This is a genomic window from Nocardioides pyridinolyticus (assembly GCF_054653575.1).
In genome coordinates this window covers 1-115,343 of sequence record NZ_BAAIFY010000010.1, presented here as the reverse complement: position 1 = coordinate 115,343, position 115,343 = coordinate 1, and the positions used below count along the sequence as shown (strand labels likewise).

97 protein-coding genes and 2 tRNA genes (1 of these 99 running past the window's edge) are annotated in these 115,343 nt (G+C 72.6%); 41 read left to right on the top strand and 58 right to left on the bottom strand.

Annotated features, from left to right (window positions below; all coding sequences use genetic code 11):
* From ACYQ0U_RS11205 to ACYQ0U_RS11195, 3 genes are all read right to left on the bottom strand, one after another.
* Positions 1–415, bottom strand: the start of a protein-coding gene (locus tag ACYQ0U_RS11205; RefSeq protein ID WP_459972748.1) for an SDR family oxidoreductase. It extends 554 nt beyond the left edge of the window; 415 of the gene's 969 nt are visible here — the first part of the coding sequence; the start codon lies at positions 413–415; the stop codon falls past the left edge of the window.
* Positions 306–2,321 (bottom strand): vWA domain-containing protein, encoded by a 2,016-nt coding sequence (locus tag ACYQ0U_RS11200; RefSeq protein WP_459972746.1) that lies wholly within the window; start codon positions 2,319–2,321, stop codon positions 306–308. Before ACYQ0U_RS11200 ends, ACYQ0U_RS11205 begins: the two co-directional genes overlap by 110 nt.
* A 63-nt stretch (positions 2,322–2,384) precedes the next feature.
* Complete coding sequence (locus ACYQ0U_RS11195) at positions 2,385–3,782, bottom strand: MoxR family ATPase (RefSeq protein ID WP_459972743.1); 1,398 nt, start codon at positions 3,780–3,782, stop codon at positions 2,385–2,387.
* A 60-nt stretch (positions 3,783–3,842) separates the two neighbouring features.
* Between ACYQ0U_RS11195 and ACYQ0U_RS11190 the strand changes: the two genes are divergently transcribed.
* Positions 3,843–4,214: a YchJ family protein gene (locus ACYQ0U_RS11190; protein ID WP_459972739.1), complete on the top strand. Its 372-nt coding sequence runs from the start codon at positions 3,843–3,845 to the stop codon at positions 4,212–4,214.
* Between the two features lie 137 nt (positions 4,215–4,351).
* Here the strand turns inward: ACYQ0U_RS11190 and ACYQ0U_RS11185 are convergent, their stop codons facing one another.
* From ACYQ0U_RS11185 to ACYQ0U_RS11175, 3 genes are all read right to left on the bottom strand, one after another.
* Positions 4,352–5,500 (bottom strand): lipid-transfer protein, encoded by a 1,149-nt coding sequence (locus ACYQ0U_RS11185; protein ID WP_459972817.1) that lies wholly within the window; start codon positions 5,498–5,500, stop codon positions 4,352–4,354.
* Positions 5,501–5,549: 49 nt separating this feature from the next.
* The gene (locus tag ACYQ0U_RS11180; protein WP_459972736.1) at positions 5,550–5,933 is read right to left on the bottom strand and encodes a Zn-ribbon domain-containing OB-fold protein; all 384 of its coding nucleotides are present in this window, start codon (positions 5,931–5,933) and stop codon (positions 5,550–5,552) included.
* 136 nt (positions 5,934–6,069) lie between these two features.
* A complete protein-coding gene (locus tag ACYQ0U_RS11175; RefSeq protein ID WP_459972734.1) occupies positions 6,070–7,467 on the bottom strand; it encodes a cystathionine beta-synthase in 1,398 nt (465 codons plus the stop codon).
* A gap of 69 nt (positions 7,468–7,536) precedes the next feature.
* On the opposite strand from ACYQ0U_RS11175, the gene ACYQ0U_RS11170 reads away from it, so the two are divergent.
* Positions 7,537–8,604, top strand: coding sequence for an SGNH/GDSL hydrolase family protein (locus ACYQ0U_RS11170; RefSeq protein ID WP_459972731.1), 1,068 nt, complete (start codon positions 7,537–7,539; stop codon positions 8,602–8,604).
* A gap of 6 nt (positions 8,605–8,610) precedes the next feature.
* On the opposite strand, the gene ACYQ0U_RS11165 is transcribed toward ACYQ0U_RS11170, so the two are convergent.
* Positions 8,611–9,489: a Bax inhibitor-1/YccA family protein gene (locus ACYQ0U_RS11165; protein WP_459972728.1), complete on the bottom strand. Its 879-nt coding sequence runs from the start codon at positions 9,487–9,489 to the stop codon at positions 8,611–8,613.
* Positions 9,490–9,583: 94 nt separating this feature from the next.
* Here ACYQ0U_RS11165 and ACYQ0U_RS11160 point away from each other — a divergent pair, with 94 nt between their 5' ends.
* Positions 9,584–10,354: a laminin G domain-containing protein gene (locus tag ACYQ0U_RS11160; protein WP_459972726.1), complete on the top strand. Its 771-nt coding sequence runs from the start codon at positions 9,584–9,586 to the stop codon at positions 10,352–10,354.
* A gap of 25 nt (positions 10,355–10,379) precedes the next feature.
* Here ACYQ0U_RS11160 and ACYQ0U_RS11155 read toward each other — a convergent pair.
* The 20 genes from ACYQ0U_RS11155 to ACYQ0U_RS11060 form a co-directional block, all read right to left on the bottom strand.
* Positions 10,380–10,453: transfer RNA gene (locus tag ACYQ0U_RS11155), tRNA-Leu, on the bottom strand.
* Between the two features lie 64 nt (positions 10,454–10,517).
* On the bottom strand, positions 10,518–11,360 hold the full coding sequence (locus ACYQ0U_RS11150; RefSeq protein ID WP_459972724.1) for a uracil-DNA glycosylase: 843 nt from the start codon (positions 11,358–11,360) through the stop codon (positions 10,518–10,520).
* 43 nt (positions 11,361–11,403) lie between these two features.
* Positions 11,404–11,691, bottom strand: a complete 288-nt coding sequence (locus ACYQ0U_RS11145) for a hypothetical protein (RefSeq protein ID WP_459972721.1) — start codon at positions 11,689–11,691, stop codon at positions 11,404–11,406.
* 25 nt (positions 11,692–11,716) lie between these two features.
* The gene (locus ACYQ0U_RS11140; protein ID WP_459972719.1) at positions 11,717–11,914 is read right to left on the bottom strand and encodes a DUF3618 domain-containing protein; all 198 of its coding nucleotides are present in this window, start codon (positions 11,912–11,914) and stop codon (positions 11,717–11,719) included.
* A complete protein-coding gene (locus ACYQ0U_RS11135; protein WP_459972715.1) occupies positions 11,911–12,309 on the bottom strand; it encodes a phage holin family protein in 399 nt (132 codons plus the stop codon). The genes ACYQ0U_RS11140 and ACYQ0U_RS11135 overlap by 4 nt, the downstream gene beginning before the upstream one ends.
* A 36-nt stretch (positions 12,310–12,345) precedes the next feature.
* Complete coding sequence (locus tag ACYQ0U_RS11130; protein ID WP_459972813.1) at positions 12,346–13,254, bottom strand: Ppx/GppA phosphatase family protein; 909 nt, start codon at positions 13,252–13,254, stop codon at positions 12,346–12,348.
* Positions 13,251–13,730, bottom strand: a complete 480-nt coding sequence (locus ACYQ0U_RS11125) for a DUF501 domain-containing protein (protein WP_459972711.1) — start codon at positions 13,728–13,730, stop codon at positions 13,251–13,253. Before ACYQ0U_RS11125 ends, ACYQ0U_RS11130 begins: the two co-directional genes overlap by 4 nt.
* A gap of 56 nt (positions 13,731–13,786) precedes the next feature.
* Positions 13,787–14,284, bottom strand: coding sequence for an FtsB family cell division protein (locus ACYQ0U_RS11120; RefSeq protein ID WP_459972709.1), 498 nt, complete (start codon positions 14,282–14,284; stop codon positions 13,787–13,789).
* Positions 14,285–14,350: 66 nt separating this feature from the next.
* The gene (gene eno, locus ACYQ0U_RS11115; protein ID WP_459972705.1) at positions 14,351–15,628 is read right to left on the bottom strand and encodes a phosphopyruvate hydratase; all 1,278 of its coding nucleotides are present in this window, start codon (positions 15,626–15,628) and stop codon (positions 14,351–14,353) included.
* 1 nt (position 15,629) lies between these two features.
* Positions 15,630–17,687 (bottom strand): ATP-binding protein, encoded by a 2,058-nt coding sequence (locus ACYQ0U_RS11110; protein ID WP_459972703.1) that lies wholly within the window; start codon positions 17,685–17,687, stop codon positions 15,630–15,632.
* On the bottom strand, positions 17,684–18,064 hold the full coding sequence (locus ACYQ0U_RS11105) for a response regulator (protein WP_459972701.1): 381 nt from the start codon (positions 18,062–18,064) through the stop codon (positions 17,684–17,686). The genes ACYQ0U_RS11110 and ACYQ0U_RS11105 overlap by 4 nt, the downstream gene beginning before the upstream one ends.
* A gap of 10 nt (positions 18,065–18,074) precedes the next feature.
* The gene (locus tag ACYQ0U_RS11100; RefSeq protein WP_459972697.1) at positions 18,075–18,698 is read right to left on the bottom strand and encodes a nucleoside triphosphate pyrophosphohydrolase; all 624 of its coding nucleotides are present in this window, start codon (positions 18,696–18,698) and stop codon (positions 18,075–18,077) included.
* Positions 18,691–19,338 carry a hypothetical protein gene (locus tag ACYQ0U_RS11095; RefSeq protein WP_459972693.1) on the bottom strand — a complete coding sequence of 216 codons (648 nt, stop codon included), beginning with the start codon at positions 19,336–19,338 and terminating at the stop codon, positions 18,691–18,693. The genes ACYQ0U_RS11100 and ACYQ0U_RS11095 overlap by 8 nt, the downstream gene beginning before the upstream one ends.
* 16 nt (positions 19,339–19,354) lie before the next feature.
* A complete protein-coding gene (mfd, locus tag ACYQ0U_RS11090) occupies positions 19,355–22,912 on the bottom strand; it encodes a transcription-repair coupling factor (protein WP_459972811.1) in 3,558 nt (1,185 codons plus the stop codon).
* 145 nt (positions 22,913–23,057) lie between these two features.
* Positions 23,058–23,822: a lytic murein transglycosylase gene (locus tag ACYQ0U_RS11085; protein ID WP_459972689.1), complete on the bottom strand. Its 765-nt coding sequence runs from the start codon at positions 23,820–23,822 to the stop codon at positions 23,058–23,060.
* Positions 23,823–24,153: 331 nt separating this feature from the next.
* Positions 24,154–24,744: a glycosyltransferase gene (locus tag ACYQ0U_RS11080; RefSeq protein ID WP_459972686.1), complete on the bottom strand. Its 591-nt coding sequence runs from the start codon at positions 24,742–24,744 to the stop codon at positions 24,154–24,156.
* Positions 24,741–25,220, bottom strand: a complete 480-nt coding sequence (locus ACYQ0U_RS11075) for a UDP-N-acetylglucosamine--LPS N-acetylglucosamine transferase (RefSeq protein ID WP_459972684.1) — start codon at positions 25,218–25,220, stop codon at positions 24,741–24,743. The genes ACYQ0U_RS11080 and ACYQ0U_RS11075 overlap by 4 nt, the downstream gene beginning before the upstream one ends.
* Entirely contained in the window at positions 25,217–26,059 is an 843-nt protein-coding gene (locus ACYQ0U_RS11070; protein ID WP_459972681.1) for a sulfotransferase family protein, read from the bottom strand. The genes ACYQ0U_RS11075 and ACYQ0U_RS11070 overlap by 4 nt, the downstream gene beginning before the upstream one ends.
* Entirely contained in the window at positions 26,056–26,982 is a 927-nt protein-coding gene (locus tag ACYQ0U_RS11065; protein ID WP_459972679.1) for a glycosyltransferase family 2 protein, read from the bottom strand. The genes ACYQ0U_RS11070 and ACYQ0U_RS11065 overlap by 4 nt, the downstream gene beginning before the upstream one ends.
* Positions 26,979–27,962, bottom strand: a complete 984-nt coding sequence (locus tag ACYQ0U_RS11060) for a sulfotransferase (protein ID WP_459972677.1) — start codon at positions 27,960–27,962, stop codon at positions 26,979–26,981. Before ACYQ0U_RS11060 ends, ACYQ0U_RS11065 begins: the two co-directional genes overlap by 4 nt.
* A gap of 209 nt (positions 27,963–28,171) precedes the next feature.
* Here ACYQ0U_RS11060 and ACYQ0U_RS11055 point away from each other — a divergent pair, with 209 nt between their 5' ends.
* Positions 28,172–29,143: a hypothetical protein gene (locus tag ACYQ0U_RS11055; protein WP_459972675.1), complete on the top strand. Its 972-nt coding sequence runs from the start codon at positions 28,172–28,174 to the stop codon at positions 29,141–29,143.
* A gap of 5 nt (positions 29,144–29,148) precedes the next feature.
* Here the strand turns inward: ACYQ0U_RS11055 and ACYQ0U_RS11050 are convergent, their stop codons facing one another.
* Entirely contained in the window at positions 29,149–29,889 is a 741-nt protein-coding gene (locus ACYQ0U_RS11050; RefSeq protein ID WP_459972673.1) for a LamG-like jellyroll fold domain-containing protein, read from the bottom strand.
* A gap of 170 nt (positions 29,890–30,059) precedes the next feature.
* On the opposite strand from ACYQ0U_RS11050, the gene ACYQ0U_RS11045 reads away from it, so the two are divergent.
* The 9 genes from ACYQ0U_RS11045 (at position 30,060) to ACYQ0U_RS11005 (ending at position 44,661) form a co-directional block, all read left to right on the top strand.
* Entirely contained in the window at positions 30,060–31,007 is a 948-nt protein-coding gene (locus ACYQ0U_RS11045) for a sulfotransferase (protein WP_459972671.1), read from the top strand.
* On the top strand, positions 31,004–32,374 hold the full coding sequence (locus tag ACYQ0U_RS11040) for a hypothetical protein (RefSeq protein ID WP_459972669.1): 1,371 nt from the start codon (positions 31,004–31,006) through the stop codon (positions 32,372–32,374). Before ACYQ0U_RS11045 ends, ACYQ0U_RS11040 begins: the two co-directional genes overlap by 4 nt.
* Positions 32,371–33,606 (top strand): hypothetical protein, encoded by a 1,236-nt coding sequence (locus tag ACYQ0U_RS11035; protein ID WP_459972666.1) that lies wholly within the window; start codon positions 32,371–32,373, stop codon positions 33,604–33,606. Before ACYQ0U_RS11040 ends, ACYQ0U_RS11035 begins: the two co-directional genes overlap by 4 nt.
* Positions 33,603–34,472 carry a sulfotransferase family protein gene (locus tag ACYQ0U_RS11030; RefSeq protein ID WP_459972664.1) on the top strand — a complete coding sequence of 290 codons (870 nt, stop codon included), beginning with the start codon at positions 33,603–33,605 and terminating at the stop codon, positions 34,470–34,472. Before ACYQ0U_RS11035 ends, ACYQ0U_RS11030 begins: the two co-directional genes overlap by 4 nt.
* Positions 34,460–35,290 (top strand): YveK family protein, encoded by an 831-nt coding sequence (locus ACYQ0U_RS11025; RefSeq protein WP_459972662.1) that lies wholly within the window; start codon positions 34,460–34,462, stop codon positions 35,288–35,290. The genes ACYQ0U_RS11030 and ACYQ0U_RS11025 overlap by 13 nt, the downstream gene beginning before the upstream one ends.
* Entirely contained in the window at positions 35,283–36,857 is a 1,575-nt protein-coding gene (locus ACYQ0U_RS11020) for a Wzz/FepE/Etk N-terminal domain-containing protein (RefSeq protein ID WP_459972660.1), read from the top strand. The genes ACYQ0U_RS11025 and ACYQ0U_RS11020 overlap by 8 nt, the downstream gene beginning before the upstream one ends.
* Entirely contained in the window at positions 36,854–38,419 is a 1,566-nt protein-coding gene (locus tag ACYQ0U_RS11015) for an oligosaccharide flippase family protein (RefSeq protein ID WP_459972658.1), read from the top strand. Before ACYQ0U_RS11020 ends, ACYQ0U_RS11015 begins: the two co-directional genes overlap by 4 nt.
* Positions 38,420–38,553: 134 nt before the next feature.
* On the top strand, positions 38,554–41,583 hold the full coding sequence (locus tag ACYQ0U_RS11010) for a lamin tail domain-containing protein (RefSeq protein ID WP_459972656.1): 3,030 nt from the start codon (positions 38,554–38,556) through the stop codon (positions 41,581–41,583).
* 12 nt (positions 41,584–41,595) lie between these two features.
* Positions 41,596–44,661 carry a lamin tail domain-containing protein gene (locus ACYQ0U_RS11005; protein ID WP_459972654.1) on the top strand — a complete coding sequence of 1,022 codons (3,066 nt, stop codon included), beginning with the start codon at positions 41,596–41,598 and terminating at the stop codon, positions 44,659–44,661.
* Positions 44,662–44,686: 25 nt separating this feature from the next.
* On the opposite strand, the gene ACYQ0U_RS11000 is transcribed toward ACYQ0U_RS11005, so the two are convergent.
* Positions 44,687–45,628: a hypothetical protein gene (locus tag ACYQ0U_RS11000; protein WP_459972652.1), complete on the bottom strand. Its 942-nt coding sequence runs from the start codon at positions 45,626–45,628 to the stop codon at positions 44,687–44,689.
* Between the two features lie 293 nt (positions 45,629–45,921).
* Entirely contained in the window at positions 45,922–51,435 is a 5,514-nt protein-coding gene (locus ACYQ0U_RS10995; protein WP_459972650.1) for a PKD domain-containing protein, read from the bottom strand.
* 184 nt (positions 51,436–51,619) lie between these two features.
* Here ACYQ0U_RS10995 and ACYQ0U_RS10990 point away from each other — a divergent pair, with 184 nt between their 5' ends.
* The 9 genes from ACYQ0U_RS10990 to ACYQ0U_RS10950 all read left to right on the top strand — a co-directional run bounded on the left by ACYQ0U_RS10990 (position 51,620) and on the right by ACYQ0U_RS10950 (position 64,379).
* The gene (locus tag ACYQ0U_RS10990; protein WP_459972648.1) at positions 51,620–56,437 is read left to right on the top strand and encodes a PKD domain-containing protein; all 4,818 of its coding nucleotides are present in this window, start codon (positions 51,620–51,622) and stop codon (positions 56,435–56,437) included.
* 112 nt (positions 56,438–56,549) lie between these two features.
* On the top strand, positions 56,550–57,266 hold the full coding sequence (locus ACYQ0U_RS10985; protein WP_459972646.1) for a DUF4956 domain-containing protein: 717 nt from the start codon (positions 56,550–56,552) through the stop codon (positions 57,264–57,266).
* Positions 57,263–58,108 carry a polyphosphate polymerase domain-containing protein gene (locus tag ACYQ0U_RS10980; protein ID WP_459972643.1) on the top strand — a complete coding sequence of 282 codons (846 nt, stop codon included), beginning with the start codon at positions 57,263–57,265 and terminating at the stop codon, positions 58,106–58,108. Before ACYQ0U_RS10985 ends, ACYQ0U_RS10980 begins: the two co-directional genes overlap by 4 nt.
* Positions 58,109–58,251: 143 nt before the next feature.
* Positions 58,252–59,283 (top strand): LCP family protein, encoded by a 1,032-nt coding sequence (locus ACYQ0U_RS10975; protein WP_459972641.1) that lies wholly within the window; start codon positions 58,252–58,254, stop codon positions 59,281–59,283.
* Positions 59,284–59,349: 66 nt separating this feature from the next.
* Positions 59,350–60,108 (top strand): ANTAR domain-containing protein, encoded by a 759-nt coding sequence (locus ACYQ0U_RS10970; protein WP_459972639.1) that lies wholly within the window; start codon positions 59,350–59,352, stop codon positions 60,106–60,108.
* A gap of 132 nt (positions 60,109–60,240) precedes the next feature.
* A complete protein-coding gene (locus tag ACYQ0U_RS10965; RefSeq protein WP_459972637.1) occupies positions 60,241–61,209 on the top strand; it encodes a sensor histidine kinase in 969 nt (322 codons plus the stop codon).
* Positions 61,188–61,877 (top strand): response regulator transcription factor, encoded by a 690-nt coding sequence (locus ACYQ0U_RS10960; protein WP_459972635.1) that lies wholly within the window; start codon positions 61,188–61,190, stop codon positions 61,875–61,877. Before ACYQ0U_RS10965 ends, ACYQ0U_RS10960 begins: the two co-directional genes overlap by 22 nt.
* A gap of 119 nt (positions 61,878–61,996) precedes the next feature.
* Entirely contained in the window at positions 61,997–63,451 is a 1,455-nt protein-coding gene (locus ACYQ0U_RS10955; protein ID WP_459972633.1) for a sugar transferase, read from the top strand.
* A gap of 241 nt (positions 63,452–63,692) precedes the next feature.
* The gene (locus ACYQ0U_RS10950; protein ID WP_459972630.1) at positions 63,693–64,379 is read left to right on the top strand and encodes an AfsR/SARP family transcriptional regulator; all 687 of its coding nucleotides are present in this window, start codon (positions 63,693–63,695) and stop codon (positions 64,377–64,379) included.
* Positions 64,380–64,399: 20 nt separating this feature from the next.
* On the opposite strand, the gene ACYQ0U_RS10945 is transcribed toward ACYQ0U_RS10950, so the two are convergent.
* Positions 64,400–65,074 (bottom strand): helix-turn-helix transcriptional regulator, encoded by a 675-nt coding sequence (locus tag ACYQ0U_RS10945; RefSeq protein ID WP_459972628.1) that lies wholly within the window; start codon positions 65,072–65,074, stop codon positions 64,400–64,402.
* 504 nt (positions 65,075–65,578) lie between these two features.
* On the opposite strand from ACYQ0U_RS10945, the gene ACYQ0U_RS10940 reads away from it, so the two are divergent.
* Positions 65,579–67,054, top strand: coding sequence for a sensor histidine kinase (locus ACYQ0U_RS10940; protein WP_459972626.1), 1,476 nt, complete (start codon positions 65,579–65,581; stop codon positions 67,052–67,054).
* A complete protein-coding gene (locus tag ACYQ0U_RS10935; RefSeq protein WP_459972623.1) occupies positions 67,026–67,733 on the top strand; it encodes a LuxR C-terminal-related transcriptional regulator in 708 nt (235 codons plus the stop codon). Before ACYQ0U_RS10940 ends, ACYQ0U_RS10935 begins: the two co-directional genes overlap by 29 nt.
* A 195-nt stretch (positions 67,734–67,928) precedes the next feature.
* On the opposite strand, the gene ACYQ0U_RS10930 is transcribed toward ACYQ0U_RS10935, so the two are convergent.
* From ACYQ0U_RS10930 to ACYQ0U_RS10895, 8 genes are all read right to left on the bottom strand, one after another.
* Positions 67,929–68,708, bottom strand: coding sequence for a 3'(2'),5'-bisphosphate nucleotidase CysQ (locus tag ACYQ0U_RS10930; RefSeq protein ID WP_459972621.1), 780 nt, complete (start codon positions 68,706–68,708; stop codon positions 67,929–67,931).
* 22 nt (positions 68,709–68,730) lie between these two features.
* Positions 68,731–69,369 carry an aminoacyl-tRNA hydrolase gene (gene pth / locus ACYQ0U_RS10925; RefSeq protein ID WP_459972618.1) on the bottom strand — a complete coding sequence of 213 codons (639 nt, stop codon included), beginning with the start codon at positions 69,367–69,369 and terminating at the stop codon, positions 68,731–68,733.
* A complete protein-coding gene (locus ACYQ0U_RS10920) occupies positions 69,366–70,025 on the bottom strand; it encodes a 50S ribosomal protein L25/general stress protein Ctc (RefSeq protein ID WP_459972616.1) in 660 nt (219 codons plus the stop codon). The genes pth and ACYQ0U_RS10920 overlap by 4 nt, the downstream gene beginning before the upstream one ends.
* A 174-nt stretch (positions 70,026–70,199) precedes the next feature.
* Entirely contained in the window at positions 70,200–71,180 is a 981-nt protein-coding gene (locus ACYQ0U_RS10915; protein WP_459972614.1) for a ribose-phosphate diphosphokinase, read from the bottom strand.
* Positions 71,181–71,214: 34 nt separating this feature from the next.
* A complete protein-coding gene (glmU, locus tag ACYQ0U_RS10910; protein ID WP_459972612.1) occupies positions 71,215–72,690 on the bottom strand; it encodes a bifunctional UDP-N-acetylglucosamine diphosphorylase/glucosamine-1-phosphate N-acetyltransferase GlmU in 1,476 nt (491 codons plus the stop codon).
* A 1-nt stretch (position 72,691) separates the two neighbouring features.
* A tRNA-Gln gene (locus ACYQ0U_RS10905) sits at positions 72,692–72,770 on the bottom strand.
* A gap of 63 nt (positions 72,771–72,833) precedes the next feature.
* Positions 72,834–74,195, bottom strand: coding sequence for a sensor histidine kinase (locus ACYQ0U_RS10900; protein WP_459972610.1), 1,362 nt, complete (start codon positions 74,193–74,195; stop codon positions 72,834–72,836).
* 26 nt (positions 74,196–74,221) lie between these two features.
* Positions 74,222–74,836 (bottom strand): response regulator transcription factor, encoded by a 615-nt coding sequence (locus ACYQ0U_RS10895; protein ID WP_459972607.1) that lies wholly within the window; start codon positions 74,834–74,836, stop codon positions 74,222–74,224.
* Positions 74,837–74,936: 100 nt separating this feature from the next.
* Between ACYQ0U_RS10895 and ACYQ0U_RS10890 the strand changes: the two genes are divergently transcribed.
* The 7 genes from ACYQ0U_RS10890 (at position 74,937) to ACYQ0U_RS10860 (ending at position 83,460) form a co-directional block, all read left to right on the top strand.
* The gene (locus ACYQ0U_RS10890) at positions 74,937–75,959 is read left to right on the top strand and encodes an iron ABC transporter substrate-binding protein (protein ID WP_459972605.1); all 1,023 of its coding nucleotides are present in this window, start codon (positions 74,937–74,939) and stop codon (positions 75,957–75,959) included.
* Positions 75,960–76,039: 80 nt separating this feature from the next.
* A complete protein-coding gene (locus ACYQ0U_RS10885) occupies positions 76,040–77,488 on the top strand; it encodes an ABC transporter permease (RefSeq protein ID WP_459972603.1) in 1,449 nt (482 codons plus the stop codon).
* On the top strand, positions 77,485–78,507 hold the full coding sequence (locus tag ACYQ0U_RS10880; protein WP_459972600.1) for an ABC transporter ATP-binding protein: 1,023 nt from the start codon (positions 77,485–77,487) through the stop codon (positions 78,505–78,507). Before ACYQ0U_RS10885 ends, ACYQ0U_RS10880 begins: the two co-directional genes overlap by 4 nt.
* A 45-nt stretch (positions 78,508–78,552) precedes the next feature.
* On the top strand, positions 78,553–79,647 hold the full coding sequence (locus tag ACYQ0U_RS10875; protein ID WP_459972598.1) for an ATP-dependent DNA ligase: 1,095 nt from the start codon (positions 78,553–78,555) through the stop codon (positions 79,645–79,647).
* 10 nt (positions 79,648–79,657) lie between these two features.
* Positions 79,658–80,218, top strand: coding sequence for a hypothetical protein (locus tag ACYQ0U_RS10870; protein WP_459972595.1), 561 nt, complete (start codon positions 79,658–79,660; stop codon positions 80,216–80,218).
* A gap of 7 nt (positions 80,219–80,225) precedes the next feature.
* Entirely contained in the window at positions 80,226–80,828 is a 603-nt protein-coding gene (locus tag ACYQ0U_RS10865) for a hypothetical protein (RefSeq protein ID WP_459972593.1), read from the top strand.
* 13 nt (positions 80,829–80,841) lie between these two features.
* The gene (locus ACYQ0U_RS10860) at positions 80,842–83,460 is read left to right on the top strand and encodes a stealth conserved region 3 domain-containing protein (protein WP_459972591.1); all 2,619 of its coding nucleotides are present in this window, start codon (positions 80,842–80,844) and stop codon (positions 83,458–83,460) included.
* A gap of 39 nt (positions 83,461–83,499) precedes the next feature.
* Here ACYQ0U_RS10860 and ACYQ0U_RS10855 read toward each other — a convergent pair whose 3' ends face one another.
* From ACYQ0U_RS10855 to glmS, 9 genes are all read right to left on the bottom strand, one after another.
* Positions 83,500–83,913: a hypothetical protein gene (locus tag ACYQ0U_RS10855; RefSeq protein WP_459972809.1), complete on the bottom strand. Its 414-nt coding sequence runs from the start codon at positions 83,911–83,913 to the stop codon at positions 83,500–83,502.
* Between the two features lie 186 nt (positions 83,914–84,099).
* On the bottom strand, positions 84,100–84,522 hold the full coding sequence (locus ACYQ0U_RS10850) for a hypothetical protein (protein WP_459972589.1): 423 nt from the start codon (positions 84,520–84,522) through the stop codon (positions 84,100–84,102).
* A gap of 17 nt (positions 84,523–84,539) precedes the next feature.
* A complete protein-coding gene (locus ACYQ0U_RS10845; RefSeq protein ID WP_459972587.1) occupies positions 84,540–85,517 on the bottom strand; it encodes a sulfotransferase family protein in 978 nt (325 codons plus the stop codon).
* Complete coding sequence (tsaE, locus tag ACYQ0U_RS10840) at positions 85,514–86,428, bottom strand: tRNA (adenosine(37)-N6)-threonylcarbamoyltransferase complex ATPase subunit type 1 TsaE (protein WP_459972585.1); 915 nt, start codon at positions 86,426–86,428, stop codon at positions 85,514–85,516. The genes ACYQ0U_RS10845 and tsaE overlap by 4 nt, the downstream gene beginning before the upstream one ends.
* A complete protein-coding gene (locus ACYQ0U_RS10835; protein WP_459972581.1) occupies positions 86,425–87,453 on the bottom strand; it encodes an alpha/beta fold hydrolase in 1,029 nt (342 codons plus the stop codon). The genes tsaE and ACYQ0U_RS10835 overlap by 4 nt, the downstream gene beginning before the upstream one ends.
* A complete protein-coding gene (gene alr, locus ACYQ0U_RS10830) occupies positions 87,450–88,544 on the bottom strand; it encodes an alanine racemase (RefSeq protein WP_459972579.1) in 1,095 nt (364 codons plus the stop codon). The genes ACYQ0U_RS10835 and alr overlap by 4 nt, the downstream gene beginning before the upstream one ends.
* A 16-nt stretch (positions 88,545–88,560) precedes the next feature.
* Positions 88,561–89,928 carry an NAD(P)H-hydrate dehydratase gene (locus tag ACYQ0U_RS10825; protein WP_459972577.1) on the bottom strand — a complete coding sequence of 456 codons (1,368 nt, stop codon included), beginning with the start codon at positions 89,926–89,928 and terminating at the stop codon, positions 88,561–88,563.
* 106 nt (positions 89,929–90,034) lie between these two features.
* On the bottom strand, positions 90,035–90,385 hold the full coding sequence (locus ACYQ0U_RS10820) for a holo-ACP synthase (protein ID WP_459972575.1): 351 nt from the start codon (positions 90,383–90,385) through the stop codon (positions 90,035–90,037).
* 7 nt (positions 90,386–90,392) lie between these two features.
* A complete protein-coding gene (gene glmS, locus ACYQ0U_RS10815) occupies positions 90,393–92,237 on the bottom strand; it encodes a glutamine--fructose-6-phosphate transaminase (isomerizing) (protein ID WP_459972573.1) in 1,845 nt (614 codons plus the stop codon).
* 41 nt (positions 92,238–92,278) lie between these two features.
* Between glmS and coaA the strand changes: the two genes are divergently transcribed.
* Complete coding sequence (coaA, locus tag ACYQ0U_RS10810; protein ID WP_459972571.1) at positions 92,279–93,241, top strand: type I pantothenate kinase; 963 nt, start codon at positions 92,279–92,281, stop codon at positions 93,239–93,241.
* A gap of 3 nt (positions 93,242–93,244) precedes the next feature.
* On the opposite strand, the gene ACYQ0U_RS10805 is transcribed toward coaA, so the two are convergent.
* Genes ACYQ0U_RS10805 through rplM form a run of 5 tightly spaced genes read right to left on the bottom strand, consistent with a single transcriptional unit; the run spans position 93,245 to position 97,273 of the window.
* On the bottom strand, positions 93,245–94,042 hold the full coding sequence (locus tag ACYQ0U_RS10805) for an ABC transporter permease (protein WP_459972569.1): 798 nt from the start codon (positions 94,040–94,042) through the stop codon (positions 93,245–93,247).
* Positions 94,039–94,935, bottom strand: coding sequence for an ATP-binding cassette domain-containing protein (locus tag ACYQ0U_RS10800; protein ID WP_459972567.1), 897 nt, complete (start codon positions 94,933–94,935; stop codon positions 94,039–94,041). Before ACYQ0U_RS10800 ends, ACYQ0U_RS10805 begins: the two co-directional genes overlap by 4 nt.
* A 4-nt stretch (positions 94,936–94,939) precedes the next feature.
* Entirely contained in the window at positions 94,940–96,286 is a 1,347-nt protein-coding gene (gene glmM, locus ACYQ0U_RS10795) for a phosphoglucosamine mutase (protein ID WP_459972565.1), read from the bottom strand.
* 10 nt (positions 96,287–96,296) lie between these two features.
* Positions 96,297–96,794: a 30S ribosomal protein S9 gene (gene rpsI / locus ACYQ0U_RS10790; RefSeq protein WP_459972563.1), complete on the bottom strand. Its 498-nt coding sequence runs from the start codon at positions 96,792–96,794 to the stop codon at positions 96,297–96,299.
* A gap of 35 nt (positions 96,795–96,829) precedes the next feature.
* On the bottom strand, positions 96,830–97,273 hold the full coding sequence (gene rplM / locus ACYQ0U_RS10785) for a 50S ribosomal protein L13 (protein ID WP_459972561.1): 444 nt from the start codon (positions 97,271–97,273) through the stop codon (positions 96,830–96,832).
* A gap of 276 nt (positions 97,274–97,549) precedes the next feature.
* Here rplM and ACYQ0U_RS10780 point away from each other — a divergent pair, with 276 nt between their 5' ends.
* Together ACYQ0U_RS10780 and ACYQ0U_RS10775 are read left to right on the top strand one after the other, a co-directional pair.
* Positions 97,550–98,839, top strand: a complete 1,290-nt coding sequence (locus ACYQ0U_RS10780; protein WP_459972559.1) for a citrate synthase — start codon at positions 97,550–97,552, stop codon at positions 98,837–98,839.
* Positions 98,731–99,456 carry an HAD family hydrolase gene (locus tag ACYQ0U_RS10775; RefSeq protein WP_459972557.1) on the top strand — a complete coding sequence of 242 codons (726 nt, stop codon included), beginning with the start codon at positions 98,731–98,733 and terminating at the stop codon, positions 99,454–99,456. The genes ACYQ0U_RS10780 and ACYQ0U_RS10775 overlap by 109 nt, the downstream gene beginning before the upstream one ends.
* Before the next feature lie 6 nt (positions 99,457–99,462).
* Here the strand turns inward: ACYQ0U_RS10775 and ACYQ0U_RS10770 are convergent, their stop codons facing one another.
* The gene (locus ACYQ0U_RS10770; protein WP_459972554.1) at positions 99,463–102,003 is read right to left on the bottom strand and encodes a choice-of-anchor A family protein; all 2,541 of its coding nucleotides are present in this window, start codon (positions 102,001–102,003) and stop codon (positions 99,463–99,465) included.
* A gap of 183 nt (positions 102,004–102,186) precedes the next feature.
* Here ACYQ0U_RS10770 and ACYQ0U_RS10765 point away from each other — a divergent pair, with 183 nt between their 5' ends.
* Complete coding sequence (locus tag ACYQ0U_RS10765) at positions 102,187–103,446, top strand: S1C family serine protease (RefSeq protein ID WP_459972552.1); 1,260 nt, start codon at positions 102,187–102,189, stop codon at positions 103,444–103,446.
* Positions 103,447–103,534: 88 nt separating this feature from the next.
* Here ACYQ0U_RS10765 and ACYQ0U_RS10760 read toward each other — a convergent pair whose 3' ends face one another.
* The 4 genes from ACYQ0U_RS10760 to ACYQ0U_RS10745 are packed head-to-tail and all read right to left on the bottom strand — an operon-like array spanning position 103,535 to position 107,945.
* Positions 103,535–104,551, bottom strand: a complete 1,017-nt coding sequence (locus tag ACYQ0U_RS10760; protein ID WP_459972549.1) for a GNAT family N-acetyltransferase — start codon at positions 104,549–104,551, stop codon at positions 103,535–103,537.
* The gene (locus ACYQ0U_RS10755; RefSeq protein WP_459972547.1) at positions 104,548–106,242 is read right to left on the bottom strand and encodes an ABC-F family ATP-binding cassette domain-containing protein; all 1,695 of its coding nucleotides are present in this window, start codon (positions 106,240–106,242) and stop codon (positions 104,548–104,550) included. The genes ACYQ0U_RS10760 and ACYQ0U_RS10755 overlap by 4 nt, the downstream gene beginning before the upstream one ends.
* Before the next feature lie 54 nt (positions 106,243–106,296).
* Positions 106,297–107,340, bottom strand: a complete 1,044-nt coding sequence (mgrA, locus tag ACYQ0U_RS10750) for an L-glyceraldehyde 3-phosphate reductase (RefSeq protein ID WP_459972543.1) — start codon at positions 107,338–107,340, stop codon at positions 106,297–106,299.
* A gap of 20 nt (positions 107,341–107,360) precedes the next feature.
* Positions 107,361–107,945, bottom strand: a complete 585-nt coding sequence (locus ACYQ0U_RS10745) for a TetR/AcrR family transcriptional regulator (RefSeq protein ID WP_459972541.1) — start codon at positions 107,943–107,945, stop codon at positions 107,361–107,363.
* Between the two features lie 47 nt (positions 107,946–107,992).
* On the opposite strand from ACYQ0U_RS10745, the gene ACYQ0U_RS10740 reads away from it, so the two are divergent.
* The 6 genes from ACYQ0U_RS10740 (at position 107,993) to ACYQ0U_RS10715 (ending at position 114,451) form a co-directional block, all read left to right on the top strand.
* Entirely contained in the window at positions 107,993–108,745 is a 753-nt protein-coding gene (locus ACYQ0U_RS10740; RefSeq protein ID WP_459972539.1) for an SDR family oxidoreductase, read from the top strand.
* A complete protein-coding gene (locus tag ACYQ0U_RS10735; protein WP_459972537.1) occupies positions 108,745–109,533 on the top strand; it encodes an SDR family NAD(P)-dependent oxidoreductase in 789 nt (262 codons plus the stop codon). The genes ACYQ0U_RS10740 and ACYQ0U_RS10735 overlap by 1 nt, the downstream gene beginning before the upstream one ends.
* The gene (locus ACYQ0U_RS10730; RefSeq protein WP_459972535.1) at positions 109,533–110,582 is read left to right on the top strand and encodes a phosphotransferase family protein; all 1,050 of its coding nucleotides are present in this window, start codon (positions 109,533–109,535) and stop codon (positions 110,580–110,582) included. Before ACYQ0U_RS10735 ends, ACYQ0U_RS10730 begins: the two co-directional genes overlap by 1 nt.
* A gap of 14 nt (positions 110,583–110,596) precedes the next feature.
* On the top strand, positions 110,597–111,835 hold the full coding sequence (locus tag ACYQ0U_RS10725; RefSeq protein ID WP_459972534.1) for an acyl-CoA dehydrogenase family protein: 1,239 nt from the start codon (positions 110,597–110,599) through the stop codon (positions 111,833–111,835).
* Position 111,836: 1 nt separating this feature from the next.
* Positions 111,837–112,988, top strand: coding sequence for an acyl-CoA dehydrogenase family protein (locus tag ACYQ0U_RS10720; RefSeq protein WP_459972532.1), 1,152 nt, complete (start codon positions 111,837–111,839; stop codon positions 112,986–112,988).
* A 290-nt stretch (positions 112,989–113,278) separates the two neighbouring features.
* Positions 113,279–114,451, top strand: coding sequence for an HNH endonuclease signature motif containing protein (locus ACYQ0U_RS10715; protein ID WP_459972530.1), 1,173 nt, complete (start codon positions 113,279–113,281; stop codon positions 114,449–114,451).
* Positions 114,452–115,343 lie beyond the last annotated feature (892 nt).

Genomic DNA, 115,343 nt, shown 5'->3' with positions numbered 1-115,343 from the left:
GCTCGGCGAGCCGGTCGACGACCTGGTCGGCGTCCGGCCGGTCGGCGTCGAGCCGCTCGACGACGCAGCGCTGCCCGCGCTTGCCGATCTCCTCGGCGGTCGCCCGAGCGCCCTCCTCGTCGGTATGGAAGGTGATGCCGACGTCGTGCCCCTCGGTCGCCAGCAGCTTCGCGGTCGCCTGACCGATGCCGGAGTCGGCGCCGGTGACGATGGCCAGTCTCGGGTGGTGCCCACGGGTCAGGCCTGCCGGTGACCCGGTGCGCCCGGTTCCATGCCGACGACCAGCTGGCCGGCGACGAGCAGGGTCAGTCGCCGACCCAGAACCCCCGGCCGCCGAACCAGTCGCCGTAGCCGCCGCCCCCGCCGAGACCGGACGGGCCGCGGGAGCCGAGGTACGACCCGACGACGGCCGCACCGAGGTCGTCGAGCTCCGGCGCGACGACCCGCCCGTCGACGCGGCGGGCCATCTGGTCGATGAACCGGGCCAGGCCCGGGTCCTCGCCCAGGCGGAAGAACGTGGCCTGGGCGCCGAGCCGACCCGCGTTGTCGAGCTCGCGGACGGCGTACGCGACCGTGAGCGGGTGCGGCGGGTAGGAGAAGTAGACGTGGCCGTCGGGCTCGAGGTGCGACGTCGGCTCGCCGTCGGTGACGATCAGCAGCACCGGCTGGGCGTTGGGGTGCTTGCGGAAGTGGCGGTTCGCGAGCAGCAGCGCGTGGTGGAGGTTCGTGCCCTTGTCCCACATCGCGTCGAGGCCGGTGAGCTGCTCGATCTCCATCACCTCGGCGTGCCGGCCGAAGCCGATCAGCTGGAGGTGGTCGCCGCGGAAGCGGGACCGGATCAGCGTGTGCAGCGCCAGCGCGGTGCGCTTCATCGGCACCCAGCGCCCGTCCATGGCCATCGAGAACGACGTGTCGACGAGCAGCGCGACCACGGCCTGGGTCCGCGCCTCGGTCTCCTGGACCTCGACGTCGTCGATCGACAGGCGCGGCCCGGCCGGGGCGCCGGCCCGGCGGAGCACGCCGTTGAGGATCGTGCGCGGGACGTGCCACGGCTCGGTGTCGCCGAAGGCCCACGGCCGGGTCGCCCCCGACAGGTCGCCCGCCGCGCCGGCACGCTGGAGCTCGCGCTGCCCCTGCCGGCCCGACATCCGCTCGGCGACGTCGCGCAGCAGCGCCTTGCCGAGCTGGCGCATCGCCTTCGGGGACAGGCGGTACTGCCCGTCGGTGCCGCGCCTCATGTAGCCGGAGTCGTGCAGGGCCTGCTCCAGCCGTCGGAGCGTCCTCGCGTCCACGGCGGCCTGGTCGCCCAGCTGCCGCGCGAGCTTGTCGAGGTCGACGTCGTCCATCCGGGCGCCGCCGTAGGACTGCGAGAGCTGCTCGGCGAGCGTGTCGAGGTCGGCGAGGTCCGAGAAGACGCCGGTGCCGTCGCCGAGCCCGAGTCCCTCGTCGCCGGACATCTGCTCCGACCCGCCCCAGTCCTCACCGGGCCGCAGGGCCTGGAGGTTGGCGTCGAGCCGGTCGAGCGCGTCGGAGAGCTGCGGCGAGCCGAAGGCCTGCTGGGAGAGCTCCATCAGCTCCTGCCGCTGCTCGGGCGACATCGAGTTGAGCATCCGCTGGGCCGCGGCCGAGCGCTCGGCGAGGGAGTCGAGGAGCTCGTCGATGTTGCGCGGGTTCTCCGGGAAGAAGTCCCCGTGCTTGGCCATGAACTCGTCGAAGTCGTCCTGGGTGTCCTCGCCGAGCCGGTGCTTCTCGAGCAGGTCGTTGAGGTCGCCGAGCATCTCGTTGACCGCGGCGCGGTCCTCGTCGGTCGCGTTCTCCAGCGCCTGCTTCATGCCGGCGAACCGCTGGTCGAGCAGCTCGCGGCCGAGCAGGTCCTTGATCTTCTCGTAGTCCTCGCGGGCCTCGCGGCTCTGCCAGTCGTACGACGACAGCTCGCTGACCGCGGCCGCGGTGTTCGGCGGCAGGCTCCCCAGCTGCATCTCCCGGAACGCGCGGTCGGCGTCGTCCATCATCGCGTCACGCGCGAGCTGCTTGCGCTCCTCGAGCAGCGCGTGGTCGAGCAGCTCGCGGACCTCCTCGAGCGTGCCGTCGAGGTTGTGCCGCTGGGTGAGCTCGCGCCGGCGCTCGGCCACCCGCCGGGCCAGGTCGTCGAGGCCGGCCTGGTCGCGTCCGCCGCGGCGCAGGAACTCGCGCATCGCGCGCTCGGGCGAGTAGCCCGCCATCACGTCCTCGCCGATCGCGTCGAGGGCCTCGGCGAGGTCGACCGGTGGGGCGAGCGGGTCGCCGCCGTCGTACCGCTTGAAGCGGGTGCGGTCCTTCACGAGGGATCCCTGCGCATCCAGACCTGGTCGGGGTAGGGCGTGGGTGTCGGCATGGGCGGGGACTCAGCCATAGACGGTCTCCGCGCCGTCGGTGTCCTTCCCGATCTTGCGGGCGAGGTAGAGGCCCTCGAGCGCGAGCTCGATCGCGCACGCGCGCTGGCCGTCGTTGGTGGCGCCGAGCCGGTCGCAGACGTCGTCGTAGAGCTCGGACTCTCCCAGCACGGGCAGGCCGGTGAGGAACTCGCGGGCCGTGACCTGCTCGCCGGTGGTGACCATGGCGCCGGCCTCGATGGCGTCGACCAGCAGCGCGAAGTCGACCCCGTGGAAGTGCGCGCGGACGGTCTCGGCCGTCGCGGTGCGGAGGAGGTGGGTGAGGACCTCGGCCTCGCGGCCCTCCTCGCCGCTCTCGAACTCGACCTTGCCGCCGAGCACCTCGACCGCGGTCTCGAGGTCGACGACCCGCGCGACGGCCTCGCCCTCGCCCTGGACGGTGGCGCGGTGCAGCGCGGCGGCGGCGATGGTCTCGGCGCCGGCGATCGCGAAGCGCGCCGAGACGCCCGAGCGCTGGTCGACCGCGCTGGACTCGCGCAGCTGGCGGGTGAACCGCGCCAGCACCTCCATCAGCGCGTCCGGCACCTGCGCGACCAGCTCGGCCTCCTGGCGGATCACCGCGACCTCGTCCTCGAGCTCGGTGGGGTAGTGCGTGCGGATCTCCGCGCCGAAGCGGTCCTTGAGCGGCGTGATGATCCGGCCGCGGTTGGTGTAGTCCTCGGGGTTGGCGCTCGCGACGACGAGCACGTCCAGCGGGAGCCGCAGCACGTAGCCGCGGATCTGGATGTCGCGCTCCTCCATCACGTTGAGCATCGCGACCTGGATCCGCTCGGCCAGGTCGGGCAGCTCGTTGATCGCGACGATGCCGCGGTGGCTGCGCGGGATCAGGCCGAAGTGGATGGTCTCCGGGTCACCGAGCGAGCGGCCCTCCGCGACCTTCATCGGGTCCACGTCACCGATGAGGTCGGCGACGCTGGTGTCGGGGGTGGCCAGCTTCTCGGCGTACCGCTCGTCGCGGTGCCGCCACGAGACGCGCAGGTCGTCGCCGTACGACGCGGCGGCGGCCCGGGAGGCATGGGTGATCGGCTCATAGGGGTGCTCGCCGAGCTCCGAGCCGGAGATCACCGGGGTCCACTCGTCGAGCAGGCCCACCAAGGTGCGCAGCAGCCGGGTCTTGCCCTGGCCACGCTCGCCGAGCAGCACCACGTCGTGACCGGCGATCAGCGCCCGCTCGAGCTGCGGGATGACGGTGTCCTCGAAGCCGTGCAGCCCGGGCCACGGGTCCCGGCCCTCGCGCAGGGCGGCGAGGAGGTTGTCGCGGAGCTCCTCGCGCAGGGACCTCTGGATGTGGCCGGAGGCGCGCAGCTCTCCGACCGTGCTGATCTGCGGCGGGGTGGAGGGAGCACTCACGGCCGCCACGCTACGCCGGGCGGGCAAGAGGCGGGACCGGTCTCCGGATACATTGCGGACATGCCGCTCCAACAGCGATGCCCGTGCGGCTCCGCCGAGGTGTACGACGCCTGCTGCGGCCGCCTGCACCGCGGCCCCGCCGTCGCCGGGACGGCCGAGGAGCTGATGCGGTCGCGGTACGCCGCCTACGCGGTCGGCGACACCGGCTACGTCTTCCGCACGTGGCATCCGCGCACGCGGCCGGACGACCTCTCCCTCGACCCCCTTCTCACCTGGACCGGGCTCACGGTGGTGGGGTCGGGCGAGGACTGGGTCGAGTTCGTGGCGGCGTACGAGCGCGACGGCGTGCCGGGCGAGCTGCGCGAGCGGAGCTCGTTCGAGAGGCGCGGTGCGCGGTGGGTGTACGTCGACGGCGAGGTGGCGCAGCGGTGACCGCGCTCCACGCCACCCGCCGGCAGACCCGGACCGACGGCGGGTGAGCAGCCCGGACGGGACGGCGGTGGACTAGCCACCGTTCCGCGCCGGCAGACGGTGGCTGGGGCACCGCCGGCCCGCCGCGAGGCTCGAGATCAGCGGCTGAGGACCACCGCGGAGCCGTGGCCGAACAGGCCCTGGTTGGCGGTGATGCCGACGGTGGCGCCCTCGACCTGGCGGCCGGTGGCCTGGCCGCGCAGCTGCCAGGTGAGCTCGCAGACCTGCGCGAGGGCCTGGGCCGGGACGGCCTCGCCGAAGCAGGCGAGGCCGCCGGAGGGGTTGACCGGGATCCGGCCACCGATCGTGGTGTCGCCCGCGCGCAGCAGGGACTCGGCCTCGCCGCGCTCGCACAGCTGGAGGTCCTCGATCCAGTCCAGCTCGAGGGCGGTCGAGAGGTCGTAGACCTCGGCGACCGAGACGTCGGCGGGGTCGACGCCCGCCTCCTCGTACGCCGCCCGGCCGATCGACTCCTTGAAGGTCCGCTCGGGAGCGGCGACCGCCGTGCTGGCGTCCGTGGACAGGTTCGGCATGTCCAGGACGGTGTTCGGGAAGGTCGGCGTCACCGTCGATACCGCGGTGATCCGCACCGGCGCCCGTCCCTCGCCGGCGAGGCCGTGCCGCCTGGCGTACTCGGTGCTGGTGAGCACCACCGCCGCGGCGCCGTCGGAGGTGGCGCAGATGTCGAGCAGGTGCAGCGGGTCGCAGACCACGGCCGACGCCAACACGTCGGAGACCGAGACCTCCTGGCGGTAGCGGGCGTTGGGGTTCGCCAGCCCGTGCTTCGCGTTCTTGACCTTGACCTGCGCGAAGTCCTCCGGGGTGGCGCCGTACAGTTCCATCCGGCGGCGCGCGTACATCGCGAAGTACGCCGGGTTCGTCATGCCGAGCAGCCGGAACCGCAGCCAGTCCGGGTCGTCCCAGCGCTCGCCGGCGTTCGGGGCGAGGAAGCCCTTGGGGGTGGTGTCCGCGCCGACCACGAGCGCGACCTCGGAGAGACCGGCGAGGATCCGGGCGCGGGCGGTGTCGAGGGCCTGGGCGCCGGTGGCGCAGGCGGCGTACGACGTGGCGACCCGGGCGCCGTTCCGAGCGCCTGCGCGAAGGTGGCGCCGGCGACGTACCCGCCGTAGCCGTTGCGGACCGTCTCGCCCCCCACCACCAGGTCGACGTCGCGCCAGTCGACACCGGAGTCGGCGAGCGCGGCGCGGGCCGCGTGCACGCCGTACTCGACGAAGCCGCGGCCCCACTTGCCCCACGGGTGCATGCCGACACCCGCGACGGCCACGTCGTGCGCGCTCACTGGTCCGCCTCCTCGCCCATCTCGACGACGGGCTTCCAGCGCCAGATCGTGCGGTCGCCGGTGTCGTCGACGTAGATCGTCTCGACGACGAGCTCGACCTCACCGCCCACCCGCAGGTCGGCGACGCCGTACCCGTCGGCGACCTGGCCGACCACCACGAGCCCCTCCGGCAGCTCGACCGCGGCCAGCGCGAACGGCTCGTAGGGGTCGGTGCGGGCGACGTACGGCGGCGGCGGCTGGTACTGCGCGTCGGTGTAGGACCACACGGTCCCACGGCGCGACAGCTCGGTCTCCTCGAACTCCTCGCCCCCGCAGCCGGGGTTGCGGCAGAACCCGTGCCCCGAAGCCCCACCCAGCCGCGGGAAGACACCGTCCCGCACGCCGTGCAGCGGGTGCCGATCAGCGCCGGGTCCGACCCGGTGGTGAACCAGCCCTCGATCGCCGGACTGCTCGCAGGGGGCGCCGCCATGCCTTGCACCGTACCAAGCAACTGCTTGGTACGGGTGTCCACCGGTCTCAGCCGCGGGCGAGGTACCCCAGCAGGTCGTGACGGGTGACGACGCCGACGGGCTTGCCGTCCTCGTGGACCAGCAACGCGTCCGCGCCCTCGAGCGCGCCGACCGCATCGGAGGCCGGCTCGGTGGAGCCGATCGACGGGAGCGGGTCGGACATGTGCTGGCTGACGCTGTCGGTGAGCCGGGCGGTGCCGGTGAACAGGAGGTCGAGCAGCGCCCGCTCGGAGACCGAGCCGACCACCTCGGCCGCCACGACGGGCGGCTCGGCGCGGACGACCGGCATCTGCGAGACGTTGTACTCCTGGAGGATCGCCACGGCCTCGGCGATGGTCTCGTTGGGGTGCGTGTGCACCAGGTCCGGCATCCGGCCGTCCTTGCCGCGCAGCACCTCGCCCACGTTCGTCGCCGGGCCGTCCACCCCGTTGACGGGGAAGCCGTACTGGCCGAGCCAGTCGTCGTTGAAGACCTTGGTGAGGTAGCCGCGGCCGGAGTCCGGGAGCAGCACCACGATCACCGCGGACTCCCCCTCGGGCGTGCCCTCGAGCTCGTGCGCGAGCTGGATCGCGGCGTGCACCGCCATGCCGGACGAGCCGCCGACCAGCAGCGCCTCCTCACGAGCGAGGCGACGGGTCATCGCGAACGAGTCCGCGTCGGAGACCTCGATGATCCGGTCGGCGACGTCGCGGTCGTAGGCGTCGGGCCAGAAGTCCTCACCGACGCCCTCGACGAGGTACGGGCGGCCGGAGCCGCCGGAGTAGACCGAGCCGGCCGGGTCCGCGCCCACGACCTGGACCGAGGGGTTCTGCTCCTTGAGGTAGCGGCCGGTCCCGCTGATGGTGCCGCCGGTGCCGACACCCGCGACGAAGTGCGTGACCTTCCCGTCGGTCTGCGCCCAGATCTCCGGACCGGTCGACTCGTAGTGCGACCGCGGGTTGTGCGGGTTGGAGTACTGGTCGGGCTTCCAGGCGCCGGGCTGCGCGGCGAGCCGGTCGGAGACGTTGTAGTAGGAGTCGGGGTGCTCGGGCTCGACCGCGGTCGGGCAGACGACCACCTCGGCGCCGTACGCGCGCAGCACGTTGCGCTTGTCCTCGCTGACCTTGTCCGGGCAGACGAAGACGCACTTGTAGCCCTTCTGCTGGGCGACCATCGCCAGTCCCACGCCGGTGTTGCCCGACGTCGGCTCCACGATCGTGCCGCCCGGCTGGAGCTCGCCGGAGGCCTCGGCGGCCTCGATCATGCGCGTGGCGATGCGGTCCTTCACGGAGCCGCCGGGGTTCAGGTACTCCACCTTGGCCAGGACGATCGGTCCCTTCGCGCCCTCCAGGGAGCCCGTGGACTTCGAGAGCCTGAGCAGCGGGGTGTTGCCGATCAGCTCGAGGAGAGAGTTCACGTACTGCATTCCCCCAATCTAGGGGCGGGTGGGGGTATCCCGGGAAACGCCGTGGGCCTCCTCCGTAGAGTGATGCTCGTGGGGAAGGCAGGTGCTGCTCGGAAGCTGGCCTCCGCAGCGGCGTACGGCGGGGGTGGGCTGTCCGTGCTCGGCGCCGGGCTCTACGGCGTACTGCGCGCCGAGGCCGCCGTCGCGCGCAAGACCATCGGCAACGCCGAGGGCGAGCCGCCCGACCCGACCGGCTACTACGGCCGCGGCCGACCCGGGCCCGCGATCAAGGTCGCGCTGCTCGGTGACTCCAGCGCCGCCGGCTACGGCGTGGACCGGGTCGAGGAGACGCCGGGCGCCGTGCTCGCCAGCGGCCTGGCCGAGCGCGCCGACCGCCGCGTGTTCCTGCGCGACGTCGCCGTCGTCGGCGCCAAGTCCTCCGATCTCGACACCCAGCTCGACCTCGCCCTGCCGACCGAGCCCGACGTCGCGGTGATCCTCATCGGCGCCAACGACGTCACCCACCGCGTGCTGCCGTCGGCCTCGGTGCGCCACCTCTCCGAGGCTGTCCGGCGGCTGCACGAGGCCGGCGTCTCGGTGCTCGTCGGCACCTGTCCCGACCTCGGGACGATCAAGCCGATCGCGCCGCCGCTCAAGCAGGTGGCCCGGATGTGGTCGCGCCGGCTCGCGGCGGCCCAGACGATCGCGGTGCTCGAGCAGGGTGGCCGCACGGTGTCGCTCGGCTCGATCCTCGGGCCGGAGTTCGCGGCCGCGCCGGCGGTGCTCTTCGGGCCCGACCAGTTCCATCCGTCGGCCGACGGCTACCGCTCGCTGGCCCAGGTGCTGCTGCCCTCGACGCTCGCGGCCCTCGGCCTGGTCCCGGACGACGAGGTCGAGCCCGAGGCCTACCGCGGCGAGGGCGTCCTGCCGATCACCGCGGCCGCCCTCCAGGCCGTCAACGTGCCCGGCACCGAGCTCGGCGGCACCGAGGTCGGCGGCTCCCGCCGCGGGGTCCGCGGCCTGTGGGTCGAGCTGCGGCGCCGCCGCCGCCAGCCCGGCGCCGAGGGCGAGGCGCCCGAGGACGAGGAGAGCGCCGAGGGCCAGAACGACGTCGACCCGCCCGAGGAGCTCGGACGGGTCGACGCGGTCAGCGGCTGAGCGGCGTCAGTCCTGGTTGAAGATCGCCAGGATGCGCAGCAGGTTGGTGTAGATCCAGACCAGGCTCACCGTCATCGCGAAGGCGGCCCGCCACGACTCCCGCTCCGGGATGCCGTTGGCGACGCCCTGCTCGACGAAGTCGAAGTCGAGGATCAGCATGAACACACCGAGCACCAGGCCGACGATCGCGAACAGCAGACCGGCAGCGCCAAAGCCGAACAGGCCGAGCTCGCTGCTGAACAGGCCGAGGACGACCTCGAGGATGCTCAGCCCCACCATGCCGAACACGGCGGCGATCACGAAGGTGCGGAACTTGCTGCCGACCTGGATGTTGAAGAACTTGTACGCCGCGAGCGTGCCGCCGAAGGCCGCGAAGGTGCCGATCACCGCCTGCGTGACGATGCCGCCGCCGAACTGGGCGTCGAAGAACTTGCTCAGGGCGCCGAGGGCGATGCCCTCCGCCACGGCGAACGCCATCACGAGCGCGGGGCTGATCACGCGCTTGAACGAGTTGACCAGCGACAGGCCGAAGGCGGCCAACGAGCCGATCGTCATCGCGGCGACCAGCGGGCCGAGGTCGGCGTCGGAGCTGATCTCGGGCGTCAGGAACCAGGTCGCGGCGGCCGCCACGAAGACCAGGAACAGGGAGATCCCCGTCTTCTGGACGACCGAGTCGATCGTCATCGGGCCGCCGGTGGCGACCGGGGCCTGACCGGGGACACCCGGCTGGCCGGGCGCGCCCGTGCTCCAGGTGGACGGATCGGTGTAGCCGGTCTGGCCGTAGCCCTGGCGGGCGGACCCGTTGCCGGCGTACGTCTGGTTGCCGTAGGCGTTCGCGCTGTTGAACTCCTCCGAACGGCGGAACACCGGGTTGTTGCTCTGCATGGTCTCTCCTCGAGGCCTGTGGGGTTGACCCAGTCTAGGTGGGTCCACCGGGTTCAACGCCGGGAGGAGCCGGAGAGTTCCCCAGAGTGCGCTGGTGAGGACGTATCGTGGTGGGGACCTGGCCGGCGTACCCGATGCCGGCCGCTGCCGGGAGGCCATGATGCGACTCGGGACGCGGATCGGAGCACTGGGCACTGCCGTCGGGATGGTGCTGGCCGGACCGGCGGCGCACGGCACGGTCGTCCTCGACCTGCAGCTCAATGAGCCCGCCGGCGCCAGGACGGCGGCCGACGGCTCCGGCCTCGGACACCACGGGGCGATCGGGAGCCACATCATCATGAACGGGTCCGACGCGGACTGGGACCGGCACTCGCCGGACGCGACCACGTACTACGGCGCCGACCACCTCATCATGGTCGACGACGCGCCCGACGGCTCCCTCGATCCCGGGAGCAGCACGTTCGTGGTCGAGTTCCGCTACCGCTCCACCGACCGGTTCGGCAACGTCCTGCAGAAGGGACAGGCGCGGACGACCGGCGGGCAGGTCAAGTTCCAGCAGCCCCGGGGCTACCTGAGCTGCATGTTCAAGTCACCGACCGCGCAGGCCGCGATCCGGACCACGATGCCGCTCAACGACGGCCAGTGGCACGTCATCCGCTGCGAGCGCACCGCCACGCAGGTGACGCTCTACGTGGACGGGGCGTTCGACAAGCGCGCCGTCAAACCGACCGGCACCATCGACAACACCAAGCCCTGGACCGTCGGGGGCAAGTTCGACTGCGACACGAGCGACCCCACCGTGGGCGCCGACAGCTGCGACTACTTCCCCGGTGACATCGACTGGATCCGGATCACCAAGGGCTGACCGCCGCCGGCCGACCTCCCGGTCGTGCCCCCGCTGGGACTCGAACCCAGAACACGCCGCTTTTAAGGCGGCTTCCTCTGCCGGTTGGGATACGGGGGCGGCTCCGCCGGGACGTCATGCGAGGTGGTCGCGGGAGCGACCAGCGCGGATGACGTCCCGCCGGCTACGAGGACATTGTGCCGAGGACGGCCGCCCGGCCGAGGACGTCGTCGAGCATCGGCTCGGTGAGCCGTCCGGTGAAGGTGTTCTGCTGGCTGGGGTGGTAGCAGCCCAGGAGCGTCACCGAGCGGTCCGGGCCGACGAGGGTGGCCTCGGCGCCGTGGCCGAAGCGGGGCTTGGGGCGGGCGACGGTCCAGCCGAGGGCGGCGTACGACCGCAGGGCGGCGTCCCAGCCGAAGCCGCCGAGCGCGACGACCACGCGGACGTGCTCGGCGAGCAGGCCGAGCTCGGCCTCGATCCAGGGCGCGCAGGTGTCGCGCTCGACGGTCGTCGGCTTGTTGTCGGGCGGGGCGCAGCGGACCGTGGCGACCATGCGGGTGTCGACCAGCTCGAGGCCGTCGGCCGCGTGGACGCTCGTGCCCTGCGTCGCGAGGCCGACCCGGTGCAGCGAGGCGAAGAGCCAGTCGCCGCTGCGGTCGCCGGTGAAGATCCGGCCGGTGCGGTTGGCGCCGTTCGCGGCCGGCGCGAGCCCGACGACGAGGATGCGGGGCGTCGGGGAGCCCCAGCCGGGGATCGGGCGGCCCCAGTAGGGCTCGGCGGCGTACGACGCGCGCTTGGCGTGCGCGACGTCCTCGCGCCAGCGGACGAGTCGCGGGCACGCACGGCACACCGAGATCCGGGCGTCGAGCTCGTCGAGCGACGCCTGCCGGGCGAGGCGGCGTACCTGGGCCGGCGTCCGCGCGACCGCCGTCGCCGCCTCCGCCGGGTCACCCGGCCAGCCGGTCCCCGGCGGGACCGGCGAGGGGAACGGGTCCCCCGTCGCGGGGTGCGGGAGGACGGCGCTCATACCGCCATCCTCCCGCGCGTTCCCGCCTGGAACGTCTGGGACGTCAGGGGTTGGCGTTGGTGCCCGCGGGGGCCGAGTCGTTGTCCCGGCTCACCTTGTCCGCGACGGCGGACGCGGCCGAGGTCGCCTTGTCCTTGACCGCATCGGCGACGACCGGCGCCTGGGTGGCCACGGTCTCCTGCGCCTTGCTGGCGGCGGACTGCACGGTCGGGTTGCCCATGAACTTCCGGGCGCCGTTGCTGATCTGCTCGTAGCGCTCCCGACCGGCGCGCGCACCGAGGACGTAGCCGGCGGCGAAGCCGACGACGAGGCTGGGCTTGATGAACAACATGGGTTCCTCCCTGGAGTGGTGGGGGTCAGTGGCGGCGTCGCCAGAGGGCGAGCCCGACGAGGCCGACGAGCGCGACGCCGGCCACGATGGCCGCCACCTTCGCCGTGGATTTCGCCTTCGTCTCGATCTGGTCGTGCAACTGGTCGATGGTGGCGGCGAGCTGCTCGCGCTGGCGTGCGATGTCCGCCTCGATCTCCTGCGGGCTCGTCCCGTTCGTGCTCACGAACGCTCTCCCTTCACGGCGGCGATGTCCTGTTTGACGCCCTCGATCGCGTGCTCCGGCTTGGCGGGGGTCGCCTGCTCGAGCTCGTTCTTGCCGCCGAGGGCGGCGCCGAGGGCGCCGACGAGCAGCACTCCCGCGACGATCAGCGCGGACGCCCACAAGGGGAGCACCAGGTCCAGCGCGATGATCGCGGTCGCGATCAGCACGGCCACCGCGAAGACCGCCAGCAGCCCGGCCACGCTGAACATCCCGATGCCGAGGCCGGCTCGCTTGCCCTTCTGCGTCAGCTCCGCCTGCGCCAGCCGCATCTCGCTGCGCACCAGCTCGGGGATCTGCTCCGAGAGCCGGTGCACGACCGCGCCGATCGGCTCGTCCGTCGTCCTGTGCTCGCTCATGCTTCAGGCGGTGCCCAGCGGGCCGGTGAGCGAAACTCAGGTCGCCAGCGACCAGGCGATCCCGTCGAGGATGTCGGCCTCGGACACCACCAGCGCTGCGGCGCCGGAGCGGCGCAGCACCTGCCCGAGGATCAGGACGCCAGCGTCGATCACGTCCGCGCGTCCCGGGTGCATCGACGGCAGCGCGCGCCGCTCCGCGACGGTCATCGCGACCAGCCGGTCGGCGGTGGCGAGCACCTGCTCGGCCGGGAGCACCAGCTGGTCGACCGCCTCGCGGGAGTACGCCGGCAGGTCGAGTGCGACCGCCGCCAGTTGGGTCACGGTCCCGGCGACGCCGACCACGGTCGCCGCGGCCGCGGGGTCGACGGGGCAGGCGTCGAGGTGCGCCTCGATGTCCGCGACGCACGCCGCCACCTCCGCGGCGGTCGGCGGGTCGGAGTGCAGGTGTCGCTCGTGCAGCCGCACGGACCCGATGTCCATCGAGTCCGCGGCCTCGGGCGCGGAGGACCCGAGGATCAGCTCGGTGGAGCCGCCACCGACGTCGATCACGAGCACCGGCAGGGCGGGCGCCGCCCGGAGATTGCGCACCGCGCCGTCGAAGGACAGCGCCGCCTCGACCTCCCCGCTCACGACCTCCGGCTCGACGCCGAGCCGCTCCCGGACGCCGGCCACGAAGACGTCGGCGTTCGACGCGTCCCGGCTGGCCGAGGTCGCCACGAACCGCACCCGCTCGGGCGGTACGCCGTGCGCCCGGATCAGCGCGGCGTACTCCTCGATCGCGGCGAACGCCCGCACCAGCGCCTCGTCCGCGATCCGTCCGGTGCGGTCGAGGTCCTGGCCGAGCCGGACCATCCGCATCTCGCGGACGTCGACCTCCGGGAGGTCGCCGATGAGGAGCTTGATCGTGTTCGTGCCGCAGTCGATCGCCGCTACCCGCCCCGTCACACGCACGGCCCGGGCTCCCACCACGCCCCGAGCAGGTCGAGCACCTCGTCGCCCAGCGGGTTCACGCCGCGGCCCATGGCCAGCGACTGGCCGGCGAGCACGTGCAGGCACTTCACCCGGTCCGGCATGCCGCCGGCGGAGATGCCCTCGATCTCCTCGACCTGGCCGAGCGTCGCCCGCACCTCGAGGTAGCGCTCGTGCGCGGCCCGGTAGGCCGCCGCCAGCTCGGGGTCCTGCCCCAGGCGGTCCTGCATCTCCTTCATCAGGCCCGAGCCCTCGAGGGTGCCGATCCGGGACGCCGCGCGCGGGCAGGTCAGGTAGAACGTCGTCGGGAACGGCGTCCCGTTCGGCAGCCGCGGCTCGGTCGTGACGACATCGGGGTTGCCGCACGGGCAGCGGTGGCCGATGTCGTGGATCGCCCGTGGCTCACGGCCGAGCTGGGCCTCGATGGCGCTGACGTCGTTCGGGTCGATCACGCGCCCATCGTGCCAGCCGGGCCCACCGTCCCTCGCGCCGACTCGGCACTCTCAGGTCACCGCTCGCCGTTGATCCGGGCGGCCGGCGGAGCCTCCGGCTTCGGCGGGTTGCCGGCCAGCTCGACCGACTCCCAGGCGTTCGACCACCACGCGGTCGGCGGCTTCTGGGCCACGGTGGAGGGGTCGGTCAGCTCGCTGTCGCGCTCGAGCGGCTCGCCGTTCTCGTCGAGGACGACGTAGGACGTCTCGCCCGGCATGACGTAGTTGAGCTCGCGCGCCTGCTGCTTGAGGTACGCCGGGTCCTCCCAGCGGCGCTTCTCGCGTTCGAGCTCGCCGATGCTCGCCTGGCGCAGCGCGATCTGCTCCTTCAGGTCGGTGATGTGCGCCCGTTGGTCGAGGTAGGCGCGCAGCGACGAGGCGTAGCTGACGGTGAGCACCGCCAGCACGAGCACCAGGATCGCGGCCCGCCCGGTCAGCCGGGACCGCGGCGCCGGGGCGGCCGCCGCCCCGGACGCCGCCGAGGCGGCCGGGCGCGGCATCGGCCGCCTGGGCACGCTCCGCCCCCGGGGTCCGCGCGAGGGCGTACGACGAGACTCGGAGGGCATGCCTCCTAGGTTCGCTCAGGCACCGTACCGAGGGAACGCCGACGCGCCGGAGTAGCGCGCAGAGTCTCCGAGCTCGTCCTCGATCCGCAGCAGCTGGTTGTACTTCGCGACCCGATCGGACCGCGCCGGGGCACCGGTCTTGATCTGGCCGCAGTTGGTCGCGACGGCGAGGTCGGCGATCGTGGTGTCCTCGGTCTCGCCCGAGCGGTGGCTCATCATGCAGCGGAAGCCGTTGCGGTGCGCGAGCTCGACGGAGTCGAGGGTCTCGGTGAGCGAGCCGATCTGGTTGACCTTCACCAGCAGCGCGTTGGCCTGGCCGCCACTGATGCCGCGCTGGAGCCGCTCGACGTTGGTGACGAACAGGTCGTCGCCGACCAGCTGGGTCCGGGCGCCGAGACCGTCGGTGATGGCCTTCCAGCCGTCCCAGTCGTCCTCGTCGAGCGGGTCCTCGATCGAGACGATCGGGTACGACGCGACCAGGTCGGCGTAGTAGGCGGTCATCTCCTCGGCGGTCTTGGGCGAACCCTCGAAGACGTAGGCGCCATCCCGGTAGAACTCCGACGCGGCGACGTCCATGGCCAGCGCGATGTCCGACCCCAGCTTCAGGCCCGCGGCCTCGACGGCCTCCGCGATCAGGTCGAGCGCCGCCCGGTTGCTGTCCAGGTTCGGCGCGAAGCCGCCCTCGTCGCCGAGGCCGGTCGAGAGGCCCTTCTTCTTCAGGACCGACTTCAGCGCGTGGTAGACCTCGGCGCCGGAGCGCAGCGCCTCGCGGAACGTCGGGGCGCCGATCGGCGCGATCATGAACTCCTGCACGTCGACGTTGGAGTCGGCGTGGGCGCCGCCGTTGAGGATGTTCATCATCGGCACCGGGAGCAGGTGGGCGTTGGGGCCACCGATGTAGCGGTAGAGCGGGAGCTCGGCGCTGTCGGCCGCGGCCCGGGCGACGGCGAGCGAGACGCCGAGGATGGCGTTCGCGCCGAGCGTGGCCTTGTTGGGCGTGCCGTCGAGCTCGAGCATCGTCTGGTCGATCAGCCGCTGGTCGTCGGCGGCGAGGCCCTCGACGGCGGGGGCGATCGTCGAGATCACGGCGTCGACCGCCTGGCCGACGCCCTTGCCGCCGTACCGGCTGCCGCCGTCACGGAGCTCGACCGCCTCGAAGGCACCGGTCGAGGCCCCGCTGGGGACCATCGCCCGGGCGAACGCGCCGTCGTCGAGCAGGACCTCGACCTCGACGGTGGGGTTGCCGCGCGAGTCGAGGATCTCGCGGGCGCCGACAGCTTCGATGGATGCCACGTCAGTGCTCCTGGGTTCGGTCGGGAAGGCCGTCAGCCAGCCTAGCGGCGGGGAACGAGACGCTCATCGTCGTCCCACGCCCGCCGTCGTTGTCGCGCGCGGTGGCCGACCCGCCGTGCCGCTCCACGATCCGCTTCACGATCGACAGGCCCAGGCCGGTGCCGCGATAGCCGTCCTTGTGCGCGCGGTGGAAGCTGTCGAAGACCTGCTCGTGCTGGCCCGGCGGGATGCCGATGCCGTTGTCGGAGACCTCGATCTCGACCATGTCCTCGGCCCCGTCCGGGCCGGCGACCCGCCGGGCGCAGACCCGGATCTCAGGGCGCACCCCCGGCGCGACGTACTTGACCGCGTTGCCGATCAGGTTGTCGACGACCTGGCGCAGCAGCACCGGCTCGGCCAGCACCGGGGGCAGGTCGGGGTCGACCGTGATCAGGGGCTCGGGCAGGTCGCGCACGCGGTTGGCGTCGACGCGAGCACGGGCGACGTCGCTCGCGAGGGCCCCCAGGTCGACCCGGACCGGGTTGATGGCGAGGTCACGTGCGGTCGTGTAGGCGAGGAGGTCGCTGATCAGGTGCTGCATCCGCTGCGCGGCGCGCTGGATGCGGTCGAGCCGCTGCGCCTGCTCCGCCGGCTCGACCTGGCGACCGGCCAGCGCCTCCTCGAGCAGCGCCTCGGACCAGCCGTCGATGACGGTGAGGGGGTTGAGCAGGTCGTGGGCCACGACCCCGGCGAACGACGCCAGCTCGTCGCGCTCGCGGCGCTCGGCGGTGACGTCGTGGAACACCACGACCGCCAGCGGCGGATCGGTGTCGGGCAGCGGGCGGGCGGTGACCTCGAGCATCCGGCCACCGGGCGCCAGGGAGTTGCGGAGGACCAGGTCCTCCTTCTCGACCCTCGCGCCGGCGAGCGCCAGCGCGATCGGGCTCTCCTCGGGCGGGATCGGCCGGCCGTCGACCTGCCGGAGCCCGTAGGCACCGACGTCCCCCCTGCCGTCGGCGTCCCGCTGGTGGTCGCCGACGAGCGCCTCGGCGGCCGGGTTGCGCAGCACGACGTTGCCGCGCGCGTCGACCACGCTGACGCCGTCGGCCATGGTGTCGACGATGGTGCGCACGAGCGTGCCCTGCTGGGACACCGCGTGGCTCAGCAGGAGGATCTCGCTGCGTCCCACCGAGAGCGCGAGCGTGAGCGAGACGAGGACGGCGACATAGGCCTGGAGCACGAGCGCACGCGTGTCCGGGTTGTCGATCTGCAGGAAGGGGCCGTGCTCGAGGACCGTGGCCACGGTGACCGCGGAGGCGAGCAGGATCGCGTGCACGTCGGCCACGAAGGGCGAGAAGCGGGCTCCGGCCCACACGCTCATCGTCAGCACGAGGAACGGCACGGGCAGGTCGTGGTGGACCCAGAAGACCAGCCAGACCGCGACCGCGGAGGCGACCGCGAGCAGGGTGAGCTCGAACGGGCCGCGCCCGCGCATCGGTCCCACGGCGTCCGGCGCCCGCTCCGTCGCGCTGGACCGGGTGAGGTGTCGCGCGGTGAGCGAGAGCGGGAACACCACGATGATGCCGGTGGCGTTGCGGAGCATCCACGAGACCACCTGGGTCCAGTCGGTGTCGGAGACCGACAGCACCGCGGCCGGGCCGAGCACGGCCGACACGAACGCGGCGAGCGCCGCGGCCAGGACGAGGACGGCGAGGTCGCGGAGCCGGGCGACCCCGGCCGGCGGCTCGTCGCCGAAGCCCCACCAGGTCGGGCTCCACCGGGTGATCAGCGCGCCGAAGACGAGGGTCTGCACCACGGTCGCGAAGGCCAGGCCGACGGCGAGGCCGAGGCTCGCGCCGGTCAGGGCGTTGACCGCGGACGACAGCACGAACAGCATCGCCACGTCGACCACCACGAGGCGGCTCCAGCCGTTGACGGCCAGCCATGCCGCCCCGATGCCCGCGGCCGGCCAGACGAGCGCGAGCTGGGTGCCGTCCAGCAGCGCCGCTCGACCGAGGAGGGCGGCCACCACGAAGAGGAAGGCGTAGCCGGCCAGGTCGAGCAGACGTGCGCGGGTCACCCCTCGCTCGCTCCGGCCCCGAGCGCCCGCCGGACGGCGGCGCGGAGGTCCTCGGCGTCGAACGGCTTGGCCACCCGCTCGTGGCCCGTCCCCTCGATCTGCTTGATGATCTCGCCGGTCCACTGCACCGTCACGAAGACGGCGGGGACGCCGGGCCACGCGACCGTGAGCTCGCCGAGCAGCGAGACGCCGTCGGTGTCGGGGAGGGCGTAGTCCATGAGCACCAGGTCCGGGCGGTAGTCCGGCTCCTCGCCGCGGAGCGCTCGGGTCCGCGCGCCGTCGGGTACACCGCGCAGCTCGTGCCCCTCCCGCAGCAGGCAGTGCGCGATCCAGTCACGCACGTCGGAGTCGTCCTCGACGATCAGGATCCGGGCCACACGGGTGACCCTAGAGCAGCCGCCTGACCGCAGCGCGCAACTCCTGCTCCGGGTCGACCCCGTGTTCGCGGGCCTCCGCGACGAGCGCGAGCAGCCGGTCGCCCAGGTCGTCGCCCGGGCCGTCGCCCGGGCCGTCGCCCAGGCCGTCGCCCAGGTCGGGAACCGCGTCCCCGAGACGACCCAACACCTTGTCGGCGTACAGCAGCGCGGGCAGGCCGGGCGGCAGCCCGTCGGTGACGGACGTGCGCTGCTTCTCCTCGGCCTTGATGCGCTGCCAGGCGGCGTCGATGTCGGCGGCGTCGGTCGGCGAGTCGGCCTCGGGGGCGAAGACGTGGGGGTTGCGTCGGTACATCTTGGCGGTGATGTCGGCGGCGACGTCGTCCAGCGTGAACTCGCCGGACTCCTCCGCGATCACCGCGTGGAAGTACACCTGGAGCAGCAGATCACCGAGCTCCTCCCGCAGATGCTCGGCGTCGCCGGTGTCGATCGCCTCGAGGGTCTCGTGGGTCTCCTCGAGGAGGAAGCGGGCCAGCGACCGGTGCGTCTGACCGGCCTTCCACGCGCACTCCACGCGCAGCCGCCGCATCACCTCGAGGAGCTCGAGGAGGGACGCGCCCGACGCGGGATCAGCCACCGCAGCGCTGGTTCTCCGGCAGACCGGCGGCGTAGGCGGCGTCCGGCTCGGACGCGGCGGCCTGCTGGGCGACCTCGCTCACCCCGGCCGAGACGCCCGTGTCGGCCGGCACGGTCGTGCCGTCCTCGATGGCGATGCCGTAGCGGGGGTCCAGTTCGGGTGCGTGGTCGTCGAGCCACCGCACGAACTGCTCCTCGCCGTCCTCGCCCGCCGCCCGCTGCACGGCCTGGACGTAGTAGCCGGAGCCGTCGACCGCGATGACGGCTTCCCTCTCCTCCTCGGTCAGGTCGGCGAAGGCGCCGCCCTCCTCGGCCTGCCGGACCGTCTCGTCGTAGGACCTGTGGGGCGTGAGGCCCTTCTCCTCGGCGAACTGTTCGGCCGCCGAGCGCAGCACCAGACTGGCCACCACGCGGGCGCCGACGTAGCGGCCCGGGACGACCTGGTCGTTCTCGGGGTTCGTCAGCAGGGCCCCGCAGTACGCCGCCGCCGTGTCGTTCGCCTCCGAGAGCGAGATGGTGTCGTCGGCCACCCGGGCGGCGACGTTGGGGTTCCACCCCGAGGCCCCACCGGTGGCAGAGCAGCCGGTGAGCAGCACGGTCGAGGCGAGGGCCAGGCCGACGAGGCTCCGGGTGCGGGTCACGGGCTGCTCCTTGGGATCAGGTACTGGAATCGCGCGGGTCGAGGACGGTGTCGATCACCTGCCGGGCCCATTCAAGCAGGGCGATCCCGTTCAGCGGCTTCCCTCCCACGACGGCCGTCTGCGGGCGTGGCACCAGCACGGTCTGCACGGGCGCCTTGACGATCGACTTCGGGTAGAGCCGGTTGAGCCGGACCACCCGCGACTCCGGCAGGTCGACCGGCGCGAACCGCACGTTCTTGCCCGCGATCGTGACCTCGCCGATGCCCGCCTGCCGCGCCCGCGCGCGGAACCGCGCGACGAGCAGCAGCGAGACGACCTCGACCGGTGGCTCGCCGTACCGGTCCAGGAGCTCCTCGTTGATGAGGTCGACGTCGTCGTCGGAGCGGACCTCGGCCAGGCGCTTGTACATCTCCAGCCGCAGCCGCTCGCTCGGGATGTAGCCGTGCGGGAGGTGGGCGTCGACGGGCAGCTCGATCCGGACCTCGTCGAGCTCGGGCTCGCGATCGCCGCGGAACTCGTTGACGGCCTCGCCGACGAGCCGGACGTAGAGGTCGAACCCGACGTCGGCGATGTGGCCGGACTGCTCGCCGCCGAGCAGGTTGCCCGCACCGCGGATCTCGAGGTCCTTCATCGCGATCGCCATGCCGCCACCGAGGTCGGAGTGCTGCGCGAGCGTGGCGAGGCGCTCGTGGGCGGTCTCGGTCAGCGGCTTCTCGGCCGGGTAGAGGAAGTAGGCGTAGGCCCGCTCCCGGGACCGGCCGACGCGGCCGCGCAGCTGGTGCAGCTGGCTGAGGCCGAGGGTGTCGGACCGCTCGATGATCATCGTGTTCGCGTTGGACACGTCGAGGCCGGACTCCACGAGGGTGGTGCACACGAGCACGTCGAAGCGCTTCTCCCAGAAGTCGAGCATCACCTGTTCGAGCTGCTTCTCGTTCATCTGGCCGTGGGCGGTGGCGACGCGCGCCTCCGGGACGAGCTCGCGGATCCGGCCGGCGGCCTTCTCGATCGAGTTGACCCGGTTGTGGATGTAGAAGACCTGGCCCTCGCGCAGCAGCTCGCGGCGCACGGCGGCGATGACCTGCCGGTCCTCGTAGGCGCCGACGTAGGTGAGGACCGGGTGCCGCTCCTCGGGAGGGGTGGTGATCGTGGACATCTCCCGGATGCCGGTGATCGCCATCTCGAGCGTGCGCGGGATGGGCGTCGCGGACATCGACAGCACGTCGACGCTCGTCCGCAGGCGCTTCATCTGCTCCTTGTGCTCGACGCCGAACCGCTGCTCCTCGTCCACGATGATCAGGCCGAGGTCCTTGAACCGGGTGTCGGGGTTGAGCAGGCGGTGGGTGCCGACCACGATGTCGATCGAGCCGTCGGCCATGCCGGCCATGACCTCACGCGCCTCGGCGTCGGTCTGGAAGCGGCTCAGCCCCTTGAGCACGACGGGGAAGCCGCTCATCCGCTCGGCGAAGGTCCCGAGGTGCTGGGTGACGAGGAGTGTGGTCGGCACGAGCACCGCGACCTGCTTGCCGTCCTGGACCGCCTTGAACGCGGCGCGCACGGCGATCTCGGTCTTGCCGTAGCCGACGTCGCCGCAGACCAGCCGGTCCATGGGGACCTGCCGCATCATGTCGCCCTTGACCTCGTCGACCGTGCTCAGCTGGTCGGGCGTCTCCTGGAACGGGAAGGCGTCCTCCAGCTCGCGCTGCCAGGGCGTGTCGGGGCCGAAGGCGTAGCCCTGGGTGGCCTGCCGGGCGGCGTACAGCTTGATCAGCTCGGCGGCGATCTCCCGCACGGCCTTGCGGGCCTTGTTCTTGCGCTTGGTCCAGTCGGCGCCGCCGAGCCGGTCGAGCGAGGGCTGCTCGCCTCCGACGTAGCGCGTCACCTGGTCCAGCGCGTCGGCCGGCACGTAGAGGCGGTCCGGCGGGCCGCCGCGCTTGGAGGCGCCGTACTCGAGCACGAGGTACTCGCGGACCGCTCCCCCGACCTCGCGCTGCTTCATCTCCACGAAGCGCCCGACGCCGTGCTGCTCGTGCACGACGTAGTCGCCCGCGCTCAGCTCGAGCGGGTCGATCTGCCGCTTGCGGCGCGCCGGCATGCGGCGCATGTCCCGGGTCGAGGCCTTCTGGCCGGACAGGTCCTCGCCGGTGAGGACGACGAGCCGGTTGCGGTCGTCGACGAACCCGTGTGCGGTCGCGCCACAGGTCACGGTCACCACGTCGGTGGTGAGATCGCGCGCCTCCTGCAGGTCCTCGGTGATGCGTGCCGGCACGTCGTGCTCGGCCAGCACCTCGCGCATCCGCTCGGCCGGGCCGTGGCCGGCGTGCAGCACGACCACGCGGTAGCCGTCCTGGCGCCAGCGGTCGATGTCGCCGATCGCCCGCTCGATCTCGCCCCGGTAGGCGTCGGCGGGCTTGGCCGGGAGCGACCGGCTCGGGACGGCATCCACGTCGATGACAGGCCCCGGCTGATCGGCGTCGTCGATGCCGAACGGGCTGACGGTCCACCACGGCGTGCCGGCCGCGATGGTGTGCTCGCGCACGTCGCCGAGAGAGCGGTACGACGCCGCTCCGAGGTCGATCGGCGCCGTACCCCCGCCCGCGGCGGCCGCCCAGCTCGCCCCGAGGAACTCCTCGCTGGTCGCGACCAGGTCGTGCGCGCGGGTCCGGGCGCGCTCGGGGTCGAGCACGAGCACGTGGGTGTCGTCGGGCATGAGGTCGACGAGCAGCTCCATCTCGTCGACGAGCACCGGCGAGAGGGACTCCATGCCCTCGACCGCGATGCCGGCGGCGATCTTGTCGGTGAGCTCGAGCAGCTGCGGGTGCTGACGACCCAGCTCGGCGGCGCGCTCGCGCACCTCGTCGGTGAGCAGCAGCTCGCGGCACGGCGGCGCCCAGAGTCGCTCGACCTTCTCCAGCGTGCGCTGGTCCGCGACCGAGAACGACCGGATCTCCTCGACGTCGTCGCCCCAGAACTCCACCCGCAGCGGGTGCTCCTCGGTCGGCGGGAACACGTCGACGATGCCGCCGCGCACGGCGAACTCGCCGCGCTTCTCGACCAGGTCGACGCGGGAGTACGCCGCCCCGGCCAGTCGGCTGACGACCTCGTCCAGTGGCGCGCTGGCGCCGGGCACGAGCTCGACCGGCTCGAGGTCGCCGAGACCCTTCACCTGCGGCTGGAGCACCGAACGCACCGGCGCGACCACGACCTTCAGGGGGCCGTTGGTGGCGTCGTCCCCCGGGTGGCGGAGCCGGCGGAGCACGGCGAGCCGCCGGCCGACGGTGTCGCTGCGCGGGCTCAGCCGCTCGTGCGGCAGCGTCTCCCAGCTCGGGTAGTAGGCCACGACGTTGGGGTCGACCACGTCGCCGAGCGCCTCGACGAGGTCCTCGGCCTCGCGGGAGGTGGCGGTCACCGCGAGCACGGTCCGGCCCTCGCGGACGAGCCCCGCGACGACGTACGGCCGCATGGCCTCGGGGCCGGTGAGGTCGAGCGCCTTGACCGCCCCGCTGCGCGCGTCGGCGAGCGCGTCGGCGAGCGTCGGGTCGGCGAGGACGGCGTCAGCCAGGCCGGAGAGGTGCACAAGGATCCCTTCGAACAGCACGGAAGCCCCCGACCGACGCGAGGTAGGGGGTGCTTTCCGAGTCTACGTCCCGCCGAGTCGGCGCTGATTCAGCCTCAGGAGCAGTGAATCAGCGCCGACTCGGCGTCGTCGACGTCGGGTGCGGTCAGTCGCCCGTGCGGGCGGCGTACTCCTTCGCCGCGGCGTGGACGTTGTCGACGTAGGCCTGGTCGTGGTTGTAGGAGAAGACCGCGTCCGCCCAGCCGACGGCGGTGGTCAGGTCGTGGCCGTCGGCGCAGAGGTACTGCGCGGCGGCGAAGGCGGCGTCGTCGAGGTCGTTGGGATCCGCGACGCCGTCGTCGTCGCCGTCCGCGCCCCAGGTCTCCCACGACGAGGGGATGAACTGGAGCGGCCCCACGGCGTGGTCCCAGGTGGGGTCACCGTGCCAGACGGTGCTCTCGGGGGTGGCCCGGATCGCCGCGAAGTCGGTGCCGTCCAGGGCGGGGCCGAGGATCGGCGTCGAGGAGTGGCCGTCGTCGCCGAGGGTGCGGCCGCCGATGGTGCCGTGGTGGGACTCGACCCACCCGATGCCGGCGAGCGTCGTCCAGCCGACGTCGCAGCCGCGGGGTTCGTTCAGCTGCGCGTTCGCATAGGCGCGTACGGCGGGCGCCGGGATGCCGGCCCGCGCGGCCGTCTCGGCGACCCACTGGGGGTCGACCTGCTGCGGTCCCACGGGCTTGCCGGGCTCGACCGCTCGGTCGACCTGCGGGGACGGCGCGGGCGCCTGGACGTACTCGGCGGGGTCGGCGACGACGACCGTCGGCGCGGCGAGGACGGTCTGCGACGCGAGGTAGCCCAGACCCGCGACCGCGACGAGCGCGATGCCCAGCCCCACGATGACGCGAGCTGCGCTGGATCTCGGTGGGGTCATCCGAGGCGGCCGTGCAGGCGGTCACTGGTCCGCGGGTCGCGCGGGTTGTGGAACATGGCGCCCAGTATCCCCGTGCTCGACGACGTGGCGACTCACCGGCCCGTCCGTGCCACCGCCGTGACCAGGCGTGGTCGGCCGTGGTCCGGGAGCGGCTCCGGCTCCGGCGTAGGGGGGTTGCCGAAGCACGAAGCCGCGGTGTCCCTCCCCGCCGGCCGACCCGGACGAACCGATGAGCCGCTCGTTGACCACCCGAGTGGCCAGACCCACGCTCCCGACGGAGTCGGGATCGGTCAATACCCAGAATTGGGTAGATCTCGCGCCGGGCCATCCCTCACGGGGCGGCCCTCACCCCCCGCGCGGCCGAGGCGGCCACGAGCCGGTCGAGCTCCCGGATCAACTGCGCGCGAGCGGAGTCGACGGCCGGGTTCGGCGGGACGCGAGCACGGGGGCCGTACCGAGCGGCCTGGGTGAGGGACCGGCCGACGGACTGGGTCACGGCCTGGGTCACGGCCTGGGCCACGGCCTGGTGCAGCGCCGCGTGGAACTGGTCGGCGCGGGCCACCGTCCGGACCACGCCGGCCCGCCCGGCGATGGCCGCGAACCGGATCTGGTGGCCGTCGACGTGCTCCCCCAGCGCCGGGTCGCGCGGGACGCACACCGGGACGTGGCCTGCGCCGCGGGCGTCCATGATCGTGCCCGGCCCGCCGTGGCAGGCGACCGCGGCGGCGGCTCCGACCAGGTCCAGCAGCTCGCGGTGCGGCAGGAAGGGGCGGCCCTCCGCCACCTGCGGTGCCCGCGTCGCACCGTGCTGCACCAGGATCCGCAGGTCCGGGCGGAGGCCGGCGACCTCGTCGGCCCACATCACGAGGCGGTCGAAGGGGTGGTGGTCCGTGCCGAGCAGCACGATCACGAGCGGCCTCACATCAACGGCCCCACGAGAAGGGCGTCCGGGTAGAACCCGAGCTGTTGCTCCCACTGCACGATCCGGCGCGTGGTGAAGGGGCCGCACAGGCGGCCGGTGAGCGTGGGCGAGTCCACCCGGTCGTAGACCTCGATGAACACCGTCGGGATCCGCAGCAGCCAGGCCAGCAGGAAGAACGGCACGGCGACACCGGCGCCTGCGCTGATGACGATGCCCGGGCGCTCGGTGCGCAGGACGTGCGCGGCGAGGACGAAGTTGCGCAGCAGGTTCGGCAGGTTGCGGGTGGTGGGCGTGTACGACTGGATGAGTCGCTCGTCCTCGAGCCGGTCGAGGACGTCCGGCGTGCCGGGACACACCCAGACCCGCTCGTGCTCGGCCCACCACGCCTGCAGCACGAGCAGCTGCGTGAGGTGACCTCCCTGGGTGCTGACCATCAGCACCGGTCGCTCGGCCCCGCCGGCACGCGTGCCGGTCATGGCGCTCCCCACCCCCACGACTCGCGCAGCCGGAGCCCGAAGGTCCGCTCGAGCTCACGCACTTCGGGGTCGAGCGCCGCACGCACCCGCATGACGTCCTCGTGCCCGGGGCGGACGGCGTCGCGGTCGATCGGCTGGTAGAGGACCCGATGCACGGTCGAGGAGCGCTTGACCGCGCCCACCAGCCGGGCGCCGTCGTGCTCACGCACCCAGTCGGCGGCCCGGCGGGCCAGCCACGCCACGCGCACGGAGCGGGCCCGCGCCGCCGGAAGCCGGGCGGCGAGGTCCTCGGGCGAGAGCGGCATCCGCGCGACCCCGAGGAAGTCCGTCACGTTGTCCAGGAACAGCTGGGGGTCGGCGACCAGGTCGTCGAAGAGCGCCACCAGGACCGACTCCCGGGGGAACCTCTCGAGGAAGCGGCCGAGCCCGGTGGCGTACCGACCGTGGTCGAGCAGCTCGGGACGGCTGCGGAGTGCCTCCGCGAAGGTGTCCGGCCCGATGCCGTGCTTGCGCATGTAGAGGTAGGACGACCAGGCCCGCTCGACCGGGTCGCGCAGGCACACCATGACGCGGACGTCGTCGAGGGTGGAGCGGATGCGCTCGGCGGCCGCCGGGTGGAACAGGTAGTCCTGGCAGATCTCGCCGACGACCTTCTCGTCCCGGGCGTCGCGGAACTGCTCGGCGTACCAGCCCATCCCCCGGTCGAAGTACCGGTCGTAGAAGTAGAGGTCCTTGGCGGGCGTCAGGTAGACGTCGGGGTGTCGCATGAGGGTCTCGTGGAGCCACGACGACCCCGCCTTGTCCGGCCCCACGTAGAGGAAGTTGGGAAGGCGGCTCACGACAGCCCCCGTCCCAGCCGGCGCGCGGCGGTGAGCATCCGGCCCGGCTCGACGCCGGGCCCTGCGACCATCAGCGCCAGCCAGGCGTGGGGTGCGGCCGGGTACGTGCAGAGCGCCCGGCCGGCGAGTCGAGCCCCCCGTGCGCGCTCGCCCCCCGCGGCACGCGCGTAGGCGATCTGTCCGAGGATCCGGGCGTGGCCGCGGCGGGTGTGGCGGAAGTCGGGGTGCTTGTCGAGCAGGTACTCCAGTGCCGTGGCGGTGTTCGAGGAGCGGTCGCGGAACCAGGAGGGGACGTCCTTGCGGATGTCGGCCAGGATCTCGGGCACCGCGCCGACCGGGCCGACCCGGGTGGCCCGGAGCAGCCAGTCGTAGTCCTCGCCGTACCCGAACGGGAGGTCCTCGTCGTAGAAGCCCACCTCCTCGAACGCGGACCGCCGGATCATCAGCGTCGAGCTGTGCAGCTCCTTCACCCGGTTGCCGAGCAGCCGCTCGTGGGTCACGAGCTCCGCGCGCGCCGGCCAGTCGACGTCGCCCCGCTCGCCCATGAGCAGCCGGATCCCCGCACCGACCGCGAGCAGGTCGGGGTCCGCCAGGAGGCGGGCGACCTGCAGGCGGACCTTCGCCGGGTGCCACAGGTCGTCGTCGTCGCAGCTCGCGACGAGCTCACCGTGCGAGGCCAGGACGCCGGTGTTGCGCGAGCCGCAGAGACCGCCGGTGCGATCGTTGACCACCGAGACGACGGCCCGGTCCGGGGCGGCCAGGCCCGTCGGGCGGGGGTCGATCTCCTCGCGGTCGTGGACGACCAGGATCTCCATCGGTCCGGCGTAGTCCTGCGCGACGATCGTCGCGACGGTCTCCAGCAGCAGCTCGGGCCGGCCGTGCGTGGGGACGACGACGCTCACCAGCGGCAGGTGCCGGGTCACCACGCGCTCCTCTCCACGACCGGCGCCGGTCGTGCTCCCGTCCGGGGGCCGCCGCCGGAGTAGCCGTAGGACACGAGCAGCGGAAGCGTGAGTGCCGTGACCGCGGCCTTGGCGGTCGGCGGCATCGCGGCCCGCCAGCCGTCGTCCCGGCGCAGCTCGACCGGACCGGAGCGGAAGCGCGAGGGGTTGCCCGACAGACCGTGGCTCGGCGCGAGGAAGACCTCCGCGCCGACGACCGGAGGAAGGTCCCGCGGCGAGAGCGGCAGTCCCAGTACGGCGGTGGCGCCGACGAGCGTGCCGACGGGGTCGGCCACGAAGTCCTCGTAGCGCAGCCGCGCCGAGGGCGCGCCGCCCCACCGGGCGATCGCCTCCATCTCGAGCTGCAGCGCGCTCCACTGGGCAGCGGACCGCCGGATCGGGACCCGCCACATCTCGGCGCTGCCGGAGGTGACCTGGGGGCGGTCGACGTGCCGGGTCCACGACCAGGCGACGGCCCGCGGGTCGCGGACGACGTTGAGCATCCGCAGGTCGATGCCGGCCGCTCCCGCCAGAGCCTGCCCCAGCGCTGGGCCCTTCGACGCGTCCACGATCACGGCGGAGCCCGTCACCGCGGCCACGGCCTGGTAGATCCGGGCGTACGCGTCGCGCAGCTCGGCGATCCCCGACGGTCGCGCCGCCGCCCGGCCGAGCAGGCGCGGCAGGTGCCGCTGGCGGGCGGCCGACCGCTGGAGCTCGCTCAGCCGGTCCAGCACGTCCTCGCGCCAGCCACCGAAGGCGGTCGCGCCGACCTCGTTCCAGACCGGGCACCGTGAGAACGGCTCACCGCACCCACAACGCTCGTCCGACCGCGCCACGCTCCGGGCGAGGTCGACGAGCTCACCGACGTTCACCCAGCCCGGCGCCGCCCCCAGCATGCGCTCGACCAGCGTCGAACCCGACCGGCCGAAGCCGCCCAGGTACACGACCGTGATCCGTGCCATCCCAGCCCCCTGGCTCCTCCGTCCGACGCGGCGACGGACACCGTGCCGCTGCTGTTGGACAGACTTCTCCGGGCATCAGCGACGCCGGGCGCGGGCGGCTCGAGACTCCCTGAAATGCGGTACGGCTCCGGACCCGCCTTCTCCCCTGTTTTCGGGTGATCCGGCACCCGTCCCTACCGCGGGCCCGGTGAGGGGAGACCGTCGAACGCATGGCGCTCGCACGTCGCGAGGTGCTCGGCCTCGGCGCAGCCCTCGCACTCTCGTCCGCTGCTGCGGCCTGCGGCGCGTCCGACCAGCAGCGCCACCCGGCCTCGGCGCCGCCGTCGTCGTCTCCCGCGGCCACCGAGCTGCTGCCGCCCGCGCCCGGCCGCATGTACTACGGCGCCTCGGTCCCCTTCGACCGGTCGGTTCCGGCCTGGGAGCAGGAGCTCGGCGCGGTGCTCGCCGTCCACCGGTCCTACTTCGGCACCGAGGCCGACGAGGCCGACGAGCTGGTCGCGCAGTGCCGACTCGACCAGGTCGAGGGGCGACTGCCGCACGTGTCGATCAAGCCGAGGTCCACCTGGCGCGACGTCGCCTCCGGTACCCGCGACGACTGGCTGACCGGCATGCTGCGCCCCCTGGCCGAGCTCGGGTCGGCGGTGATCCTCACCGTGCACCACGAGCCGGAGAACGACGCGGGCCGCCCCGGGATGGAGCCTCCCGACTACGTCGCGATGCAGGAGCACGTGATCGAGGTGGCCGCCAGGATCGCGCCGCGCGTCCTGGTCGCCCCGGTCCTCCAGCACTGGACCTTCGAGCCGTTGCGCGACGACGCGGACCCGTCGGTGTGGATCGTCCCCGGGGCGGCGGTGTTCGGCATCGACGTCTACAACCCGTGGTCGCCGACGAACGGGAAGAGCTGGCGCAGCCTGGGCAGCAAGCTCGACGAGGCGGCTCCCTGGATCGGGGACCGGCCGATCGTGATCGGCGAGTACGGGTCCCGGAACGACCCGAGCAACCCGACCCTGGGGGCCGAATGGCTGCGGGACGCCGCCGAGTACGCGCTCACCCACGGCGTGATCTCGATGTCGTACTACAACTCGGGCGACAACGCCCCCGACGGCTCGTGGGCCCTCGCCGGCGCGATGGAGGCGGCCTTCGCCGACCTGCTCGCCTCGACGTGGGTCGCCCGGGCCTGACGGGCTCAGCGGTCCGGCTCCACCTCGAGGAAGACGTCGTCGATCCTCCCGTGGAACTGGTCGTCTCCTTCCGCGACACCGGGGCTCCCGATCCTGATCGGCGCCGAGCCGCCCACCAGGCCCGTCGGGACGGCGGCCCGGTCCGCCGTGCCGTCGACCTCGATGCTCACGCCCTCCGCGTCGCGCCGGCACGTCACGTGGTGCCACTCGCTGTCGGCGACCGAGACGCTGGACCGGACGACGACCTCGCCGGCCGCGGACCGGATCACACAGCTCGGCCGTCCTGCCGCGCCGTCCACCTGGAGCTTCCACTGTCCGTCCGACGACCCGAAGCGGCCCTGCTGCACGACGTTGGCCCCCGACGTCGTCTGGTCCGCCGCGAGCCAGATGCTCGCGCCGTACGTGAACGACCTCGCCCCGGGACCGAGCGACGGGTCGGGAGCGACCTCCACCAGCGCACGCGGGCACCCGCTCGCGGCGGTGCACCGCTCGGGGAAGGCGGCGGCCAGCCCGCGACCCGGGGCCCCGGGGACCAGGTCGACGGTCCCGCCGTTCCCGCTGAGGACCGCACCGCGATCGCCGCCGTCGAACGAGATCGACAGACGCAGCGCCTCTTCGTCGTGCGCGGACCTCGCGCCGCCCGGCGACGCCGTCGGCCGCGCCGGGTCGGGGGCGCCGGCATCCGGCCCTCCACAGCCGCAGGAGAGCGCACCCACCACGAGACCCACCACGAGGACAGAACGCACGCGGCCAGCCTGCGGGCCCGCACGCCACACCCGGCCAGCACCGGGACGGCCTACGCACTTTTGGGGATGTTGCGCCGGCGCCGACCGCCGGCCGCCCGGCCGCACGCCTAGCGTCCGAGGCTCAGCCCAGCGAGTGGGATCGCCGGGGACTCAAAGCCGGGGGTGGACCGATGCAGGTCCTGTACATCGCAGGCGTGGGCAGGTCAGGGAGCACGCTGCTCGAGCGGATGCTCGGCGCGATCCCGGGCTGGGTCAACGCCGGCGAGCTGAACGCGATCTTCTCCCGCGTGGCCATCCAGGACCAGCGCTGCGGGTGCGGGTCCCCGTTCTCGCGCTGCGGCTTCTGGCAGGAGGTCGGCGCGCTCGGGTTCGGCGGCTGGGGGGCCGTCACCGAGCGCGTCGCCCACCTCCAGCCGCGCGTCGTGCGCCAGCGCTTCGTTCCCCGGTTGGTCTCCGGGCGCGCGGACCGGGCGTACCTCCGTGATCTCGAGGAGTACCTCGACGTCCACCGCCGGCTCTACCGCGCGATCGCGGCCGTCTCGGGTGCCGGCACCGTCGTCGACGCCAGCAAGTCGACGGCCCAGCTCTTCGCACTGCGCCGGCTCGACGACCTCGACCTGCGGGTCGTGAACCTCGTCCGCGACTCACGCGGGGTCGCGAGCTCGTGGAGCAAGGCCGGGCTCCGCAAGCCGCAGTCGCCGGTCGGCGAGGAGATGGGCACTTACGCCCCGCACCGGCTCGCCCTGCTGTGGGCGACGCTCCAGCTCGAGTGCGCGGTCCTGGGCGCCCTGGGCAGTCACGCGACCAGGCTTCGGTACGAGGACCTGGTCGCCCGGCCGCGACCCGCTCTGGAGCGCCTCCTCGACGACCTCGACATCGCGGTGGCCGACGGGGATCTCGCACACGTGGGCGCCCGCAGCGTGCTGCTCGAGCCGAGCCACGGGGTGGCCGGGAGCCGCAGCCGGTTCACCTCCGGGCGCATCGAGCTGGCGATCGACGACGCGTGGCGCTCGACCCTGCCCGGTGGCGCGCGGCGGGTCGTCACCGCGCTCACCCTGCCGCAGCTCGTGGCCTACGGGTACGTCGGTTCCCGCCCCTCCCGGGAGCGGGCGGCGTGATGCCGTCGGCCGCCGAGGCCTTCGTGCCGCGCGCTGTCCCGGCGCAGGAGCCGCGGCTCCTGAAGCCGGGGTGGCCGCTGGCCCTGCTCTACCTGGGCTTCCCGCTCTGGTGGGCGCTCGGTCTGGCCCAGCTCATCTTCCTCGTCATGGCGGCCGCCATGGCCGTCATCCTGTACCGCCAGCGTCCTATCCGCGTGCCGCACCGCTTCGGCATCTGGCTGCTGTTCCTCGTCTGGATGGGAGCCGGCCTGCTGCTCCTGAGGGCCCACGCGCCGGGCACCGTCACCTCCTTCGGGCTCGGCCGAATCGCGGGCTTCCTCGTCTGGGCGGGCTGGTACGTCGCGATCACCGTCGTGATGCTCTACGTGGCGAACACGGCGCGGCAGGTGTCGACGCTCCGGATCGTGCGCCTGCTCGGCTGGATGTTCGTCGTGACCGTCGGGTTCGGCGCCCTGGCCGTGCTCGCGCCGACGCTGGAGTTCCCCTCGCCGGTCGAGCTTCTGCTGCCGCGGCAGCTGACGTCGAGCCGGTTCGTCCACACGTTGGTGCACCCGTCGCTCTCCTCCTCGAGCGACTTCCTCGGCTACGTCCAGCCGCGCCCGACGGCGCCGTTCCCCTACTCGAACGCGTGGGGCAACAACCTCGCGCTGTACCTGCCGTTCTTCGTGCTGGCCTGGTTCGGGCGCGACGCGGGCTGGCGCCGCAAGGTCGCGCCGTTCGTGCTGGTCGGCGCGATCTTCCCGATCACGTTCTCCCTCAACCGCGGCCTGTGGATCTCGCTCGCCGTCGCGGCCGTGTACGCCGCCCTCCGGCTCGCCGCCAACGGGCGGGCCCGGGCTCTGCAGGTGCTCGTCGTGGGCGTCCTGGTCGGCGGCATCATCTTCGTGTCCTCCCCGCTGTACGACACCCTCCTGCTCCGGGTGGAGACGCCGCACAGCAACGACCGCCGAGCGGGTACCGCCGAGACGGTCGTGTCGGTGACGGCGGAAGGTTCGCCGGTCGCCGGCTTCGGCACGACGCGCCAGATGCAGGGCAGCTTCAGCTCGCTCGCGGGGGGCGAGACCGAGGAGTGCCACCAGTGCGCCGCGCCCCCGCTCGGCACGCAGGGCTTCATGTGGCGCCTGATCCTCACCACCGGGTTCGGCGGCACCATCTTGTGCCTGGCCTTCTTCGCCGTCCAGTTCCTGCGCCGCGCCCGCGGCCCGTCACCCCTGGACGTCACGACCTGCACGGTCCTGCTGGTCGCGGTCATGTGCTTCTTCGTCTACGACTCGCTCGGGTCGGCCATGTTCACCGCCTTCATCGCGATCGGCCTGATGGCCCGCGCCGACGCCGAGGACGCCGAGGACGCCGAGGTGACGGGATGAGGCCCGTCGACACCGCGTCCGCGGCGTACGCCGCCGAGGTCGCTCGGCTCCTGTGGCCCGAGCCGTGGGCGGCCCCGGAGCTCACCCGCGGCCGGCCCGCGCCCGGGCACCGCGACGCCTACGTGTTCCCGAGCGCACGACGTCCCCGCCTGCTGGTGCCGGCGGACCTCCCCGGCTCGGCCAGCATGCTCCGCCGCCTGGGCTCCGACCGGTCGTACCTCGCCGGCCCGGCGCGACGCGTCCTCGAGCGATCGGTTCGGTCGCGGGCCTTCACGCTGCTGCGGTGGCCGGTGCTGCGCGTCCGGGCGGTGGACCCGGGGGCGGACTCGATCGAGCACCACCTGAGCGACCATCTCGGCACCGAGGTCCGCGTCGGCGTGCTCCTCGGGACCCGGCGCGCGAACCAGAAGCCGGTCCTGCAGGTGTTCCGGCTCGACGGCTCGGTCCTCGGGTACGCGAAGCTCGGTCACAACGACCTCACCGCGTCGCTGGTCCGGCGGGAGGCGGCCGCCCTGAACCGGATCGGCACCCTCCTGCCCCACTCGTTCCACGCGCCTCGCGTCCTCCTCCACACCAGCTGGTCGGGCCTCGAGGTCCTGATGACGAGCGACCTCCCCACCACGGGGCGCCCGGTCACCCACAGCGCCCTGCTCTCGGCCTCCCGGGAGATCGCCGGCCTGGGCGGCACGACCAGGAGCACCCTGGCCGGGAGCGGCTACTGGTGGCGGCGCCGGAGTGCGATCACCGAGCTGTCCGGGACCCCGCAGCACGCCCGGCTGAGGACCGCCGTCCGGGTGCTCGGGGCGCAGCACGGGACGACGCCCCTGACCCTCGGTGGCTCGCACGGCGACTGGGGCGCCTGGAACATGGGCATGGCCGCGGACGGCGCCCTGCAGGTCTGGGACTGGGAGCGCTACGACGCGGAGGTCCCGGCCGGCTTCGACGCCCTCCACTTCGCTGCTCAGCAGGTCCGTCCGGGCGAGCGCGACGAGCGCCGCCAGGAGGCCGCGTTCCTCGACGCGGTCCCGCATCTGCTGGACGAGCTCGGCGTCCGGCCGTCGCGCCATGAGGCCACGCTGCGCCTCTACCTGCTGGAGATGGCGCTGCGCTATGTGGACGCCCAGCGCCACGACACGACGCCCGCGCTGCAGCGGCGCACGGCGTGGGTGCTGTCCCTGCTCGAACGACGCCTCGACGGCGCCGAGACCACAGCTCTAGGAGGAACACCATGACGCTTCGCGCGACCGCGCCCCACCCCGTCAAGGCCGTCGGGAGGGCCGTCTCGGTGCGCGTGGGCTCGGCGACCGCGCCGCGCCGGCGGCTGCCCTCCTTCATCCTCGTCGGTGCGCAGCGCGCGGGCACGACGTCGCTGTTCCGCGCGCTCACGTCCCACCCGTCGATCTTCTCCGCCAACTTCCACAAGGGCGTCAACTACTTCGACGTGAACTACACCAGGCCCTTCGCCTGGTATCGGGGCCACTTCCCCACCGAGGCCTCGCTGCGCCGGCACGCGCGCCGAGCCGGGGCCGAGCCGGTCACCTTCGAGGCCAGCGGCTACTACATGTTCCACCCGTGCGCCGCAGAGCGGATCGCACGGCACCTCCCCGACGTACGCATCCTGGCCATGCTGCGCGATCCGGTGGAGCGTGCCTACTCCGCCTGGAAGCACGAAGCCGCCCGGGGCTACGAGACCGAGTCCTTCGAGCGCGCGCTCGAGCTCGAGGAGGAGCGCCTCACCGGCGAGGTCCACCGGATCCAGGCCGACCCCGCCTACTACAGCTTCTCCCACCGCCACCACGCCTACCTCGGGCGCGGCGAGTACGTCGCGCAGCTGCGGCGGATCCTCGACCTCTTCCCGGCGGACCGACTGCACGTGATCGACAGCGAGACGTTCTTCGAGCGGCCCGAGACGACGTACGCGGGGGTCCTCGACTTCCTCGGGTTGCCGGTCGTGCTCCCCGATCGGTTCGACCGCTGGAACGGCCGGCCGAGCTCGCCGATGGCGGTGGCCACCCGTGCCGCCCTGCGCGAGCACTTCGCCGGCCCCGACGCGGCGCTGGCCGACCTGCTGGGACGGAGACCCGCATGGCTGCCGTGACCGCCGCGCCGGGCCTCCCCCTGTGGTCCGACCACACCGCGTTTTTGCGGCGGCAGCGACGTCTCCTCGGTCTCAGCATCGTGCTCGGCGTGCTCGCCGGCCTCGTGTGGTCGCTGCAGCAGCCCAGCGCCTACGCCGCCACCGCTTCGGTGGCGCTCGCACCCGTCCCGGTCTACGTCGCGCCGTCCACCGACGGGCTGGTACCCCCGGAGGTCAGCGTCGACACCGACGCCCAGCTCCTCGGCAGCGGACCGGTGCTGGACGCGATCGCCGAGGTCCTCGGCACAGACCCCGATGGGGCGGCCGACCGGCTGGTCGTCACGGCCACCGCCAACACGCACGTCCTGCACGTGACCGTCAGCGCCGACACGCCGGAGGACGCCGCGCGGGCGGCGAACGCGGCGGTCGCCGCCCTCGCCGACGTCCGCCGGCAGGCGCTCGGTGCGCTCGACGAGAACCAGCTGCGCTATCTCCGGATGGTCCTCGACAACCACGACGTCGCACCCGACCAGGACGACGGTAAGACCATCGTGTTCCCCCTGGAGGACGAGCAGTTCGCCCGGATCGTGGGAGTCCGCGCCACCCTCGACGAGCTCGACGAGGCCCGGGCAGCACCGGTGGAGGTGGTGCGCCCGGCCGAGCCTCCCCGCCACGCCCAGTACGCCAACACCGAGGTCGCGCTGACCTCCGGTGCCCTGCTCGGACTGCTCGCCGGCTGCCTGATCGGTCGGGCACGCGACCACCTGCGGTCGTCCGCATCCCCGGCCCCGACCCCGACCCCGATCCCGACACCCGACGAGGACCACTGCCATGCCTGAGACCCCTGTCGCCCACGACCACGTCTCGATGGCGCGCGCCGTCAGGCATCACCCGGCACCGGTGATCGTCTGCGTCCTGCTCGGTGCCGTCCTCGGCTGGCTGTACGCGGGATCGGCACCCGCGACCTACACGAGCCTCGCCCGAGTCCTGGTGAATCCCGCGGTGGGGAACCCCTATGCGCCAGTGCCGTCGTCGGTGCGCCAGGACGAGGCGACCAGCCTCGAGACCGAGGCCCAGGTCGTGCGGTCCGTCGAGGTGCTCGGCGCCGTCGCGCGCTCCGACCCGACGCTCACCACGGAGGCCCTGGAGCGCGGTGTACAGGTCGTCGTCCCCCCGAACACCCAGCTGCTGGAGATCTCCTACTCCGCGGGCGACCCGGAGGTCGCGCGGGCGGCCACCGACGCGGTGGCGACCGCGTACCTCCAGAACCGCCGGCAGCGGTTCGAGCAGGTGAACCAGGCACGCATCGAACGGGTCGCGGCCCGCACCGACGACGTCATCCGCGAGCTGCGGGCGGCCACGGCCGCCGCCGAGTCGACCACCCGGTCCGACCGCTCGTTCCAGATCGAGCTCGCCGGCGCGCTCCGCAGCGAGCTGGTCAGTCTCCGCGCCCAGCGGACCGTGCTCGAGAACACCGAGACGCCCCCGGGCGAGATCATCCGCCCGGCGACCGAGCCGGCCAGCGCGGGCGGCCTGACCGCGCGCGTGCTCCCGGTGGCGGGTGCCCTGCTCGGACTGGCGCTGGGGTGCCTGATCGCGCTGGTGCGGGAGCGCACGTCCGGTGCGGTGCGGTCCGCCGTGGAGGTGGAGCAGGCGGCCGTGCCCGTCGTCGCGGCCGTGCCGAGGCAGTCCTGGCGGGCCCGGTTGCCCTTCCGCCGGCGTTCCGGCGAGGCGTTCGACACGACGATCCGTCGGCTGCGGGCCGCGCTGCTCGACATCGAGCCGAGGCCGGACGTGATCGCGGTCGCCCCGGCCGGCGCCGGCGGCTCGTGCGCCGAGGTCGCGGAGGCGGTGGCGGAGTCCTTCGCCCGGGCCGGCCACCGGGTGGTGCTCGTCCAGACCGACGGGCCGGCCACCCGCGGCGGGCTGGTCCTGGGCGAGCAGGGCCTCGCCGACGCGCTCGTCCATGAGCGCCTGGACCCGATGGACCTGCTGCATCCGAGCGTGGAGCCGTTGCTCTGCCTGCTGCCCAGCGGTGTGCCGACCGCGCAGAGCCGCGAGCTGTTCGTCGTCGACCGGTTGCGCGCCGTGCTGGCACCCCTCGTGGCCGCCGGCAACCTCGTCGTCCTCCAGGCGCCGGGCCTCGACACGGTCGAGGGAGAGGCGCTGGTCGGCGCGGCCGACCTCGGGCTGGTGGTCGTCACCCTCGGAACGACGAGGCCGCGCGAGGTCGAGCAGGTGGCCGCCGCGCCGGCGCGCACCCGTGGCACCGTGCTGGCCGCCCTCGTCGTCGGACCGCGTGACGTGACACGCCGGCGCGTCCCCGGTGCCGGAGGGACGTTGCTCCCGGGGTCCGAGCGGAAGGAGTCGGCCGGGACCGCGAGGATTCCCCGGGTGCGCCGATGAGGACATTTCCGGACCGAGAGGCGCCCGGACCGCGCGGACAGCTCCAGCGGCTGGCCCGGCGGGGGACGGCCAGCGTCCTGGGCGCCGGAGCCGGTGCTGTTCTCGGGGTGCTCCTGGTCGTTGTCGTCACCAACGGCTTCTCGGCCGCCGTCGCGGGAACGCTGTTCGCGAGCACCTCGGTCCTCCTGATCCTGGAGTCGGTCGCGTTCCTGGGCACGGACACGGGCCTGGTCCGCTGGCTCCCGGTGCGGATCGCGTCGGGGCGCGCCGTCGACCTGCGCCGTACCCTCGTCGTCGCGGTCGTCCCGGTGGCCGCGGTGTCCGTCGTCCTGGCAGCCGGGCTGTGGGCGGCCGCCCCCTTGCTGGGTCCCCATCTCGCCGGCTCCGACGCGGCCCCGACGATGACGCCCATGCTGCGGGCACTCGCCGTCGTGCTGCCCGTCGCCGCGCTCCACGACCTGGTGATGGCCGGGACCCGCGGTGTCGGGTCCTTCCGGCCCACCGTGCTCGTGGAGGACGTCGGCCGGATCGGGCTCCAGGCCGTGGGCGTGGTGGTCGTCTACGCCGCCGGAGGCGGACCGACCTGGCTCGCCGTCGCGTGGGCACTCCCCTACGTGCCCGGTCTCGTCGTCGGGACCGCGTGGCTGCGCGTCCTGGTGCGCCGGCGGATCACGACCGCCGATGCTCCGGCTCCGTGGTGGCTCCTGTGCCGGGAGTTCTGGTCCTACACCTCACCCCGGGCCATCGCTCGCGTGACCCAGACCGCGCTGAAGCGCTCGGACATCGTGCTGGTGGCCGCCCTCGCGTCCCCCGCCGACGCCGCGCTCTACACCGCCGCCACCCGGTTCGTGGCCCTCGGCCAGCTGTTCGTGCAGTCGGTCCAGCAGGCGCTCGCGCCCCAGCTGAGCGGGCTCTTCGCGCGCGGCGAGACGCGGGCCGCCAACGCGGTCTTCCGGGCGGCGACCCGGTGGAGCATGGCGGCCGCCTGGCCGCTCTATCTCGTCACCGCCGGGTTCGCCCCCGTCCTGATGCTCGCCTTCGGCGAGGGGTACGACGCCGCCTCGGACGTCGTGGTGGTCCTGTCGGTCACGATGCTCCTCGCGACGGCCTGCGGCCCGGTGGACGCCGTGCTCCTCATGGCCGGCCGGAGCTGGCTCAGCCTCGCGAACAGCACCGCCGCCCTCGTGGTGAACGTCGGCCTGAACCTGGTGCTCATCCCCGCCCACGGGATCCGGGGCGCCGCCGCAGCCTGGGCGGTCGCCATCGTCGTACGCAACCTGCTCCCGCTGTTCCAGGTGCGCCGGCACCTCGGGATGTGGCCGTTGACCGCCCCCACCGTGCGCCTCGGGCTGGGCGCGCTCGCCAGCGTCGGCATGACCGCGGCCGTGGTCGCCGCCACCGACCTCCCTCTCGCCGTGGACGTCGCCGTCACGGGCGCGGGACTGGCGGCCTACCTCTACGGCGTCTGGCGCCGGCGAGAAGCCCTCGGCCTCGAGGTCTTCGGCACGGTTCTCCGACGCCGCCCGGACCGCCGAGCCGCGAGCGCGGCGGCCGGGATCTGAGCCCCCGCAGGTCTTTCCCTGATTTCGGCGATGAGCCCTCCGAGGGTCCGACCTAGCGTTCGGGCCAAAGGACCTGGGGACAGTCCACGGAGGGATTAGGCATGCGCTCACCACGTTCACTGCTGGCTGCACGGGTGGCCATCACCGCAACCCTCGCCATGGCGACGATGGCCGTCACCGCTCCGCCGTCGACGGCCGCGCCCACCGACGTCGTGATCAACGAGCTGATGTACCACGCGCTCTCCGACCTCGACGGCGACGACTTCCTCGAGCTCCACAACCGCGGCACCACCCCGGTGGACCTCTCCGGCTGGACCTTCAGCGGCATCACGCTCACCCTGCCTGCCGGGACCACCATCGCGGCCGGCGGCTACCTCGTCGTGGCCAAGGACGCCGCCCAGTTCCAGTCGAGGTACGGCTTCGCCCCCGCCGCCGTCTACGGCGGCAACCTCGCCAACTCCGGCGAGACCGTCGCCCTGCGCGACGCCGGCGGCACCACCATCGACACCGTCAGCTTCCTCGACGTCGACCCGTGGCCGTCGACCCCGGACGGCCTCGGCCCGTCGCTCGAGCTGATCGACGCGAGCCTCAACAACGACGACTCCTTGAACTGGGCCGCCGCGACCAACGGCGCGGGCCACACGGCCGGCGCCCCCAACTCCGTGCGCCGCACCGGGCTGGGCCCACGCATCACCGGCCTGGCCGCGAGCCCGGCCGTGCCGGTCGCCAACCAGTCGACGACGGTGACCGCGACCATCACCGGCCAGGACACGGCGGTCCTGCGCTACCGCCTGAACTTCAACGCCGAGGTCACCGTCGCGATGACGGCCTCCGGCGGCGACACGTTCTCGGCGACGATCCCCGGCGCGGCGGCCGGGACGCTCATCCGCTACCGGGTCGAGGCGACGAACTCCGTGACGACCAGCCGGAGCCCGCGCGTCGACGACACCACCGACTACCACGGCCTCGTGGTGCCACACGGCCTGACGAGCGCCATCCCGGTGCTGGAGTGGTTCATCTCCAACGCCGACTACAACCTCATGGTGGCGAACCCGGAGGAGGAGATCACCCGGTTCGGCGCGATCGCCTACGGCGGTCAGGTCATCGACAACGTCGAGATGGAGATCAAGGGGCACGCCTCGCAGCGCGATCCCAAGGTCAGCTGGAAGTTCCACCTGCCGCAGGGCCACGACCTCGACATGGGCGGCCTGCTCCCCGACCCCGTGGACGAGTTCGACCTGCAGGCCGACTGGAGCGACAAGTCGCACGGGCGCAGCATCATCTCGTGGGAGGCCTTCCAGCGCGCCGGCATCGTGAACCACCAGATGTTCCCGGTCCGCGCGCAGCGCAACGGGGCCTTCCAGGCCCTCTACAACTTCAACGAGGTCTTCGACGGCACCTGGCGCGAGCGCGAGGGGTACGACGACCACCAGTTCTACGAGGCAGAGACGAGCGCGTTCAGCACCCGGCCGATCAACGTCCAGTTCAGCAAGAAGTCGCCCGACGACAACAACTTCGCCCCGATCGCCGCGTTCGTGAACGGCGTTCGCCTCACGGGCGCGGCGCAGCGCAACTACCTGCTCGCCAACGCCGACCTGCCCCAGCTGATCAACTACGCGGCGGTCACCGCGATCGTCGAGCACGTCGACTCCTCGTCGAAGAACTTCTACCTGGCCCAGGACCCCGTGACCGGTCGCTGGTCGATCCTGCCCTGGGATCTCGACCACACCTGGAGCAACGGCTGCTGCAACGTCGACAGCACGTTCGTGACACCGGCCGAGGCGGGCGACAACACGAGCGCGCTGATGCGAGCCCTGCTGGCCCAGCCGGAGTGGCGTGCGATGTACTTCCGCAGGCTGCGCACGCTGGTCAACGACATCCTCGCCAGTGGCCGGCTCGAGGCTCTCTACGACGCGCGGCTCTCGTCCGCCCAGCCGACCGCGGCCCTGGACATCGCGGCGTGGCCGTACCCGGCGGGTACGACGTACAACACCTTCCGCACCCGCCTGTTCAACGACCTCGCGGACCGCCGCACGATCTTCGCGACGGACTCGCGGGTGCCGGGCAACCAGCCGGCGGCCCCGAACATCGTGATCAACGAGATCCAGCACTCGCCGGCGAGCGGTGACACCGCCGAGTTCGTGGAGCTGTACAACCCGAACGCTCAGGCCATCGACATCTCCCGCTGGACGATCGGTGGTGGCATCAGCCTCGCCGTCCAGCCCGGCACGGTGATCCCGGCCCAGTCCGCGATGACCTTCGTCAGCAACGACCCGGCCTTCCGGAGCGCCTACGGCCCGACGGTGTTCGTCGGCGACCGCTACGCGGGCAGCCTCGCCCCGAGCGCGACCCTGACCCTGACCCGCGCGGACGGCTCCACCGCCGACACCGTGACCTACGGCGGCGCCGGGTGGCCGGCGCCGACCGCGGGCCAGTCGCTGGAGCTGAGCGACCCGGCCGCGGACAACGACAACGGGGCCAACTGGGCGCTCTCCAGCGGCTCGGGCACGCCCGGCGTGCCGACCAACGGGGCGCCCGTCGTCACCGTGCCCTCGGCCCCGACGATCGGGACGGCGACAGCGGGCAGCGCCTCGGCGACCGTCACCTGGACCGCGCCGGGCAGCACCGGCGGCGGACCGATCACCGGCTACCAGGTCCGCGTGGTCAACAACACCGGCACCCAGGTCGGCGCGCTGCGCCCGGCCGCCGGCGACGCCACCAGCCTGCTCGTCACGGGGCTGACCAACGGCACGGCGTACCGCTTCCAGGTCGCCGCCACCAACAGCGCCGGCACCGGCCCCTACTCCGCGCTCTCCAACGGCGTCACCCCCGGCGCCACCACGACCGTGCCCGGACCGCCGGTCATCGGGACGCCCAGCCAGGGCGCCGTCGGCGGTGAGCTGACCGCGATCGCTCGCTGGACCCCACCGACCAGCAACGGTGGATCGGCGATCACCGGATACCAGGTCACCGCCTTGAGGATGAGCTCCACCGACCCCAACGCCACCGTGCTCTCGCGGACCACCTCGCGGGTCCTCGGACCCGCGGTGCGGCAGCGCGAGTTCACCCTTCCGGCCGGCAACTACCGCTTCGAGGTCGTCGCCATCAACGGCATCGGCACCAGCCCGCCGTCCGCCCGCTCGGCCAACGTCGTCCCGCGCTGAGGGAGAGAAGCCATGTCCACGCGCCCCGCGAAGCGAACCGCACTCCTGACCGCGGCGGCGGTGGTGGCCGCCGGGCTGGTGGCGACCGGAGCGCCCCCGGCGTCGGCCGCTCCGACCGACGTCGTGATCAACGAGCTGATGTACCACGCTCTGTCCGACCTCGACGGGGACGACTTCCTCGAGCTCCACAACCGCGGCACCACCCCCGTCGACCTGTCCGGCTGGACCTTCAGCGGCATCACGCTCGCCCTGCCCACCGGGACCACCATCGCGGCCGGCGGCTACCTCGTCGTCGCCAAGGACGCCGCGCAGTTCCAGGCGACGTACGGCTTCGCCCCCGCCGCCGTCTACGGCGGCAACCTGTCCAACTCCGGTGAGACCGTCGCCCTTCGCGACGCCGGCGGCACCACCATCGACACCGTCAGCTTCCTCGACGTCGACCCGTGGCCGATCCGGGCGGACGGCCTCGGCCCGTCGCTCGAGCTCATCGACGCCACCCTGGAGAACAACGACTTCGTCAACTGGGCGGCCGCCACGAACGCGGCCGGCCACACGGCAGGAGCCGCGAACTCCGTGCGCCGCACGGGGCTCGCCCCGCGGATCAGCGGGGTGACCGTCAGCAGCGACAGCCCGGCGCCGAACCAGGCGGTCACGGTGGCCGCGACCATCACCGGGCAGACGAGCGCCCTGGTGCGCTACCGCGTCAACTTCGGTGCCGAGCAGACCGTCCCGATGACCAGCACGGGCGGCGACACCTTCAGCGCCACCATCCCGGGCTCCGCAGCGGGCAATCTCATCCGCTACCGCGTGGAGGCGACGAACGCGAACGGGACGAACCGCTCGCCCCGGGTCGACGACACCGTCGGCTTCCGCGGCGTCGTCGTGCAGGACGGGATCACGTCGGCGATCCCGATCTTCCGCTGGTTCATCGCGGATGCCGACTACAACGCGATCACCGGCCAGCCGACCGAGGACATCATCCGACCGGCGGTCCTGGCCTACGGCACGACGGTCTACGACAACGTCCTCGTGAACATCCGCGGCCAGGGCTCCGAGACCTCGGTGAAGCCGAACTGGAAGTTCGAGATGCCCCAGGGCCATGACTTCGACATGCCCGGTCTCCTCGTCGAGCCCGTCGACGAGTTCGCGATGCAGGCCGACGTCAGCGACGTCGCCCACGGCCGGTCGATGCTCGGCTTCGACGCCTACCGGCGCGCGGGCGTGATCAACACCCAGGTGTTCCCCGTGCGGACCCAGCGCAACGGCGCGTTCCAGGGCATCTACAACTACCTCGACCTGTACGACGGCACCTGGCGCGAGCGCGAGGGGTACGACGATCACCAGTTCTTCAAGGCGAACATCAACGCGTTCGACCCGACCGTGCCGCTGCCGAACCGGCGGTTCGAGAAGAAGACTCCGGACGACGGCGACTACGCCCCGCTGCAGTCCTTCCTCGACGGCATCGCGCTCGAGGGGAGCGCCGAGCGGAGCTATCTGCTGACGAACGTCGACCTCCCTCAGCTGATCAACTACGCGGCCGTGACCTCGATCATCCAGCACGTCGACTCGTCGACGAAGAACTTCTACCTCACCCGGGACCCGGACACGATGCGCTGGTCCATGCTCCCGTGGGACCTCGACCACACGCTCGGCAACAAGTGCTGCTTCACCCCGAGCAACTTCGTGACGCCCGCGGAGCCCGGCGACCGCAACAACCCGGTCATGGTCGCGCTCTTCGCGTCCCAGGACTGGCAGCAGATGTACTTCCGCCGGTTGCGGACGCTGGTCGACGACCTGCTGGCGACCGGTCGGATGGAGGCGCTGTACGACGCCGTCGTCGGCGTCGCCCAGCCCGAGATCGCGCTCGACTTCGCCCGGTGGGCCTACGACGAGAACGAGAGCTACGCCCAGCAGCGCAACCTGCTCTTCAAGGGCATCGCCAACCGGCGTACCGCCTTCGCCCAGGACGCCCGCGTCCCGGGCATCCAGCCGGCGAGTCCGGACATCGTGATCAACGAGATCCAGCACTCGCCGGCCGGTGGTGACGCCGGCGAGTTCGTGGAGCTCTACAACCCCCACGCGCAGGCCATCGACATCTCCGACTGGAGCGTGACCGGGGCGATCGACCTCGACGTCCAGCCGGGCACCGTGATCCTCCCGCAGCAGACCATGACGTTCGTCAGCAACGACCCCGGGTTCGCCGCCGCGTACGGGACCGGCGTCTTCGTGGGCGACCGCTACGACGGCAACCTCGCCGCCACGGGCACCCTCACCCTCACCCGCGCGGACGGCTCGACCGCCGACACCGTGACCTACGGCGGCGCCGGGTGGCCCACGCCGACCTCGGGACAGTCCCTGGAGCTGACGAACCCCGCCTCCGACAACAACGTCGGCGCCAACTGGGCGCTCTCGGCGGGGACGGGATCCCCGGGCCGGGCGAACGGCGGCGTGATGGTCAACGCACCAGGGGCTCCCACCATCGGCACCGCGACGCCCGGCAGCGCCTCGGCGACCGTCAGGTGGACCGCGCCGGGCAGCACCGGCGGCGGACCGATCACCGGCTACCAGGTCCGCGTGGTCAACAGCGCCGGCACCCAGGTCGGTGCGCTGCGCCCGGCCGCCGGCGACGCGACCAGCCTGCTCGTCACGGGGCTGACCAACGGCACGGCGTACCGCTTCCAGGTCGCCGCCACCAACAGCGCGGGCACCGGGCCCTACTCGGCGCTCTCCAACCCGGTCACGCCGGCAGCGACCGCGACCGTGCCCGGACCGCCGGTCATCGGCGCACCCAGCCAGGGCGCCGTCGGCGGCGCGCTCACCGCGATCGCCCGCTGGACCCCACCGACCAGCAACGGTGGATCGGCGATCACCGGCTACCAGGTCACCGCCCTGCAGATGAGCTCCACCGACCCCAACGCCACCGTGCTCTCGCGGACCACCTCGCGGGTCCTCGGACCGCTCGTCCGGCAGCGCGAGTTCACGCTGCCCGCCGGCAACTACCGCTTCGAGGTCGTCGCCATCAACGGCGTCGGCACCGGTCCCGCGTCCGCCCGCTCGACGGTGGTCGTCCCGCGCTGACCGGAACCCGGGCCGGCGCCATCGGTCAGACCCGCGGGATCGCGCTCCGCGGGTCGGCCAGCGTGTCCTGGAACGCCTTCAGGCGCTCGCCCTCGAGGACGTAGCCCTTGCCGCTGCCGTTGGCGTTCCACATGCAGCCGAACCAGACGTCCGGGGTGCTCAGCAGCGCCTCGCCGACCGCGGCGATGGTCTCGCCGCTGTAGCCGTTGTACTCGCCGATGCCGAGCGCGTGGACCTGGCCGCGGGACGTGAGGAACTGGCGCGCCGCCAGCACCCGCGCGGCGGGCTTGCTGTCACCGGGCTCCTCCATGGACCCGGACTCGTAGGTGTCGATCCCGAACCAGTCCCAGATCGCGAACATCTCGTCGGGGGCGTAGGAGGCGAACGTCGAGACCTGACGGTCCAGCAGCCAGCCGTTGAGCAGCGGTCCGACGCGCAGCTTGCCCTGCTTGAACTCGGGCAGCAGTTGCTTGCTGGCGGCGACGTACTCCTCCGGCGTCATGTCGCCGTGGGGCTCGTGCCAGAACGTCACGGCCGTCGGCTTGTCATAGGACGCCAGCCTGGCCGCCGCCTGCCGGGCGGCCTCGTTGAACCGGCCCGCGACGGCGCCGGCGACGTCGCCTCCCACCTTGTAGGAGATGACCGGGAGCTGGCCGGCGGCGTGCGCCTCCTCGACCAGGCGGATCTGGCTTGAGGCGCCCTTCGCCAGGTTCGCGAAGATGCGGCGGGCCGTCAGACCGGGGCCGACCTCGCGGGAGCGCTGCTCCCACTGGCGAGCGGGCGCGCTCATCCCGATGAGCGTGGTGCCCTGGCTCAGTGCGCGTTTGAGGCCGGTGCCGGGCCGGCGGGGCCCGAGGGCCGCGGCCGGGCCGGGAGCGAAGGCTCCGACGGCGACGGAGGTGGCTGGGCCGGCGACGGCGCCGGCTCCGACCAGCTGCAGGGCGCGACGACGAGAGAGTTGTTCCATGGGGGGACCTTCCGACGAGGGCAGGCGGCCTCCCACCCGAGCTGGCGCCGGAGACCGTCCTCTGGACAGCCGGGCACGCCGGTCGTGCGCGTGCTCCGTCTCTTTTCTCGTCCGGACCGGTGAAGGCCCCCCGGCCCAACCGCCCGGACACTCCAAACGGCCCGGACTCTAGGACACTTCTGCCGGCGACGGAACCCCACGTTTGGGCACGCGTGGAACGGGTCGCATCGTCGCGGCACGGGAGAGGGGCCGTGGACACGTGGTCCACAGCCCCTCCCTGAGCACGGCCCGGCCTAGGTGACGGTCACCTCCCGGGTGACGGTGGTGCTGCGTCCCCAGTTGTCCGTCACCACGAGCGTGATCGTGTACGTCCCGGCCGCCGCGTAGGTCTTCGACGGGTTCGTGGACGTGCTCGTCGTGCCGTCGCCGAACGTCCACGAGCTGCCGCGGATGCCGCCGTCGGAGTCGGACGACGTCGCGTTCATCAGGCAGACGCGGCCACTGCAGCTGGGGGCGAACGTCGCCGTGGGCGGGTTGTTGCCCGCCGGCTCGACCTGCGTGGTCACGCTGGTCGTGACCGGCGCGCTCGCCCGGCCCCACTTGTCGACCACCCGCAGGGTGACGGTGTAGGTGCCCGCGACCGGGAACACGTGCGACTGGTTCACCGACGTGCCCGTCGTGTCCGGCGTGCCGTCACCCCAGCTCCACACGTAGTCGCGGATGCCGTCCCCGGCCGCCGTGTCGGGGTCGCTGCTGCCGGTCGCGCTCATCGAGCACGTGGTGAACGACGTGCAGGTGCCCGAGGCGATCACGGCGGTCGGCGCGTTGTTGCCGGCCGGCTCGGTGATGGTGACCTCCCGGGTCGCCGTGCCCGCCTTGCCCCACACGTCCGACGCCGTCAACGTGATCGTGTAGGTGCCCGGCGTGTTGTACGTGTGCGACGGGTTGGCCGAGGCCGCGTTCGTGCCCGTCGTGTCCGCGGTGCCGTCACCCCAGTTCCACGTGTACCGGATGGCGTCCCCCTGGGGATCCGACGTGCCAGTGCTGTTCATCTGGCAGACCGTGAACGAGGCACAGCTCGCGGTGAACGTCGCCGTCGGGGCGGTGTTGGTCGCGGGCTCCGAGAGCGTGACGTTCTGCGTCGTCGAGGCCGACTTGCCCCAGCCGTCCGCCGCGGTGAGCGTGATCGTGTAGGTGCCCGCTGCGGCGTACGTGTGGGCCTGGACGTTCGTCGACGTGGTCACCGTGTTCGGCGTCCCGTCGCCCCAGGCCCAGGTGTAGGTGATCGGGTCGTTGTTCGGATCGGTCGTCCCGGAGCTGGTGACCGAGCAGGTGAGCCCGGTGCAGCTGCGGGTGAACGTCGGGACCGGTGCCCCGTTGCCGGAGGGCTCCGTGATCGTCACGTTCTGAGTCACGGGTGCGCTGGTCACGTTCCACTCGTCGCGCACCGTCAACGTGACGGCGAAGGTTCCCGGAGCGGTCCAGGTCCTGGTCGGCAGGGCTCCGGTCCCGTTCGTCGTGGTGCCCGACCCGGCGAACGTCCACGTGTACACCAGCGAGCTGGTGTTCTCGTCGGTCGACCCGCGACCGTCGAAGGAGCACACGTTCTGGTTGCACGAGTAGGTGAAGCTGGCCGTCGGCGGGTTGTTCGACGGCTGCGACACCGTGACGCCGGTCGAGACCCGCTCCACCCCGATCTGGTTGTGGATGTCGACCGGGCGCACGCGCACCGTGTACGTGCCGGACGCGATGGCGGGTGTCGTGTAGGAGTAGTTCGAGCCGGCGCTGCCGGGGCTGTTGAGGAACGCGGTCCGGTAACTCGGCGTCGTGCTGGTGAAGGTGCCGGTCGAGCTCATCCACTGGCCTGCGGCGTTCACCACGCCCACCTGGACCTGCGCGATGCCCACGTCGCCGTTGGGCGCGTCCTCGGCGCGGCCGGTGACCACGATCTTGCCGTCCGTGAACGACGCGCCGGTCTGGGGCTGCCCCAGGGTGTCGGACAGCGCCGGCGGGTCGTCGTTCGGGTAGGCGGCGTAGTTCACCGCGGCCGCCGGGGAGGCGTCCTGCTGGCCGCTGGTGTCGAACACGATCATCGTGAACCGCCAGCTGCCGCCGGTCGGAAGCGTGAGGGTGCCCAGGGACCACGTCGTGCTGGTCCCGCCCGGCGTCCCGAGCGTGGCATCGCGCCAGGTGGCGGTGGCGCTCATGGTTCCGTTGGGCTGGAGGTAGCGGCCGGTGTCGCGCTCCTGGAGCAGCACCTGAACCTTGTCCACCCCGATGTCGTCGGTCGCCGTGCCCGCGAGGTTCACGACGAGCGACTCGTCGGTCGGTGCGGTGAACGGGAAGGTCGCGTCGGGCGGCAGGTCACCCGCGATCTGGGCGTTGATGGTGAGCGAGCCCCGGTTCGCGGTCGCCGTGGTCAGATTGTCGTCGTCGGTCGCCCGCACCGTGAACGTGTACGTGCCCGGCGAGAGGTTGAACGGTGTCGTCCAGCTCCAGTTGTAGCTGAAGCCGCTGATGTCGACCGGCGAGATCCGGCAGGTCCCGGCCGACACGTTGGTGCCCCAACTGCAGTCGTTGCTGAGGTTCTGCCCGGTCGAGGTGTTGCGCAGTGTGACCTCGACGTTCTTGAGTCCCTCGTCGTCGGTCGCCGTGCCCGAGAACGTCATCGGGCTGCCGGGCTGCACGGTGACCGGCGGGACGGTGAACGGCGGGGTCATCTCCACCGGCTGCGCGATCGCGACGGTGGGCGCGACGGCGTTGGAGTCGACCGTCCAGTCCCGGGTCGCGCTACGCAGGTCGGCCTGGCCCGCCGTGTCGACGGCGGTCGCGCTGCCACGCCACACGCCCTCGTGCGGCAGGGTGACCTCGTAGGACCAGGTCGCGTTGGTGGCGCCGATGACGTCGGGCTCTCCGCCGAAGGTGTTGAAGATGTCGTCCACCGTGCCGTCGTCCTGCAGGTAGCGCTGCTGCTCGTCACGGAACCAGTACGTGAGCCGGTTGACGCCGCGGTCGTCGTTCGCGGTGCCCGTCATCGTGAAGGTCGTGGACGTCTGCACGCCGCTGGGACCGGTGATCGACGTCGCCGGCGTCTGGTCGTCGGTGCTGAACGACTCGAACTTCTTGGTCGCCCGGGTCGAGTCACCCGTGCCACCCGTGGCGGCGGTGAACGCCTGCGCCGAGACGATCAGGTTGCGGTTGGTCGTGATCGTGGCCGGGATCGACCAGGTCCGGGTGGTGCCCGACCCGCCGAGCGTGGCGTTCAGCGTGTTGGCCGTGGCCCCGAACGTCGTGAACGCGGTGCCGTTGTCCTGGAGGTACTGGCCGCTTTCCCGGTCCTGGACCTGCACCTGGACACGGCCGACGGTGCCGGTCGCGACCCGCGCCGTGCCGGTAATGTCGAACGGCACGTTGTTGGCCACCACGCGGCCCTCGATGGGCGTCGTGATCGTGGTGTCGGGCAACGCCGGCGGGAAGGTCACGGTGTTGAAGTCGAAGAACGCGACGCGTCCGGTGTTCACCCCGCCCTTCCACATGCCGTCGCCGCCGACGAACAGCCCGCGGGGGGTGGCCTCCATCGCCTTGTCGCCCTCGAACGAGTTGGACCCTCCGGTCGGGTTCCACTCGAGCGACCGGCCGTCGACCGGGTTGAGGGCGGCGATGTGGTCGCGGCGCACCACCTGGTCGCCCAGCCCGTAGCCGGCCAGGCCCTGGCCGGTGCCGTAGCCGACGTTGTCGAGGCCCGGGTAGGGCTCGTCCGAGCTCGGGGACTCGATGAACTGGAAGTGCCCGCCGACGTAGACGGCGACCTCGGTGATCGCGACGGAGTAGATGCTGTCGAAGTGCCGCGCGATCCACAGCGGCTGGACGTCCGGATCCTCCAGCGACGCCGCGTCGAGCGGGTACGCGATCACGGTGTCGCTGATCGGCGGAGCGTCGCCTCCCGAGCCGCTGCTCACCACGAAGTAGGAGTCGTCGGGAGCGATGTCACCGCAGCAGATGCGCGTCACGCCACCGACCCGGGCCAGGTTCTCGTCCCAGAGCGTGCTGCGCCACGGCAGCAGCTGCTCGGTCGCGGTGTCGATGATGCCCATGCCCAACCGGTCCTGGCCGTCGATCTGCCGACCGGTGTGGATGACGAGCAGCTTGCTCAGGTCGTGGGTGAGCTTCAGCTGCGGGACCCCGAGCTGGCCGTTGACGCCGATGCCTCCCGAGAGGCTGTTGTCGAAGGACTGGTCGACGACGCCCGACGCGGCGTTGACCGCGGCGAGACCGGTGCGGAGCACGCCGTTGACGCGCGTGTACCGCCCGCCGACGTAGAGCGTGTCGTTGGTCGCGGCGAGCGACTGCACCTGGTTGTTGGTGTTGTTGGTGAAGCCGAACGTGCTCAGCGGCGCGCCGGTCGTGGGGTTGAGGCTCGCGACCTTCTGCTTGGTCACGCCGTTCACGGTGTTGAACGAGCCACCGACGAAGAGCTTGGTCCCGTCGGGACTGGCCTCCACCGCTGCGACGCCACCGTTGAACGACGGCCGGAAGTTGGTGTCGATGAGCCCGGTGGTCAGGTTGTAGCTCGCCAGACCGGCCTGGTTGATCGTGGTCGTGGGTGCCACCGTGTTGGCGAGCGAGGTGAAGCTGCCCGCGATGAAGACGCGGTTGAGCTGCGGGACGACCTCGATGTCCCAGATCTCGCCGTTGCTGATGCGCGGGGTGTTGGCACGCGGCCGGTCCGGCACCAGACGCGTGTGCCCCGGGACGCCGGCGCCGGGTGTGCTGACGACGGGGTTGGCCGTGCGCGTGGCCGGCGCGGACTCGAGGCCCTGGTTGTCGGTCACCCTCAGCGTGATCGTCTTGGCGCCCCCGGTCTCGTACGTGTGGGTCGTGCTGACCCCGGTGCCGGTCGTGCCGTCGCCGAAGTCCCAGGCGTAGGACGTGATGGTGCCGGGAGCCGTGTCGGACGAGCCCGAGGCGTCGACCGTGCAGGTCGCCGTCGGGCAGCTCACCGTGAACGACGCCACGGGGGCCACGTTGGGGTTCGCCGTCTGGTCGGCCTCGAGCACGACGGTCCACATGGTCGCCTTCACGGTGGACACGGCACTGGTGGCGGTCCGGCCAGGGCTGGCGCCCGCAGCCACCGGCGCGTTGGTGTCGGACGCCACCGCGGAGATGCGGCCCGCGCCGACACCGGACATGATGCTGCGCTGGGTCTGGCCCGCCGGGAGGGTCCAGCCGTTGGTCTCCTGGGCGAACTTGTCGACCCAGTAGGAGACGACGTAGGAGCCGGCGGTGGCGACGGTGGCGCCCGGGGTGGTGTGCGCCGCCTTGGCGGGGCTGACCTCGGCGGCCGAGGCGAAGGTGTCGATCGGGTCGTCGAGGGCGGTCCCGTCGTAGGCGAGCAGGTTCATCGTCGACTTCGTGGTGGCCGAGAACGTGACCGCGGCGTTGCGGCCGGCGTCGTTCGCGGTCGCCACTCGGGAGTAGAGGAAGGTCTCGGTGTCGGTGCTGGCCAGGCGCGAGCCGACGAGCGTCCAGCCGGCCGGCGGTGTCGTGACGGTGGCGTTGGTGTTGGCCGTCACGAAGAGCAGCATGCCGTCGGTCTCCCGCACCGACGCGGGGATCGTCACCCGTGCGGTCGTCTGGTTCCACGCCGCCTGCGCGCTCGCCCGGAACGTGATCGCGTCCGCCGCCTGCGCCGGGGTCGTCGAGGTCACCACCGCCGCGAGAGCCGTCAGCACCCCGACCGCGAAGGTGAGCAGGAGGGACACCATCGGGTGGCGTACTCGGGACAGGTCGTGGCGGAGCATGGTCATCGCAATTCCCCAAGGCAGTCGGTCGCGCCAGCATGCGCTAGCCACCGCGACAGTCCCATCCGGCCTCGGCGCGGCCGGGCGCACCGGCGGCAGTTCACCGAAATTGGTCAGCCCCCGCGGCGCCCGTTCCGAACCCGCCCTCGGTGCCCTCTGATGCTGTTCGAGGCACCTGAGGAGGTCCGCCATGCGCGCACGTCGATCACTGGTCCTCGGTCTCGTCCTCGCTGTCGTGGCAGGCGTCCTGGGGGCCCTGGGCGGCAGCGCCCCTGCCGACGCGCGGCTCGCGGCCGCCTCGGTGGCGCCGGCGCCCGCCCGGATGCCCGGCGACGTGCCGTCGAAGCGGACCCCGTGGATCCTCGACGGGCAGGTCTACAAGGTCGTCCAGGTGGGCGACACGATGGTCGCCGGCGGCTCGTTCACGACGGTCGCCGACCCGATGAACGGGCCGCAGCACGCCCGCCAGAACCTCGTCGCCTTCGACGCGACCACGGGGCTGGTCAGCCAGACCTTCCACCCCACCGTCGACGGGCCGGTGCAGCAGCTGCTGCCCGGACCGATCCCCGGCACGGTGTACGTCTCGGGCGACTTCACCAAGATCAACGGGCTGGGCCCCAACCACCTGCAGCTGCTCGACGTCACCACCGGCCAGGCCGTCTCGTCGTTCAAGGCGCCGAGTACGTCCGGCGGCATCCAGACGATGGAGCTGCTCCCGGGCGGCCGTCTCTTCATCGGCGGCTACTTCCGCAAGGTCGGGGGCGTCGACCACGGGCAGTTCGTCACGCTCAACGCCACCACCGGAGCGCTCGACCCCTTCATGGACCTGGTCGCGACCGGTCACCACAACAACACCGGCACCGGCGCGCAGGCGTCGATCGGCCCGCGCGAGGCCGCCCTCAGCCCGTCCGGCGACCGCATGGTCGTCGTCGGCAACTTCCGCACCGTCGGCGGCGTGACCCGGGACCAGATCGTCATGCTCGACCTGACCGGCCCGACCGCGACCGTGGCCGCCGACTGGTACACCACCGGCTACACGCCCCTCTGCTCCCCCAGCGCCTTCGACAGCTACATGCGCGACGTCGAGATGTCCCCGGACGGCTCCTACTTCGTCGTCGCCACCACGGGCGGCCCGCACAGCGGCACGCTCTGCGACACGGCCGCGCGCTTCGAGACCTACGCGGTCGGCACCACGTTGACGCCCACGTGGACCAACACCCCCGGCGGCGACACGCTGTGGGGCGTCGAGATCACCCGGTCGGCGGTCTACGTCGGAGGGCACAACCGCTGGATGAACAACCCCAGCGGGTCCGACCGGGCCGCCCAGGGCGCCGTGCCGCGGCCGGGGCTGGTCGCGCTCGACCCGCAGAGCGGCGTACCGCTGAAGTGGAACCCGGGGCGCAATCCCCGGGGCGAGGCGGCGTACGAGATCTACGAGACCGATGCCGGGGTCTGGGTCGTCAGCGACACCGACTGGATCGGCGACCGCCGCTACCAGCGGCCCCGCCTCGCGTTCTTCCCCTACAGCGAGGGCTACGACACCGCGTCGAAGATCACCGGGGCTCTGCCCGGCAACGTCTACGTCGGCGCACCGCTGGCCTCCAGCAGCGTGCTCTACCGGGTCAACGCCGGCGGCGCCGCGATCGCGGCGACGGACAACGGGCCGGACTGGGCGGTCGACACGAGCGCGGCACCCAGCCCGTACCACAACACCGGCAGCACCGTGGCGACGCAGACCGCGCTCACCGCCGCGAGCCTGGTCAACGTGCGCGCGTCGACGCCGCTGGGCATCTGGACCTCGGAGCGCAACGACCCCGTGGGCGGCACCGACCTGCAGTGGAGCTTCCCGGTCGCCGTCGGCACGCCCACCCAGGTCCGGCTCTACTTCGCGAGCAGGTCGACCTCGACGCGCCGGTTCAACGTGCTGGTGGACGGCGTGACGAAGCTGGCCAGCTACGACCCGAACGTCGACCCGGGCGTCAACCGCGGCACGATGAAGTCGTTCGACGTCGTCAGCGACGGCACCGTCAACATCGACTTCACGCGCATCACCGGCAACCCGCTGGTGAACGCGATCGAGATCGTCCACACCTCCAGGGGGCCGAACGCCAGCACCGCCAGCGTCGTGCACTTCACCGGCAGTGCCATCACCTCGCAGGGCGACGTCAGCACCGGCTCCTTCGACTGGAGCAACGTGCGCGGCGCCATGATGGTGGGCCGCACCCTCTTCTACGGCCAGACCGACGGCATGCTGTACCGGCGCTCCTTCGACGGCGAGCGGTTCGGCGACCCGGTCGCCGTCAACCCCTACCTCGACCCCCTTTGGAGCACGGTCCCGACCGGTAGCGGACCGGCGGGCCAGACGTACAACGGCGTCCTGCCCACGTGGTACGGGCAGCTGAGCTCCGTCACCGGCCTGTTCTACGCGAACGGTCGCGTCTACTACACCCGGAGCGGCCAGAGCTCCCTGTTCTGGCGCTGGTTCAGTCCCGACAGCGGGATCGTCGGCGGCATCGAGGGCACCGCGGCCGGCGGCAACATCGCGTGGGCCAGCACCCGCGGGATGTTCCTCGACGGGGGGACCCTGTACGTCGTCAGCTCCACCACCGGACAGCTGCTCAGGATCCCGTTCGCCAACGGCGCGCCCACCGGCACCTCGTCGGTCGCCGATGCCACGAGGGACTGGCGGGGGCGGGCGGTGTTCCTCGCCTCGGTGCTGCCGAACGTCGCCCCGTCGGCCGCCTTCACCCACGACTGCACCGGCACCTCCTGCCTCTTCGACGCGAGCGGTTCGGCGGACAGCGACGGCTCGATCACGTCGTACGAGTGGACGTTCAGCGACGGCGAGGAGGCCGGCGGCCCGAGTCCGCAGAAGGACTTCCTCGAGACCGGGACGTACGGCGTGACGCTCACCGTCACCGACGACGGCGGGCTGACGTCGTCCGTCACGCGGCAGGTCTCGGTCGTCAAGCCGAACGTGGCGCCCACGGCCGCCTTCGACGTGTCCTGCCAGTACACCGCGTGCGAGCTCGATGCCTCGGCGTCCGTGGACAGCGACGGCACGATCACCGACCACGCCTGGGACTTCGGAGACGGCGAGACCGGGTCGGGCAGCAGCGCGACCCACACGTACGCCGCACCGGGCACGTACACCGTCACCCTGGTCGTCACCGACGACGACGGCGCGACCGACGAGGCGTCCTCGACCGAGGTGGTCGTGGGCGAGCCCGCGACGAGCACGGTCTCCTACGTCGGAAGCGCCGTCGGCCAGGGCAACATCTCGACCCCCAACGTCACCGTCCCGACCACGGTCTCCGCGGGCGACCGCCTGCTGCTGGCCCTCAGCCTCAACTCGAGCGCACGGACGTGGTCGGACCCGGACGGCGTCACCGGCTGGACGGTGCTGCACACCACGACCTCCAACACCATGCAGACGCGCGTCTACACCAAGGTCGCAACCGCGGCGGACGCCGGCCGCAAGGTGACCGTGACGCTGGACGCCGCGGCGAAGTACACGATGACCGTGGCGGCGTACTCCGGCGTGCGGCCCGGCCTGCTCGTGCACGCCGACCTCGCCGAGACCGTCAACCGGGCCGGCCACGCGACCCCGTTCCTCGACGCGCCGGCGGGCGCCTGGGTCGTCTCCTCCTGGGCCGACAAGTCGTCGGCGACCACCGGCTTCACGCTGCCGGAGCGGGTGACGGGTCGCCAGGCGGCGTGCAGCACCGGCACCGGCCGCGTCTGCAGCGTGCTCGCGGACTCGGCGGGACCGGTGCCGACCGGCCGCTACGGCGGGCTCGTCGCCACCGCGGACGTGTCCAGCGGCACGGCCACGACGTGGGCGGTGGTGCTCCGCACGATCGACCCGAACCAGGCGCCCACCGCCTCGTTCACCTACACCTGCGACGGGACCGACTGCGACTTCGACGGCCGCGGCTCCGCCGACCCGGACGGCTCGCTGGTCTCGTGGGCCTGGGACTTCGGCGACGGCGCGACGGGCTCGGGAGCCACCGCGGGCCACGACTTCGCGACCTCCGGGACGCGCGAGGTCACGCTGACGGTGACCGACGACGAGGGAGCCGTGGATGCCGTGACCGTCCTGGTGCCCGTGGTGCGCCACAACGCCGCGCCGACCGCCGCGTTCACCGTCGCCTGCACCTACCTGGAGTGCACGGCCGACGCCGCCGGATCCGGCGACACCGACGGCAGCATCGTCTCCTACAGCTGGGACTTCGGCGACGGCGAGTCCGCCACCACGACCGAGCCCGGGGTGCACCACACCTACGGGACCGGCGGGACCCGCGTCGTCAGCCTGACCGTGACCGACAACGACGGTGGCGTGGGGACCACGACCCGGATCGCCGCACCCGCGGCCGCCCGGCCCATCGCCCTCGTGGGCAGCTCGGTCAACCAGGGCAACGTGTCCGCGCCGAACGCGCTGGTGCCGGCCGGGACCGCGGCGGGCGACCGGCTCGTGATGGTCCTGAGCCTCAACGACGCGAGCCGGACGATCAGCGAGGGCACCGGGGTGACCGGGTGGCAGCTCATCGACTCCGTCACGTCCGGCACGATGCAGACGAACACGTACACCAAGGTCGCGGGTGCGACCGACGCCGGCCGTGCGGCCCGGTTCTCGATGGACGCCGCCGCGAAGTACACGCTGACCATCGCGGCGTACTCCGGCGACATGCTGGCGCCGCAGATGGTGTCCGCCGGCGAGACCGTCTCTCGCAACGCCCACACCACGCCCACGATCGCCGCGGACGCGGGCGACTGGGCGATCTCCTACTGGGCGGACAAGTCCTCGGCCACCTCGGCGTACGCCCTGCCGGACGGCGTCACCCAGCGGCAGGCCACGTGCGCCCTCAACACCGGCCGGGTCTGCAGCGTGCTCGCCGACTCGGCGGCCGGCGTGCCCGCAGGTCCCTACGGCGGCCTGGTGGCCGTCGCCGACGCGCCGTCAGGAGCGGCGACCATGGCGACGATCCTCCTCCGCCAGGACGGGTGAGCCGCGCCGGTGAACCACAGGACCCGCGCGGTGAACGGAAGATGAACCAATTTGGTGACGGCACGGGACCCGGTGGCGCCTACGGTCGGACCGAGAGTTCGGAGGGGACCACATGCCACTGCACATCCTGCCGATCGTCTGTGACGTCGTGGCGATCACCATCGTCGCCGCGCTGTACTTCCACCGGCACCAGAGGCGTGACCTCGTGCTCGCGTACGTCGCCCTGAACATCGGGATCCTCAGCGTGACCGCGATGCTCACGAACGCCTCGGTGGGCGTGGGGCTCGGCCTCGGCCTGTTCGGCATCCTGTCGATCATCCGGCTGCGGTCGGACGCGATCACCCAGGAGGAGATCGCCTACTACTTCGTCGCGCTGGCACTGGGCCTCCTGGCCGGCGTCGCCGCCGGCCCCACCTACCTGCCGCCCGTGTTGATCGGGCTCCTCGTGCTCGTGATGTTCTGCGCCGACCACCCGCGGCTCCTGCCCCGGGCGCGGCGCCAGCTCCTCACGCTCGACGCCGCGATCCCGGACGAGGCGGCGCTGCGCGCCCATATCGAGACCCGGCTCGGGCTGGAGGTCCGCCACCTCATCGTGCAGGAACTCGACTTCGTGCGGGACCTGACGATCGTCGACCTCCGCTACCGGGTGCCCGCTCAGCCGCTCGCCCCGCCGGAGGTCCTCGCACCCACCGCGCCGTCCGTCCTCGAGCCCACCGAGCCGCTCCTCGTCGGGGAGGGGCTGATCAGGACCGCCGCCACGCGGAACGGCACCGGGCCGCACCGGTCCGGGCCCGACGGGACCGGACCGACGATCCTGCCGTCGTCGTGACCGCGGCATCCGCCGCGGCCGCGTTGGCCGAGGCCGTATCGCGCCTGCCTCCGGTCAGCCTCGAGGCCGTGCTGGCGACCGCCGAGCTCCAGACCCGGGTCGACCGCAAGTACGTCGTCCCGCTCGACCTGTTCGTGCGTGTGCTCGGCCAACTGGAGGGCGAGCTGTCGGCGCTCCAGATCGGCGACCTCCGCCTGTTCCGCTACGAGTCGGTCTACTTCGACACCCCCGAGCTGGCGACGTACCGCTTGCACGCGCACGGTCGTCGCCGGCGGATCAAGATCCGCACGCGCGCCTACCTGGACTCCGGCGAGTGCCTGCTCGAGTTCAAGCGGACCGGCGGCCGGGGTGAGACCGTCAAGGAGCGCCACCCCTACCGGTTGGCGGCGCGGCACGAGCTCGACGCGGACGCGTCCGCCCTGGCCCGCGAACGCCTCGGCGAGCTCGGCGTCACCACGCCCCTCACCGCCGTGCTGACCACGGCGTACCACCGGACGACGCTGGTGGACCGCGCCCGGGGCAGCCGGGTCACCTGCGACGTGAACCTGCGCTTCGAGGGACGGGACCGGACCGTCGGGCCGCTCGACGACTTCGTGCTCGTGGAGTCGAAGACCGTGGGAGCCGGGTCGCCCGTCGACCGCGCCCTGCGTCGCGCGGGCTCGCGGCCGGTGTCCCTCAGCAAGTACTGCGTGGGGATGGCCGTGCTCGACCCCGCCCTCCCCGCGAACCGTTGGAACCGGGAGCTGCGCCGCCACTTCGGGTGGGCGCCGGCCGGGGCGCGATGGCCGTCTCCAGCGGCACCCGCAGCCGTCGCGTCCCCGACCGGTCGGCCCCGAACCTAGCCCCGGCCTCCGCGCCGCTCCGTGCTCCGGCGGCGACCTCCCCAGTATTGGGGACCCGCCGTGGCATCTGCCGTCCGCACCGCACCCGGGGGCGATGGTCCTCGCCGGGGAGGAACGCCGGGAGGAACACGGACGGGGGATCCATGACGGTGCACCTGACGCGCGCCACCCGCCGCGCCCTGTGGGGGCTGGCGGTGTGCCTGACGCTCGTCGTCGTACTGCTCGCGAGCACGACGCTGTGGCTGCGCCACGAGCTGGGGGAGATCGACCGCCTCGAGGGCGTGTTCGACGCGCTCGGCGACCGTCCCGAGCGACCGTCCAGCGGGCCGGGCGCCGAAGCCCTGAACGTGCTGCTGCTCGGGACCGACCGGCGCTCGGACGTCGCGACGACGGGCGACGCCGCCGAGGCTGCTGCGTGGGTACCCGGTGCCCAGCGGTCGGACCTGATGATGCTGCTCCACATCGACGCCGACCGCGACGAGGTCACGGTGATCTCGCTGCCGCGCGACTCGTGGGTCGACGTGCCGGGGTACGGCATGTCGAAGATCAACGCGGCGTACTCCTACGGCGGTCCCGCGCTCGCCGTCCGGACCGTCGAACAGCTCACCGACGTGCACGTGGACCACCTCGCGGTGGTCGACTGGACCGGCTTCCGCGAGCTGACCGACGCGGTCGGCGGGATCACGGTCGACGTCCCGGAGACTGTCCACGACAGCGCTCGGGGCATCACCTGGGCCGCGGGCGAGCACCGCCTCGACGGGCAGCAGGCGCTCGACTACGTCGGACAGCGGTACGGCCTTCCCGGCGGCGACCTCGACCGGGTCCGGCGCCAGCAGGTGGTCTTCGCCCACCTGGCCGCGGAGTCGCTGGACCAGCGCAGCAGCCCGCGACTGGTGGTCGAGTTCATCGACCTCCTCGCCCGCCACGTCTCGGTCGACGACCGGTGGAGCTCGAGCGAGATGGCCTCGCTCGGCTGGTCGCTTCGCCACGTCGGTCGCAACGACGTGCACCACCTGACGGTCCCCGTCGCCGGGCTCGGGTGGGAGGAGACGCAGAGCGTCGTGCGGCTCGACCTGCGCGCCGGCGCGGACCTGTGGGCCGCCGTCCGGCTGGACCGTCTCGACGAGTGGACGGACCGCCGGTCGGCCGGCGCGGCGCCGCAGGTCGTCCGCTGAGAATGTTCTTTCTCCCGCGTCGCTTCCCTGCGTGTGCAAGAGTTTCCGGCGGATGCCAATCCGGGGATGGGTGACGTGATCGAACAACGACCCGTCGGCGCTGGGGGACCGGGGGAGCCGTCCCAGGAGCTGCACGACGCGCTGGGCGAGGTTCTGACGGGCCTCGCGGACGCGGCGAGCCTCGCCGAGGCCTCCTCCCACCTGAGCGTCTTCGGCGTACGACACCTCGGCGCCGATGCCGCCGGACTGGTGCGGCAGGGACGTCGAGCCGGGCTCCAGCTGCTCGCCGCCACCGACCCGGTCGTGTCCCGCCTGGAGTCCGCACGCGCCGCTGGCGCCCTCGCCAGCCGGACGACCCCCCTCGTCCCGGGCGAGGTCCTGCTGCTGCGCGGCCTCGGCGCCGACCCCGGGGCGCCGGCGTGGCACGCCGTCGCCGCTCGGCTGGGCTTCCGGTCGGCGCTCGTGCTCGGACTTCCGGCGCTCAGCGGTGGCGCCGCGGCTCTCGCGCTGTACGCCCACGGGGCCGACGCATTCGCGACGCATCCCCTCCCGGCGGCCACCTGGGTCGTGGGCCTGGCGGGATGGGCGCTGCACGAGGTCGAGCGTCGGCTCAACCTCGAGGAGGCGCTGCGCACCCGAGGCATCATCGGCCAGGCGCAGGGCGTGCTGATGGAGCGCTACGGGCTCACCAGCGACCGGGCGATGGCCTTCCTGCGCCGTCAGTCCCAGGACACCCAGCTGCCCATCCGCGACCTCGCGACCGAGGTGGTGCGGCAGCGTGAGGCGGAGTCCCACGCGGCCGAGGTCGACCTGCCCGACCGCTGAGGCGATCCGAGCAGTTGCGGAATCGGTTGACCTGACGAATCCCCACCGGCGGTTTGACGATCATTTGACGGAAATTTGGCGCAGATGTGGGTTGATGGCGCCTCAGCGCCAGGCAGCAGAAGGGGGCCCACGATGCGACTCGCCGCCACCGGGACGACCGGCCGACCTCTCCCCGGAGGCCGGCCCCCCAGGCTGTCCGACGACGTCGTCCGGCGGGTCCGATGGCGACTGCTCGGCTCGCTCGGACTGGCGGCGCTCGCCGCCGCGCTCACCGGCGACGTCCTCGCCCTGGTCGCCGACAGGTCGCACCCCGACCCCGTGACGTGCCTGCTCGCCCAGCTGCCCGTGCTCGCCGTCGTGGCGATGGAGTGCTGCTGGAAGGGACGCAGCCACCCGACACCGCTCGGCTCCCTCGTCGAGCTGGGGGCGCGGGCGGAGCGCGCCGAGGAGGCCCTCGTCCGGGAGCACGAGCGGATGCACGAGATGCGCGCCACCCTCGCCGGGGTCTCGGCGTCGCACCGGGTCCTGCGCGACCCGTGCAGTCAGCTCAGCCCCCACCGCAGGCGCCACCTGGAGCGCCTGCACGACGCGGAGATGGGACGACTGGCGCGCCTGCTTGCCGGCCAACCACAGCCGGCCGGCCCGGTGGACCTGGATGCCGAGCTCGCTCCCCTGGCGGAGGCCTCAGCACTGCTCGGCTCCCCGGTCGCGTGGTCCCCGTCGGGATGCCTGGTGCACGGCCGTCCGGACAGCGTCGCCGAGGCGCTGCACGTGCTGCTCGAGAACGCCCGGCGTCATGCGGCCGGCCAGGACGTCGAGGTGACGGTCGTCGGGCGCGGGGACGAGGTCGAGGTGCGTGTCACGGACCACGGGCCCGGAGTCGACGCCGACGTCCTGCCGCGGCTCTTCCAGCGGCGGGCGCGCGGAGCGCAATCGCCGGGGGACGGCCTGGGTCTCAGCATCGCCCAGCGCCTCGCCCGGGAGATGGGCGGCCGTCTGGGGCTGGAGTCCCACCTGCCCGGCGGGCACGGGGCGACCTTCGTCCTGACGCTGCCGGTCGCGAGTTCGGGGCCGCAGGAATGCCTCGCGGCGTCGGGCTGACCCGGGTCACGATCGTCGAGGACCACGACCTCTTCGCCGAGGCGCTGGACCTGGCGATCACGCTCCAGGGCCACCAGGTGCAGCGGGTCTCGGCGCTGGGGCCCGGAACGACCCATGTCACCCTCCTCCAGGCCGTGCTCCGGCAGCGGCCCGAGGTCGTGCTGCTCGACCTCGACCTGGGACCGGCGGCCGACGGGGGTCAGCTCGTCCGGCCCCTCACCGAGGAGGGCGTCCCGGTCGTCGTCCTGTCGGCGACCCGGGATCCGTCCCGGCTCGGCCAGTGCCTCGCGGAAGGGGCACGCGCCGTGGTGCCCAAGTGGGCCGAGCTCAACTCGATCATCGGCGGCATCCGCTGCGTGGTGGCCGGCCTGCCGGCCATGGACCGCGGCGAGCGCGAGCGCCTGCTCGCCAGCTACGCCGAGGAGCACCGGCGGATCCGCGAGACGCGCGCCGCGCTCGCCTCGCTGAGCCGGCGAGAGGGCGAGGTTCTCGGCCGGCTGATGGACGGCGTGCCCGTCAGCGACATCGCGCGCTCGTCGTACGTCTCCGAGGCGACGGTCCGCACCCAGGTGAAGTCGATCCGCGCCAAGCTGGGGGTGACCTCCCAGCTCGCGGCAGTGGGTGCTGCCCGACGCGCCCGCTGGCAGCCACCGCCACGGGGTGAGTGACCGAGTCCCCCATTTGGTCGATGTTCCCCCGGCGGACCGCCACCGGGTGCGCGGTGTTCCTAGGTTGAGCCCACTTCCCGTGGCCGAGCCGGCCGCGCTCGACGAGAGGGGTGGGCGCCGTGGTCGCGACCGCACCGTCACCCGCCATCGAGTGGCCGACCCGACCGGACGCGGCGAGCGTCCCACCGGTCACGGCTCCGCTGGACCCGCCCGGGACCTCCCGGAGGAGGCACGGAGCTGACGCGGCCGCGGCGCCCGGGCTGCGTACGGCGGCGACGCACCTGGCCGACCTGGCCGCCGCCGCGGTCGCGGCCTCGGTGCTGAACCCGGTGGCCGGGCCCGCCGACCCGCTCCTCGTGGTCGCGGCCGTCGTGCTGCTGGCCTGCGCCTTCTCCCGGGGCTCCGCCCCGGCGCTCCCCTGCGCCGAGCTCCTCCGGCGTGCCGTCGCAGCGGGCCTGGTCCTGGTGTTCCTCGCCGTCACGATGTCCGGGCTGGCCGGGCTCGACGTCGGTCCGATCCGGCTGGTCGCGTTCGCCTCGGTGACGAGCGCGACGGCGTTCGCCCTGCGTGCCCTGACGAGCCAGCGCCCACGGGCGCTGCGGGTCGTGGTGGCGGGCCACCGGCACGGCGTGGAGCAGATGCTCGGCGAGCTGCGCGATGCCGGCTCGCCCGTCGTCGTGGTGGCGGTGTGCCTGACCGGGCACCCGCGTCTCAAGGCCTTCGACGCACCCGTGGCGGGCGGTCTGGACGCCCTGCCGGACTGCGTCCTGGCCCACGACGCCGACGCCGTCATCGTGGTGCCCTGCCGCCAGGTCGACCCGGCGCAGCTGCGCCGGCTCGGGTGGCAGCTCGAGCGCACCGGGACGCCGCTCTTCGTCGGCACCGGGCTCCGCGAGCTCGGTCCGGGCCGGGCCCGCCTCGGTCAAGCCGGGTCGCTGCCGCTGATCCACGTGCGGCCCGCCCAGCTCCACGGCGCGCGACGCATCGCTAAGGCCGTGTGGGAGCGCACCGCGGCGGCCGCGGCGCTCGTGGTCCTCGCTCCACTGCTCGTGACGATCGCCGTCGTCGTGAGGCTGGACTCCGACGGGCCCGCGCTGTTCCGCCAGGAGCGGGTCGGGCGCGACGGGACCCGGTTCACGATGCTGAAGTTCCGCACGATGTGCACCGACGCCGAGGACCGGCTGGCCGCGCTCGCCGCGGCCCAGACCTCCGGGCACGTCCTGTTCAAGCTGCGCGACGATCCCCGCATCACGCGGTTCGGCCGGGTGCTGCGCCGCTACTCGCTGGACGAGGTCCCGCAGCTGATCAACGTCCTCCGCGGCGAGATGGCGCTCGTCGGGCCGCGCCCACCGCTGCCGAGCGAGGTCGCGCAGTACGACACCGACACCCACCGTCGCCTGGCGGTGACGCCGGGTCTCACCGGGCTCTGGCAGGTGAGCGGTCGCTCGGACCTGAGCTGGGAGCAGTCGGTACGGCTCGACCTCCGCTACGTGGAGAACTGGTCCATCGGCATGGACATCGCCATCATCGCGCGGACCGCGGGCGCGGTCCTGCGCCACCGCGGGGCCTACTGACGCACGCGCCGGGGGACGACGGGCCGCGAGAGGTACTAGGACCTTCGGGCAGATAGGACCTGTACCACAATCACCCGGAAGAGGGGTTCATGACCTCCTCGACCAGGGAGTACGACTGGAGGAGCGGTCGGAGAGGTGCTGCGCTCGGGGAACACAGGGAGTAGCACTCATGGATAGGTATGAGACTTTCCGCATCTGCGTGCTCGGTGGTTTGAGCGTCCTGCGGTCCGATGGCACGCCGGTGCCCATCGATGAGCTGCGCACAGGCAAGACCATGGACCTCCTGCGGTTGCTGGCCCTCGAGAACGGGCGGCCCGTACGCCCCGAGGGCCTGATCGAGAAGCTCTGGCCCAAGGCGCCGCTGGAACGGGCTCGCGGCAGCCTGCGGACCGCGAGCTGCCAGATCCGCCGCGCCGTCGGGACCAACTGCGTCGTCCGACATCCCGACGGACTGGTCCTGAAGGGCGCCTGGGTCGACGTCGTGGAGTTCCTGGCCGCGGCGCGGCGCGTCTCGCTCGCCGCGCGGACCGGGCGCCACTCCCAGGTGCTCGCGATCACCCGTTCGACCGAGACGCTCTACGCCGGCGACTTCCGGGCGCACAGCGACGACGCGACGTGGGCCGTGGCGACGCGCCAGCACGTCGCGCTGGTCCGGCACGAGATGCTGTGCGAGGCCGCGGCGAGCGCTCTGGCCGCCCGACAGGCCCGCGAGGCGGCCGACTTCGCCGGGCGGGCCGTGCGCATCGACTGGGCGTCCGAACGGGCCCACCGCCTGCTGATGGCGGCGCACGCCGAGCTCGGCGAGGTCGCGACGGCGCTCCGCCTCTTCGAGACCCATCGGGCGCAGCTGGCCGACGAGCTGGGCGCGGATCCCTCGCGCGAGACGCAGGACCTGCACCTGAGGCTGCTGCGCGGCAACATCGCCTGAGACGCCGGCCGCGGCGGCGGCTAGCAGCTGCCTCCGTCGCGGTCCGGGTCTCTGCTCGCCAGCTCGTACTCGGCGACCGCGGCCAGCTGCGTCTTCACCCCGAGCTTCTGCAGGACCGAGCGCACGTGGCTGCGGACCGTCGACTCGCTGACGTCGAGCACCGCGGCGATCTGCTGGACCGACTCGCCGGCGTGCATCAGCCCCAGGACCGCGACCTCGCGGGTACTCAGTGACCGCACCCGCCGCACCGCCGCGAGACGGTTCTGCTCGACGACGTGCCAGGCTCGCACGAGGTCGGCGACCTCGGCTTCGCCCATCAGGGGCTCACCGGCTAGCAGCCGGTCGATCGTCCGTCCGACCTCCTCGAGGGTGGCCGAGTTGCGCAGCACCGCGGCTGCCCCGGCCTCGAGCATCGCGCCCCACAACGGCCCCGGGACCGCTCCCGTCAGGACGAGCCACGGGACGCGCGTGGCACGCACGCGCCGCTGCGCCTCGGCGAGGCGCGCGGGCGGCCGGAGGTCGCTCAACATCAGCCCCACATCGACCGGGTCGGCCGAGCGCGGTCGCGGCGGCTTCGGCTCGACGAGCCACGGGAGCCGCGAGACGCGAAGGCCCGACGCGACCAGGGCCGCGGTGACCGTGTCGGCGATCAGGCACTGCTCCGCCGTGACGACGACATGGGACTGGAGGGACATGTGCCGAGCCTCTCTTCCGACGCCCACGGCCAGCGTCCACGGCGCTCCCCGTACTGCCTGCCCCGCCATCCTGTGCGGAAGGAGCACGGTGTCGTCCCCTGAAACCCCAGACCCCCTGAAATTGGGGACTCCGGGACCGAACCGACGACGTTCGGCACCGCGTCGGTCATCGTGATCGTGTCGCCGGCTCCGGCGGTCACGGTGCGACTCGACGCGAGGGCTGTGCCCACCCCGGTGCCGCCTCGCGCCTGCCCCCATCAGGTGCTGTCGAGGCTCCCGGACGCCGGGACCGCTGGAGTCCGGTGACGCCACGTCCGTCCGCGGTTCCACCGCCCTCACCAATTTGGGGTATCGGGTTTCGAAGCTCCGCGAAGCCTTCGGAGCCGACCCCTACGGTCGCGCAATGAACGATCCGCCGGGGTCGTGCGGACGGGGTGCCGCTCGATCGCGGAGTCAGACGAGGCGGCTCAAGATCCAGGGCTCGCCAACCGGGGGTGAGACGTGATGAGCCAGTGGACCCAGGAGCTGCGGCATCCGGACGGTGCATGGGGCTGGGGCGCTGCCGCGGCCGCACTGGCCGTGGTGGTCGTCCCGCAGCTCGTCGTGCAGGCGATCGTGCCGGAGGCGCGCAGTGCACCCTCCGCGGCCGCAGCCGCCGGCCTGGTGCTGCACAGCGCTGCCGTCGTGAGCGGGATCTTCCTGTATCTGCACCACCGGTTGACCAGGTCCGACAGCACCGCCTGGCTCGCAGCCGGCCTGATCCTCGTCGGGGGATTCGGCCTCACGGCCACCGGCCTCGACGCGGTGACCTCGGCCGACCGGCCGATCACGGCTCCCCTGGTCGTCACGGACGTCGTCGTCCTGGCCCTCCTGGGGATGGTGCGGATCTGCGAGCGGGTCCCCCTGACGGTCGACCCCGCAGCCGTCGGGTTCGTGCTGGCGTTCGTCGCGTCGGGGGTGGCGATCGCGATCTCGAGGTCGGCGGGCGAGCACACGCTCGCCCACTCGGCCACGGCCCTGCTCACGCTCCCGCTCGTCGTGGCGGGCGTCGTCGTCGCCGTCGAGGTCGAGCGCCTCGCCACGCTGCCCGCCTGGGCCACGAACCGGTTCGCGGCCGCCATCGTGGCGCTGTTCCTGGGTCGCGCCTGCCTGCTGACGGCCGGCCCTGCGCAGGTCCAGGTGCACCTGGCGAGCATCGCGCTCACGACCGTTGCTGCCGCACTGCTTCTCGGCACCTCGCTCGCCACGCTCCGCCTGGCGATCAACGACGACCGGACCGCGATCACGGTGCTCCAGGACCAGCTCGCGAGCACGACCGCACACGCCGAGGCCGACCGCGAGCGGCTGCACGAGATCCGCGGGACGATCGCCGGGATCGCCTCGGCGTCCCGGCTGATCCACCACGTGCCGCCGCTGCCGGGACCGAGCCGCGAGATGCTCGAGGAGATGCTCGAGCGCGAGTCGTGCCGGCTCCAGCGGCTGATGGAAGGAACCGCGCTGAGCGCTCCGCGTCTCGTGCCGGTCGACGACGTCCTCCGTCCCCTGCTCGTGGCGCGGCGCGCGCAAGGCCAGAGCGTCACCTCGCAGGCGAGTGGGTTGGTCGCCTGGGCGCGCGAGGACGACCTCGCCGAGACCCTCAACATCCTGCTGGACAACACCGCTCGGCACGCCCCGGGAGCGACCGTGGCGGTCTTCGCCCGGGAGGCCGAGGGGCACATCGAGGTCGTGGTGGCCGACTCCGGGCCGGGCGTGCCACCGGACTGCAACGGATCGCTGTTCCTGCGCGGGGCTCGCGGGGAGGACTCGACCGGTCAGGGGCTCGGCCTGCACGTCGCTCGCCGGTTGATGCTCCGCAGCGGTGGCTACCTCCGTCACGACCCGTCCTGGAAGCAGGGTGCCGCCTTCGTCGTGGGCATCCGGAACGTCTCCCCTCTCCCCGAAGGTCGTCGCGATGACGCAGCCCGCAGCGTCGCGCAGTAGGGTCCGGATCCTCCTGATCGAGGATCACCCGTTGTTCGCCGAGTCCCTCGACCTCGCCCTCACGATGGAGGGGTACGACGTGCGCCGCTTCCCGGTGCCGGTCAAGCCCAGCTCGACCGCGGCGGTCGTCACGGCGGCCGTCCGGCTGCGCCCGCGCATCGTGCTCCTCGACCTCGACCTCGGCGGCTTCGGCGACGGCGCCGACCTGATCAACCCGCTCGCCCGGACCGGGGCGAACGTGGTCGTGGTCACCGCGTCCACCGACCAGGGCCGCTGGGGCGAGTGCATCCGGCACGGCGCCCGCAAGGTGATCGCCAAGACGCAGCCCCTGAACGAGGTGATGTCGGTCGTCCGCCGGATCTACCAGGGCCTCCCGGTGATGGATCACGAGGAGCGCGAGGAGCTGCTCCGGACGTGGCACGCGCAGCGCAGTGCCCAGCAGCTGGTCCGACGGCGGCTGGGCCACCTCACGACCCGTGAGCGCGAGGTGCTCGGGCAGCTCATGCAGGGCAACCAGGTGCGCGACATCGCCCGGAGCCGATTCGTCTCCGAGGCGACGGTGCGGACACAGGTGAAGTCGATCCTCGCCAAGCTCGAGGTCAGCTCACAGCTCGCCGCCGTCGGGGTCGCCCGCAGCGTCGGTTGGCAGCCGCCGGCGCCCGACCAGGACCCGTCCTAGACCTGGCCTCTGCCTCACGGGCCGGTACCCACGGTCGAAACGGATGTGGAACCGGCGTCCGGACATCCGTTTCGTCCGTGGGTACGCCGACGCACCACTCCCGGCTGCGTCGGGGCCGTCGAGACACCAGAAACGGCCCCGGATCGGGCGGATCCGGGGCCGTTCAGGGTGTCTCGACGCAAGCTCAGGCCGGGCTCACTCGTAGCCGTGCTCCTTGATCCAGGCCACGATCCGCTCGGCCAGCTCGGGCCGACAGACGATGAGGTCCGGGAGGTAGACGTCCTCCTGGTTGTACTGCAGCGGCGTGCCGTCGATGCGCGAGGTGAACAGCCCGGCCGCGCGGGCGACCGCGACCGGGGCGGCCGAGTCCCACTCGTACTGGCCGCCCGCGTGGACGTAGGCGTCGGTGACGTCGCGGGCCACCGAGATGACCTTCACGCCGGCCGAGCCCATCGCGACCAGCTCGGCGTCGAGCTCCTCGGCCAGGCCGTGGACGAACTCCGGCGGACGGCTGCGCGACACCGCGATCCGCGGGCGCTGCGAGGTCGAGGGCGGTACGACGGGCGGCGTCCCGGTGTTGAAGGTCTCGCCGAGCGCGGGCTGGGCGACGGCACCGGCGACCAGGTCGCCGTCCTGCCACAGCGCGACGTGCACAGCCCAGTCGTCGCGGGGCACCTCGGAGAACTCGCGGGTGCCGTCGAGCGGGTCGACGATCCAGACCCGGTCGTTCTCCAGGCGCGCCTTGTCGTCCTTGCCCTCCTCCGACAGCACGCTGTCGCCGGGACGGTGCTGGGCCAGCAGCTCCATGAGCAGCTCGTGCGCTGCGCGGTCGCCGGCGTCCTTGAGCTCGCGACCCTCGAGACCCTCACCCCGGACCTCCAGCAGCCGCTCGCCGGCGACGGTCGCGAGCCAGGCGGCGAGCGCGTGGTCGTCGGTGGCGGCTGCGGCGGGCGGGGTTCCGGGTTCGAACGTCATGCGGGGCACCCTACTTCCGGGGTCAGGAGTTGTAGCTCTGCTGGGTGCGCTCCAGGCCCTCGGTCACCAGCGACTCGACGGCGTCGGCGGCCTTGTCGACCTGGAACGGCAGGATCTTCTTCTCGGACGAGGAGTAGTTGGACAGCACGAAGTCCGCGACGTCCTGGCGCCCGGGCGGCCGGCCGATCCCGACCCGCACCCGGTGGAAGTCGCCGGTGCCCAGCGAGGAGCGCATCGAGCGCAGCCCGTTGTGGCCGTTGTCGCCGCCGCCGAGCTTGACCCGCATCGTGTCGAACGGGATGTCCAGCTCGTCATGCACCGCGACCACGCGCTCGGGCGGCACCTTGTAGAACGTCGCGAGCTGCTTGACCGGCCCACCCGACTCGTTCATGTAGCAGCGCGCCTTCATCAGCACGACCCGCGGCCCCGGCGTACCGGGCGCCCCGAGCCGGCCCTCGACGATCTCGGCCCGGCCGGACTTGTGGGCGCGGAACGGCGCACCCATGCGCTGGGCCAGCTCGTCGACGACGAGGTAGCCCACGTTGTGCCGGTGGCCGGCATAGGAAGGGCCGGGATTCCCCAGCCCGACCACCAGCCACACGGGGGTGTTGGAGTCGGCCACGGAGTCCCGGCCCTTTCTCTTGAACAGGTGGAGGGTCACTCCTCCGACGCGGCCTCGCCCTCGGCCGGGGCCTCGTCGACGTCGTTGTCGGACTCGTCGCGCTCGATGCCGGCCTCGGCCTCGGCCTCCTCCAGCTCGGCCTCCAGTGCCTCCTGCGACTGCTGCTCGGTGATGTTCACGACCAGCGCCTCGGGGTCGAGGAGCAGGGTGCTGCCCGACGGGAGCTTCAGGTCGGAGGCGTGGATCTGGGTGCCGGCCTCGGCGCCCTCGATGACGACCTCGATGAACTCGGGGATGTGGGTCGCCTCGGCCTCGATCTGGACCGTGGCGTTCTCGGTGACGACCAGGGTCTCCTTGGCGGCCTCGCCGACCAGGTGGACGGGGACGTCGACGGTGACCTTCTCGCCCTTGACGACGGCGACGAAGTCGATGTGCTCGAGGACGCGGCGGATCGGGTCGACCTGGACCTGCTTGGTCAGGGCGAGCTGGCTCTTGCCGTCGATGTCGAGCTCGAGCAGGGCGTTGGCGCCGCCGTGCTTGAGGGCCATCATCGTGTCGTGGCCCGGCAGGGTCACGTGGATCGGCTCGTTCCCGTGGCCGTAGATGACGGCGGGAACCTTGTGCTCACGGCGGATCCGGCGAGCGGCGCCCTTGCCGAACTCCGTGCGGGACTCGGCCTTGATCTTCTCGGACATGCGAACTGCTCCTCGTACGTGCTGGCTGCTTCTTCGTCTCGGGGCCTCGGCGCGCGGACCGCGGGGGCACACCCGGAGGTAGCCAGCCCTGTCGATCACGGAGCTCCCTCTCGGGGGCTCCCTCGCCGAGGCAACCGCACAAGCCTAACGGGGGTACGACGAGAGTGCGAATCCTCAGGTGTTGCCGTCGAACATCGAGGTGACCGAGCCGTCCTCGAACACCTCGCGGATCGCCCGGGAGACCAGCGGCGCGATCGACAGGCAGGTGAGCTTGTCGAACTCCTGGTCCGGGGACAGCGGCAGCGTGTTGGTGACGACGACCTCGGCGGCCGGGGAGTTCTTGAGCCGGTCCACGGCCGGGTCGGAGAGGATCGCATGGGTGGCGGCGATGATCACGCCCGCGGCGCCGTCGGCCATGAGGGCCTCGGCGGCCTTCACGATGGTGCCGCCGGTGTCGATCATGTCGTCGACCAGCACGCACATCCGGCCGCTGACGTCACCGACGACGCGGTTGGCGACGGTCTCGTTCGGGCGGTCGATGCGGCGGGTCTTGTGGATGAAGGCCAGCGGCGCGCCACCGAGGCGGGAGGACCAGCGCTCGGCCACCTTGATCCGGCCGGCGTCCGGGGAGACGACGGCGAGCTGCTGGTTGCCGTACTTCTCCTTCACGTAGTCCGCGAGGATCGGCAGCGCCATCAGGTGGTCGACCGGGCCGTCGAAGAAGCCCTGGATCTGGTCGGCGTGCAGGTCGACGGTGATCAGCCGGTCGGCGCCCGCGGTCTTGAACAGGTCGGCCATCAGGCGGGCCGAGATCGGCTCGCGACCCTTGTGCTTCTTGTCCTGGCGGGCGTAGCCGTAGAACGGCATCACGACCGTGATCCGCTTGGCCGACGCGCGCTTGAGGGCGTCGACCATGATCAGGTGCTCCATGATCCACTCGTTGATCGGAGCCGTGTGGCTCTGGATCACGAAGGCGTCGCAGCCGCGGACCGACTCCTCGTAGCGGACGTAGATCTCGGAGTTCGCGAACTCGTACGCCGACTGCGGGACCAGGTCGGTCCCGAGGAGCTCGGCGACCTCGTTGGCCAGCTCGGGGTGCGCCCGACCGCTGAAGACCATCAGGTTCTTCTCGGTGGTCTTCTTGTATCCGGTCACGGTCGCTGCTCCCTCGGTCGCCGGAGGCCGTACATCAGGATTCTGCCACGTCCTGTTCACCCTCCGGTCGACCGCCCGGGCCCTCGGACAGCGCGGCCTCGGCCGCCTCCGCCTGCGCGGTGCCCGCGCGCTTGCGCAGCGCCCACCTCTCGAGGTTGCGCTGCGGGCCGCTCGAGACGGCGAGAGCGCCCGGCGGCACGTTGCGGCGTACGACGGTGCCGGCGCCGGTGCCGGCACCGTCCCCGACCTCGACCGGCGCGACGAAGGTGTTGTTCGAGGCCGTCTTCGCGTGCTTGCCGATCTTCGTGCGGTGCTTCTGCACGCCGTCGTAGTTGGCGAAGATCGTGCCCGCGCCGATGTTGGTCCCCTCGCCGATCTCCGCGTCGCCGACGTAGGAGAGGTGCGGGACCTTGGCGCCGTCCCCGATCCGGGCGTTCTTGGTCTCGACGAAACCGCCGATCTTGCCGCCGGCGCCCAGGCTCGTGCCGGGGCGCAGGTAGGAGAACGGCCCGACGTTCGCGCCGACGCCGATCACCGCGAGCTCGCCGTGGGTGCGGACGACGCGCGCGCCGGCGCCCACCTCGCAGTCCTTGAGCGTGCTGTCCGGGCCGACCACCGCGTCCTCCCCGACGACCGTGGTCCCGAGCAGCTGGACGCCGGGCAGGATCGTGACGTCCCGCCCCAGCACCACGTCGGCGTCGATCCACGTCGTCGCCGGGTCCATCACCGTGACGCCGTCGCGCATCCAGCCCTCGACGATGCGGCGGTTCATCTCCGCGCCCATCCGGGCGAACTGCACGCGGTCGTTGACGCCTTCGGTCTGCATGACGTCGTCGACCGGGTAGGCGCCGACGGTCAGGCCGTCCTCACGCGCCAGGGCGATGGCGTCGGTCAGGTAGTACTCGCCCTTGGCGTTGTCGTTGCCGATCCGCGGCAGCGCGGACAGCAGGAACTCGGCGTCGAAGGCCAGGATCCCCGAGTTGATCTCCCGGACCTCGCGCTGCTCCGGCGTCGCGTCCTTCTCCTCGACGATCGCCTCGACGTCGCCCTCGTCGTTGCGGAGCACGCGCCCGTAGCCGAACGGGTCCGCGACGATCCCGCTCAGGATGCTGACCGCCCGCTGCGCCGCCTCGTGCTCGGCGGCGAAGTCGCGCAGCGACTCCCCGCGCAGGAGGGGCGTGTCGCCGTACGCCACCAGGACGGTGCCGTCGAGGCTCTGCCCGTTCGCAGCCGCCGCCTCGACCGCCATCCGCACGGCGTGGCCGGTGCCGAGCTGCTCCTCCTGGACCGCCACCACGGCGTCCGGCACGAGCTCGAGGACGTGCGGCTCCACCTGGTCGCGCTGGTGTCCGACCACCGCCACGATCCGTGCCGGCTCGACCGCCCGGGCCGCCGCGAGGACGTGACCGATCATGGTGCGACCCGCGATCGGGTGCAGCACCTTCATGGTCTTGGACTTCATCCGGGTGCCGCCGCCTGCGGCGAGCACCACGACCGTCAGCTGGCTCACGCTCCCCGGGTAGGAGTCGAACCTACGTCGCTAGTCCTGATTCAAAGTCAGGCGGGCCCTGCCGGCAGACCAACCGGGGATTGTTGGGAGACAGGCTAGGCCAGCCTCGCCCGTCGGGTGGTTTCGAGGCTCCCGCAGGCCGATCAGCTCGTTCGCGAGCACGCCTCACCCAGGCTCCGCCTGAGCTTCCCTCCCTTCGGCGGCGCGCCGCCTCCGGCGTTCGTCAGCGGCACCGAGGCGACAGCTCGCGCTCCGGCGCCGGGCGAGCTCCGAACGTCGAACCTGCCTCCCCAGCTCTCGATCGCCGCTCGCGCCAGGCGGAGCCCGGTCCCCGGAGGTCGCGAGGGGTCGAAGCCGGGTCCGTCGTCCTGGACGCACAGGTCGAGGGCGTCGCCGCGACGCGAGACGGTCACCAGGACCCGGGCGCCGGCGGCGTGCTTGGCGACGTTGCGCATGAGCTCCTTCGCGACCCGGTGCACGACCTCGACCGCTGGCACGTCCAGCCCCAGCTCGGCGTCGACCACGAGGGTCACGCGGTCCTCCGCGAGCCCGATCTGCTCCGGCCAGCGGCGAAGAGCCGCCTCCAGGTCGTCGTGCTGGCTGCCGTGGTCGTGCCCGCGGTCGAGGAGCGCGCGCAGGTGCTCGACGTCGGCGTCGATGATGTCGGCCATCCGTCGCGCCAGGTCGTCGGCGCGCGGACTCAGGTCCTCCTCGCGGAGCGCGTCGATGAGGATCGCGACCGACGCGAGATCCTGGATCGAGCGCTCGTGCAGCGCCTCGGCCATCCGGCGGTGCTCCGTCGAGGCCGCCATCAGGGCGTCGTGGCTGACCTGCCGGCGTACGCGCTCGCCCGCGGTCACGCGGCGCGCGAGGACGACGGACAGCGGCAGCGTCGCCAACCCGAGGACGAGGACGCCTCCCAGCGCGACGGGCAGCCAGTCGGCCAGCAGGCCGGAGCGCATCTGCGCGTACCCGTGCACCGGTCGCCGGACCTCGAGAGCGAACGTCAGGCCGGACCTGTCGGTGAAGCCGGCGTAGGCCACGTACAAGGGCTCGGGCCGCCCGCGACCGGGGTGGACGCCCTGCTCGACGCGCTGGACGACGCGCTGGACGACGCGCTGGACGACGATGTCGGTCGTCCCGAGGACCGGGACGGCGTCGGCCGATCGCTCCACGAGTCCCGCGGCGGCCGGGTCCGACGACCAGACGATCTCCGCGCTTCCCCCGGCACGGCGCTGCCAGAGGTGCACGGAGGCCAGCTCGTTCGCCGCGAGCCAGGGGCCCACCCGCGCGGGCAGGCTCTCGACGCCCGGACCGTCGGCTGCGGACAGGTCGGCACTCGTCAGCGGGACGACCAGGTCGAGCGCCGTCGTGCGCACCGTCGCCGCAGCAGCGTCGTCCGCCTCCTGGGTCGCGAGCCGGTGCCCCTGCCAGAGCACCGCACCCCCGACCGCCGCCATCACCACGACGATCCCGGCGACATGGCGGGCCAGAGCCCACTGCACGTACCGCTCGGGAGCCGGCCGGGGAATCACGGGTGGTGGCCGCCGTCGACGTCGATGAGGCCCTCGCGATGAGCGGTCAGCACGGCCTCGAGCTGGCTGCTAGCGCCCAGCTTCACGTACGTGCTCTTGAGATGGTCACGCACGGTGTGGTGGCTGATCTCGAGCCTTCTCGCCGCCTGCCGGACGTCCTGTCCGTCGGCGAGCAGGGTCAGGACCTCGATCTCGCGCCGGCTCAAGCGGCTCGGGACGTCGGCAGCATCGCCGGTCGTCGCCGGCGGGAGCCGTCCCTCCAGTGCGTCCAGCAGCACCGTGAGGCTCGAGCCCTTCGGGAGGACCGACGCGGCACCGCCCGACGTCGCCCGGGCCACCACGTGCGGATGAGGATGGGCCGTCAGCACGACCACGCGGCAGCCACCTGGCTGGTCCACGAGCTGGGGCACGAGGGAGGTGCCGTCGCCGTCGGGGAGCCGGACGTCGACGACGGCCCGGTCGAACGCGGAACGTCCGAGCTCGGTGCGTGCGTCGGCGAGGCTGTGCGCGACCACGACGGTGGCGTACTCGGCGCGGCCGGCGAGGACGTGCGCCAGCGACTCCGCGAGCACCGGATGGTCGTCGACGACCAGCAGGTGATGTCCGTGCACCTCACACCCCTTTCCGCCAGCACCCCCTCAGATGGGGGAGTGCGACGACCACCAGCCGTCTTTTAGGTTAGCCTAACCAATCTTGAAAGAGGACAGAATCATGCGCAGTCGCACCTCCCTCCTTGCCGTCGGCCTGCTCTCGCTGGCCCTCACCGGATGCGGCAACGACGACTCCGGCTCGGGCGGCGACACCGCGTCCGACGAGCCGCTCGTGGTGTACGTCGGACGCGACGAGGAGCTCGTCGCGCCGCTGATCGAGCAGTTCACCGAGGAGAGCGGGATCGAGGTCGAGGCCCGGTACGCCGACACCCCCGACCACCTGGCACTGCTCATGGAGGAGGGGGACCAGACCCCGGCCGACGTCTTCCTCTCCCAGGACGCCGGCGCGCTCGGCGCCCTGGCAGCCGAGGGCAACGTGCAGACCCTGCCCGAGGAGATCACGTCCGCGGTGCTGCCCGCGTTCACCTCGACCGACGGCTCCTGGGTCGGCGTCACCGGCCGCGCCCGGGTCATCGCCTACAACGCCGAGGCACTCGGCGCCGACGAGGTCCCGACCAGCGTCACCGCGCTGACGGACCCCGAGTGGGCCGGACGCGTCGGGGCCGCGCCGGGCAACGCCTCCTTCCAGGCGTTCGTCACCGGGTTCCGCACCGCCGAGGGTGACGACGCAGCGCGCGCCTGGCTCGAGGACATGGCGGCCAACGACCCCCAGACGTTCGAAGGGAACGGCGACGTCCTCGAGGCTCTCGAGAGTGGCGTCATCGACATCGGCCTGATCAACCACTACTACGTCTTCAAGCTCGCGGCCGAGGTCGGCTCGGACAACGTCGTGACCGAGCTGCAGTTCCCCGAGGCCGGGGACCCGGGCGCCCTGGTCAACGTGACCGGCGCGGCCGCACTCTCCGACCACCCCGACGCCCAGGCGTTCATCTCCTACCTCGTCTCCGAGGAGGGCCAGCAGTACTTCGCCGACACCACCTTCGAGTACCCCCTGGTCCCCGGCATCGCCGCTCCGGACGGCCTGCCCGAGCTGACCTCGATCAAGGGCCCGGTCGCGGACCTGTCCGACCTCGCGGACGTCGGCACCTCCATCACCATGATCGAGGAGGCTGGGCTCAGCTGAGCGGCCTGCTCGCCCAGCGCCGGCCCCCGGCCCTCCTGCTGGCAGGAGCGGCTCTGGGGGCTGGCTGCGCGCTGCTCCCGTTGCTCTACCTGGTGGTCCGGGTGACCACGGCCGGTCGCACCGAGGTCGTCGAGTCCCTCCTACGCGACCAGGTGCTGGACTGGACGCTCAACAGCGTGGTGCTGGTCAGTGCGGTCGTCTCGACCTGCCTGGTCCTCGGCGTCGCCATCGCCTGGCTCCTGACCTCGACGGACCTGCCCCTGCGCGGCCCCCTGCTGGTCCTGAGCGCACTCCCCCTCGCGGTGCCGTCCTACGTCGCCGCCTTCGGCTGGCTCACGACCACACCGACCCTCGCGGGCTTCTGGCCCACGTGGGCCATCCTCAGCGCCACCTGCGTGCCGTACGTCGTGCTCCCGACCGCCGCCGCGCTGCGGTCCGCCGACGCCACGCTGGTCGAGGTGGCGCGGAGCCACGGTCGGCGTCCCTTCGCCGCGTGGCGCACGGGGCTGCTTCCCCAGGTGCTGCCCGCTGCCGCAGCCGGCGCGCTGCTGGCGGGCCTCTACACGCTGGCCGACTTCGGCACGCCGGCCCTGATGCGGCACCACGTGCTCACCTTCGCCATCGAGCGCTCGTACGGCTCCTTCGTGAGCCGGGACCGCGCGGTCGTCCTGGCCATGGCCCTGGTGGTGGCGGCCGTGGTCCTGGTGCTGCTCGAGCGTGGTGCACGTGGCAACGCCCGACGCTGGTCGGTCTCGTCCGGCTCCCCGCGCGCACTGGTCCCGGCGAGGCTCGGCCCGGCCCGACTGCCGGCGCTCGTGCTGGTGCTCGCTCCCGTGGTGGTCGCCGTCGTGGTTCCGGTGGTCGCGCTGTTCCGCCGGCTCGCGCTCGGTACACGCACGCGCCTGGACCTGGAGGAGCTCGCCGACGCGGCCGTCGCGACGCTGACCGTCGGGCTCGTGGGCGGCCTGGTGGCGATGCTGCTCGCCTCGTGCGTGGGTGTGCTGGCGGCGCGTCACTCCGGCAGAGGGGTCGCGTTGCTCGAGACGGGTGCCTTCGCGGGGCATGCGCTGCCGGGCATCGTGGTCGGCCTGTCGCTCGTCTACTTCTCGCTGCGCGTGGTGCCGGCGCTCTACCAGAGTCTCGCGATCCTGGTCTTCGCCTACGCGGTGCTCTTCATGCCGAAGGCGATCGGAGCGATCCGCACGTCCGTCGCCGCGGTGCCTCCCCGGATCGGGGAGGTGGCCGCCTCGCTCGGTCGCGGACGGGTGCGGGTCGGACTCGTGACCGGTCGGATCGCCGCCCCCGGCATCACGGCCGGGTTCCTCCTCGTGGTCGTCACCGTGATGAAGGAGCTCCCGGCGACCCTGCTGCTGCGACCCTCCGGCTTCGACACGCTCGCCACCGAGATGTGGTCGCGCAACGCCGGCGCCGCCCAGGGGGCGGCGGCGCCGTACGCGCTCGTGCTGGTGCTCATGGCGTGCGTGCCGTCCTTCCTGTTGACCAGAAGCAAGGGCTGGGGGTCCCGGTGACCGTGGTGGATGTCAGAGGACTGGACTTCTCGTACGGCGAGGAACCGGTGCTGTCCAAGGTCTCCGTCGGCGTGGAGACCGGCGACCTGCTCGGCGTGATCGGCCGGAGCGGCTGCGGGAAGACGACGCTGCTGCGACTGCTGGCCGGGTTCGAGCGACCCCGCGCCGGCACCATCAGGCTCGGCGGGGACGTGGTCGCCGACCGCACCCGGTTCGTGCCCACCCACCAGCGACGCATTGGGATCGTCCCCCAGGAGGGGGCGCTCTTCCCGCACCTCGACGTGGCGGGCAACGTCGCGTTCGGGCTGCCGGCGCGGAGCGCCGGGCGAGAGGAACGGGTCGCCGAGCTGCTCGACCTCGTCGGGCTGTCCGGCTACGAGCGCCGCCTTCCCCGGGAGCTCTCCGGAGGTCAGCAGCAGCGCGTCGCCCTCGCTCGGGCCCTCGCCCCGCGGCCCGAACTGGTGCTGCTCGACGAGCCCTTCGCCTCGCTGGACCAGGCCACGCGCGTCCGGTTGCGACGCGAGGTGAAGCGCGTGCTGGTCCACGAGAAGGTGAGTGCCGTGCTGGTGACCCACGACCGCGAGGAGGCGCTCTCGGTCGCCGACCGGGTCGCCGTCATGGTGCAGGGCCGAGTGGTGCAGACCGGGACGCCGGCAGAGGTCTACCACCGACCGCGGAACCGGGACGTCGCGGAGCTCCTGGGCGAAGCCACCATCCTGCACGCGGCCAGCGTTCACGGCCGGGTCGCGGACACCGAGCTCGGGCCGACCCCGTGCCGGTCTCCTCAGGCGCCTGGGCCGGCCGAGCTGCTGCTCCGGCCCGAGCACTGCGTCATCGACCCGCGCGGGACACCCGCCACCGTCGTCAGCGCGGAGTTCCTCGGTCCGACCACCCAGGCGGTGTGCCGACTCGACAGCGGCACCACCGTTCTCGCCTGGCTCGAGGACGCCCTCGTGCCCGGCGACCGGATCCGCCTGGGTGTGCGCACGGCACTGCACGTCCTCGCGACGGACGCGTAGTCGGGGCGAGGGACGGTCGCCGGCCCCGGAACTAGAGTCCTGAGCGTGGACCTTCCTGTGATGCCGCCGATCCTCCCGATGCTGGCGAAGAGCACCAGCCTCGAGAAGGCACTCGCGCAGCTGCCGCACGTCCACATCGAACCCAAGTGGGACGGCTTCCGGTGCCTGGTGTTCAAGGACGGCGACGAGGTGGAGCTGGCCAGCCGCAACACCAAGCCGCTCACCCGCTACTTCCCCGAGGTCGTCGCGGCGATGCGGGAGCAGCTGCCCGAGCGCTGCGTGCTCGACGGCGAGCTGTTCGTCGCCGTCGGGGACAGACTCGAGTTCGAGGTGCTCCAGGAGCGGATCCACCCGGCCGAGTCGCGGATCACCATGCTCAGCGAGAAGACCCCAGCGTCGTACGTCGCCTTCGACCTGCTCGCGCTCGGCGACGAGGCGTACGCCGAGCGCCCGTTCGAGGAGCGGCGCGCGGCCCTCGAGCGGGCCCTCGCCGGACTCAGCCACGAGGGAGGCCCCTGCTACCTCACCCGCGCGACCACCGACCCCGCCGAGGCCGAGGAGTGGTTCCACCAGTTCGAGGGCGCGGGCCTCGACGGCGTCGTGGCCAAGCCCCTGGGTGCGCCATACCAGCCCAACGCCCGCGCCATGCTCAAGATCAAGCACGAGCGCACCGCCGACGTCGTCGTCGCCGGCTACCGCGAGCACAAGACCAGCACGCCGGAGCGGCCGCTGCTCGGCAGCCTCCTGCTCGGCCTCTACGCCGACGGCGAGCTCCAGCACATCGGCGTCAGCGCCAGCTTCACCGAGAAGCGGCGCGCCGAGCTGATCGAGGAGCTCCAGCCGCTCGTGGTCGACATCGCCGAACACCCGTGGGGCCGATGGCAGGAGTTCCTGACCGCGAACCCCGACCGCGTCCCGGGCACACAGAGCCGCTGGAGCCAGGGCAAGGACCTGTCGTTCACGCCCCTGCGCCCCGAGCGCGTGCTGGAGGTCAAGTACGACCACATGGAGGGCCGCCGCTTCCGGCACACCGCCCACTTCAAGCGGTGGCGGCCCGACCGCGATCCGGAGTCGTGCGGCTACGAGCAGTTGGAGGAGCCGGTGCGCTACGACCTCGCTAGGATTCTCAGCGTCGACTGAGAGGCAAGCCATGTCCGAGAACAGCTCCAGTGAGGACTACGACGTCGTCCTGCTCGTCGAGCAGGCGCTGACCGCCCAGGACGCCGCCCAGGTGCACTCGCTGCACGAGGGCCTGGACCAGCCGGTGACCTACCACGTGCTCCTGCCGCTGGAGGACGCCGCGGCGCGGATCGAGTCCGCGATGGGCTCGCTGACCGCGGGCGACATGCTCGCGTCGCCGACGATGCCGATGAGCGAGGTCGACCTCGAGGCCGTCCGCAAGGACTGCGAGGACCGCTCCCACGCCGAGCTCCAGCAGACCCTGGAGGCGCTGCGCGCGAGCGGCGCCACCGCGCACGGCCAGGTCGTCGTCGACCCGCCGATCGACGCCCTGGCGGCGAAGGTGACCGAGGTCGACGGCCGCGAGGCGATCATCCTGACCCGCCCGCACGTCGTCGCGGAGTTCTTCCACCTCGACTGGACCTCCAAGGCGCGCCGCCGCCTCGGCGTCCCGATCCTCCACCTGCTCGAGCGCGAGAACTTCGACGAGCAGGCCGAGGGGTACGGCGACGAGGGCGTCACGGGGCTCTGAACCGCACGTGAAGCTCACCCGTCGGCGCGCCTCCGGCGCCGGCCCGGTCGCGTCGTACGCCGGCATCCTCGACGGTCGCCGGCTCTGGCTCTCCGCCGAGGGCGCTCCCGCGCTCCGCGACGCGGCCGGCACGCTGCACCCGCTCGCCGGCGATCCCGCCAGCGGGCTGGACCTGCCCGGGACCGAGGGCGAGTGGGACGTCGTCGTCGACGGCGAGCCGGTGACGATCGCGCCGTTCGCGAAGAGCACGACCCGGGTGCCGCCCGACGGCCCGTGGCAGTGGGCCCTGGTGCGCACCGACGCCGGGACGCTCCGGGTCCGCCGCCGCCGGCGCGCTCCGGGCGTCGACGTGGTCGGCTTCGCCGTCGAGGGCGACGGCGTGCGAGTGACGCTGGCCGGGGAGGTCGAGGCGGTGCGGGTCGGCGAGGCGACGTACCCGGTCGCCGACGGCGCCGTGGTGCTCACGCCCGGCCCGACCGGGCCGGTGCTGGCACAGCCCGGCGACCGGCCGCTGCGCCGCCGCGCCAACGACCTCGCGACGCCCGGCCAGGCCGTGCTGCTGCCCGACCCACTGCGCTGGTCGCCGGCCGGGGAGCTGGTCGCCCGGTGAGGCTGGTGATCTGGTGAAGCTGGCGTTCGTCGTCTTCAACCTCGACGGCATGGGCGGCACGTCCCGCTCGGCCATCACCCAGGCCAATGCACTGGCCGCTGCGGGGCAGCACGACGTGCGGCTGGTCAGCATCACCCGCAGCGCCGACGCCCCGCACTACGACGTCGACCCGCGGATCGCGGTCGAGTACCTCGCCGACGTCCGCGACTCCCCCGCGCTGCACGACCGCCCGTCGGTGCTGGTGCCCCCGCGGTGGGACGGCCAGTTCTCCGCGCTCACGGACGCCGCGATGCTCGAGGCGCTGCCCCGGCTCGAGGCGGACGTCGTCGTCACCGTGACCCCGGCGCTGCTCGCCGCCGCCGCGCAGCTGGTGCCGCGGACCGCCGTACTCGTCCACCAGGAGCACCGCTCCTCCTCCGACCGCACCTCCGGCCTCGAGCCGCTGCTCGCCTTCGCGCCGCGGACCGACGTCGTCGCGATGCTGACGCCCAGCACCGCGGACTGGCTGCGCGACCAGCTCGGCGAGCTGTGCCCCGAGATCGTCGTGATGCCGAACCCGCTCCCGCTCGGCTTCACCCCGCGCTCCAACCTCGACCAGCCGCTGATCGTCTCCGCCGGCCGGCTGGTGATGGAGAAGCAGTTCGGCCGGCTCGTGCAGGCGTTCGCCGAGGTCGCCGACCGGCTGCCGGACTGGCGGCTCCGCATCCACGGCGACGGGCCGGCCCGCCCCGAGATCCGCCGCCAGGTCCGCAAGCTCGGCCTCTACGACCGGGTCGAGCTGCCCGGCAGCACCACCGACATGGGCGGCGAGTGGGCCAAGGCCGGCATCGCCGCGCTCACCTCGCGCGCCGAGGGCTTCCCCCTGGTCGTGCAGGAGGCGATGGCCGCGGGCGTCCCCGTCGCCAGCTTCGACTCACCGTCCGGACCGCGCGAGATCATCCGGCACGAGGTCAACGGGCTCCTGGTCGCCCAGGGCTCGATCGCCGGCATGGCCAGCGCCCTGCTCCGGCTCGCCACCGACGACGACCTGCGCCACCGCCTCGGCGCGGGCGCGCTGGAGTCCTCGCGGCAGTACGACGCCCACGACCTCGCCGCGCGCTGGACCCGGGTCTTCGAGGACGCCCGCGCCCGCCGCGGCGCGGCCCGTCCCGCACCGGCCCCCGCCGAGGTGCCGGACCGCACCGTCACCGACACCACGCCCGCGGAGGCCCGCCGCGCCACGCTCTCCCTGGCGGCCGGCATCGCCCGGTCGGTCAGCGACGCGTGGTTCGTGATCCCGGCCCACGAGGCCGCCGAGCCGACCGTGGTGCTGCCCATGGACGCCCGCGACGCGTTCCTCGCCGACCTCGCCGACCTCGCCGACACCGCGCTGCCGGCCTACCTCTCGCTCCTGGACCCGCCCACCGCCGGCTGGCCCGAGCGCCGCGGGCCGGTCGCCGGCCTCGCGACCGACCTGCGCCGCGGCCGGCGCAGCCGGATGGTCCTCGAGCCGTGGCCGGACTCCGGCCTGCTCGGGCAGGGCTGCGGCGTGGCCGTGGAGTTCTGGGAGGCAGGCCCCGACGGCGATCTCGTCTCGCCCGGCCCCAACCGCTACGCGCACCGAGTGCCCCGCGGAACCGCCACCGTCGACGCCGAGGTCGCGGGCGTGCTGGTGCGGACGCTGCCGCTGATGGCGGAGCCGACCGTCAACGAGTGCCGCTTCCCCGTCGACGTCGTCTACACCTGGGTCGACGGCGGCGACGACGCGTGGAACGACGCCCGCGAGCGCCGCCTCGCCGAGGTCACCGGCACCGCGCTGACGCGGGAGTCCAGCGGCCGCGCGCGCTACCTCTCGCGCGACGAGCTGCGCTTCTCGATGCGCAGCGTCCACCTCTTCGCCCCGTGGGTACGCCGCATCCACCTGGTCACCGCCGGCCAGGTGCCCGCGTGGCTCGACACCGGCCACCCGCGGCTGCAGGTCGTCGACCACCGCGACATCCTCCCGGCCGACGCGCTGCCGACCTTCAACTCGCACGCGATCGAGACCGGCCTGCACCGGGTGCCGGGCCTGAGCGAGCAGTGGATCTACCTCAACGACGACGTGTTCCTCGCCCGGCCGCTGCGCCCCGAGGCGTTCTTCAGCCCGGCCGGCCAGTTCGCCGCCTTCATGTCGGACACGACCGTCGGCCTCGAGGACGCACCCGGCGCACCGCCGTACCTCAAGGCGGCCTGGAACAACCGGCGCCTGCTGCGCGAGGCCTTCGGCGTCACCACCACGAACCACCTCGCCCACACCCCGCACCCGCACCGGGTCTCGGTCCTGCGCGAGATCGAGCAGCGCTTCCCGGACGCCCTGGCCGCGACGGCCCGCGCGCCGTTCCGCTCCGACACCGACGTCTCGCTGCTGAGCTCCCTGGCCCAGCACTACGGGCTCGTCACCGGGTCGGCGTACGTCGGCCGGGGCGACCTGGCGTTCGTGAACCTCAGCAACAGCGACGTCGCCCGCCAGCTCAACCAGCTGCTGGACCGGCAGCAGGACTTCATCTGCCTGGCCGACCACCACGACTACGCGCTGCCGCCCGAGCGGGTCGAGGAGCTGCTGGCCGACTTCCTCGCGGCGTACTTCCCGGTCGCCGCGCCGTGGGAGCGCTGAGGGCGCCGTCACCACGGACGTCGGCAGGGTGCTGGTCTCCTACCCGGACTCGCAGTCGCGCTCGACCTCCGCGCGGCACCGGTCGAACCCGTCGTACCCGAGCGCCCGGTCGCGACCGCCGCCCCCGAGCAGGACGTCGTCCTCGGGGCCGCCCCGGAGGACGTCGTCACCGCCCTCGCCGCGCAGCGTGGTCGCGACGCCCTCGCACTGCTCGCTCCGGACCTCGAGCACGTCGAGACCGCCCGCACCGCGGACCTCCGAGCGGCACGCGTCGGTGACGACCACGTCGCGACCGCTGGTCCCCAGCACCGAGACCGACTCACGGACCCGCCCGGTCGTCCCGACGCGCAGCTCCTCGGCGGCGAACGGCGCGGTGACCTCACTCCGACGGACGGTCTGCCCGGCCAGGTCGTAGACCACCGGCAGGTCGTCGAAGTCGCTGTAGCCGAGCATCTCGATCACGTCGCGCCCCGGGCCTCCGCGGGCGGTCGGACCCCGGCCCTCCGGAGAGGTCCGCCTCCCCGCGCAGCGAGGTGAACGCGGTGAGGGCGTCGTCCCCGGCGGCGAGGGCGACCCGGTCCTCGTCCTCCTGCCGCACCGAACCGGACTCGACCCGGTCGTCGCCTCCGCGGGTCCTGATCACGTCAGCGTTCGCGGGCCCGCTCCGGCGTAGGAGTCCTCGCCGTCGAAGTTCTCCCCGTACACGCGGTCGCGGCCGGCCGAGCCCACGAATCGGTCCGACCCCGACCCGAGCACGACGAGGTTGCGGCCCGCGCGGTGGTGGGACCGGACGCGGTCGTCGCCGTCGCCGGCGTCGACCCGGGCGGCGCCGCGCACGCAGATCGCGTCGTCACCGCCGAGGGCGAGCACCTGGGTCCGGTCCGACGCGACGATGACGTCGTCGCCGTCGGTGCCCTCGACGTGCTCCTGGTCCGGGGAGCCGACGACCGTCGGCGTCAGGCCGAAGCAGGTCTCGGCGGCGCGGGCGGCGTCCGGGAGCGTGGTCAGCGATGCCGTCACCACCACGGCCGTCATCAACTGGTGTAGCCGACTCACTCCCATGGGTCCCACCTCCCGCGTCAGCCGTTCTCGGTGATCCCCAGCCGGGCCTTGAGCGCGTCGATCCGCTTCTGCTTGTTCTCGATCCGCCGGGTGAGGTTGCGGCGCACCTGCGCCACCTGGGCGGTCTGCTCGTCCAGCGCCATCGCGGCGGCGAACTCGTACATCTCGACGTACTCCTCGCGCAGCCGCGCCAGGTCGGCGATCGCCGCCTCGTCGTGCGGCTGCTCCACGAGCACGCCCATCGCGGCCCACGTGCGGTCCGCGAGGTCGCGCAGCTGCGGGGTGATCTCGAGGTCGTCCCACGTCACCTGCGAGCGGTTGAGCTTCGCGTCGATGAAGTCGTCGACCGGGTGGGGAGGGGTCGTGTCGTCGTAGGTGATCGCGAGCTGCTCCCCCGCCCGCGCCATCGTCGTGCGCCAGTCGGCCAGCAGGTCGGCGTACGGCACGAAGGCGCGGCGGTGCCCGCGGGTGGCGCGCTCGGTCTCGAACGCGGCGTTCACCCAGGCGGCGATGTTGGTGGTCTCGCGCTGGCGGCGGAAGCTCGGCGAGGTCTCGGTGAGGTACGCCGTGTCGCGACTGCGCACCACCTCGGTGGGGTGGCGGAGCATGGTGAGCGTGGTGACCTCGGCGCCGAGCTCGCCGGCGACCCGCAGCCACAGGTCGTGCACCCAGAACTCGCGCGGGTCCTTGATCACCACCTGCGGCTGGCCGAGCTCGCCGGACAGCCACTCGCGCAGCCGCTCCTCGACCTCGGGCGTGACGGCCTCGGCGGCCTTCTCGACCGCGGTCGGGCGGGAGTCGATGGTGCGCACCGGGATCGGGTTGAGCAGCTCCTTGTGGAACTCGGTCACCCACAGCGGCTCGTAGTAGCCGCGGGGGTTGGACTCGTCGGCCTCGACCTCGGGCTGCGGCACGTGCAGGCCGAGCCGCTTGAGGGTGCCGGCGACGCTGCTGGTGCCGCTGCGCCCGGAACCGGTGACGATCACGAGCTTCATCCGAGCCCCCTGAAGGAGAGTGCGTGCCAGCGCGGGCCGACCGGGGTGATCTCGACCCGGCGCGGGTCGAGGCCGTCGTGCGGCGCGTCGCCGCGGACGATCGCGACCTCGAGCCGCGACTCCGAGAGCCCCTCGGCGAGGCCCTCGCCCCACTCGACCACGGTGACCGCGTCGTCGAGCGAGGTGTCGAGGTCGAGGTCGTCGAGCTCGTCGAGCCCGCCGAGGCGGTAGGCGTCGACGTGGACGAGGTCCGGGCCGCCGATCAGCGACGGGTGCACCCGCGCGATCACGAACGTCGGCGAGGTGACGTCGCCGCGGACGCCGAGCCCGGCGCCGACCCCCTGGGTGAACGTGGTCTTGCCCGCCCCGAGCTCGCCGCTCAGCACGATCAGGTCGCCGGCGCCGAGCTGGCCGGCCAGCGAGCGGCCCAGGCCTCGCATGGCGTCGGCGTCCGGCACCTGCACGACGTGGGTGCGCAACGGCCGGCGGAGCTCGACGTTCGGCGACTCGCGCGCGATCTCGCGGAACCCCTGCCGCTCCCAGAACCTCCGGGTCTGCGGCAGCTCCTCGCGGGCCACCACCGTGAGGTCGTCCGAGCCGTCGGCGGCGGCCACCGCGGCCTCGATGAGCGCGGCGGCGACCCCGTGACCCTGGGCGTCGGGGTGCACGCCGAAGCGCCGGAGGTACGTCGTGCTGCCGATCCGGTCCAGCACCAACGCCCCCACCGGCGAGCCGTCGAGGCAGGCGAGGAGCCCCCCGCCGGCGGCGAGACGCGCGCCGATCGACTCCGCGGTCTCGGTGAGCGCCGCGGCGGGCGGGTCGAGCGGGGGGCGTGCCGCGAAGGCAGCGCGCACCACGGCGTACACCTCCGCCGCCGACTCCGGGCCGACGCGCCTGACCTCGAGCGTCACGCGACGGCTCCCGTCGTCGCGAGCAGCCGGTCGAGCTCGCCGTTGACCTCGTCGGACCGCTCCAGGATCACCATGTGCCCGGCGCCGTGGGCCTCGAGCAGCTCCGAGCCGTCGATCCGGCTGTGCAGCTTGCGGCTGTGGCCGATCGAGGTGAGCTTGTCGTCGGTGCCGCAGATGACGGTGGTGGGCACCTTGGCCAGCACGCCGACGTGGTCGAACTTGTCCATGCTGCTGAAGCCGGGGAAGAACTCCGCCACGACCTCGAACGGCGTCGCCGCGAGCATGCTGTCGACGAAGTCGACATAGCTCGCCGGGACGTCGTCGCCGAACGCCAGCTGGTCGGTCGCGACCAGCGCGACGTTGCGGCCGAGCCGGCGCAGCCCGTCGACCGCGCGGTGGCCGCGGGCGAGGGTGGCGACGCCGCGGTGGAGCGCGCCGGACACGCCCCAGCCCGGGACCATCGGGAAGAGGATCCGGCTCGGGTCGAGGCCGCCGGCAGTCGTGGAGATGAGCGCCGTGCCGACGACCTTGTCGCCGAGCAGCTCGGGGAACTGCTCGGCCAGCGCGACGATCGTCATGCCGCCCATCGAGTGACCGACGAGCACGACCGGGCCGTCGGTGACGTTCTCGATGATCGTGCGGAGGTCCTGGCCGAGCTGGTCGATGGTCGCGTTGCCCAGCGGCGACCTGCCGGACCGGCCGTGCGAGCGCTGGTCGTAGAACACCGAGCGCACGCGGCCGCGGTAGTGCTCGCGCTGGAAGTGCCAGCAGTCCAGGGTGAGCGCGTAGCCGTGGCAGAACACCAGCGTGACGTCGCTGTCGGCCTCGTCCACCTCCACGTGCAGCGGGGTGCCGTCGTCGGCGACGATCGTCACCGGGTCGGCGCGCAGGCTGCCGAACGCCGGGTGCTCCTCCGGGTTCCGGCCGGTGATCCGGCGGCGCTGCCGGGCGGTGAGCCCGGCTCCGGCGGCGGCGAGTCCGACGGCCGTCGCGGCGGCGCCGATGATGCGGGTGCGGGTCCTCACTGGTCGACGTACCTCCGGGTCGGTCGGCCCCCGAAGCGCGTGACGATCTCGTAGGAGATGGTGTCGGCGGCCTCGGCCCAGTCCTGGGCGGTCGGCTCTCCCCGGGTGCCCGGGCCGAACAGCACGACCTCCGCGCCGGGCCCGGGCCGGTCGCCGCCGAGGTCGACGACGAACTGGTCCATGCACACGCGGCCGCGCATCGGCCGCTGCCGGCCGTCGACCAGGACGTGGGCGGTGTTGCTCGCGTGGCGGGGCACGCCGTCGCCGTACCCGATCGGCACGAGGCCCACGGTCGTGGGCGTCTCGGCGACCCAGGTGTGGCCGTAGGAGACGCCCGCGCCGGCTTCGATCGGCTTGGCGGAGAGGAGCGGCGCGGTCACCGTCATCGCGGGCATCAGGCCGAGGTCGGGGGTCTCACCGGGCGCCGGGTCGAGGCCGTACGACGCCAGCCCGAACCGGACCAGGTCGAACCGGCTGCTCGGCCGCAGGATGCCGGCGGCGCTGTTGGCGAGGTGGCGGACCTCGGGGGTCAGCCCCTCCGCTGCGTCGAGGGCGGCGCGGAAGACCTGCTCCTGCGCGGCGTTCGCCGGGTGGCCGGGCTCGTCGCTGGCGGCGAAGTGCGACCAGATGCCGGTGATCGTCCAGCTGCCGTCCGCCTCGCCCTCCCGGGCGCGGGCGACGACCGCGGGCCAGTCGTCGAGGGTGGCGCCGCCGCGGGAGAGGCCGGTGTCGACCTTGAGCTGGACGCGGGCCCGGCGGCCGGTGGCGGCGATGGCGTCGAGCTCGGCCACGGAGTAGGCGGTGACGTCGACGTCCGCGTCGATCGCGGCCGCCCAGTCGTCCCCGGGCATCGTCAGCCAGCACAGCAGCCGGCCGCGGTCGCCGCTCGCGCGGAGCCGCAGCGCCTCGGCGATGGTGGCGACCCCGATCCACTCCGAGCCCGCCTCGCGGGCGGCCCGGGCGACCTCGACCATGCCGTGGCCGTAGCCGTCCGCCTTGACCACCGTCATCGACGGGACACCGGTCAGCTCGCGCAGCGTGCGGACGTTGTGCCGGATCGCGGCGAGATCGACCACGATCTCGGGGCTCATGCCACCGATTCTCCCATCACGGGGTGGGCAGCCCCCGCACGGCGTCCGGGATGGCGTGGGCCACGGCGCTCGCGACCAGCGGTCCCCGGCGCCCGGCGAGGGTCGCCGCGGCACCGTGCAGCCAGGAGCCGACCGAGGCGGCGTCGTACGGCGACAGGCCGGCCGCGAGCAGCGACCCGATCAGCCCGCCGAGCACGTCGCCGGCGCCGGCGGTGGCGAGCCACGGGGTGCCGGTGGTGGTGACGCGGGTCCGGCCGTCGGGTGCCGCGACGAGCGTGTGGCGGCCCTTGAGGAGGACCGTGGCGTGGTAGCGCCGCGCGGCTGCGCGCGCGTGGTGGAGCGGCCGGGCCTCGATGTCGGCGCGCTCGGCCCCGGTGATCGCGGCCAGTTCGCCGGCGTGCGGGGTGAGCACCGCGTGCTCGGGCGGGTGGGTGACGTGCCGGAGGGCGTCGGCGTCGATGACGAGCGGGACGTCGTCGTCCAGGGCTCTGCTCAGCTCGTCGCCGGCCTGCTCGCCGCCGCCCGAGCCGACGACCCACGCCTGGACGCGCCCCTCGCCGACCACCTCGGGGTGGGCGCGCTTCACGTCCTCGGCCGCCGCGCCGACGTAGCGCACCATCCCGCACAGGCCGGCGTTGGCGCCGGCGACGCTGAGCAGGGCGGCGCCGGGGTACTGCGCGCTGCCCGCGCGGACGCCGACGACGCCGCGGGTGTACTTCTGCGCGTCCGACGAGGGCCGCGGCAGGAGCCGGGCGACGTCCTCGGGCTGGAGCGCCTCGACGGCGGCCAGCGGCAGGTCGAGACCGAGGTCGACGAGGTGCACCGCGCCGCACGCGTGGGCCGCGGGGTCGACGAGGTGCGCGATCTTGTGGGTGCCGAACGTGACCGTCACGTCGGCCGTGACGTGCGGCCCGTCGAGCTCACCGGTGTCGACGTCGACGCCGCTGGGGATGTCGACCGCGACGATCGGGACGCCGCTCACCCGCTCCAGTGCGCGCTGCGCGTCCTCCCGCAGCCCGGGGCGGCCGCCGATGCCGACGATGCCGTCGACGACCAGGTCCGGCCGCGCGGGGTCGGCCGTGATGCGTCCGCCGGCTGCTCGCAGGGCGGCGACCCCGCCCGCGTGCGCCGAGTCCGACAGCAGCCACGCCTCGACCTGCACCCCGCGCCGCGCGAGCAGTGCTCCGGCGTACAGCGCGTCGCCGCCGTTGTCCCCCGACCCCACCAGCAGCAGCACCCGCCGCCCGTACGCCGTGCCGAGCAGGTCGAGCACCGCGTAGGCCAGCCCCGCCGCGGCCCGCTGCATCAGCGCGCCCTCCGGCAGCCGCGCCATCAGCTCCGCCTCCGCCGCCCGCACCTGCTCGACGGTGTGCGCGCTCCTCATGGGTCTCAACGTAGCGGGGGCGGGTCGGCGGCGTACCCACGGACGATCCTGTCCTCCGGAGGTCCCTCAGCGACAGGATCGTCCGTGGGTACGCCGACCGAGAGCCTCAGCCCTCCAGCACCACCACCGCCGACGCGATGCCGGCGTCGTGGGAGAGCGAGAGGTGGACCGACCGCACGCCGAGCGACTCGGCCTCGGCGAGCACGGAGCCGCGCAGCGTGAAGCGCGGTCGGCCCGACGACTCCGACTCCACCTCGGCGTCGTGCCAGTGCATGCCGACGGGGGCGCCGAGGGCCTTGGCCAGCGCCTCCTTGGCGGCGAAGCGGGCGGCGAGCGAGGCGAGGGGCCGGGACGCCTCGGACTCCGTGAAGAGCCGGGCCGCGAGGCCGGGGGTGCGCGTCAGCGACTCCCCGAAGCGCGCGATGTCGACAACGTCGATGCCCACCCCGACGATCACGAGCGACTCATTCGACCGTGACGGACTTGGCGAGGTTGCGCGGCTGGTCGACGTCGTGGCCCATCACGCTGGCGAGCTCGCAGGCGAAGAGCTGGAGAGGTACGACGGCGACCAGGGGCTGCAGCAGGACCGGGACCCGCGGGAGGCGGATGACGACGTCGGCGTACGGGAGGATCGCGTCGTCGCCCTCCTCGACCAGGCAGATCGTCCGGGCGCCGCGGGCGCGGACCTCCTGGATGCCGCTGACCATCTTGTCGCGCAGCTGGTCCCGGCCGGCCGGCGGCACGACGCACAGCACCGGCAGGTTCTCCTCGACCAGCGCGATCGGGCCGTGCTTGAGCTCGCCGGCGGCGAAGCCCTCGGCGTGCAGGTAGGCGAGCTCCTTGAGCTTGAGCGCGCCCTCGAGCGCGACGGGGTAGCCGGCGTGTCGGCCGAGGAACAGCACCGACCGGGTGTCGACGTGCTCCCGCGCCAGCGAGTAGACCTGGTCGGCGGAGGCCAGCACCGAGGAGATGTGACCGGGGATCGCCTCGAGCTGGTGCACCACCTGGGAGATCTCGTCGCCGTACCGGGTGCCCTTGACCTGCGCGAGGTACAGCGCCAGCAGGTAGCAGGCGACCAGCTGGGTCAGGAAGCCCTTGGTGGACGCCACGCCGATCTCGGGACCGGCGTGCGTGTAGATGACCGCGTCCGACTCGCGCGGGATCGTCGAGCCGTTGGTGTTGCAGATCGCCAGCACCTTCGAGCGCTGCGTGCGCGCGTGCCGGATCGCCTGCAGCGTGTCCGCGGTCTCGCCCGACTGGCTGATCGCCACGACGAGCGTGGAGTAGTCGAGGATCGGGTCGCGGTAGCGGAACTCCGACGCGAGCTCGACCTCCACCGGGATCCGGCACCAGTGCTCGATCGCGTACTTCGCGACCATGCCCGCGTAGAACGACGTGCCGCACGCGATGATGATGATCTTGTCGACGTCGCGGAGCTCCTGGTCCGAGAGCCGCATCTCGTCGAGGTGCAGGTGACCCTCGGCCGTACGCCGCCCGAGCAGTGAGTCCGCCACGGCACGCGGCTGCTCGAAGATCTCCTTGCGCATGAACCAGTCGTGCCCGTCCTTCTCGGCCGCCGAGAGGTCCCAGTCCACGTGGTAGGTGCGCCCGGAGGACTCCGAGCCGTCGAAGTTGCGCACGTCGACCGACGAGCGGGTGATCGTGACGACCTGGTCCTGGCCGAGCTCCATCGCCTCGCGGGTGTGCTCGATGAACGCGGCGACGTCGGAGCCGAGGAAGTTCTCGCCCTCCCCCAGGCCGACGACCAGCGGCGAGTTGCGGCGCGCGGCGACGACCCGCGACGGGTCGAGCGCGTCGACCGCGACCAGCGTGAAGGCGCCCTCCAGGCGGCGGACGACCCGCAGCATCGCCTCGGTGAGGTCCGCGCCCGCGAGCACCTCGGCCTCGAGCAGGTGCGCGGCGACCTCCGTGTCGGTCTCCGACAGCAGCGCGTCGTCGCCGGTCTCGAGCTCGGCGCGCAGCTCGGCGAAGTTCTCGATGATCCCGTTGTGCACGAGCGCCACGCGGCGCGCCGGGCCGGTGTGCGGGTGCGCGTTGACGTCGTTCGGGGCGCCGTGCGTCGCCCACCGCGTGTGCCCGATGCCGATGTCGGTCGCCGGCAGCGCGTCGTCGACGATGACCTTCTCCAGGTTCGCGAGCTTGCCGGCGCGCTTCTCGGTCGCCAGGGCGCCGTCGACGACCAGCGCGATCCCCGCGGAGTCGTAGCCGCGGTACTCCAGGCGACGGAGGCCCTCGACGACCACCTCCTGAGCACCCTTGTGACCTACGTAACCCACGATCCCGCACATGGGTCTCACTGTATCCGCGGGGCTTTGCAAGGATGGCGGCCATGTCGTCGCACGGCGGGCCGCCGGAGGAGTCATCGCCGTATCTCGAGCTCGATCGCTCCGCGTGGGCCTCGCTCGCGGCGGAGGTCGAGAACCCGCTCAGCGGCGACGAGATCCGGCGGCTGCGCGGCCTGGGTGACCAGCTCGACCTCGAGGAGGTGCAGCAGATCTACCTGCCGCTCTCCCGGCTGCTGAGCATGTACGTCGAGTCCGCGGGCCAGCTCTACCGGCGCCAGGAGGCGTTCCTCCATCGGGCCCAGCCGCGCCGCACGCCCTTCGTGATCGGCCTGGCCGGCTCGGTCGCGGTCGGCAAGTCGACGACGGCCCGCGTGCTCCAGCAGATGCTGGCCCACTGGCCCGAGCACCCCAACGTCGCCCTGGTGACCACCGACGGCTTCCTCTACCCCAACGCCGAGCTCGAGCGCCGCGGCCTGCTCCAGCGCAAGGGCTTCCCGGAGTCCTACGACCGCCGCGCGCTGCTCCGCTTCGTCGTCGACATCAAGTCCGGCAAGGACGAGGTCGAGGCGCCGGTGTACTCCCACCTCACCTACGACGTGCTCCCCGACGAGAAGGTCGTGGTCAAGCGGCCCGACATCGTGATCATCGAGGGCCTCAACGTCCTCCAGCCGGCCCGCGTGCGCGAGGACGGCCGCGCCGGGCTGACGCTGAGCGACTTCTTCGACTTCTCCGTCTACGTCGACGCCGGCACCGGCCACATCCGGGACTGGTACGTCGAGCGCTTCCAGCGGCTGCGCGAGACGGCGTTCCGCGACCCCGAGTCCTACTTCTCCAAGTACGCCGCCTTCACCCAGGAGGAGGCCGTCACCGAGGCGCAGCGGATCTGGGACACGATCAACGGCCCCAACCTCGTGCAGAACATCCTGCCGACCCGGTCCCGGGCGACGCTGGTGCTGCGCAAGGACCGCGACCACTCGGTCCGCTACGTCCGCCTGCGCAAGCTGTAGGCCTCAGCCGATGTCGCGGCGCAGCGTGGTGTACCGCCCGATCGCCGCCAGCGCTCCGGCGTACGCCAGCAGCACGAGCAGCGCGGCCGGGCGGGACAGCAGGTCGGTCGACTCACCGCCGAGCGCGCCGAAGAAGCTCGCGCCCATCAGGCCGTCCGCGGCGGCGCCGGGCAGGAACTTCGCGATGCCGTCGACGGCGTCGAAGGCGCCCAGCGCCAGCCGGGCGACCGGCTCGACGAACTGCGTGAACGCCAGAATCACCACGATCGCCGCGACCTGGTTGGTGAGCACGCTGCCGAAGGCGGCGCCGATGACCGCCCACAGCGCGGTGACCACGATCCCGAGCAGGACCACCGTGACGACGTCCCCGTCGGTGAGGAACGCGCCGTCGCCCGCGATGGACAGCAGCGGCGCGCTGACGCCGACTACCGCGACCGTCCCCACGACGCCGTAGAGCAGCCCCAGCGGCACCGTCGCCAGCAGCTTGGCACCCAGGAAGACCCCGCGCCGCGGCTCGACCAGCAGCGACTGCGTGATCGTCTGGTGCCGGAACTCCGTCGTCATCGCGAGGCTGCCGATCACGAGCGGGAACACGTAGCCGATCGCGTTGATCAGCCCGTAGACCGCCGCCGCGAGCTCGGCTCCCGACAGCGGCGGCATCGCGTCCTCGGGCGCGTTGACGAACGACAGAGCCATGACCGCGGCGATGAACGCGAGGTAGCCGGCCAGCGCGAGCAGCAGCACCCACCACATCCGGGTGCTGACGAGCTTGCGGTACTCCGCGACCAGCGCCGCCCTCATGCCGCACCGCCCGTCAGCCGCAGGAACACGTCCTCGAGGCCCACGCCCCTGCTCGCCAGCTGGTGCAGCTCCACGCCCGAGGAGTACGCCGCCGCGCCGACGTCCGCGGCCGGGACCCCCGTCAGCACGAGGCCGGGGCCCTCGGGACGGGCGGTCCAGCCGCGGTCGGACAAGAGCCGGGCGAGCGCGTCGGCCGCAGGCGACTCGACGTAGGTCTCGGGCTCGGCCAGCCCCGCGAGCGCGGCGAGCGACGAGGCGTGGACCAGTCGGCCGCGGGCGATGATCACGACGTCGTCGACGGTGTGCTGCACCTCGGTGAGCACGTGGCTGGAGACCAGCACGGTGCGGCCCTCGTCGGCGAACGCCCGCAGCAGCCTGCGCAGCCAGACGATGCCCTCCGGGTCGAGGCCGTTCGCGGGCTCGTCGAGCACGACCGCGGGCGGGTCGCCGAGCAGCGCGGTCGCGAGGCCGAGCCGCTGCCGCATGCCCATCGAGTAGCCCCCGACCCGACGGTCCGCCGCGGCGCCGAGCCCGACGAACTCGATCAGCTCACGGCACCGCTGCTTCGGCACCCCGACCTGGGCGGCGTACGCCTCGAGGTGGCCGAGCCCGGAGCGGCCGGGATGGAAGGACGATGCCTCCAGCGCGGCACCGACCACCCGGGCGGGCCGCTCGTGGTCGGCGTACGCCTTGCCCCCGACCAGCGCGCGGCCGGCGCTCGGCCGGGTGAGTCCGAGCAGCATCCGCAGCGTGGTCGTCTTGCCCGCGCCGTTCGGGCCGAGGAAGCCGGTCACGGCGCCCGGGCGGACGGCGAAGCTCAGGTCGTCCACGGCACGGACGGGTCCGAAGGTCTTGGCGACGCCCTCGAAGGCGAGGGTGGGTCCGGAGGCCATGGCCTCAGAGTGCCAGTCGGGACCGGACGACGTCGGCGAGGCGGTCGGCCACGGCCTGCGCGTCGTCCTGGGTCTGGGCCTCGACCATCACCCGCACCAGCGACTCGGTGCCGGACGGGCGGAGCAGGATCCGCCCGCTGTCACCGAGCGCGGCCTCCTCCTCGGCCACCGCCGCGGCGACGATCGGGTCGTCGTCGGCGCGCGACTTGTCGACGTCGGGGACGTTGACGAGGACCTGCGGCAGCCGGGTCACGACCGACGCCAGCGACTGAGCGCTCTCGCCGGTCGCCGCCATCCGCTGGAGGACGTGCAGCGCGGTGAGGATGCCGTCGCCGGTGGTGGCGTACTCGCTCATGATCACGTGGCCGGACTGCTCGCCCCCGAGGGAGTAGCCCGAGACGCGCATCGCCTCGAGGACGTAGCGGTCGCCGACCTTGGTCTGGCGCACGCCGATCCCGGCGGCGCGCATCGCCTGGACGAAGCCCAGGTTGCTCATCACGGTGGCGACGACGGTGTTCTTGGCGAGGTGCCCGGTCTCGGCCATGCCGATCGCGAGGATCGCCATGATCTGGTCGCCGTCGATGTCGTTGCCCTCGTGGTCGACCGCGAGGCAGCGGTCGGCGTCGCCGTCGAGGGCGAAGCCGACGTCGGCGCCGTGCTCGAGCACCGCCGCGCGCAGCGGCGCGAGGTGCGTGGAGCCGCACGCGTCGTTGATGTTGAGGCCGTCGGGCTCGACACCGATGGCGATCACGTCGGCGCCGGCGGCCCGCAGGGCGGCCGGGCCGGCCTCGTACGCCGCGCCGTGGGCACAGTCGAGGACGACCTTGATGCCGGCGAGCGGCTTGTCGATGGTCGAGACGAGGTGCTCGACGTACTCCGAGACCGGGGTCGCGTAGGGCGTCACCCGCCCGACGTCACCGCCGAGCGGGCGGTCCCACGGCTCGTCGAGGTGCTGCTCGATCTCGCGCTCCACGGCGTCGTCGAGCTTGAGCCCGCCGCGGGCGAGGAACTTGATGCCGTTGTCGGGCATCGGGTTGTGCGAGGCGCTGATGACGACGCCGAGGTCGGCGCCCAGCGCCTGCGTCATGTACGCCACCGCAGGGGTGGGCAGCACCCGCAGGCGCACCGAGTCGACGCCGGCCGAGGCCAGGCCGGCCACGACGGCGTGCTCGAGGAACTGTCCCGAGATGCGCGTGTCCCGGCCCACCACGGCGAGCGGGCGATGGCCCTCGAACTCGCCCCGGTCGGCCAGGACACGGGCGGCGGCAACGGAGAGGTCCAGGGCCAGCTCCGCGGTCAGCTGACCGTTGGCCAGGCCCCGGACCCCGTCCGTGCCGAAGATGCGCGGCATGCGCAGGAACTCAGCGCTTGCTGAACTGCGGCGCCTTGCGGGCCTTCTTGAGACCGGCCTTCTTGCGCTCGATGACGCGGGCGTCACGCGTGAGCAGCCCGGCCTTCTTGAGCGACGGGCGGTTGGCCTCGACGTCGACGGCGTTCAGGCAGCGGGCCACGCCGAGGCGCAGGGCGCCGGCCTGACCGGTGATGCCACCGCCGTGGATGCGGGCGATGACGTCGAAGCGGCCCTCGAGCTGCAGCTCGGCGAACGGCTCGTTGACGACCTGCTGGTGCAGCTTGTTCGGGAAGTAGGAGTCCAGCGTGCGACCGTTCACGGTCCACTGCCCGGTGCCCGGCACGATGCGGACGCGGGCCACGGCCTCCTTGCGGCGGCCGGTGGCCGCGGCGGGGGCGATGGTGGCGGGACGCTCGGGGGTGTCAGCGGACGGAGCGCTCTCCGAGCTGTACGCGATCCCCTGCTCGTCGACCTCGTAGGTCTCCTCGACCTCGTTGGTGTCAGCCATGTCTCTTCAGATCTCTCTCTCGCTCGTACGTCGGACTACTGGGAGATCTGGGAGATCTCGAACGGAGTGGCCTGCTGGGCCTGGTGCGGGTGGTTCGGCCCGGAGTAGACCTTCAGCTTCTTCAGCATCTGACGGCCGAGCTTGTTCTTCGGGAGCATGCCCCACACGGCCTTCTCGATGGCCTTGCGGGCGTCCTTGTCGAGGACCTCGCCGATCGGGGTGGCCGAGAGGCCGCCCGGGTAGCCGGAGTGGCGGTAGGCCATCTTCGTCGTCTTCTTGGTGCCGGAGAGGGCGACCTTCTCCGCGTTGACGATGATGACGAAGTCACCGGTGTCGACGTGCGGGGCGAAGATCGGCTTGTGCTTGCCGCGGAGCAGGTTCGCGGTCTGGACCGCGAGGCGGCCGAGGACCACGTCGGTGGCGTCGATGACGTGCCACTCGCGGGAGATGTCGCCCGGCTTGGGGCTGTAGGTGCGCACGGAGGAATGTCCTTCGTTCGTAGGGCCCGGGCGACCCTGTGCCGTCCCGGGTGGTGGAGCCACGCCTTCTGACGAACACGGCCCGGTCTCTCTCCGGATCTGCACCCCGGTCCCGTGGCAGGGCTCGGAGCGCGGCAGGAGGCGCGACTGACAAGAGTACGGGGGCGTCTCGACGCCGGTCAAAATGCCGTCGCGGGGACCGGGTCGGAAATGTCACAGGGTCCACGATCGGGCACCGGGTTCGCATGCCGCCACGCCGCAGACTAAGTTGAGAGCGTGACTGATTCTCTCACCGTCCGTGACAACCGCACCGGACAGGAGTACGAGGTCCCGATCACCGACGGCACCATCAAGGCCGCCGATCTGGGCCAGATCAAGGCCGGCGACGACAACCCGGGCCTGGCGGTCTACGACCCCGGCTTCGTGAACACCGCGTCGTGCCGGAGCTCCGTCACCTACATCGACGGCGACAAGGGCATCCTCGAGTACCGCGGCTACCCGATCGAGCAGCTGGCCGAGAAGTCGACGTTCCTGGAGGTCGCGTACCTCCTGATCCACGGCGCGCTCCCCACCAAGGCGGAGTACGAGGCGTGGGTGCACGAGATCACGTACCACACGTTCGTGCACGAGAACGTCAAGGAGTTCATGCAGGGCTTCCGGTACGACGCGCACCCCATGGGGATGCTGATGGCGTCGGTCGGGGCCCTCTCGACGTTCTACCCCGACGCGCGCAACATCAGCGACGCCGACAACCGGCACATGCAGATCGTCCGCATGATCGCGAAGATGCCGACGCTGGGCGCCTGGTCGTTCCGCCACGCGCAGGGCAAGCCGTTCGTCTACCCCGACAACGAGCTCAGCTACACCGCGAACTTCCTCTCGATGCTCTTCAAGATGAGCGAGCAGAAGTTCGACGCCGACGAGCGCCTCGTGAAGGCCCTCGACGTCCTGTTCATCCTGCACGCCGACCACGAGCAGAACTGTTCGACCAACGCGGTCCGCTCGGTCGGCTCCTCGCAGGTCGACCCGTACTCCGCGGTCGCCGCGGGCGTCGGCGCCCTCTTCGGCCCGCTGCACGGCGGCGCCAACGAGGCCGTCCTCCGCATGCTGAAGCGGATCGGCTCGAAGGAGAACATCCCCGCGTTCATCCAGGGCGTGAAGGACGGCAACGAGCGGCTGATGGGCTTCGGCCACCGGGTCTACAAGAACTACGACCCGCGCGCGAAGATCATCAAGAAGGCCTGCGACGACGTCTTCGAGGTCACCGGGGTCAACCCGCTCCTCGAGATCGCCCAGGAGCTGGAGAAGATCGCGCTCGAGGACGAGTACTTCGTCAAGCGCAAGCTCTACCCGAACGTGGACTTCTACTCCGGCCTGATCTACGAGGCCTTCCAGTTCCCGCCGGAGATGTTCACGGTCCTGTTCGCGATCGGCCGCACCCCGGGCTGGCTGGCCCAGTGGTCGGAGCTGGTCCAGGACAAGGAGCAGAAGATCGCCCGCCCCAAGCAGATCTACACCGGCGACCGCACGCTGGAGTTCGTGCCCGCCTCGGAGCGCTGGGCCTGAGCACCACCACCCCGGCCGGGGTCGTCCTCGACCTCGGCAACGTCCTCATCGACTGGCAACCGGCCCTCGCCGTCGCGGCGGGGGTCGGTCCCGTCGAGGCCGACGCCTTCCTGGCGGCCGAGGACTTCGACTTCATGGCCTGGAACCACCACCAGGACAGCGGGCGGTCGTGGGCCGACGGCATCGCCGAGGTGCTCGGCAGCCACCCGCACTGGGCCGAGCACGCGCAGGCCTACGTCACGCACTTCCCGGCCTCGCTGGCCGCGATGCCCGAGTCCACCGAGGTCGTCCGGGCCCTCCACGCCGCCGGGGTCCCGATGATCGGGCTCACCAACTGGTCCGCGGAGCTTTACTACGGCCACGCGGCCGGACGGTTCGAGGTCCTCGACCTGCTCGACGACGTCGTCGTCTCGGGCGAGGTCCGGGCGGCGAAGCCCGACCCGCGCGCCTACGAGATCGCCGCCGAGCGGGCCGGCCAGCCGCTGGACCGCCTGGCGTTCGTCGACGACAAGCAGCTCAACGTCGACGCCGCGGCCGCGCTCGGGATGGGCGCGATCCTCTTCACCGACGCGGCCGGGCTGCGCACCGAGCTGCGCAGCCGGGGCCTGCCGGCCTGATCGCGGTCAGGGCAGCGCGCGGAGGACCCGTACCGTCCGCGAGGTCGGCCTGCCCCGGGTCGGGTCGATCCGGACGGTGACCTGGTCGAGCTTCGCGAGCTTCGCCCTGCCGATCCGGGTCAGCCTCAGGCTCGCCGTGGTGGCCCGGCCGGGCTGGAGCCCGACGGTGCCCTGGGCCAGCAACATGCCGCCCGCCTTCACGGTGAGCTCGCCCCGGCCCGGCATCGACGAGGCGACCTTCAGGGCGAAGGCGCCTGCGGCGAGCCGGCCGCTGCCGAGGAGGCCGGTGGTCGACGAGCCCGGCTGGACCGTGACGGTCGCGGTCGAGCTGTTGTTGAACGGGTTCGCGTCCGCTGAGGCCGACGTCACCGTGGCGGTGTTCGCGACGACGACCGGGGCGGTCGTGCCCATGTCCTCGGCCGAGGTGCGGTCGCGCAGGCACAGCAGGTCGAGCACGACGTCCTTGGCCTGGCCGGTGCCGTTGAAGATCCGGAACGCCCGCTCCTTGAGCCGCGGGTCGTTGCCGAAGTGCTGCACGCCCGGCGGCAGGTCCCAGGTCGCCACGACGCCCTTGCCGTCGTCGGGGCAGATCACCTGGAGCTCGTCGCCCTCCTTGGCGGTGTGACCGCTCACCGGGAACGTCCTCACCGCGTGGGTGAACCGCAGCTCGTGGGTGTGGCCGTGGACCTGGCCGACCGTGGTCCGCAGGCAGCGGACGCTCAGGGTCACGGCGGTAGGCGCACCCACGTCGAGGGTGAACACCCAGTCCCGCGGATGGTCGTCGTCGTACTCCGAGCCGCGCAGCACCACGCCGCCGGCCGGGGCGTCGAAGCCCGGCGCGACCGGGATGGTGCCGGTCGGGCAGGTCAGCGTCGTGGAGTGCACGCCGGCGCCGTACGTCGCCGTGGCGGTCACCGGCGTCGGGTCGGCCGACAGCGGGTGCTGGTGGCGGTCGTCGTAGCCCGTCTGGCGGTCCGCCGGGTCGGTGGCGGCCGGGAGACAGACGATGAACGCCTTGGCCTGCGCGCGGCCCGTCGCGTCGTTGCGGAGGACGCCCTTCCAGGTGCCGACGCCGAGGCCGGACGACCGGGAGCTCACAACCCTGACGTCGTCGGCGATCGTGCCGGTGTCCTGGTCGACGTGGTCGAGGCGGAACTGGCCGTCGCTGAGGATGTCGCCGGGCCGGCAGCTGAGCGTCACGCTCTTCTGCTCGCCGTGCTCGAGGTCCACCTGCTGCTCGACCTTGTACGGCGTGAGCCAGTGGTTGGCGTCGGGGTGCGACGGTGCACCGGCGCCGGCGACCGGGTTCGCCACGACCTTGATCCACGGCGACGTCGAGTCGTGCGCGGCGAGGGTGCCGAGGTTGCAGGTCACCGTGCCGCCGCTGACCGTGCAGGGCGCGGACGCGGAGTCGAAGGTGACGCCCGCCGGCAGCACGTCCGTGACGACGACGCCGGTGGCCGGGCTGTCGCCGACGTTCTCGACGAGCAGCGGGTAGGTGACGAAGTCGCCGCCGTTCGGGCTCGAGACCGACGCGGTCTTGGTGATCTTCACGTCGGAGTGGCCGGGCGTGCTCGGCGGGCCGGGCACGCAGGCGGTCGACGGGAACAGGTTGAGGTGCGTCTCCAGGTGGGAGCTGAAGCTCTTCGCGATGACCTGGCCGATGTTGTGGCCGCCGCCGACGACCGCGAGGGCCGCGCGCGGGGCGAGGAGGTGGCCGGCCCAGGCGGAGCCGTAGTCGAGCGTGATCGAGGTCGCCGACGGGAGGTTCCAGATGATCCCGTTGAACGCGTTCTTGATGTTGCCGTCCGAGACCTGGTTCCAGGTGCCGCCGAGGCGGACCCACGCCTGCCCGGCGATGCTCACCGAGCTGCCGGGCACGTTGACGATCGTGACGGCGCCGCCGGGCACGTCGTACCCGACGTGCTTGCCGGCGGCGAGGTCGGCCGCGTGGGCGGAGGTCAGGTTGAACACGTTCAGCGTCGGGCTCGTGCCGGTGAGGATCAGCGCCTGGTTGCCGCCGGTCAGGCCGGAGGTCACGGTGCCGGTGGCCGCCGCGGCGCCCCACGTGTCGGCGAGGGTGCGCAGGTCGGCGAATGCGGTCGAGAAGCTCACCGGGTTGCTGCCGAGGTAGCCGGTGCCCGCCCCGCCGTTGAAGTTCACGCCGCTCGCCGGGGTCACGTAGGCGCTGCCGCGCTGGAGGTTGAACCCGCCGTGCGCGCCCGCGACGACCAGCGTCGGCGTGGTCGCCGGAGTCGACACGGGCAGGTGCGTCCCGACGGTCATCCCGCCGGGCGTCAGGTTGCCGCCGTAGGCGATCGCGCCCTCGGACTCGGCACCCCGGGTGCCGTCGGTCTCGACGAACTCGGTCCAGCCGGTGGCCGCACCGAGCGGGTTCGAGACGGTCGTGCAGGCGGCCGGCGTGGTCGCCCCGGCGCCGGCGCCGAGCGGCACGACCGCCAGCGCGCCGACGGCGCCGGCGAGCACGGCGACGTACGCCGGAATGCGAAGCGCGCGCGGCGCGCGCGAGGACCCAGACGTGCTCATTCGGTCTACCCCCCAGTAGGTCTGCACGTCGACGGTGCCAGTCGGTCGCGGTGGCCGCGGCCGGTTCCCGCAAAGGGATCGTTCCTGACTGGACCAGCTACGACCGGGCGCCTCTTGATGGTTCTTCGTCGGCACCAAGCCAGGTCTCAGCAAGGTCACAGGAGGCCACCACACAGTTGAGACATGAACGACCAGCCGACGACGCCGCCCCCGGGCCACCAGCCGTACGTCCCCTCGAACCCGGCTCCGCAGGGGCCGCCGCCGGGTTCGCCGTACGTCGAGCACACCACTCCCCTGGCGCTCCAGGAGCGCCCGCGCAAGCCGCGGCGGGCCGGCCTCGCGGCCGCGGTCGTCGCGACCGCGCTCGTGGTCGGCGGCGCGGCGGGCGCCGGCGGCGCCGCGGCCTGGAACGCCCTCGACGACGGGGGCGCGTCCGGTGGCAGCGGCAGCAGCCCCACCGCCACCTCGCAGGTCGTCGACACCCCCGACTCCCCGGCCGCCGACGGCTCCGTCGAGGCGGTCGCGGACAAGGTGCTCCCGTCGGTCGTGAAGATCGACGTCACCGGTGCGGACGGCGCGGGGTCCGGCTCGGGCATCATCCTCAGCTCCGACGGCGAGATCCTCACCAACAACCACGTGGTCGAGCTCGCCAGCAACGGCGGCACGCTGACGGTCTCCTTCAACGACGGGTCCACCGCCAAGGCCGAGATCCTCGGCACCGACGCGCTGACGGACACCGCGGTGATCAGGGCCCAGGGCGTCTCGGACCTCACCCCGGCGACCATCGGCAAGTCCAGCGACCTGAAGGTGGGGCAGGGTGTCGTCGCCATCGGCTCGCCGTTCGGTCTCGACTCCACCGTCACCAGCGGCATCGTGTCCGCTCTCGACCGCCCCGTGAACGTCGGCTCGGACGACGAGGGCAACAGCACGACCTACCCGGCCATCCAGACCGACGCGGCGATCAACCCCGGCAACAGCGGTGGGGCGCTCGTCGACCTGAACGGCAACGTCGTCGGCATCAACTCCTCGATCCGCAGTGCGGCCACGTCGTCCGGCGAGGCCGGCTCGATCGGCCTGGGCTTCGCGATCCCGATGGACGAGATCATGCCGATCGTCGACCAGATGCGGAACGGCGAGACGCCGACCCACGCCCGCATGGGCATCTCCGTCTCCGACGCGGGCGGGCAGCAGGGCGCCGAGGTCGTCGAGGGCGCCCAGGTGCAGGACGTGACCGCGGGCTCGTCGGCCGACGAGGCGGGCATCGCCCGGGGCGACGTGATCACCAAGGTGGACGACCACCTGATCACCGGTGCCGACTCGCTCGTCGCGACCATCCGGTCCTACCGGCCGGGCGACAAGGTGACCGTCACCTACCTCCACGACGGCCAGACCCAGACCGTCGACCTCGAGCTCGACTCGGACGCCAGCGCGTCCAACTCCTAGGAGTCGCCACCGACCTCCTCGCCCCCGGGGAGGACCGGGCCCCACTGCACGTCTACCCGTCTTCGTCGTGCGGTGGGGCCCTTGGTGTTCAGAGCCGCTTCTGGAACTCGCCGAGCCGCGCGACCGGGGTGAAGCCGAGCCGCTCGTTGACGGCGATCATGTGGGTGTTGACCTCGGCGTTGTAGGTGAGGACGAGCGCAATGTCCGGTCGCTCGTCCTGGAGCAGCCGGAGGTTGGCCAGCTTCACCGCCAGCCCGAGCCGGTGGCCGCGGGCGTCGCGACGCACGAGCGTGCCCCACTGGTAGGCCCGGCCCGGCTCGTGGATGGTCGTCGCGAGGTCGGTGTAGGCGACCACGTCGCCGGAGCGGTCCAGCGCGACGGTGTTGTACTTCCGCCGCCCCTGGCGCTCGAGCAGCTGCTCGGTCTCCCGCACCAGCGCCGGGTCCGCGGCCTCGTCCTCCACCGTGAGGTCGCCCGTCGGCGCCTCGGTCATCAGCGACGACACCAGCCGGGCCCACCCCGCGAGCAGCTCGTCCGGCACCGGCCCGACGAAGCTCCGCAGCTCGAAGTCGCGGTGGTACGCCGCCACCTCGGCCGTCAGCTCGTCGAGGACCCCGTCCGCGACCGGGAGCCGGAGCTCGCGCATCACGTCACCGAGCGCCAGGTCGAAGCCGTGCGCGGCCGCGAACCGGACACCGGGCGCCTCCCCGCCGTCGGGACCGTCGGAGTAGGGCCACGCGGCCTCGCCGACGAGGATCGTGCGGCCGCGCTCGCGGGCGGCGTCCTCGAGGTGCGCGAGCATCGCGGCGCCGTACCCGCGCCGCCGGGCGTCGGGCACGGTGTGCACCGCGACCTCGGCGCGGTCGAGGTTGTCCTGGAGCGGGGCGCGGAGGAAGCCGGCGGTGACGACCCGGTCGTCGACCATGCCGGACCAGCCGAGCTTGAGGTACCGCTGGCTCGGCTCCTGCATCAGCACCCGGATCTCCTCGAGCTGCCACGGCGACGAGGCGCCGGAGGCCGACTCGGCCAGGAGGTAGGCGTGGTGCCAGGCGTCGAAGGCGTCGCGGTCGAACGGGTCGAGCGGGACGATCCGGAGGTCGCTCATCGGACCCGCCGCACCCGACCCTCGTCCCAGACGGGGCCGTCGGACTCGTAGACGTCGCCGTCGGCGCCGTAGACGAGGAACCGGTCGAAGCCCCGGGCGAACCAGCGGTCGTGGGTCACCGCGAGCACCGTGCCCTCGAACGCCCCGAGCCCCTCCTCGAGGGCCTCGGCGGACTGGACGTCGAGGTTGTCGGTGGGCTCGTCGAGCAGCAGCAGGGTCGCGCCGGAGAGCTCCAGCAGCAGGATCTGGAAGCGGGCCTGCTGGCCGCCGCTGAGCGACTCGAACCGCTGCTCACCCGCGTGCGCCAGCTCGTAGCGGTCGAGCACCCGGGCGGCCTGCTCGCGGCCCATGCCGGCGCGGCCGTTCGGCGAACCGTCGCCGCGGTGCAGGATCTCCAGCAGCGTGCGGCCGATCAGCTCGGGATGCTCGTGGGTCTGCACGAACCAACCGGGGCGCACGCGCGCACCGAGCTTGGCCCTGCCCCGGTGGAGCACCGGCTTGATCTCGACGTCGCCGACCGGCCGGTGCTCGACGTCCGGGTCGGTGCCGCCGATCGCGAGCAGCCGCAGGAAGTGGGACTTGCCCGAGCCGTTGGACCCGAGCACCGCGACGCGTTCGCCGTACCAGACCTCGAGGTCGAACGGCTTCATCAGGCCGGTCAGCTCGAGGTCCTCGCAGACGACCGCGCGCTTGCCGGTGCGGCCTCCGGTGAGCCGCATCGTCACCTGCTGCTCACGTGGCTGCTCGGTCGGCGGGCCGGCCTCCTCGAACTTCCGGAGCCGGGTCTGGGCGGCGCGGTACTGCGACGCCATGCCGTCGTTGTACTCGGACTTGATCTTGTAGTGCAACACCAGCTGCTTGAGCTTGGCGTGCTCCTCGTCCCAGCGCTTGCGCATCTCCTCGAAGCGGAGGAACCGGTCGCGGCGGGCGTCGTGGTACGCCGCGAACCCGCCGGGGTGCGTCCACACGGTGTTGCCGGCATGTCCGAGCTCGACGGTGACGACGCGGGTCGCGGTGTTGTTCAGCAGCTCGCGGTCGTGGCTGATCATCAGGATGGTCTTGTCGGACTCGCGGATCCGGCCCTCGAGCCAGATCTTGCCGGGCACGTCCAGGTAGTTGTCGGGCTCGTCGAGCAGCAGCACCTCCTCGGGACCCCGCAGCAGGAACTCGAGCACCAGGCGCTTCTGCTCGCCGCCCGAGAGCGTGCCGAGCGTGCGGTACTTCGCGCGCTCGTAGGGCAGCGCGAGCGCCGCCATCGTCACCACGTCCCAGGTGACCTCGAGGTCGTAGCCACCGGCGTCCGCGAAGTCCGACAGCGCATGGGCATAGGCCATCTGGGTCTTCTCGTCGTCGGTGTCCATCAGCGCCAGCTCGCAGCGCTCGAGCTCGGCGGCGGCCTCGCGGACCCGCGGCGGCGAGACGCTCAGCAGCAGGTCGGCGACGGTCGGGTCGTCGCCGAGCGCAGCACCGACGTTCTGCCGCATGACACCGAGCCCGCCGGAGCGGGTGACGACACCGGCGTGCGGCGCCAGCTCTCCGGTGATGATGCGCAGCAGGGTCGTCTTGCCGGCGCCGTTGGCGCCGACCAGCGCGACCTTGGCGCCCTCCCCGACCCGGAACGACACGTCGTCCAGCAGCACTCTCCCGTCGGGCAGCTCGTACCGCACCCCAGCCACGTCCACGTGTCCCACGTCGAAGGATTCTCCGTCATCGGGCGCGGACCGGTCACCCGGTTTTGCCGCCGGCTACTCCTCGGTCTGCTTGGCCCACAGGTTGACGCCGGCCTCCACCGCGTCCTCGTCGATCGCGCGCAGCTCGTCGGCGGAGAGCGGCGGGAAGCTCAGCGCGTCGAGGTTCGTGTCGAGCTGCTCGACCGAGCTCGCGCCGATCACCGCCGAGGTCACGCGAGGGTCGCGGACCGCCCACTGGAGCGCCATCTGCGCCAGCTTCTGCCCTCGGCCCTGCGCGATCTCGTTGAGGCGACGGACGTGCCTCAGCGTCGCCTCGTCGAGGTGGTCGCCGGGCAGCGTCGACTGCTGCCGAGCCGCGCGCGAGTCCTCCGGCACGCCGTCGAGGTAGCGGTCGGTCAGCAGGCCCTGCGCCAGCGGGGTGAACACGATGCAGCCCATCCCCTGCTGCTCGAGCTCGTCGAGCAGGTCCTCCTCGATCCAGCGGTTGAGCATGGAGTACGACGGCTGGTGGATGAGCAGCGGCGTGCCGAGGTCGCGCGCGATCGACGCCGCCTCGTTGGTCCTCGCGGCGGAGTACGAGGAGATGCCGGCGTACAGCGCCTTGCCCTGCCGCACGGCCTGGTCGAGCGCCATCATCGTCTCCTCGACCGGCGTGTCCGGGTCGAAGCGGTGGCTGTAGAAGATGTCGACGTAGTCGAGCCCGAGCCGGTCCAGCGACTGGTCGAGCGAGGCGAGGACGTACTTCCGCGAGCCGCCGCCCTGCCCGTACGGCCCGGGCCACATGTCCCAGCCCGCCTTGGTCGAGATGACCAGCTCGTCGCGCAGGCCGGCGAAGTCGTCGCGCAGGTAGCGCCCGAAGTTCTCCTCGGCCCGGCCGTACGGCGGGCCGTAGTTGTTCGCGAGGTCGAAGTGCGTCACGCCGCGGTCGAAGGCCCGGCGCAGGATCGCGCGCTGGGTCTCCTCGGGACGGTCGGTGCCGAAGTTCTGCCAGAGGCCGAGCGAGATCACCGGCAGCCGGAGGCCGCTGCGGCCGGTGAACCGGTACTGCATCCCGGTGGCATCGGTGTCGTACCGGTCCTCGGCGGGCTCGTAGGTCATGCGCCGATGGTGCCAGTCGCTCAGGCCCCCACCATGCGCAGGGCCAGGAGTCGGTAGTGCGCGGCGACCTCGTCAGGGGTCCACCGGCCCTCGTCGCGGTACCACCGCGCCACGTCGATGCCGAGCGAGAGGATCGCCAGCGTGGTCATCCGTGGGTCGGGGGTGGTGAACGCCCCGGCCGCAACGCCCCGGTCGACGACGTCGCGGAGGACCAGGTCGATCTGGTGGCGCACCATGAGGACCTCGGCCCGGTGCTCCTCCGAGAGCGCGGCGAGCTCGTAGTTGATGACCCGCGCGCCCGTGTGGGCGACGGCGTGGTCGTGCACGAAGTCCTCGACCAGGTCCCCGAGCTGGGTCACCGGGTCGTCCGAGCGGGTCACCGAGGAGCGCACCAGCTCCAGCACCCGCTGGTGGCCGGCCAGCGCGAGCTCGAAGAGCAGCTCCTCCTTCGACCGGTGGTGCACGTACATCGCCGCCGGGCTCATGCCCGCGGTCGTGGAGATGTCGCGCGTGGTGGTGCCGTGGAACCCCCGCGCGGCGAACGCGTCGATCGCCGCCCGGGCCAGTCGGGTCCGGGCGTCGGGTGCCGGGGTGGACGCGCTCATCGGGAGCATGGTAAGCAAGCGCTTAGTCATCGAGCAAGGAGGAGAACGTGCAGGGACTGGCCGGCAAGGTCGCCATCGTCACCGGCGCGAGCCGCGGCATCGGGTTCGGGATCGCCCAGAGGCTCGTCGAGGAGGGCGCCAAGGTCTGCCTCACCGCGCGCAGGACCGAGTCGCTCGAGGAGGCCGTCGCCGCCCTCGGCGGGGACCGCCACGCGATCGGCGTCGCCGGCAAGGCCGACGACCCCGAGCACCGCGAGGAGGCGGTCCGCCGCACCGTCGAGACGTTCGGCAGCCTGGACCTGCTGGTGAACAACGCCGGCATCAACCCGGTCGCCGGCCCGCTCATCGACTCCGACCTCGGCGCCGCGCGCAAGACCGTCGAGGTGAACGCGCTGGGCGCGCTGGCGTGGACCCAGGCGGCGTACCGCGCCTGGATGCAGGAGCACGGTGGCTCGGTCGTGAACATCTCGTCCGTCTCGGGGGTGCGGCCCGCGCCGATGATCGGCATGTACGGCGCCTCCAAGGCGATGATGATCAGCCTCACCGAGACGCTCGCGGTCGAGCTCGGCCCGGCGATCCGGGTCAACGCCGTCGCGCCCGCCATCGTCAAGACCGCGTTCGCCACGCCGCTCTACGAGGGCCGCGAGGCCGACGTCGCCGCGCAGTACCCGATGCGCCGGCTCGGCGTGCCCGAGGACGTCGCGGGTGCGGTCGCGTTCCTGCTCTCCGACGAGGCCGGGTGGGTCACCGGGCAGACCGTCACCCTCGACGGCGGCGTGACGCTCACCGGCGGCGTCTGATGGGTGCCCTCGCCGGGAAGGGCGTGGTCGTCACCGGCGCCGGCCGCGGCATCGGCCGTGCCCTGGCGCTCCGCGCTGCCCAGGAGGGCGCGCGGGTGGTCGTCAACGACCTGGACGCCGGCAACGCGCAGGCCGTCGCCGACGAGATCGGCGGCACCGCGATCGCCGGCGACGTCACCGCTCCCGACGCCCTGATCGACGCCGCGACCGAGACGCTCGGCCGGGTCGACGTGTTCTTCGCCAACGCCGGCATCGACGGCGCGGGCGGGCCCGACAGCCTGCAGACCCCCGACGACGTCTGGGTCCGGGTCGTCGACGTCAACGTGATGGCGCACGTCCGCGCGGCCCGCGCGCTCGTGCCGCGATGGCTGGCGGACGGCGGCGGTGGGCGGTTCGTCGTCACGGCGTCGGCGGCCGGCCTGCTCACGATGATCGGCAGCGCGCCGTACTCCGTGACCAAGCACGCCGCCGTGGGCTTCGCCGAGTGGCTCTCGGTGACCTACGGCGCGCGCGGGATCGACGTGCACGCCATCTGCCCGCAGGGCGTGAAGACGCAGATGCTCGAGGACGCAGGGCCCTTGCAGGCACTGCTCTCCCGCGACACCGCGCTCGAGCCGGAGCAGGTCGCGGACGCGGCCGTCGCGGCGATCGAGGAGGGCCGGTTCCTCGTGCTCCCCCACCCCGAGGTCGCGGGCTACTACGCCGTCCGCGCGAGCGACACCGAGAAGTGGCTGGACGGCATGCGCCGCCTCCAGCAGAAGGTCGACGAGGCAGGAGCGCTGGACTGATGGCCGGGACGACCGAGGAGACCCCGGGACTCGACCTCGCGGCGTTCCGCGCCTGGTACGACGGGCAGCGGCCCGGCGAGATTGCCGGCGAGCTGTCCGGTCGCGTGATCGCGGGCGGCCGGTCGAACCTCACCTACGAGGTCACCGACGGCTCGTCGTGGTGGATCGTCCGCCGGCCGCCGCTGGGCCACGTGCAGGCGACCGCGCACGACATGGGTCGCGAGTACACCGCGATGTCGGCGCTCGCGGCGACCGACGTACCCGTGCCGCGGACCTACGCGCACTGCGCCGACCCCGACGTGATCGGGGCGCCGTTCTACGTGATGGAGCGGGTGCTCGGCACGGCGTACCGACAGGCCAGCGAGCTCGAGGCCCTCGGCGCCGAGCGGACCGCGGCGATCGCGCGCGAGATGGTCGGCGTGCTCGCGCGGCTGCACACGGTCGATCCGGCCGCGGTCGGGCTGGCCGGGTTCGGCCGGCCCGCCGGCTTCCTGGAGCGACAGGTGCGGCGGTGGGGCAAGCAGCTCGAGGGCTCGAGGACCCAGGACCGGCCCGCCGCCGACGAGCTGCACCGCCGGCTCACCGCGCGGGTCCCCGCCGACGACGACACCTGGGCGGGGATCGTGCACGGCGACTACCGCCTCGACAACCTGCTCACCGGCGACGACGACCACGTGAAGGCGGTCGTGGACTGGGAGATGGCCACCCTCGGCGACGTCCGCACCGACCTCGCGCTGCTGCTCGTCTACGACCGGCTGTCGTCGCTCCCCTCGGCGGGCCTCGTGTCCGACGTGGCGAAGGCCCCCGGCTACCCGTCGGGCGCGGAGCACCTCGCGACGTACGCCGCCGCCCGCGGCCGCGACCTCGGCGACATGGCCAGGCAAATGAGATGGCACCTCGGACTCGCCTACTTCAAATTAGCGGTGATCCTCGAGGGGATCAGCTTCCGCTTCCGGCAGGGCGCGACGGTCGGCGAGGGCTTCGACCAGATCGGCGCCGGCTTCGACCCCCTGATCACCGCGGGCCTCGAGGCCCTCGACCACGACTGAACCGAGAGACTGACATGGACTTCGCGCACGACCGCCGCACGCAGCAGCTCATCGCCACCGCCGAGAGCTTCCTGGCCGAACGGATCATCCCGTCGCAGCAGGCCTTCCACGACCAGCTCGCGGCCCAGGAGGACCGCTGGGAGTGGTCGACGGTCCCGGTGCTCAAGCAGCTCCAGCAGGAGGCGCGGGACCTGGGGCTCTGGAACGTCTTCCTGCCCCGCGAGCACGCCGACTCCCCCGGCCTCAGCAACCTCGAGTACGCGCCGATCGCCGAGATCACCGGCCGCGCGATGCACCTCGCGCCGCCGGCCCTGAACTGCTCGGCGCCCGACACCGGCAACATGGAGGTGCTCGCGCTGTTCGGGTCGCCCGAGCAGAAGGAGCGCTGGCTGAAGCCGTTGCTGGCGGCGGAGATCCGCTCGTCGTTCGCGATGAGCGAGCCGGACGTCGCGTCCTCCGACGCCACCAACATCGCGACGCGGATCGAGCGTGACGGCGACGAGTACGTGCTCAACGGCCGCAAGTGGTGGATCACCGGCGCGATGAACCCGAACGCCGAGATCTTCATCGTGATGGGCAAGACCGACCCCGAGGCCTCGCGGCACCGGCAGCAGTCGATGATCCTCGTCCCGCGCGACACCCCCGGCCTCACGATCAAGCGGGGCATGGAGGTGTTCGGGTACGACGACCACGAGCACGGTGGCCACGCCGAGCTCCTGTTCGAGGACGTGCGCGTGCCGGCGTCCCACCTGATCGGCGAGGAGGGTGCGGGGTTCGCCATCGCCCAGGCCCGCCTGGGCCCCGGGCGCATCCACCACTGCATGCGGTCGATCGGCGTGGCCGAGGCCGCGATCGACCTGATGTGCCAGCGCGCGACCCAGCGGGTCGCCTTCGGGCGTCCGATCGCGGCGCAGGGCGTCGTGCGCGACTGGATCGCCGAGTCCCGGGTGCGCCTCGAGCAGCTGCGGCTGCTGGTGCTCAAGACCGCCTGGCTGATGGACACCGTCGGCAACCGCGGCGCGCACACCGAGATCCAGGCGATCAAGATCGCGACTCCCCAGACCGTGCAGTGGATCCTCGACAAGGCGATCCAGGTGCACGGCGCCGGCGGGCTGTCCCAGGACTTCCCGCTCGCCGCGGCGTACGCCGGCATCCGCACGCTGCGCTTCGCCGACGGCCCGGACGAGGTGCACAAGAACTCGCTGGCCAAGGCCGAGATCGCCCGGCACGCGGCTCCCGCGAACGGAGCATGAGATGGACCTGACCTTGACCGACGAGCAGCAGGCGTTCCGCTCGCTGGCCCGCGACTTCCTGGACCGCGAGGCGGTGCCGCACCGCACGCAGTGGGACCGCGACGAGCAGGTCGACCTCGCGATCATCCCGAAGATGGCCGAGATCGGGTTCTTCGGCCTCACCATCCCCGAGGAGTACGGCGGTCTGGGCGGCGACTACCTCACCTACGTGCTCGGCATGGAGGAGCTCGGCCGCGCGGACTCCGCGCTGCGCGGGATCGTGTCGGTCTCGAACGGGCTGTTCGGCAAGTCGGTGCTGGGCTTCGGCACCGAGGAGCAGAAGCAGGAGTGGCTGCCCCGGATCGCCGCCGGCACCTCGCTCGGCTGCTTCGGGCTGACCGAGCCCGACACCGGCTCCGACGCCGGCAACCTCACCTCGCGGGCCCGCCGCGACGGGTCGGACTACGTCCTGAACGGGCAGAAGCTGTTCATCACCAACGGCACCTGGGCCGACGTCGCGCTCGTCTTCGCCCGCACCAGCGACGACGGTCCGCGCGGCGTCACGGCGTTCCTCGTCCCGACGGACACGCCGGGCTTCGAGGCGCGCGAGGTGAAGGGCAAGCTCGGCCTACGCGGCCAGGCCACCGCCGAGCTCTTCCTGTCCGACGTACGCTTGCCGGCCTCGGCCCGCCTGGGCGAGGAGGGGCAGGGCTTCAAGATCGCGATGACCACCCTCGACAAGGGCCGGGTCTCCGTCGCCGCCGGCTGCGTCGGCATCGTCCAGGGCTGCCTGGAGGCGTCGGTCTCCTACGCCACCTCACGAACCCAGTTCGGCCGGCCGCTCGCGTCGTTCCAGCTGGTGCAGGAGCTGATCTCCGACATGTCCGTCGACGCCGACGCCGCGCGCCTGCTCGTCTGGCGCTGCGCCGACCTGATCGATCGTGGTGAGTCCTTCCGGGTGGCGGCGTCCAAGGCCAAGCTGTTCGCCTCCGAGGCCGCCGTCCGCGCCGCCAACAACGCGATCCAGGTCTACGGCGGCGCCGGGTACGTCGACGAGCACCCGGCCGAGAAGTACCTCCGCGACGCGCGCGTCATGACCCTCTACGAAGGCACCTCGCAGATCCAGAAGCTCCTCATCGGTCGCGCCGAGACGGGCGTCAACGCGTTCGTGTAGTACGGGGTGTTGAGGGAGGCGCTCTGGCGCTCGTCTCGAAGCCACCACCACCTGGGTGTGCGCGGGCTGCGGGTCCGCGCGGTCTGGCCGCCGACAGGCAGCAACGCGGGCAGGGTTCGCTCGGGTCGGCGCGGCTTCCCGGCCTGCGGCTAGGCGCGCCCGGTGGTGGAGACGAGCGCCCGGGCACCTGTCTCGGACCACTCCAGAAAAAATCTGAAAGGTGTCCATATCCCGGTCAAAACAAGGGATCTGGGCACCGAAATGTCGGTGCCCCCTGCTTGGGTTGATCCATGGCAGCCACCACGAGCACCCGCGCCGACGAGGTGCTGACCGCTGCCCGCGACACCGCGACGGTGATCGCGGACGCGCAGGTCGAGCAGCTGGTCCAGGCCGTGCAGTGGGCGCAGCTGAACCCCGGCGACCCGGATCCGCAGATCGAGTGGGGCATGCAGCCCCTGGAGCTGGCCGGCGTCGGCGCCCCCACCATCGATGAGTCCGCGGTGGCCGAGTTCGCGCTCGCGATCGGGACGAAGCACGAACCCGGCGCCCGGCTCATCGGCGACGCCATCGAGCTGTGTCACCGGCTCCCGCGGATCTGGGGACGGGTGATGGCCGGGGAGGTGGCGGTGTTCAAGGCCCGCAAGATCGCCCAGGACACCCGCACCCTCTCCCCCGAGGCGGCTGCCGCGGTCGACCAGCGGCTCGCGATCGTCGCGAAGAGGTGCTCGTGGGCCGAGATCGAACGCCAGGTCGAGCAGGCCCGCGCCGAGCACGACCCCGCCGAGACCGAGCGGCGTCGCCTGGCCGAGGCCGAGCAACGCGGCGTCCAGATCCAGTACCGCGGCATCACCGCCACCGGCCAGGTCCCCATCACCGCCTGGGCCGGGCTCGCCGACGCGCTCGCGTTCGACGAGTTCCTCACCGCCACCGCCGCCACCCTCGACCCCGCGATCCCCCTCGACGTGCGCCGCTCCATGGCCCTGGGCATGGCCGGCACCACCGGCACCGGTGGCCCCGCCCAGCGGGAGCTGGTGCTCTACGCCCACACCCGGCCCGGGCAGGCGATGGTCGAGGTCGAGAACACCCGGTCCGTCGTCACCCCCGGGCAGGTCCGCGAGTGGTGCCAGGAGGCCGGCACCCGGGTCACCATCCGACCCGTGCTCGACTTGGCCGAGGAGATGTCCACCGACGCCTACTCACCCACCCCGCTGATGAAGGAACAGGCCCGGCTCCGCTACCGCACCTGCGTGTTCAAGGACTGCGACCGCCCCGCCCGGGGCTGCGACCTCGACCACCGCGACCCCTACCCGTCCGGGGCGACCACCACCGCCAACCTCTTCCCGCTCTGCCGAGGCCACCACCGCCTCAAGACCACCGGCGGCTGGACCTACCAGCTCCTCGACCCCCACACCATCCAATGGACCAGCCCCATGGGCCTCGTCCACCACCGACATATCGACTGACCCACACCCCGCCGGCACCGCTGGCGGGGCCACACCCATGCCGTGCCGGACGCGTGTGGCGAGATGTGTCTCTCCGCAGCGGGTGGGCACGAAGTGATGTGCTGTGGTGGCGTGGCGCTACGCGCGAATACGTGGACTCCAGCCTTTCGGGCGTGCCCCGGTACCGATGACCTGATCGAGAAATCGCCCGCCGCGCTCCGTGTATGACTCCGCAACGCCCTGGAAACGCACCCAGCGTGGTCGTCCGACGCAACTGCGGGGAATGTTTATCCGCAGAGTTTCTCGCGCGAAGCTAGTCCTTCCGCCGAGTCGTTTGCAGTTGACGACGGAGACATCGTTGTTCCGACCGTGCTGCAAGAGGAGATAGTCCGCACCTCGCCCAAGCCAGTCGACCTCGACAACGACTTCGAAGGTGCGCGCACGGCTCGTGCGGAGGTAGCCATAGAACGTGATCTCATCCGACGCGCGGGAACGGAGCTCCACATACCGCGCGATTGCGACAACTGCTCGGGGCGAGTGACGAACTACCGTCCTCTCGAGGTCGGTGTTGACGACCGAGCCTTCATGGCTGAACGTGCGTCCGCCGACGGGAGACCAAACGTCACGTGTTGCATCTTCGAGTGCTTCGCGATCTGCAGCAGCCGAGCCGGCGGACACAGGGGTCACGGACAGGATCAACCCAGCGACCGCCATTGCGAAGACCGCCCGTGAAGGCCGGATCATCTGTCCTCCCACGTCACGACCGTGCCGGAAGCCGACCGGTCTATCGCCCTGCAGTGAGAGCGGTAGACCGTCGACTTCGTGGCCGAGCTCACCGGTCCGACGACCCGTGCTGCCGAGAGGCTCGCCGGCTGGCGATGGTCCAGATGGTCACACCAGCAAGCGCCAGCAC

What these genes read in the sequence shown, in the direction of transcription:
- ACYQ0U_RS11190 (WP_459972739.1), top strand. Translation starts at nt 3,843, where the DNA reads ATGCCGCTCCAACAGCGATGCCCGTGCGGCTCCGCCGAGGTGTACGAC.
- ACYQ0U_RS11175 (WP_459972734.1), bottom strand. Translation starts at nt 7,467, where the DNA reads ATGCAGTACGTGAACTCTCTCCTCGAGCTGATCGGCAACACCCCGCTG.
- ACYQ0U_RS11165 (WP_459972728.1), bottom strand. Translation starts at nt 9,489, where the DNA reads ATGCAGAGCAACAACCCGGTGTTCCGCCGTTCGGAGGAGTTCAACAGC.
- ACYQ0U_RS11150 (WP_459972724.1), bottom strand. Translation starts at nt 11,360, where the DNA reads ATGAGCGCCGTCCTCCCGCACCCCGCGACGGGGGACCCGTTCCCCTCG.
- ACYQ0U_RS11145 (WP_459972721.1), bottom strand. Translation starts at nt 11,691, where the DNA reads ATGTTGTTCATCAAGCCCAGCCTCGTCGTCGGCTTCGCCGCCGGCTAC.
- ACYQ0U_RS11135 (WP_459972715.1), bottom strand. Translation starts at nt 12,309, where the DNA reads ATGAGCGAGCACAGGACGACGGACGAGCCGATCGGCGCGGTCGTGCAC.
- ACYQ0U_RS11085 (WP_459972689.1), bottom strand. Translation starts at nt 23,822, where the DNA reads ATGACCCCACCGAGATCCAGCGCAGCTCGCGTCATCGTGGGGCTGGGC.
- ACYQ0U_RS11075 (WP_459972684.1), bottom strand. Translation starts at nt 25,220, where the DNA reads ATGACCGGCACGCGTGCCGGCGGGGCCGAGCGACCGGTGCTGATGGTC.
- ACYQ0U_RS11060 (WP_459972677.1), bottom strand. Translation starts at nt 27,962, where the DNA reads ATGGCACGGATCACGGTCGTGTACCTGGGCGGCTTCGGCCGGTCGGGT.
- ACYQ0U_RS11055 (WP_459972675.1), top strand. Translation starts at nt 28,172, where the DNA reads ATGGCGCTCGCACGTCGCGAGGTGCTCGGCCTCGGCGCAGCCCTCGCA.
- ACYQ0U_RS11045 (WP_459972671.1), top strand. Translation starts at nt 30,060, where the DNA reads ATGCAGGTCCTGTACATCGCAGGCGTGGGCAGGTCAGGGAGCACGCTG.
- ACYQ0U_RS11035 (WP_459972666.1), top strand. Translation starts at nt 32,371, where the DNA reads ATGAGGCCCGTCGACACCGCGTCCGCGGCGTACGCCGCCGAGGTCGCT.
- ACYQ0U_RS11030 (WP_459972664.1), top strand. Translation starts at nt 33,603, where the DNA reads ATGACGCTTCGCGCGACCGCGCCCCACCCCGTCAAGGCCGTCGGGAGG.
- ACYQ0U_RS11025 (WP_459972662.1), top strand. Translation starts at nt 34,460, where the DNA reads ATGGCTGCCGTGACCGCCGCGCCGGGCCTCCCCCTGTGGTCCGACCAC.
- ACYQ0U_RS11020 (WP_459972660.1), top strand. Translation starts at nt 35,283, where the DNA reads ATGCCTGAGACCCCTGTCGCCCACGACCACGTCTCGATGGCGCGCGCC.
- ACYQ0U_RS11015 (WP_459972658.1), top strand. Translation starts at nt 36,854, where the DNA reads ATGAGGACATTTCCGGACCGAGAGGCGCCCGGACCGCGCGGACAGCTC.
- ACYQ0U_RS11005 (WP_459972654.1), top strand. Translation starts at nt 41,596, where the DNA reads ATGTCCACGCGCCCCGCGAAGCGAACCGCACTCCTGACCGCGGCGGCG.
- ACYQ0U_RS11000 (WP_459972652.1), bottom strand. Translation starts at nt 45,628, where the DNA reads ATGGAACAACTCTCTCGTCGTCGCGCCCTGCAGCTGGTCGGAGCCGGC.
- ACYQ0U_RS10995 (WP_459972650.1), bottom strand. Translation starts at nt 51,435, where the DNA reads ATGACCATGCTCCGCCACGACCTGTCCCGAGTACGCCACCCGATGGTG.
- ACYQ0U_RS10990 (WP_459972648.1), top strand. Translation starts at nt 51,620, where the DNA reads ATGCGCGCACGTCGATCACTGGTCCTCGGTCTCGTCCTCGCTGTCGTG.
- ACYQ0U_RS10985 (WP_459972646.1), top strand. Translation starts at nt 56,550, where the DNA reads ATGCCACTGCACATCCTGCCGATCGTCTGTGACGTCGTGGCGATCACC.
- ACYQ0U_RS10975 (WP_459972641.1), top strand. Translation starts at nt 58,252, where the DNA reads ATGACGGTGCACCTGACGCGCGCCACCCGCCGCGCCCTGTGGGGGCTG.
- ACYQ0U_RS10970 (WP_459972639.1), top strand. Translation starts at nt 59,350, where the DNA reads ATGGGTGACGTGATCGAACAACGACCCGTCGGCGCTGGGGGACCGGGG.
- ACYQ0U_RS10965 (WP_459972637.1), top strand. Translation starts at nt 60,241, where the DNA reads ATGCGACTCGCCGCCACCGGGACGACCGGCCGACCTCTCCCCGGAGGC.
- ACYQ0U_RS10960 (WP_459972635.1), top strand. Translation starts at nt 61,188, where the DNA reads ATGCCTCGCGGCGTCGGGCTGACCCGGGTCACGATCGTCGAGGACCAC.
- ACYQ0U_RS10945 (WP_459972628.1), bottom strand. Translation starts at nt 65,074, where the DNA reads ATGTCCCTCCAGTCCCATGTCGTCGTCACGGCGGAGCAGTGCCTGATC.
- ACYQ0U_RS10940 (WP_459972626.1), top strand. Translation starts at nt 65,579, where the DNA reads ATGAGCCAGTGGACCCAGGAGCTGCGGCATCCGGACGGTGCATGGGGC.
- ACYQ0U_RS10935 (WP_459972623.1), top strand. Translation starts at nt 67,026, where the DNA reads ATGACGCAGCCCGCAGCGTCGCGCAGTAGGGTCCGGATCCTCCTGATC.
- ACYQ0U_RS10930 (WP_459972621.1), bottom strand. Translation starts at nt 68,708, where the DNA reads ATGACGTTCGAACCCGGAACCCCGCCCGCCGCAGCCGCCACCGACGAC.
- ACYQ0U_RS10920 (WP_459972616.1), bottom strand. Translation starts at nt 70,025, where the DNA reads ATGTCCGAGAAGATCAAGGCCGAGTCCCGCACGGAGTTCGGCAAGGGC.
- ACYQ0U_RS10890 (WP_459972605.1), top strand. Translation starts at nt 74,937, where the DNA reads ATGCGCAGTCGCACCTCCCTCCTTGCCGTCGGCCTGCTCTCGCTGGCC.
- ACYQ0U_RS10870 (WP_459972595.1), top strand. Translation starts at nt 79,658, where the DNA reads ATGTCCGAGAACAGCTCCAGTGAGGACTACGACGTCGTCCTGCTCGTC.
- ACYQ0U_RS10855 (WP_459972809.1), bottom strand. Translation starts at nt 83,913, where the DNA reads ATGCTCGGCTACAGCGACTTCGACGACCTGCCGGTGGTCTACGACCTG.
- ACYQ0U_RS10850 (WP_459972589.1), bottom strand. Translation starts at nt 84,522, where the DNA reads ATGGGAGTGAGTCGGCTACACCAGTTGATGACGGCCGTGGTGGTGACG.
- ACYQ0U_RS10845 (WP_459972587.1), bottom strand. Translation starts at nt 85,517, where the DNA reads ATGAAGCTCGTGATCGTCACCGGTTCCGGGCGCAGCGGCACCAGCAGC.
- alr (WP_459972579.1), bottom strand. Translation starts at nt 88,544, where the DNA reads ATGAGCCCCGAGATCGTGGTCGATCTCGCCGCGATCCGGCACAACGTC.
- ACYQ0U_RS10825 (WP_459972577.1), bottom strand. Translation starts at nt 89,928, where the DNA reads ATGAGGAGCGCGCACACCGTCGAGCAGGTGCGGGCGGCGGAGGCGGAG.
- glmS (WP_459972573.1), bottom strand. Translation starts at nt 92,237, where the DNA reads ATGTGCGGGATCGTGGGTTACGTAGGTCACAAGGGTGCTCAGGAGGTG.
- coaA (WP_459972571.1), top strand. Translation starts at nt 92,279, where the DNA reads ATGTCGTCGCACGGCGGGCCGCCGGAGGAGTCATCGCCGTATCTCGAG.
- ACYQ0U_RS10805 (WP_459972569.1), bottom strand. Translation starts at nt 94,042, where the DNA reads ATGAGGGCGGCGCTGGTCGCGGAGTACCGCAAGCTCGTCAGCACCCGG.
- ACYQ0U_RS10800 (WP_459972567.1), bottom strand. Translation starts at nt 94,935, where the DNA reads ATGGCCTCCGGACCCACCCTCGCCTTCGAGGGCGTCGCCAAGACCTTC.
- glmM (WP_459972565.1), bottom strand. Translation starts at nt 96,286, where the DNA reads ATGCCGCGCATCTTCGGCACGGACGGGGTCCGGGGCCTGGCCAACGGT.
- rpsI (WP_459972563.1), bottom strand. Translation starts at nt 96,794, where the DNA reads ATGGCTGACACCAACGAGGTCGAGGAGACCTACGAGGTCGACGAGCAG.
- ACYQ0U_RS10770 (WP_459972554.1), bottom strand. Translation starts at nt 102,003, where the DNA reads ATGAGCACGTCTGGGTCCTCGCGCGCGCCGCGCGCGCTTCGCATTCCG.
- ACYQ0U_RS10765 (WP_459972552.1), top strand. Translation starts at nt 102,187, where the DNA reads ATGAACGACCAGCCGACGACGCCGCCCCCGGGCCACCAGCCGTACGTC.
- ACYQ0U_RS10760 (WP_459972549.1), bottom strand. Translation starts at nt 104,551, where the DNA reads ATGAGCGACCTCCGGATCGTCCCGCTCGACCCGTTCGACCGCGACGCC.
- mgrA (WP_459972543.1), bottom strand. Translation starts at nt 107,340, where the DNA reads ATGACCTACGAGCCCGCCGAGGACCGGTACGACACCGATGCCACCGGG.
- ACYQ0U_RS10745 (WP_459972541.1), bottom strand. Translation starts at nt 107,945, where the DNA reads ATGAGCGCGTCCACCCCGGCACCCGACGCCCGGACCCGACTGGCCCGG.
- ACYQ0U_RS10735 (WP_459972537.1), top strand. Translation starts at nt 108,745, where the DNA reads ATGGGTGCCCTCGCCGGGAAGGGCGTGGTCGTCACCGGCGCCGGCCGC.
- ACYQ0U_RS10730 (WP_459972535.1), top strand. Translation starts at nt 109,533, where the DNA reads ATGGCCGGGACGACCGAGGAGACCCCGGGACTCGACCTCGCGGCGTTC.
- ACYQ0U_RS10725 (WP_459972534.1), top strand. Translation starts at nt 110,597, where the DNA reads ATGGACTTCGCGCACGACCGCCGCACGCAGCAGCTCATCGCCACCGCC.
- ACYQ0U_RS10720 (WP_459972532.1), top strand. Translation starts at nt 111,837, where the DNA reads ATGGACCTGACCTTGACCGACGAGCAGCAGGCGTTCCGCTCGCTGGCC.
- ACYQ0U_RS10715 (WP_459972530.1), top strand. Translation starts at nt 113,279, where the DNA reads ATGGCAGCCACCACGAGCACCCGCGCCGACGAGGTGCTGACCGCTGCC.